Origin of the sequence: Moraxella nasicaprae, assembly GCF_025643275.1 — a bacterium.
GTDB classification, from domain to species: Bacteria; Pseudomonadota; Gammaproteobacteria; order Pseudomonadales; family Moraxellaceae; genus Moraxella; species Moraxella nasicaprae.
Window position 1 is genome coordinate 863,068 of record NZ_CP089977.1, and the last position, 115,343, is coordinate 978,410.

Sequence of the window (115,343 nt, forward strand, 5' to 3'; positions counted from 1 at the left end):
TCGCATTGCTGGCGATAGGCTGTGTTTTACCATAGCCAACTGTTTGGATACGACTGGCATCAACACCTTGTACAACCAAATAGTTACGCACAGAAGCGGCACGCTGTTCTGACAGACGATAGTTATAAGCATCAGAACCGTTAGCGTCAGTATGACCAGCAACCACGATGGTGGTCTTGTCATATTGTTTCATTGTTTGAGCCAATTGGTTTAGGCTGCCTGTGAACGCTGGGTTTAAAGTTGCATCATCATAAGCAAAAGTGATGTTACCTGGCATCACAAGATTGATGTCGCCTGTGGTTGGGTTTTGTTCAACCTTCACGCCAGTGCCTTGCATTTGGGTTTGGATTTGTTTGGCTTGGCGTTGCATGTATGCACCAGCTGCACCACCGATAACCGCACCAATTGCAGCATCACGACCTGTTTTTTCGCCACCAGTTGCCTTAGAGATGGCTGCACCAGCCGCTGCACCAGCAATCGTGCCAAGTACCGCTTTATTGATATTGCCAAAACCTGCACCAACGCTAGCACCAGTACCAGTATTGGCACAACCTGCCAACGCCATGCTAGAAGCCAAAACAGACACACCTAAGAATTTTACAGCTTTCATTATTATCTCCTTATTTTGAGATGAAATGGGAATGTGTTCCCGTGATGATTTGGTAAGTTTGAACGCTTACCGACTTGCGGTCTATTATGCACCAAAATTCTTGCCCATTTGTAGTACAACTGTATCTAAATGGTATGTTTTATATGACTTCATTTATCTGATGATGTCGTTCATTTCTTGAAAAAGCAGCACATCAGCACACCCAAACCAATCCAAGATAACAGATAATTTTGGCAAAATATTGTTTCAAAAATTTAAAATCCCAAGCAAACTTCGCTCAACTTGACATTTTGACGACAATAATTTGAGCATTTTGCCAGTATTTTTTGTTAAAATAAACGACTGTAAACCAAAATGGTGTTGTCCTAAAATAATACAACACGCCACATGATGCTAGGATAATTATGCAAAACGACCGCCGAACTTTTTCATTTGTGCAAAAACTGCATGAAAAAACACCAAAACTCGCCCAAAAGCTGTCTTTGCTTGCCAACACAGGTGCGATTGCCGCTAACAGTCTGGTGGTTGGTGTGCCTGTACTGACGGCTGGGGCATTAAAAATGCTGACCAAATCCAAAACCGCCGACCAAACCGTCATCAACATCGCCAATCATTGGATTAACACCAACAATCGTCTGATTGATAAAATGCTACCAGCCAAAGATTGGCGAATTACCCTACCTGACAACCTTAATCCACAAGGCAAGTATCTGCTGATTTGCAATCATAAATCATGGGTGGATACCAGTATTATTCAATACATCAGCGAAAATAAACTGCCGATTACTCGATTTTTTGCCAAGCACGAATTGCTGTACATTCCCATCATTGGGCAGACTTTTTATTTTTTAGATTTTCCGATGATGAAACGCCATTCTAAGGAAGCCATCGCCAAAAATCCTGCCCTTGCCCATCGAGACTTGGACGAAGCCTTGCGTGCCTGTCGCTTGCTAGAAGATAAGCCTTTTGTACTGCTCAACTATCTAGAAGGCACTCGCCTCACGCCTGCCAAACATCAGCAGCAGCAATCGCCCTATCAGCATCTGCTCAAACCAAAAGCGGGTGGTTTTGCGTTGGCGATTGCAAGCCTAGGCGAGCAGATTGACGGTATTTTGGACATGACCATCGTCTATCCTGACGGCACACCAGAATACAGCGACCTATGGCAAGGCAAAATCACACGACTGGGCGTAGATATTCGCCAAATCACCCCGCCACAATCACTGTTTGAAGCTCTAAAACAGGGCGAATACGAACACAATCCTGCCGTCAAAGCACAGCTATTTGCTTGGCTTGATGAACTATGGCAACAAAAAGATGTCAAAATCAGTCAAATGCTGGCTGATTTTGGTATCAACGCTTAGGAGCGTGCGATGAATAAAGAACGCCAAACCCCAACCCTAGAAGACCTAGATGTCCCAAAAAATCACGAATTGCCCGAAGATGTCATTCCATTTTATGGTAACACACATTCAGAACAAAACGCCAGTGCATTAAAGCTAGCTTATGATATTTTGACGCTGTGCTTGCTGGTGGTGGATTTGATATTGATTGCCACCGACAGCATTTTGATGAGTGCTTTCATGCAGTACATCTCGACATGGCTGGGTTTTGGGGTATTTTTGGAGAATTATGCCACCAATCATCACACCATCATCGCCACCATTGGCGGATTTTTTACCTTGTTTTGGATAACTGATTTATTAGTGCGTTGGCTACTTGCCATCATCAAACGCACCTATTATCGCTGGTTTTTCTTTCCATTTGTGCATTGGTATGAAGTTTTGGGCTGTTTTCCGGTCTTGCGTGCCTTGCGACTACTACGAGCGGCGGTCATCATCAGACGACTGCATCGCATGGGCATTCAAATCATTCCAACTCGCTGGTTAAATTCAGCCAAATTTTATTATCATGTCATCTTAGAAGAATTGTCCGACCGTGTGATTTTGACTGCCATCGACAATCTTAGAGAACAGCTTGGTCGTTCTGGCTCACATGGGCAGATGATTCATCGCACCATCAGCCAAAATCGCCAAGCCATCGAATCTGCCATACTCAGCCTACTTCGCAACGAGCTGACCCCTCGCCTGCAAGCAGCATTACTGGCAGATGAAGGTGAAAAACTTGCCCAAGACATCGGCAAAGCGGTCGAAAATGCCCTAAGCGAAACGCCAGAGTTACGCCGCTATCTTAAACTGATTCCCATTGCTGGTGGCATGATTGAGTCGCAAATCACCAATGTCGGCAAGCACATCGGCACCAGCGTAACCCAAGCCATCAACGCCCACCTCTTCCACGATGAGACGCTAGATGGTCTGATGACCTCCATCGCACACGGTGTGGCAAACATTGACACCTCTCGCCCAGAAGTGCAGCATCTGGTCAGCGAAGTGGTCGAAGATGCCATCAGTACTTTTGAAGAGCAAGTCAAAAACCAGCAATGGAAACATAGCCAACAATTACCACTATAAATAACCCGTCATACAAACAAACCATTCAATCTTCATGATTGGGTGGTTTTTTCATCGTCAAAAAAATGCTACAATCTAAGCATGACAATCAAAGAGTTTTGAGGTCATCAGATGATGATTACCCTGCCCATCTGATGCCAGAAAAATTGGACGACTCACCATTTGATACACATAAGCGATGATTCTATGAGCCAAACCATCAAACTGTACGGCAAAATGCTGACATTTAGCCGTCTAAAAATCTACGAAAATAACCTAATTGACATCAAAAATCAGCTCCAACAGATGCTGGATAACAATCCCATCAGCAATGAGTTGCCCATCGTCATCGACAGTGAAGTTGAGCTTGAATTAGATACGCTCATTGATATGCTGTGGTCGATGAATGTTCAGCCCATTGGCGTGGTCAGCGGTGTACTCAATGACCAAGCCAAAGAGCTTAAATTGGCAATTTTTCCTGCTGATGGCAAACGCATCGAACGCTTGCCTAATACCGATAAACCCAGCACGCCTGCTCCACAGTCTGAGCCTGCACCGCCTGCCAACCAGCCAAATGACAAGACCCCAGAGGTGGTAGATGCCCCTGTGCAAGCTGTGGCAACCAGCACCCAAAGTACCACACTCATCACCGCCCAAGACCACAGCATCAAACTTGCCAGTGGCATTCATACCCAGATGCTTCGTTCAGGTCAAAGCCTACAACATCTGGGTGGCGATTTGACCATCATCGGTGGTGTCAATGATGGTGCAGAAGCCATCACCGATAACAGCCTGCATATCTATGGGCGTGGCTTAGGTCGCTTGGTGGCAGGAGCAACAGGCGATAAAAACGCCAGAATTTTTTGCCAAAAATTCAACCCCTCTTTGGTGTCGGTCGCTGGCACTTTTTGCCTAAGAGATGCCATTCCTGCTGAGATGATTGACCAGCCTGTACAGGTCACTTATGATGAAGAAAATGGGCTGATTTTCACACTACTCAAACAACTGTAAGAATCGTCTATTTATTGAACAATCATCAAGAAAAAATTCTACCGCCATCATCATTTGATTGATGGCAATCGCTAAATATGCTATGCTAGAAAGGATTTTTTAGCATCAGTTTTGGCTGATGGATTTTTTGAATTTTAAGGAGTGCCGTTGTGGCAAAAATTATCGTTGTAACTTCGGGCAAAGGCGGTGTTGGCAAAACCACCACCAGTGCATCTTTTGGTGCAGGTCTTGCCAAGCGTGGCTTTAAAACTGTCATCATCGACTTCGATGTGGGCTTGCGTAACCTAGACTTAATCATGGGCTGCGAAAACCGCATCGTGTACGATTTTGTTGATGTGATTAGCGGTAATGCCAAATTGGCACAAGCCTTAGTCAAAGACAAGCAGTATGACAATCTGTACATTTTGCCAGCCTCACAAACTCGTGACAAAGACGCTTTGACCGATGACGGCGTTGCCAAAGTCATGAAAGAACTGTCAGAGGATATGGCGTTTGATTACATCATCTGCGACAGTCCAGCAGGTATTGAGCGTGGTGCTCAGCTTGCCATGTATCACGCTGATGAAGCCTTGATTGTAACCAACCCAGAAGTATCATCGGTACGAGATTCAGACCGTATCATTGGTATTTTGCAAAGTCGCACCAAAAAAGTTGAGGAAGGCAGCAGCGTCAAAGAACACTTGGTCATCACTCGCTACAACCCACAACGAGCCTCAGAAGGCGAGATGATGGATTATCACACCATCGCTGACGAAATCTTACGAGTGCCACTCATTGGTATCATTCCAGAAAGTAATGCCGTCCTAGAAGCGTCAAACCAAGGTCAGCCTGTGATTCATTTCACAGACTCAGCAGCAGGTCAATGCTATGAGGACATCGTTGCCAGATTCTTGGGCGAAGAAGTGCCTTTGCGTCATCTTGATGTGAAGAAAAAAGGCTTCTTCCAACGACTATTTGGGGGCTAAGATGAAAAAAGGATTTTGGGGTTCGTTGTTCGGTGGCAACAACAGCTCAAACAGTGCTAATATTGCCAAAGACCGTCTAAAAGTCATCGTTGCAAGCCACGACCGCCTCAACACTCGCCTAAATGCCGAGCGTATCGAGCAGATGAAGCGAGAAATTTTGGCGGTGGTCAATAAGTATGTCAATGGTGTTAGCATTGATGATTTAAACATCAATCATCGCCACGAAGACAGTGTCGATGTCTTAGAAATGAACATCAGCTTGCCTGACCGCAAATAAGACAATCTGTCAAAAAAAGCCAACGCCTGACAAGGATTTGGCTTTTTTTATTATCAAATGGCAGCCAAATGAAGCAGTTGGAATAATCCATCAAAAAGGCGTAAACCATCTCATGCCAAACGGTTTACGCCACATTACTTAGGCTTGTTGTTATTATCATTATTAGTGCAATCAATCACGCAATGCTCATCACAAATACGCCATCAATCAACAAACCAAAATATCTTAGTCATCACGCCAAGCGATTAACAAATGGCGTGATGACACAACCAAAAGCTGTGCTTTGATTAGAAGCGATAAGCACTAAACAAAATCAAGCCTAGGCTATCGGTGTCTTGTTTGTGTGCCAGCACAGCTTTACCATCTTTATCAGCATGGGCTGGTACATTGATGGTTTCTTTGTAGTAAGTACTCTCTGCACCCAAAATCAATTTATCAGTGATTTTTCGGTCGTACGCCACAGTAACAGAGTTGTACTTGCCGTCTTTGCCATATGGGTTGACTGCGTGGTTCACATGGGCATAAACGGTGTCTTTATCATTGAACTTATGACTAGCACCAACACCCAAGCCCCAGTTATTTTTTGCAGCTTGCCCATAATGCACATCATTAAACTTGTTCTTTTGGTAGATGAAGTTGATTTGATTGGCTTTATCAAAATCATAATAGCCCGTCAAGCGTAGTTGGTCTTTGAACTTAACACCATGTAGCGACTTTTGACTATCGGCATAAAAATATGCTGCACCCAAAGCGTAGTTGTCTTTTTGGTGCTTGACAAGCAAACCCACGCCATCGGTATCCAAAGATTCGGTCTTGGACTCTCCACCTTTTTTGTTTTCATCAAGCACATAATGAATCATAAAATCCGTGCCATTGAAAGTTGGCGATTCATAACGAATGGCGTTATTTGAACGGTTGCCGTCCGCACCCCAAGTCGGATAGTCCCAAGTATAGCGAATGTATGGCTCAGGAGATAATAGGCGACCTGCTTTGAAAGTACCGTATTTTTTGTGCTTGATTGCAAGCCAACTATCACGAGGCTCAAAAGCTCGTTGGTCGCTATCTAGCGGCGAACGCCACTCAAAGCGATACTGAACAGAAATGTCGTTGTTTAACGCCTCTTCGCCACGAATACCCATACGAGAGCCATTGTCATACAACTGTTGGCGATATTTGGTCTTTTCGACAGTCTTGGTGCCGTCAGAATAGGTTTTGGTAACTTTATCTTCGCTACCACGAGTATCTAGATACAGACCGCCATAAATGGTCGGTGGTGTGATGCTGGCTAGGGCTGGTGCGGCATACAAAACCGACAACACTGCCGCAGAACTGATTTTTAGAAACTTAGACATAAACAACTCCTTGTATTCTGCCAAATCACAACCTTACAATCCAAGCAATGTTTGGCAATCATTCCTTGAATCACTGTCTTGTTTGTTAATATATAGTAACAAAATAGTAAAATCAAGCCTAAATTAAAAAAATTTATGAAAACTATTTGTTTTATAAAATATAAAATATTGTCTCTTGACTTTTTCTATGTGTAATAGTATTTTTAATAAGCGAGATTTATTGTATCAATCAAGCATGAATATTAACAATATTGTTACATTCATTCGGATTAGCGACATAATTCAAGCCAAGCCATTATTTTAGCAAGGATTATCAAGCTGGTCTGACTGTTAAGGAGAACGCATTTCTTATGAAATATCATCTAAAACACGCACCTAAGGCATTGACCTTGTGCCTACTGGCTGCCACTGCAATGCCCGCCAATGCAGTATTCATCGATACGCCAGCCGTCCGTGATGGCAAACGCTTTGGTATCTTTGTTAGTGTTGAGCCAACTTTGACCACCACCTCCAACAAATTTAGCTACACTTACGGCAACCCAAGCATCTATGGTGCAAATGGCACAATAGAGCAAGTGCTTGCCGACCAAGACCGCAAAGACAGTGACGAGCAGTATCGTCTGGATAATGTTGGTTATGGCTTGGTAGAATTTTACACCCAACAAAAACTGACCAAAAAGATGAGTTTAGGCGGCTCACTACTGATTCAAGCCAACCCAGACAGCCTGACCAACTTTGGTGCTTACTGGGGTACTCGCCTAGATTTTGGTAGCTGGGGTGAACTGGGTAGTATCACGCTGGGCGGTCGTAACAATGGCTTGTCTGTCGGTCAAACTGGCATCAATATGCTAAACACCATCAACGATAGCGGTTTTAACATCAATGGTCGTTATACTGGCATTCCTGATTTGACTTTATCCGCCTATCATATGTTCTCCCAATCTGCTGATGTACGCAACAGAAGAACAGGAGGCTGGCATGACAGCAATGGTGTTTCTGCCAAATACGAATTCAACCTTGCTCCACGCAAAAATGCCACCATTGCCCTTGGTGCTAGTCGCTCCAAAGGTCATGATTTACCATTTTATTGGGATGCAGCCGCTCGTGGCAAAGGTTATATGGCTGGCTTTAAAGCCCAATATAACGACCTAACTTTCGCTGCTGACTATGGCGAAAAAGAGCAAAGATTTAATGGTCTATATATTGATGACATCAACACCAAAACTTATGGGGCAAAAATCGACTACGAAATCACGCCTCGTTTGACCACCAACATCAGCTATGGTCACAAAAAGACAAAAAACAGCAAGCCGATTGATTTTGCATTTTGGCGTGATGAATTGCAAACACCAAGCTCTAATGCAAATATTGAAGAAAAACTATTCAATCAAGTCAAACAAGACCGCTATGGTTTGGGTGTGAATTACCAAATCTACAAAGGATTTAGCGTCAATGGTTCTGTTAATAGCACCAAAACTCGCAACTATGTAGCCGAAGGTGAATTTAGTAAACGGGAACGACTTGATGTGAATGTTGGTGCATCATTTAGCTTCTAATTTTTAACTTTATTTTAATTATGAAAGGATTTTATCATGACTAAGCAAGCCACTTTTCGTCTAACTAAGCTAGCTTTGGCAGCTTCTGCACTGGGCATGGCATTCAACGCCAACGCCATTTTTAACCTATACAATAAAGATGGTCTAAGCCTAGACATCAATGGTCAAATTGATATTCAAGCCACCAAGAATGACCGCACTCACACCCTATTGCAAGATGGTGCTGACTTGGTATATACCCAAGCTGGTACTTTGCAATTTGCCAACACCTCAAAAGCTGGTGCAGTCATTGACAGTACTGACAAAGAAACTCGCCTAAACCAAAATCAAGGCGTATCTTTCATCGATTTTCGTGGTTCACAAAAACTACCAAATGACTGGCGTGTCACTGGTAATGTTGGCACAGGATACAGCGATGACCGCAATCTATACCTGTCTAATTCTAGCTTGTCTTTGGACAAAAAAGGCATCGGTGCCATTACTTTGGGTCGTCAATACCTACACACCAACTATGTAGGTCGCACTGGCACAGACACGCCACTAGACATTTTTAGCACCTCAGCACTTCGCCTAGACTACTACGGCATCAAAGGCTTACACGCCAGTGCTTATTATAGTCTGGCAGGCAGCAACGATGTTCGTAAAGAAAATAACACCGAGCTAGAATCTGGCTATGGTGCGTCATTAAGCTATCGCTTCCCATTCTCTGATAAGCAATATGTGCGTTTTGGTGCAGGCTACACCCAAAGTGACTTTAACCCTGTGACTACGGGTAATGCATGGTTTAGCAACCAAAACACCCTAAACCGCTATCCACAAGAGGCACAAGGCGTGGCTGGCTCTTTGGAATACAAATACGACAGATTCCTAATCGCTGCTGATGTTGGTCAGAAAAAAGAAACCATGTCAAAAAGCGAAAAAACACCGCTAGACACTCGCAAAACTGACTATCTGGGCGGTAAAGTTTCTTTTGACATCAATCCGATTTTCCAAGTCAGTGCAGGCTATGGCGTGAAAAAAGCCAAAACCACGCTAAAAGCTGGTGCAACACCACTGACCAACGACATCAATTCGATTTTCTTGGGTCATAGTGCATTCCACCCATCATTTGTTGGCTTGCAAGAAATGTATCTGTTTGATAAAGCAGACACCAAAGAGTTCTATGTTCAAGCTGACTATCGTATCCGCCCAAATGTTCGCCTGTACGGTCGCTATGATGAAGAAAATACCACCTACAAAGTGGGCGGTACTGATTTTAGCAAAGTTGAAGACAGAAACGCTCGTGCAGGCTTGGTATTTAGCTTCTAATCCAACCTTTTTTGACATTTGAGCAATATGGCGTGGTTTTTGGACAATCATTTGCCAAAAACCACCACACAAGGAATACATATTTAGGATAATGCAATGAAAACACTCAAAAAAAGTGCTTTGGCAATCGCAGTCATGTCCTGCCTAAGTCTGAGCAGTCATGCTGCTGATGACACCAGCACCAACAAAGCAAGTAAATTTGCCTACCCAGAAACTCGGGTTCATCAAGATGACCTAGACCCATTTTTGTTTGGCGAATTTGGTATGTCTGCCAATACCGCAGCCAGTAGCAATGGTATGCATGACCCATCAGTACACCAACCTGATGATGGTGTTGATAGCTACATTGGCGGTGTTGATGTGGATAAATATCGCTGGTTGGAGAATTATGACCCAATCAACCCAGCCCAAGCCAAAGAGTACACCGAAGACCGTCAAAGAAACTTCATCGGCACACACGCTGAGGACGATCGTGGTTTGGCAGCAGAGGCGATTAGCTCTTTGCAAATCGTACCACCAAAATCATCAAGTGAAGTTAATGACTGGGTCAATGCCCAAAATGCTCTGACCGAAAACTACATTAAAAACTTGCCTGTCTATGAGTCGTTCAAAAAGAACGCCAAGAGTTTGCAAGACCGTGAGCACACTTACAGCACCATCACTCGTGAGGGCGTGGGAGAATTTCGCTACTACCGCCACGAAGATGGCTTTAAGCGTGTTTCGCTGACTCGTGAAGATGGTTCTGTGATTGAGCTGGTGAATGAAAAAAATCTATCTATTCCAGAACGCAATGTCAATGCTGTGATGAGCAGCTTTAAAGTCAGTAAAGGCGGTTCGTACATCTCATTTGTGGTGCGACACGGTCGTTCAGACGCTGACCCTTACTTTATTCATGTGCTTGACAGCAAAACAGGCGAGCTTGCCACACCAATCATTGGACGCATCAACCGCTCCAATCCAGCTCACACTTGGATTGATGACACCAGTCTGATGTATGCCGCCATTGAACAATATCGCTCTTTGGTATTTAGACGAGATATTGGCAAAAAACGCTTCAATGACCCCATTGAAGTACCACTCAACCACATTGATGGTGCCAGCGTCAATAAAATCTCATTGTATGGCGATGATAAACGCTACATCGTGATGGATGTCTATGACAGTGGCGATACGGTTTATATCAAAGACCGTAAAACAGGCAATGCCTATCGCCTACATAACCAAGATTTTTATAACAAAGTCGTCAGATATAATTCAAGCTTTAACAATAATATCTTGGCAAAATTTGTCCATTTTGAGCCAAAAACTGGCGATGTATGGTTCATCAGTGGTGAAAATAACCGCAAAGGCGAAATCATCAAAAGCAACATCAAAAACCTAAAACACCGTGAGGTGGTCGTTCCTGCCATCGATGGCTATGACATCATGCGTGAGGCGTATTATCATGAAGAAGGCGATGGCTATTTCCTCATCAGCCTACTCAAAGATGGTGTCAGTCGTCTGTTGTTGGTTGATGCCAAGACCGCCAACATCGTCAAAGACCTAACCCCTGCTGAGGGTGCTGGTATCATCAACAATCTATCAGGCAATGTCGTTGGTGAAGAAAAAAACCCTGACGACGAGATTGACTATGATGATGCTGAAAGTGGCGAAAACTATGTCAAATTCAGTTTCTCAAACCCAACTTTCCCAGAGACGGACTACAAATATAGCATCGCCAAAGACCAATTCTTGGACATTCGCCGTCATGATTTAACACCATTTGACCATACCAAATATGAGACCAAAACCGTGTTCTATCATTCAACTGATGGCACCAAAGTTCCAATGAACATCAGTTACAAAAAAGGCATCAAACTTGATGGCAACAACCCAACCATGCTGTACGGCTACGGTGGCTATGGGGTCATCTACGACCAACAATTTGGCTTCCCTGCCAATACCGAATGGCTTGAAAATGGTGGCGTATGGGCTCACGCATTCATTCGTGGTGGTGGCGAGTATGGCGATGATTGGCAAAATGCTGCCAAACACACCAATCGCTTGATTGGCTATGATGATTTTGCAGCAGCGGCAGACTATCTCAACGAAAAAGGCTATGCCAACCCAAATCATCTTGCCATCATTGGTGGCTCTAATGGTGGTCTATTGGTTGGTGCTGCGATGGTTCGTCACCCTGACAAATACCGTGTGGCTATCCCAGAGGTGGGCGTATTTGACCAGTTCCGCCACGAAAAAGCAGGGGTAACGCAATACTGGATGGAAGAGTATGGCACACCAGAAGAAGGTCGCTATACCTATAATATCCTAAAAAGCTACTCGCCTTATCACAACTTGCACAAAGGCACTTGCTATCCATCAACATTGATTGCCACTTCTAAGCGTGACGACCGTGTTGTGCCATCGCATTCTTATCGCTTTGCTGCTGCCTTGCAAGAGGCTCAAAGTTGTGACCGTCCAGCATTCCTACACGCTGCCGAGGACGCAGGACATAGTCCAAATACCTATGCAGAACGCAATGAGCGAGACCTACAGGTAATGGCGTTTGCACTGGGCGAAATGGGCGTAACCAGCGTTCCTGTTATCGAATATCGTCCATCGCTTGATGAGATGAAAACTGAAAAATGGCGTGCCGAAGATGCCAAAAAGCGTGAACGGCTGACCAAAAAACAAGCGGAAAAATCAACCAACACTCAATGATTTTTCACAAAAAAATGACCCAATGATTGTTTGGGTCATTTTTTACATCATTAGCGGTCAATGCGTTTGTAGATAACAGCACCTGTTTTGGCATCAATCTTAACATCATACTCAGTATTACCTTTTCTGACTTCAACATCATAATGCGGACGACCATCGTGGTCAAAATCAATACTGGTAACACGACCACCACCAACGGCACGCACAGCGATTTGTTTGGCTTTTTGGCTAGAAATCTTGGCGGTTTGTTTGGCTTTGTACTCCGCTCTATCCTCCCAATCATCATCAGCATGAGCGATGCTTGGCATATTTAGGGCAGAAATAGCAACCAAAGCAGATAATAGTAATTTTTTCATTGTATTCTCCAATTATAAACAAAATTCATCAAATCATCGACCTGATGAGGTGTATTATAATGGGCAAAACTTAAATTAAACTGAAACCGTGTTGATAATTTTTAATTGGTCAAATTGATTTATTTGATGATTTAACGCATTGTAACAATACCATCAAGGCTTTGTGGTAAAATACAATTCATGACAGATAACCAAGCATTGATTAGGATAATCTTATGACAACTCCTCTAAACATCATCATCTTGGGTGCTGGCAAAGGCACTCGCATGAAATCCACTCGCCCAAAAGTTCTGCAAACTTTGGCAGGTAAGGCACTCATCGAGCATGTACTAGACACCTGTCAAACACTCCATGCTGACAACACAATCGTGGTGTACGGTTTTGGCGGTCAGATGGTGCAAGATGCTTTGGCAAACCGCACGCTACATTGGGCAGAACAAAGTGAGCAGCTTGGCACAGGACACGCTGTCAAGATGGCATTGCCACACCTGCCTAAAACTGGCAAAAGCCTGATTTTGTATGGCGATGTGCCACTGACCACCGCTCAGACTTTGCAAAATCTATTGACCGCCAACACCCAAGGCATCAGCATGCTGACCCTAGAAGTCGCCAATCCATTTGGCTTAGGTCGCATCGTGCGTGACAACGGTCAAGTCATCGCCATCGTTGAACAAAAAGATGCCACGCCAGCACAACAACAAATCAAAGAAATCAACAGCGGTATCTATTGTGTGGACAACGCCCTCTTGCACGACTATCTACCTAAGCTAAGTAATGACAATGCACAAGGCGAATACTACCTGACTGACATCATCAAAATGGCGGTAGATGATGGCATTGAAATCGCCACCATCAGTCCAGAGCATGAATTCGAAATCGAAGGGGTAAACGACCGCATTCAGCTTGCCAACCTAGAACGCACTTGGCAAGCCCACCAAATCCACACTCTACAATTAGCTGGTGTACAATTTGCCGACCCAAACCGTGTGGACATTCGTGGCAAATTGCAATGCGGTCAAGATGTGTTCATCGATATTAACACCGTCTTTGCAGGCGATGTGGTGCTGGGCAATGGCGTACAGATTGATGCTGGTACTATCATCAGCAATTCACGCATTGGCGATGGCACGCACATCAAGCCAAATTGTGTGATTGATGACAGTCAAATCGGTGCAAACGCCAGCATTGGTCCTTTTGCCCATTTACGCCCAAAAACACAGCTTGCCGATAAGGTTAAGATTGGCAACTTTGTCGAAACCAAAAAATCTGTGGTCGGTGCTGGCTCAAAAATCAACCATCTAAGCTATGTGGGCGATAGTCAAGTCGGTACAGGCGTGAATGTCGGTGCTGGTGTCATCACCTGCAACTACGATGGCGTGAATAAATTTACCACCATCATTGATGATAATGCCTTTGTGGGCAGTAATTCTAGTCTGGTTGCTCCTGTCAAAATTGGCAAAAACGCCACCGTTGCGGCAGGTTCGGTCATCACCAAAGACACACCAGATGACAAACTTGTGATTGCCAGAAGTCGTCAAAGTGTCATTGATGGCTGGCAACGCCCCACCAAAAAATAAGTTGTAAAAAAATAAGCACAATCCTTCGTGGTTGTGCTTATTTTTTTAGATGATGATTTTCATCAATCTTTGCTTTTGCGTCTGCTTTTTTTGCGTGATTTTTTGGCTTTTGGACGCTCATTAATCTCATCTAATTTTTCCACTAAAGCAAAATCAATTTGCAATAAATCCATATTCACGCCAGCAACTTTGATAATGAGTGTATCGCCCAAGCCAAATGTTGCCCCATTATCGCCTAATAATTTTTGTTGTTTTTCATCATAAGTAAAATAACTATCACCCAATCCAGAGATATGAATCAAGCCTTCGATGAATAACTCATTGAGCGTAACAAACAGCCCAAAATTGGTCACGGTGGACACAATGGCGGTAAATTCATCGCCAATATGACGCTGCATATAGTGGCATTTTAGCCAAGTTTCCACCTCTCGTGATGCCTCTTCGGCACGCCGTTCGGTGGTGCTGGTCTGCTCGCCTGCCTCGTCCAAAGAAGCATAAATCGGCTGAACAGGTTTTTGTTTGGTGACTTTGTCTTTGATGGCACGATGCAACATCAAATCAGGATAGCGACGGATTGGACTGGTAAAATGACTGTACTCATCGTACGCCAAGCCAAAATGACCGATATTATCAGGGCTATAATTTGCCTGCATCATCGAACGCAAAAGCATACTATGAATACTGATGGCATCAGGTCGGTCGGCAGTCGCCTTGATGATGCGTTGATAGTCCTCGTGTGTGGGCGATTCTGACGGAAAAGACAACCCCAAACTTTTGGCATATTCGTGCAGTCTGAGCGTTTTTTCGTCATTGGGTTTATCATGATTGCGATACAGCACAGGCAATTCATGTTTTAGGGCAAAGTTTGCCGCACAAGTATTGGCAAGCAGCATACACTCTTCGATGAGCTTGTGAGCATCGCCACGAGTACGAGCGACAATATCGACAATATCGCCATCTTCGCCAAATTTAATATAAGTCTCTGCCGTCTCAAAAGCCATCGCCCCTCGCTCTTCACGGCGAGCGTCCAGCACCTGATACAACTGATGCAAAGTATCAATCGATTTTAGCACCTCAGGATTTTTGACCAAAGCATCAGGTAAAGTCTGGTTGGTTGGGTCATCAAAATAGGCATTGACCTGATTGTAAGTCAATCTGGCTTTTGAGTGCATGATTGCAGGGTAAAACTCATAGGCGGTGATTTTGCCCGCTCGGGATAATTTCATATCCGCCACCATGCACAGTCTGTCCACATTGGGATTGAGCGAACACAAATCATTGGACAGCTCTTCTGGCAACATCGGAATCACACGATGAGGAAAATATACCGAAGTGCCTCGTTCATAAGCATCAATATCCAAAGGCGAATTTGGCGTCACATAATGGCTGACATCAGCGATGGCGACCACCACTCGGTAGTTGCCCCCCGCTCGCTTACAGGCAAAAACTGCGTCATCAAAATCTCTTGAATCCTCGCCATCGATGGTGACCAATGGCAACTCTCGCAAATCCACACGCCCCTGAAAATCTTGCTTACTTGGCTTGTCATAGTTTTGGGCTTGGGCGATGGTTTCATCACTAAATTGGTGTGGAATGGCGTGATTATACAGCGTGGTTTCGATAATCAGCTCTCTATCATTTAGACCGCTTAATAGCTCGGTAATCTTGCCTGTGGCGTATTCTTGATAGGTCGGATAGTCAATCAAAGACACCTTAACATCATCGCCAATGCCAGCTTTCATGGCAGCGACATTCTCATCAGTCACCGTGATGGGCTGATGGGCATTCACGCCTTGCAACTGAACAAAATAGCCCTCGCCATCATATTCTAGTCGCCCCACAAACTCATGTTGCTTGCGTTCGATGACCGACCCAATACGAGCCTCAGGTCTGCCCTTATATTCGCTGGCGATTGCCTCAACCTTATCGCCATCAAAGACCACACGCATTTGTTTTTCATGCACGAATAAATCTGGCATATCATCAAGCACCACAAAACCAAAACCTTTGGCATTGGCGGCAATGGTTCCTGTCACGACCGTTGGCAAGGGAGCGATGCTATAATGAAAACCATCTAGGCGTTCTAATTGACCATCACGCAGCATGGCTTTGAGTCGATTGGTCAAAGCAAAAAATCGATCTTCATCGTCCAAAAATCCAAAATGACTTGCCAAAGACTCTTGGGTGGCAGCTTCGCCAGCATTGGTCATCTGAGCGACTGTCTGCAAAATCAATAACCGAGACGGAATGGGGTTTTGATATTTTTGAGCCTCTGCGATGGCATTGGGGTCATTCCATGTGCTTTTTTTTGTTTTGTTTGTCATAATTACCTTAACGATTAATATGTTTGTATTTTTTACATCTTTGTGATTATTGTATCATATCCCACACCAAATGTTGGCGGATAATGTGTGAAAACTTGGCGATGATTTTGTTAAAATAGTCATCAATCATCACCAATCAAGAGTAGCCCAATGAATTCACCACAAGTGCTTGATTTACCAATCCTTTCTTATACCGATGAGCAAAAACAGCGGCTTGCTTATGCCATCGCCCAGCTTGAACAACAAGTGTTGCCAGAAGATGCTTGGCATGACGATGCCATCAATGAGATGTTTGGGCAGTTTGGTGTGGGCGTGCTGGCGGTCTATGCCACAACTGACGAATCCGTCAATCAGCTCATCGGCTACTGCTTGTATCAATCGGTTTTTGAGTTAGCAGAAATCCATCGCATTGGTACAATGCCGTCCTTTGCCAGACAAGGTGTTGCCACCGCCTTGCTTCAAGCATTGTTTGATAAACTTGGCAATGATGACACAACCCAACGACTGCTGTTGGAAGTTAGGGCGGATAATGCACCAGCCATCGCCTTGTACACAAAGATGGGATTTGAGCAGATTGACTGTCGGATTGGCTATTACCAAACCGCAACGGGACGGATTGATGCACTGATTTTGCAACATTCCATAAAATAAGGCTTGATAATCAAGCCTTATTCATCGAGGTGGATTATTTTTTCTTGGCAGGGCCTAACAGCATACCAATTTGACGACCTTCCAATTTTGGTGCTTGCTCTACGCTTGCTACTTCGGTAGTGTCTTCAATGATGCGTTCTAGCTGTTTAAGACCGATTTCTTGGTGAGCCATTTCACGACCACGGAAACGGATAGAGACTTTGACCTTGTCTTTATTTTCCAAAAACTCGACAATTTTGCGTAGCTTAACTTGATAATCCGCTTCTTCTGTACCAGGACGCAACTTGATTTCTTTAACTTGCGTCTGCTTTTGGTTCTTTTTGGCTTCTTTGGCTTTTTGTTTTTGGTCGTATAGATAACGCTTATAATCCATGATTTTACACACAGGTGGTTTTGCGTCAGCGACAATCTCGACCAAGTCCAAATTTTCTTCGGCGGCTGCATTTAGGGCGGTCTGAATATCCACCACACCCAACTGCTCGCCATCTTCTTTGACTAAGCGGACTTCTTTGGCACGAATTTCTTCGTTAATGTTTAAGCGGTTTGACGGTTTAATGGTCGTACTCCCAAGAATGAAAATTTTTGGCTATTCTACTTAAAAAATAGACAAATTTCAAGGTAAATTTACCAATCCAAGACCAAGCCAGCGACACCAAAAACACCATTTTTGATAAAAGTAGATGAAATTTAATGCCAAACTTGCTATCATATCACAAAAAAATTTATGCCAATCCAACCACCTATTAAGAGTATTATTACAATGTCTGATTTACAAATCCAAGTCATCGACCACCCACTTGTCCGCCATAAGCTATCTTTGATGCGTGAGGCGGATTGTAGCACCTATAAATTTCGCACCTTGACCAAAGAGTTGGGTCGCTTGATGGCGTATGAAGCCAGTCGTGATTTTGAAATCGAAAGTTTTGAAATGCAAGGCTGGTGCGGTCAAATCACTGGCGAGCAAATCAAAGGTAAGACCGTGACATTAGTACCAATTTTGCGTGCTGGTATCGGCATGCTTGATGGGGTGCTTGATTTGTTGCCGACCGCCAAAATCTCAGTGGTTGGTCTGCAAAGAGACGAGGAAACCTTAGAGCCTGTGCCATTTTTTGAGAAGTTTGTCCAAGACATCGACAAACGCCCTGCCCTGATTTTGGACCCAATGCTTGCCACAGGTGGTAGCATGGTTGCCACCATTGACATGCTAAAAAAACACGGTTGCACCAACATCAAGGCTTTGGTATTGGTTGCTGCACCAGAAGGTGTCCGCTTGGTCAATGAAGCCCACCCTGATGTGAAAATCTTCACTGCTGCCTTAGATAGCCACTTGAATGAAAATGGCTACATCATTCCTGGCTTAGGCGATGCAGGCGATAAGATTTTTGGCACAAAACAGCTATAAAACAGCTATAAAACAGCTATAAAAACCAACCGCCAAAAAATACCATCTTATTGTAAATTGTAAGATGGTATTTTTTTATCAAAATAACTTCACAAAAAAACAGCCTGACTAATCAGGCTGCCATGGTTTTGCTTGCATTCATTAAGACTGCAACAACCCAATGTCCGCCACGCTCAAAAATAACGCTCGCACTTGTTGTAATAGAGCAAGGCGGTTATTTTTTAGATTCTCGTCATCAGCATTCACCATCACGCCATCAAAAAACTGCGTCAAAGGCTCATCTAGTTGTACCAACTCCTGCAACACACCCTGATAGTCTGACATGGCTTGGCGTGGAGCAACCGCTTGTTTGGCGGTGCTGACGGCAGAGAACAAGGCTTGTTCAGCAGCCTCCACCAAAAGCGACCGCTCAATCTCATCAGCGATGTCGCCTTGTGCTTTGGCAAGAATATTGCCCACTCGCTTGTTATTTTGGGCAAGTGTCTTGGCTTGTGGCAAAGCACGGAACGCCTCAACCGCACGAATACGCTCATCAAAATCAAACGGCGTATCAGGATTGATTTCTTGCACCGCCAAGATGGTATCAACATTCACGCCCTGCTCGGTGTACATCGCACGATAGCGAGAATTGATGAAAGTCATCACTTCTTCAAAAATCTTTTGATGATTGTCAAGCACTTCGCCATAAGCTGATAATGACGCTTGCACCAAAGATGATAAGCCAATCGGCAATTTTTTCTCAATCAAAATACGCAAAATACCAATGCTGGCTCGTCTTAGGCTAAATGGGTCTTTTGAGCCTGTTGGCACTTGACCGATGCCAAAAATCCCCACCAAAGTATCAATGCGGTCAGCCAACGCCAACGCCGTACCAATGGCGGTTTGGGGCAAGTTATCGCCACTAAATTTGGGCAGATACTGCTCTTCGATGGCTTGGGCAACGGCTGGATTTTCGCTATTTTTGGCATAATAAGTACCAGCTACCCCTTGCAGCTCTGGGAACTCACCCACCAAAGTTGTCGCCAAATCCGCCTTGCACAACATCGCTGCACGCACCACATCCTCGTCATTGATGTTCTGCCAGCCATCTTGATTTGCCAAAGATTGGTTGATGGCGGTGGCAATCTTGGCAATGCGTTCGCTCTTTTGCCAAATCGTACCAAGTTTATCTTGGAATACTCGATTTTTAAGCAGCTGAGCAAAATAAGACAGCGGTTGTTTTTGGTCTTGCAAAAAGAAAAATTCAGCGTCTGCTAGGCGTGGACGCACCACTTTTTCATTACCCAAGATGACGGCGGATTTATCAAGGCTGTCAATATTGCTGACAAAAACAAAGTACGGTAATAATTTGCCGTTTTTGTCGGTCAAGCAAAAATATTTTTGGTCAGCCTGCATGGTGCTAATGAGTGCCTCTTGGGGAACGGCTAAGAACCGCTCTTCAAAGCTGGCTCGTAGAGCGACAGGGAAATCGACAAGGGCAGTTACCTCATCAAGCAGCTCATCAGGCACAATGGCGTCTGCCCCCACTTCGTCAGCAAGGCGAGCGACTTGCTTACTGATGCTGGCTTGGCGTTCATCAAAATCAGCGATGACATATTGATTTTTGAGCAGCTCTTGATAATCATCAGCATGAGCAATACTCACAAAATCAGGGGCATGATAGCGATGACCTCGTGTTTGATTGCCCGTCTTATGCCCTTGAATGGTTGCATCAATGACCGCTTCATCACGCATCAAGACCACCCACTGCACAGGACGGACAAACTCATGACGGTCAGCCCCAGAACGCATTCGCTTGGCAATCGGCAAATTGTCCAACGCCTTTTGGAAAATTGCTGGCAGCAGTACATCAACCGCCTCGCCCTTGATGGTCAAATCATAACCAATGTATTCGCCTTTTTTGTCCGATACCGTGATGAGGTCGTCTTTGCTTAGGGTTAAGCCAGTCGCATTTAAGCCTTGCAAAAAGCCCTGACCTGCTCTTGTTAATTCGCCATTGTCATCAAACGCTGCTTTTAGTGCAGGTCCACGCTTTTGCTCGACCTTATCAGGCGTGGTGGTTGCCACATTATCCATCTGCACCGCCAGACGGCGTGGAGCAGCATAAGCCCTGATATTCTCATAGACAATGCCTGAGGCATCAAGTGCCGTGCGAACATTGTCAAGCAAGGCATCACGCAAAGTTTTTAGGGATTTTGGTGGCAACTCTTCGGTGCCAAGTTCAAATAGGATTGTGTTCATTGTTTGACCTGTTATTTCAATTTTAAATTACAACACACGGTATAAAGTTTTCATTTCATCATCACCCACAACGGCTAATTGTTTAAAGTCGTGGCGTGCATATAAATCAAGCAGTTTGTCAATGGGCTGGCATTCTAAGATGACGGCACGACCGCCAATGATTTGACGAGCGGACAATAATATTTCAAAAACTCTATCAAAAATATCCTGCAAGATAATTGGGTTATTTTCTACATTGGCATTTTTGCCGATTTGCCCAATTAAAAAAGTTCGTATGGTTTTGGCATTTTTATTAAAGCCATCTAATTTTTTCACAACGCTTTTGCTTAATTTTTCATTATCAATATTAACATCTTTAAAAGACAATGAAAAATATGTCAACAGTTCTCCATTGTTAGAAACAATCAAATAAGTTCTGGCATTGTGCGTGCGTTCAAAGTCAATGGCTTTATTTTTCAAAAATCGCTCAACATCTGGATTTTTTGGACAAGAAAACTCATTTATCAATCGTTTGATTGATTGTTCTTTTTTATCGTTATCCAAAAAATCCAATAATGGATAAATTCTCATTTTTTATCCCAGCGTTTTTGTAAAATTTCCAAAAATTCATCAACGCTTGGCTGTTCTTTTTTGGGTGATTTAATTTGCACAGGCTTGGCATTTTCCAAATCATATAAAAACTCTTCAATCGCCTTTTCATCACGCACGATAAATTGTTTATCAAACGATGCAGTACTCATTTTTAATCCTTATTGATTAATCATCATCTTTGTCATTATCACGCTCGCCACGCTCATTTTGGTCATCATCTTCATCACGACCATTGTCATTACGATTGTCATCACGGTCATCATCACGATTGCTACGGTCGGACTGCTCGGTGCGGTCGTTTTCACGCTCGTTATTGTCGTTATTGCCAACCATACCACAGGCGGTTAAAAAAGTGGCTAAAACAGCGATTAAAATAAGGTTTTTCATAAATATACTCTTGAAAATTTAATGGATTAAAATGAGATTGATATTTTTATATCATATCAAAATTGCTCAATCGCCTTTTCATCACGTACAATAAATTATTTATCAAAAGATATGGTGATTACTATTTCCCTGCTAAATATCATCTATTTTCTACACTCATCCTTAATATGCGAAATTTCCGTTTTAACAGTATGAGGCAATGGCGTAAATACAGCAACTTCTTGGTTGTTGCGAAAAACTTGTATTTTTTTAGCTTTTGAGATGGCTTCATTAAATTTTACCCACTCATTATCGCTTTCTTTGGTGGTTGTGATTGTTACTGGAATAGTATTATCAAACAAAAAGCTAAATTGATTTTTCTCAGTAACATCTATTGGCTCATCATCAATATTATAGCTAAAATAAATGGAGCGACCATATTCTTCTCCACAAGATATTTCTAGCGATTGACTTTTTTTATTCTCAATATAAAATTGAGCTTGACCAAAATTATGTCCATAACTCCAACTATTTGGAGTTGCATTAGCCACAACACAAGACAAACCAATAGTTAAAACCAATAATTTTTTCTTAAACATCTCACTCCTCCTCTTTCGGCAACCACTTCTCCAACGCTTCTTTTTTATGTGCTTCATCAGCCAAAGGAAAACCAAGTTTGGCACGAGCGATGGTATAGCTTTCTGCCACTTTACGAGCCAGCGTACGCACTCGCAAAATAAAGCGTTGGCGTTCGGTAACGCTAATCGCTCCACGAGCATCTAGCAGGTTAAAGCTATGAGATGCCTTTAATACCATTTCATAAGCAGGCAACGGCAAGTTTACACCCACAAGGCGGTCAGCCTCTTTTTCATAAAAATCAAACAAATCAAAGAGTTTGTCCACATCGGCATATTCAAAGTTATAGGTGGACTGCTCCACTTCGTTTTGGTGGAACACATCACCATAGGTGACACGCCCAAACTCTCCGTCCGTCCATACAAGGTCATAGACGCTATCCACGCCCTGAATGTACATCGCAAGGCGTTCAAGCCCATAAGTAATCTCTCCTGTCACAGGAAAACACTCAATGCCCCCGACCTGCTGAAAATAGGTAAACTGCGTAACTTCCATACCATTTAGCCACACTTCCCAGCCAAGCCCCCACGCCCCAAGCGTTGGCGACTCCCAGTTATCCTCGACAAATCGCACATCGTGGGTAAGCGTGTCAATGCCAAGTGCCTTTAATGAGCCAAGATATAGCTCTTGGATATTGGCAGGGTTTGGTTTTAGGACGACTTGAAACTGGTAATAATGTTGCAGACGGTTGGGGTTGTCGCCATATCGTCCATCAGTGGGGCGGCGAGAGGGCTGAACATAGGCGGCGTTCCATTTTTCAGGAGTTAAGGCTCTAAGGAAAGTGGCGGTGTGAAAAGTGCCTGCCCCCATTTCCATGTCATAAGGCTGTAAAATTACACAGCCTTGCTGAGCCCAGTAGTTTTGGAGAGTGAGGATAATTTGTTGAAAAGTCATGGTCATAAACACCTAAAATAAGCAAAAATATTTTTGAGTAAAAACATTCTAATTTACACAAAAGCCTGAAAATTAGCAACTTAATTTTGGTAAAAATTAGGTAAAAAATCCATTGACTGACAAAAAATATTTAGATAATATTTAGTGTAATGGAATAACGGTGCGATATGACAAGGAGGACATCATGACTGACTCAACCACACCCAAGCACACCTGCACCCGTTGCCAAGACGACTGTGATTATTACTTTAAGATTGGCGATTATGCAGTATTTAGTTGCAAAAATTGTCAATCCGCTTGGGGCAACTGGACGACCTTGATTTATTTTTCTATCATCATCGTCGCCTTGAAGCTACTTTGGCGGACGGTTGATTTTTCAGGCGTGCCCGAATCAGTATTCATCGCCATCTCTGTGGCTTTGATGTGTATTTTGATTATTTTTCGACTGTTCGGTCATCGTATGAGTGCATTGAGAATCAGGCGATTGGACAGACATGATTAAGGTATGAACCAAACAAAAACCAACACGCTCATTGGGTGTTGGTTTTTTTGTTTAATATTGATAAGAATCAGGGGTGGCTTCTGGCATCACAAGCCATGCAATCAAATAAAATAACACACCCCCAAAGAACGACACCGACGCAGTCAAAGGAATGGACAGCACGAATATCCAACGCAATAATGCAGGTGACCAGCCGATGTATTCTGCCAAGCCGCCAAACACGCCTGCCAGCATACGATGATTGGTTGAACGATGCAGTTTGATTAGTTTTGCCATCTAAACAGTCTCCTTTTTCCATGATGATTGCAATGCTTAGCCGTTGGCTTTTTGTCATTGACTTGGATATAATGCTTAGATATGATTGATTTGATAAATTTTCAAGCAATGCTTGATTGATTTTACATAATTTTACCCAACTTTACGAACACTTACCCATGTCCATTTTGCACCGCACCGCTCTTTTGACCATCAAGCCTGTGCCATTGACCCATCGCCATCTTCGATACATCAATGAGCTGGTCGCTCAATATCAAACCCTGCACATCGTGGTCATCGCAGGCGATGACGATGTATCAAGCCCAACCCAACAAACAATGGCTCGCTGGCTGCAAGTATCGTGCCAAACGTTTGGTTTTGTATCAATATGGACGCTACACCAATTAGGGCTGACGACATCAACCACACCAGAGATGCTTCACGCCATCGGCATTGATGAAGCAAGCGTGCTGACCATGCCTGACTATCCGCCAGCAGGCTTTGATGAGCTGGCGTTGGCGTGCCGTTATTTTTATGCCACAAAAATCGCCATCGTGGGTGGTGAAAGCTCTGGCAAAACCACCTTGTTGCACAAACTTGCCAACCACTACGGCTCAGCCATCGCCCTAGAAATGGGCAGACTCTACACGCACAGCCATCTGGGTGGCACGGAGGCAGGATTGCAGTACAGCGACTACCCCACCATTGCCATCAATCACGCCCAAGCCATTGAAAATGCTTGCCATCACACCTGCTGCCCTGTGGTGCTGATTGACACCGATTTTGTTACCACACAGGCATTTTGCCAGACCTATGAACAAAAAACACACCCTCTATTAGATACTTTTATTCGTCAATATCACCCAAATAGTAACGACCCTCATCGCATCAATCACACCATCTATTTGGAGAATAATGTCGCATGGGTGGCAGATGGCATGAGACGATTGGGTGGCAATCATCGTTCTGCATTTGCCCAAACGCTGCTTCATCTGTATGACCAACACCAAATCCCTGTACATCGGATTGACAGCCCAGATTATCACGACAGGTATTTGCAAGCGGTGGCGATTATTGATAAGATACGCTCTTTTTAGCCAACTGGCAAAATTGGACACACTCATCTTTGATGATTGGCGTGCAAAATAAGAATGAGCGGTTTTTTATACCAACCACTCATCGTTATGTTTAGTCTTATCATGCACCAATCATACAATCAAGGACAGGCATTTTTAGATAATACAGCGATGATACGAATTACTTTTTTGGACAAACTGATTGACGAGTGGGCAAATCTATGGATAGCCACTTGGTTTGTGCTGGGCAGTATTGCTCTTTTGGTAGGGTTTGCTTTGACCACCGAGCAGACACCGCTGGACTTATTTTATCTGATGGTGTCGATGCTTGGTCTGCTGTGCGTGGTCGGTTTATCCTTTCGCAAAAACAGGCTGGGCAATGGTTTTGGCATGGCGGCGACGGCTGGCGAAGTCATCGTACAAGGCACCTCAGGAGCAGTGGGGCTGATGCTTGCACCGCTATTTAATTTTTTTACCCACGCCTACGCCTTACGCTATTGGTCAAAAAACACCGATGGCGATGGGCAGATGATTCCAAAATCCGCCACCAAACAAGTATGGCTCATCACCATATTATTTTTGGTGGTGGGCTTGGCGGCATTTCCTGCTCTCAATGAGTTTTTGACGGCACAAGGATTTGGCATCATTCAAAAAGATGGTAGTAGCTTTTTGGGCAAGATTGACTTTTTTTGGATTAATGTGGTGGCATTTGTGCTATCCATTACCGCCCAGATTACGATGATTTTGCGTTATTCTTTTAATTGGTGGTTGTGGATTTTAGTCAATGCCGTTTGGTTGATTGTCAATCTGATGACAGGCAATGTCATCTTTGCCATTCAAAGTTGTATTTATCAAATTAACGCCATCATCGGATTATACGAATGGCAACGAAACGCTCAATAAATCCAATAAAAACCAACTTGATTAGAAGTTGGTTTTTTATCATCAATGGCGTTTTAGATATGGCCAAGCGGCTTTAAGATAAATGAGCATTGACCATAGCGTCAAAATCACTGCAATAACCATCAGCACATAGCCAATCATCTGTAATGATTGCCAGTTTAGTAGTAACACCGTGATGGCAATCATCTGAAACGCTGTTTTTAGCTTGCCAACATAGGACACCGCCACGCTGGTTCTCGCCCCAAGCTCTGCCATCCACTCACGCAATGCCGACACAGCAATCTCTCTGCTGATGATGACGATGGCACAAGTTGCCATCACGATATTGGCGTGCCACTGCACCAGCACGACAAGTGCCGCTGCCACCATCAATTTATCCGCCACAGGGTCCAAAAACCGACCAAATGCCGAAGTGATGCCCATCTTTCTTGCCAAAAATCCATCTAGCCAATCAGTCAATGCAGCAAGCACAAACACAAAAGTCAGCAAAAAATGCCTCAGCATGCTATTGCTGTATTCCATCATGCCAAGCCGTGCGATGGCATTATCAGGTATGGCAGACACACCAATGCCCAATGCTGGCGGATAATAAGCAATCAGCACAAACAAAGGAATCATCACAATGCGTGCGATGGTCAGGTTATTAGGTAGATTAAAAATTGTGGTTGGCACGGTTTGCCGTGATTGTGTTGGCATAATAGCAATCAAAAAAGCGTTAAGATTGGCTTATGATACCCAATTTTGTCACAATTTTCAAAGACAATAGCAAGCAATGATGACTTTGATACAAAAAAATCGACCAATCCAGCCAATCTTTACCATCACGACAGCACGGTTTTATCTTTTTAAATTGTTCAAAATGCAAAAAAATGCTACCATGATTGACTTTTAAATCTTGGTATTTTGGGTAAAGCGATGACCAGCATTCATACAGACGCACTCATCATCGGGGCAGGAGCATCTGGGCTATTTTGTGCCTTTGAGACAGCAGCATTTGGCAAATCGGTATTGGTCATCGATCACGCCAATAAAGCAGGCAAAAAAATCCTCATGTCAGGCGGTGGTCGCTGCAACTTCATCAATCAAGACATACAGCCACGCCATTTCATCAGCCAAAATCCTCATTTTGTCAAATCCGCTTTGTCTGGTTATGGCTATGATGATTTTATGATGCTCATCGACAAACATCGCATTAGTTATCATCACAAGGGACACGGTCAGCTGTTTTGTGATGGCAGCTCAAAAGATATTTTAAACATGCTGCTTGATGAATGTCAGCAGGCAGGTGTGCAAATCGAGCTAAACACCCAAGTCCATCGCATTGATGCCATGGACGAGGGTTTTTGTGTTTATGTCAGCCAGCACAACAATCCCAAAACCATCATCGCACAGCATTTGGTCATCGCTACAGGTGGGCTATCCATTCCGACCATGGGAGCCAGTGGTTTTGGCTATCAGGTTGCCACACAGTTTGGACACCAGATTGTGCCGACTTGTGCATCATTAGTACCATTGACCTTCACCGACCAAACAGGCGACATGATAAAATCATTGTCAGGCATCAGTCTTGATGTCATCGCCTTTAATGACAAAATCAGCTTTGAGTTGCCAATGCTATTGACACATCGTGGCTTATCTGGGCCTGCCATCTTGCAGTTGTCAAACTACTGGCAATTAGGTGAACCTATTTTTATCAATCTATTGCCATCATTGGACATCGCTCGTCATTTGTTGGACAAAAAACGCACACAGCCTAAGGCGTTGATTCGCACCTTGCTTGCACCATTTTTTGCCAAAAAACTTTTGATTGCTTTGGAATCGCATTTTTGGGCAACAATCAAAGACATAGAAATCGCCAACATCAAAGATGATAAACTTATCCAGCTTGGCAATACGCTCAATACTTGGCAAATCAAGCCAAGCGGTACCGAAGGCTATCGAGTGGCAGAGGTGACTCGTGGCGGTGTGGATACCAAAGATGTGTCAGGTAAAACCATGGAAAGCCGCCTAAAACCCAATCTGTACTTCATTGGCGAGGTGCTTGATGTGACAGGTTGGCTGGGCGGATATAATTTTGCGTGGGCATGGGCAAGCGGTCATGCGTGTGCCCAAAGTATCGGTACTCGCTGGTAAATCTGCTCTGACCGTCAATCATTGATGTTAAAACAGGCTAACATCAATCACATCATCTTGCCATGTTGGATTGACATTGGCAAAGATAGGAGTTGCCATTCGCCCTAAGCCTGCCTGCAAGTGGCAAAAAGCTAGGTCTTCTAAGTTTAGCACAAACAGTTTTCCTTGCATTTAGCGTCTTATGGGAAGTCTAATAAAAAACCGCCAACATCATGGCGGTTTATTGGTTAGGCTAATTTTTTGACATCAAACCCAAGCTCTTTGACCGTTGATTCTTGTTCCATCGGAGCAAGTGTGGCTCTGGTGCATGGCTGATTTTTGAGGTATTTTTTGGCAACACGCTTTAAATCATCGATACTGACCGCCAAAATCTTAGCACGCAGCTGTTGTTGCCATGCCTTATCCCTATCATGCAGCTGAGCAAAACACGATTTGACCGCCTCGCCTGCTGGCGAACCTGGCTTATCCATGCCAGCAATGATGCCCAAAATTGCCTCATGCAGTTGTTCTTCATCATGCTGATTGTCAAGCAACCAATCAATACTTGCCAAAAAATGCTCAAAAGTCTTGGCACAGTGCGGGTCTCGATAGCTAAAAAACTTAAACGCTGCGGCATTGCTATCAAAACTTGCTCCTCCGCCATACGCACCACCCTTTTCACGAATGGCACTGTGCAGATAGCCATTGCGTAAAAACGGTGCTAATACCATTAAGGCAGGCGTATCCTCATGCCCAGAAGTGGTGGCGGCATAAGCTGCGGCATTATGATGTACATTGGTAGAAATCAACCATGCAATGTCCGTCTGCTGACCATCAAGATGACCAAGCTCATCAAACACCAAAGGAGGTTGTGATGGTGCTTGTGCAGACTTGATGAAGGTAAGCTGGCTTTGGATTTGGCTAAGCAGCTCATCGCTGGCAGACGGCTCACACACCAAAATCAACTCTTTGGGCAATGCCGCCAAAGTCTGATGCAGTGCTAACAATCTGGTGGATAATGCCTGCCAGCTTTGCTCATCAGCACTTGCCAAAAATGATTTTAGGCAAGATAAGGCTGGCAATCCAGAATAAGCGTATTCTAGCTTGGCAAGACGACTAAGATTGGCAGAGGCTGTTTGCATGGCATAAGCGTGTCCTGCCCCTGACAGACGAGATTGCCAACTGCTTTGTTTTTGTTGTAGCAGTTCACGAATGCGGTCAGTTTCGGTAAATACTGACGCATTGATGGTGTGATGCAGTAGCTCAATGGCATCAAATTTACTGCCAAGTGAACGGGTTGCCACCACAAAATAACTGCTCATCTTATCAGCATCATGCAAGTCTGTTCGCTGGCTAATGCGAGCGGTAATCCCCGATGAACACGCCGCCTGCACCGCCTGAAAAGTGCGTGCATCATACCGACTGGTGCCAACCTCTGCCACCAGATGTAGGTATAAAGGCAATAGCGGGTCACTCATCACTTTATCTGCCATTTGCCCTTGCAAAGGTGTGAGCACTTGATAATAATACAGTCCATTAGTACCAGCATGATACAGATGTACATGATAGGTCTCATCATAGGTCTCATCGCCAACTTGTAGCGTGTCTGCAATCTTATCAATGAACGCCACTTCGCTAGGCACATCATCAAGCCCAACTTTGGGCAATAGATTGACATCATCAATCATCGCTTGGCGAGCTTGCAGGTTGGCAGTGTGTTGTCTGATTTGGTTGCGGTCATCATCACTAAGCGTGCTGTCTAACTGGCGTAATGCCTCCTGCTCAGCATCGATGAGTCGTTGGGCTTTTTTATCATCTGGCACTAAGGTTAGACGCACACGATGAGGATTGTCCAATAGGTATTGTTTGATGAGCTGCTGCACCCAATTTGGCTGACGAGCCTGCTCTTTTAGCCAAGCCAGATGTTCATCAATCTGCCAAATATCCATCGGGTCTCCCCCATGAATGGCGGTGCTAAATGCCTCCAACATCAAAGTTAAGCCATAAGGCATACTATCCCCACCAATATGGCGTTGGTCAAGCTCAATCTGATGCAGTACCGTCTCGATGACCTCAGGGTCGATAGGATTGCTTGCCACTTGTGTCAATAAATCCAAAATCCCCTGTTCGACAGCATCAGCGTGCTGTGGTTCTGAGCCTCGCAATCCTGCATAAAACACCATTTGATAATGGCTATCGTCCAAACCAAGTAGAGGACTGGGCGAAGTGCCAAGCTGATGGCTTTCTAGGTACGCACGAAGTGGCGAACCGCTATGCTCGACCAAAACCCCTTCCATCAACCGTAGCGACAGGCGAAGTTTTGGGTCGGTTATGGTGGGCAAAAGCCAGCCCAACACCTGATGGGTCATTTTTTCGCCCACTTCATCACTGCTATAAGCATCAGTGACCGCAATCGGAGCGGACAATGGGCTTTCTAATACCGAAGCAAATTTTTTGCCACGACTGATTTTTTCTTGGTCATCAAATCGCACCAAGGCATCATCATGCAGCTTGGCTTGAATCTCCTTCACCGCAATGTCGCCAAAACTCATGATGATGGCATTGCTTGGGTGATAATGCGTCTGATGAAACTTGACCAAGTCTTGATGGGTCAGATTAGGAATGTGTGCAGGGTCACCACCAGAATTATAATGGTAGGTGGTCGTTGGGAAAATGTGCGGTGTTAAGGCATAATACAACTGGTCAATCTCGCCACTCATCGCCCCTTTCATTTCATTAAAGACGATGCCATGATAGTGTGGCTTGCCTAAGTCATCAAGCTCAACTCGCACGCCTTCTTGGGCAAAATCAAGCTCGTGAATGTTTGGAAAAAACACCGCATCTGTATAGACAGACAGCAGATTAAAAAAGTCTTTTTTGTTTTGGCTGGCAAAAGGATACACCGTCCAATCCGCCGCCGTCATCGCATTCATAAAAGTATTTAGCGAGCGTTTAATCATGCTAAAAAACGGGTCTCGCACAGGATATTTTTCGCTGCCGCACAGCACCACATGCTCCAAAATGTGTGCCTCGCCACGAGAAGTCATCGGCTGTGTGGCAAAGCCAATCATCAAGGCATTTTCAGGATTATCACACGCCAAATGATAGTGCATCGCTCCTGTGGCACGGTGGCGAGAGGTCAGGACTGTGATGCCCAATGCCTCAATGGCTTGGGTGCTTAGCAGTTCAAAACTTGGGTGAATGTCAGTTGTCATTATAATTGTCCAAAAAGTCAGATGAAGTTTTGTTATTATATTGTCAATCTATCTAAAATCAATGGCAAATCCACATCTTTTCATCAATCAATCGTCCTTGATGTCAATTACCGCCCAAAAATGATAAATTTTTGGTCAATCTTGGCAAAATTTTTGTTATACTAAACAAGAGGTTTGCCCACTTGACAAAGGAGAATGCCATGTATCAGCACATATTATTGGTTACTGATTTACAGGACGATACTGACTTGGTCGCCGCCAAAGCCAAATGGATTTTGGACGCACAGCCCAATGCCGAATTGTCTGTCTTGCATATTGTCGAAGAGACGATGGTTGGGTTTGGTTATGAGCTGATTCCTGCCAGTGCCTTACAAGAAGAAGTGGATAGCGAACGCTGCCAAAATGCTCGTGGCAGATTGGCTCAAATCATGGCTCGCAATCAATTACACCCAAATCATGTCAAAATCAAAACCGCCATCTCAGGTCGCAAGGGTATCGTGGATTATTGCAATACTCACGGCATCGACCTTGTGGTCATCGGTCGCCACAAACGCACAGGGCTGTCTGCTTGGCTGGCAGGAGCGACGGCGGATAGTATTTTGCCCGATGTCACGGCTGATTTGCTGGTGGTTCAATTATCTTGCGATTAACTATTAACCCAAAAAAAGAGTATTTGAAGATGACATTTGATGTGGTTGCCATTGGCAATGCGTTGGTGGACAGCGAATTTAGCCTAAGCCAAGATGAATTACAGCAAGTCGGTTTGACCTATGGCAATATGACATTGGCTGACGAAACCGCTCAGCAAGCACTGTTTGACGGTTTGCAAAAACAAGGGGTTACCCTTGCCAAACAGTCAGGCGGTGGCTCAGCTGCCAATAGCATGGTGGCATTTGGTTGCTTGGGCGGACAAGCATTTTATCATTGCCGAGTGGGCGATGATGAGCTTGGCAAATTTTATCTGGCGGACTTAGCCAACTGTGGCGTGCAAACAGACCCAGCATTCGCCATCAGTGCAGAGGGTCAGACGGGCAGCTGTGCTGTATTGGTCACGCCTGATGGCGAACGCACCATGCAGACCCATCTGGGTGCTAGTAGCTGCATTGATGAGAGCAATGTCAAGTTTGATGTCCTAACAGGGGCAAAATGGCTATATCTTGAAGGATATCTTGCGATGTCACCATCGGTCAGCGATGCCTTAGACAAACTACACCAAACCGCTCGCCAAGCTGGGGCAAAAATTGCGGTCAGTTTTGCTGACCCTGCGGTGGTCAAATTTGCCAAAGATGGCTTAGAAAAGATGCTCGCCAAAGGCGTTGATGCCATCTTTTGTAATCACGAGGAAGCCACCCTATTTGCCCAAGCTGACGGCAATGCTGACCCCATCAACGCACTCATCAAATATAGCGAACTTGTGGTCATCACCAACTCAGATAAGCCAACCACCATTGCAGTGCGTGGCAATAACGGCATCGAAGAATATCAAGTCGATATCGTCCCTGTTCAAAGCGTCATTGACACCAATGGGGCTGGCGATAACTATGCAGGGGCATTTTTGTATGGTCTATCCCAAGATTATTCATTGACCGACTGCGGTAAATTGGCAGCAACTGTCGCTGCACGCATCGTGAGTCAGTTTGGCTCACGCTTGACCTCTACTGATTACCAAGCCATCAAGAACAGCCTATAATATCAACCAAAAAAAAACCGCCATCATCATTGGCGGTTTTTTATTATCATCGATAATACGCATTATCCGAGATGCTGTGGTCGGTATCATCGACCACTTGGGTCAGCTCTGGAATTTGCTGTTTTAGCTGAACTTCCACGCCTTGACGCAAAGTCACATCGACCGCTGAACAACCCTGACAACCACCGCCAAATTTAAGCACCGCTGTCAAGCCTGCCTCATCTTCAATGACTTCAATCAGCTCCACCGAACCGCCATGGCTGGCAAGGCTTGGGTTAATCTCTGCTTGTAGTACATAGTTGATGCGTTCTTCAATGCTGGCATTTTCGCCCACTTGGGGTACTTTTGAGTTAGGAGCTCGGAAAGTCAGCTGTCCGCCAAAACGGTCTTTGTTATAATCAATCACCGCATCGTGCAGATAAGGAATGCTTGGCGTGTCAATGTGGGCAGTGAATTTGGCATAAGCGATTTGCAAATCGTCCTCGTCCACTTCGTCAGGTTGGCAATAACTCATGCAACATTCGGCACGAGGTGTACCAGGATATTCCACAAAAATACGCACCCCAATGCCCTCGACTTCCTGCTTGGCAAGCAATTCAGCAAGATAATCTTGGGCAGATTCGGTGATTTTGATATTACTGGTTAATTCACTCATAAGATACTCTTTATTATCAAATAATGGTCAATGTCCCAACAGGTGCAACACGATTGCTTATATGGTAACATAGCTTTGATTTATCAAGAACGATTTTTGGTAATTTTTCAATTTTATCACACCAAATAAGGATAATAAATGAATCAATCATTCGACCATCTGGTGTTCATCGGTCGTTTTCAGCCTTTTCATCAAGGGCATCATTTTGTGGTCAAGACCGCCCTTGCACACGCCAAATCGGTCGTCATGCTCATCGGCTCGGCAAATACACCACGCACCATCAAAAATCCTTTCACGCTTGATGAACGCAAACAGATGATTTTGGGCAGTTTTTCGCCAGAAGAACAAGCCAGAATCATCTGCGTTGGTGTCAATGATACGCTGTATAATGACCATCGCTGGCTACAAGACATTCAACACGCCATACATAGTGTTGTCCCTACCGATGCTCGCATTGGCATCATTGGGCATCATAAAGACGCCAGTTCGTATTATTTATCATTATTTCCACAGTACGACAGTTTTTTGGTGGATAATTATCAAGCATTGTCCGCCACGCCCTTGCGACACGCCTATTTTGGCGATGACCCCATCGCTTATCAGCACGCCTTTGATAAACTGACCGACAGCAGCCAAGCCTTTTTGCACAAGTTTTATCAGACACCTGACTATCAAAAACTAAAACAAGAATATCGCCACATCAAAGCGTATCAAGACAGCTACAAAGACAGCCCTTATCCGCCCAGTTTCATCACCGCAGATGCTGTGGTGGTACAATCTGGGCATATTTTATTGATTGAGCGAGGCGGTGACTATGGCAAAGGACTGTATGCCTTGCCTGGTGGTTTTGTGGATAATAACGAGACTTTTTTGGCGGCGGCGGTGCGTGAGCTTGGCGAAGAAACAGGTTTGAACCTAAGCCTAGAAGAAGCCACGCACCATCTAAAATCCGCCCAACTGTTTGATGACCCTACTCGCAGTGCCAGAGGGCGAACCGTCACGATGGCGTATCATTTTGAATTACCAGCAAGAAATACTTTGCCAGTCGTGACTGGGGCAGATGATGCTTGTCGTGCATTTTGGCTGCCTTTGCATGAGTTGGACGCTGGGCAAATGTTTGAAGACCATCATGCCATCATTTGTCAATTACTCAAAATCTGACGCAAACTGACAAGCAGCTAGACCAAACTGCTTGTCAGTCTATCCATGATGTAAAAAACTAAAATACTGCCTCCACACGAGAAAATAAGGCGATATGATGGTCTTTGTCTTGGCTTTTATTATTATAATAACTGGCATCGCCCTGCACAAACAACCAATCACGCCATACAGGCTGACGATAGCTAAGATAAGGCCCCCAGACATTCAGGTCGGATTTTTTATCAACAATCTCGCCACCTGTGTACAGACCATAGCTAAAACTGCGAGTGCCAAGTGAGGCCGCCCAATCGTGCTGCTGGTACAAACTGTTGCTCCAATTTAGATTTTCGCCATCATGATTGGTATAATGCAAATGTGAACGATTGATGAGCGTGCGAGTATCAGACTGTGGCTGGCTAAATTCTAGCGTGGATAGTAGCATATGCTCGCTTTGGCTGCCATAGCGATACATCTGCTCAAAACGGCTGTCAATATTGTGCGGTAATTGCCAAGATTTTTCGGCTTTTAGACGGACGAACACATCATCAGAACGCACGCCCAAATCCACATCTAGCCCTGCATTTTTGCGAAACTTCGACCAACGCAGTGCCAATGAGGAGTTTTCATCTTTGGTACGGCGACGGTCAAAAGCCCTATCATCTGTATTGGGTATGGCTACTCGGTCATCATTATAGATACCACCGCCCATTTCATTATCCAGATTTTCATCACCAAACACCACGCTTAGACGGTCTTCTAGGCTTGGCAAACGCACTTTGGCACGCACACGAGGCTTGATGGTCGTACCATCATACTCATTCCAAGTGCTATCTAACATCACTCGCAACTTGATGCGTGCTTCTTTGTTAGAATCGCCAAACCAATTATCCATGTGATTGACCGTACTAGACAGCCAATTTTTGGTGTGGCGATGACCTTTGTCCAGCCAAGTTTGCTGTGTGCTGACAGACTCGCCTGCCAATGCTGGCATACTGCCTAACCCAACCAGCACCATCAGGCATGATTTGATTGATTGCACGACTTGATACTCTCTTTTGATGTCTTTTTTTAAAGCCAATCTAGCATACTGGATTTTTCATCACTTGAAAAGCAAAAAATCATCAGATTTGCCCAAGCCATCACAAAAAACCGCCCAAATCATGTATGTCTGAGCGGTAAGATTTGATAAACTTGATGCTAAAATGGCATCATCTTAGAATGGAATGTCATCGTCAGCGATGCCTGCTGCTGGATTGATGGCGTTTTGTTCAGGCATTGGTGGCGTGCCAGATTTTGGCGTGCTTGGGGCAGACGCTTGGGCATTAGGCGTGTGATTAGGCGTATTAAAAGAATGAACCTGTGCCGTATTATTGCCAGACGCCCCCATGCCGCCTTGTGGGTAATTGGTATTATTGTGCGGTGCTGATGGATAGCCATAGTCATGCTGAGGCGATTGACTTGGGGCGTTAAATTGATTGTGGCTGTTTCGATTATAGCCACCTTGCTGATGATTTTGATTGCCAAAATTACCATTATTGCCGCCATTGTACTGATTGTTATAACCGCCATTATAACCACCTTGACCGCCATAATTGCCATTGCCACCATAGCCGCCTTGACCGCCATTATCGTTATTGGAGCTAAGCATACGCATCTCAGAAGCTCGAATTTCGGTAGAATAGCGTTCCACCCCTTGTTGGTCTTGGTATTTGCGAGTGTGCAAACTACCCTCGACATAGACAAGGCTACCTTTACGCAGGTATTGAGCAGCGATTTCGCCTAAACGGTTGAACAAACTGATGCGATGCCATTCAGTGCTTTCACGGCGTTCGCCTGTATTTTTATCCGTCCAGCGTTCTGATGTTGCCACGCTGATGTTGGTAACACCGCCACCATTTGGGAATTGGCGAACCTCTGGGTCATTGCCCAAACGACCAATGATAATCACTTTATTCATGCTACTCATAACAATACCTATACTTTTTTTATGAACAAACAACAATCCACTTGATGATTGATGTTGCTACTTTACCCAAACTTGCAAAAAAATACCAGTCTTTTGTGCAAAAAGAGTGTGTTTTTGTACCTCGACCATGCAAATGGTGTTGGCAAAGCAGCCATCATTTTGGTCAAAACAGCATCACAAATCAGCAAGAAATATCCTATTTTTGGAGCAGTGGTTTTAAAAATCTTCCTGTATGCGACTTCTCATCGTCCGCCACCTGCTCAGGCGTACCTTGTGCCACAATCTGACCACCGCCATCTCCGCCTTCATAGCCTAAGTCCACCACCCAATCTGCCGTCTTAATCACATCTAAATTATGCTCAATGACCACCACTGTGTTACCTTTATCTCTGAGTGTGTGTAAAATCGTGAGCAATTTGGCAATGTCTTCAAAATGCAGCCCTGTGGTTGGTTCATCTAGGATATACAGCGTTGCCCCTGTGTCTCTTTTGGCAAGTTCTTTGGCAAGTTTGACCCTTTGGGCTTCGCCACCAGAGAGCGTGGTTGCCGATTGCCCAAGGCGAATATAATCCAAACCCACTTCTGCTAAGGCTTGCAGTCTTCTATGAATGGCTGGAATCGCCTCAAAAAATACCAAAGCCTCTTCCACCGTCATATCAAGAACATCACTGATAGATTTACCCTTGTATTTGACTTCTAAGGTTTCACGGTTATAGCGTTTGCCATGACACGCATCGCACGGCACATACATATCAGGCAAAAAGTGCATTTCTACCTTAATCATACCATCGCCTTGACATACTTCACAGCGACCGCCTTTGACATTAAAACTAAACCGCCCTGCCTTATAGCCCCTTGCCCTTGCATCTTCGGTTTGGGTGTATAGGTCTCGGATAAGCGTAAATACCCCCGTATAAGTGGCAGGATTACTTCTTGGCGTTCTGCCAATCGGACTTTGGTCAATGTCCACCATCTTATCCAAATGGTCAAGCCCTGTGATGCTGTCATACTTTTCAGGCACAAGCGTGGTGGCATTATTGAGCGTGGTGGCTGCCAGCGGCATGAGCGTGCGGTTAATCAGCGTGGATTTGCCAGAGCCTGACACCCCTGTAATACAAGTCATCACACCCACAGGAATGGACAGATTGACATTTTTTAGGTTGTTGCCACAAGCACCATTGAGGCGGATAAACTGTGGTTCATCAACGGTCTGCTTGCCTTTTTTGACAGTATGCAACTTAGGGGTGTGACGCACGCTTGGTACAGCAATTTTGCGTTTGCCAGACAGATACTCGCCCGTCAAAGAGCCTGCGGTATTGGCAACCTGCTCGGCAGTACCTTGGGCAATCACTCGACCGCCATGCACACCTGCCCCCACGCCAATGTCGATGATGTGGTCAGCTTGACGAATGGCGTCCTCATCATGCTCCACAACCACCACCGTATTACCCAAATCCCTTAGATGGGTAAGTGTCGATAGCAAGCGGTCATTATCCCTTTGGTGCAGACCAATGGACGGCTCATCAAGCACATACATCACGCCCATCAAGCCTGCCCCAATTTGGCTTGCCAAGCGGATACGCTGAGCTTCACCGCCTGACAAGGTCTCAGCACTTCTTGCCAAAGTCAAATAATCTAAGCCCACTTTGTTCAAAAAGCCAAGCCGTTCACGAATTTCCTTGAAAATCTTATCCGCCACTTCACCTTTTGCCCCTAAGATTTGCAAATTTTCGTAATATTGCCACGCCTCGCCAATCGGTAAGGTAATGATGTCGCCAATCACTCGCCCATCAACTTGCACATGGCGAGCGATGTCATTCAAACGCACACCATGACAGACATTGCAAGCGGTATCAGATAAGTATTGTGCCAATTCATCTCGCACCAAATTACTGGTGGTGGACGCATAACGGCGTTCTAGATACGGCAAAATCCCCTCAAATGGCACTGTCTTTGTGGTTTTGCGTCCTCGCTCATCAACAAAATTAAACTCAATTTTTTCTTTGCCAGAACCATTGAGAATCAGCTGCTGCTGTTTGGCAGGCAGCTTTTGCCAAGAGGTATCCATGTCAATGCCAAAATGACGACAAACCGTACCAAGCAGCCCAAAATAATAAGCGTGTTTTTTATCCCAGCCGTGTATCGCTCCTTGGTTGAGCGATTTTTCAGGGTGGGTCACGATGCGTTCGGCAGAAAAATACTGTCGTTTGCCCAAGCCATCACAAGCAGGACACGCTCCATGAGGATTGTTAAAACTAAACAAGCGAGGCTCCAATTCACTCACCGCCTTATCGCACACAGGGCAAGAATGCTTGGCAGATAACACCTGCTCATCATCGCCATTAGGATTGCCGTCCATGTGGCTTAAAATCGCCAAGCCACTGCCCATTTTTAGGGCAGTTTCCAAACTTTCGGCAACACGATTACCCAAATCATCTCGCACCTTAAATCGGTCAATCACCACCTCGATGGTGTGTTTTTTGTTTTTTTCTAAGGCAGGCAATTCGTCACTGTCATAAACAACGCCATCAATACGAACCTTAGTAAAGCCTTGACTGGGCAACTGTTCAAGCAATGCCAAATGCTCGCCTTTGCGTTCACGCACCACAGGAGCCAAAATCATCAATTTGGTCGCCTCAGGCAATGCCAAAATCAAATCCACCATTTCAGAGACCGTCTGTGCCACCATTGGCTCTTGATGCTCAGGGCAGTACGGCGTACCCACACGAGCGAACAACAAACGTAGATAGTCATAGACTTCGGTAATCGTACCAACGGTGGAGCGTGGATTGTGGTTGGTGGATTTTTGTTCAATGGCGATGGCAGGCGATAAGCCCTCAATGCTATCCACATCAGGCTTTTCCATCTGCGATAAAAACTGGCGAGCATAGGCGGACAGACTTTCTACATATCGCCTTTGCCCTTCGGCATACAAGGTATCAAAGGCAAGGGACGACTTACCAGAGCCTGATAATCCTGTAATGACGACAAATTTGTCTCTTGGAATATCGACATCGATGTTTTTTAGATTGTGGGTTCTTGCCCCACGAATTGCGATTTTGTCATGTGCCATGATGGTGCCTTGTGTTTTTTGATATAATCATCTAGATATTATAAGACATAATGGGGCATCTGTTGATGGTTTTAAAGTAACAAACAGCACCATGCTCACGCCTTGCTCAAAATCACAGGCTTTGTTACACTAAAACAAGTCATCAACAACCATTAACAACCTTATTTTCATGAAAATCCGTGCGTATCTTGGCGGGTCGTTTGACCCCATTCATCAAGCCCATCTGGACATGGCGATGGCAGTGCATCAGACGCTACACACACATTGCCCCACCGCCACCATCAGCGTGGAGCTTTTGCCCACCGCTGGCAATCCTTTTAAGAGCAATCCCACCAGTCCCCATCATCGGCTGATGATGATACGCCAAGCAACCGCCAGCTTGCCCATTGGCGTTGAAACACACGAGCTGACCCAGCCTGCCCCTGTCTATACCATTGATACCTTGCGTCACTTGCAAGCCATACACAAAGATGCCATGCTGATTTTTATCATGGGCAAAGACAGCCTATCCACCCTGCCACGCTGGAAACATAGCGATGACCTACTTATGATGGCAAAATTTTGGGTATTTGACCGCATCAATGACGGCACTCTTGATGACATGAATATCAAGCCAGCATTATTGACTCAATGCACCGATGATTTGGCGGTTTTTTTGCAGACGGATAAAGCAATTTTTATGGACCATACACCCATCATGGCGTTATCTTCAAGTCAGCTTCGCCAGCGTATCCAAATGGGCGTGGTCATTGATGGACAGTTACCCAGCACGGTTGCCCAGTACATCAGCACACATAAACTGTACCAAAAGCCATCAACTGTGTTATAATGGCAAGTTTATAATCCTAATATGATGATTTTATGACAGCACTTACCCTAGACCAAACCGTATCACTGGTCATCGACACCCTAGATGACCTTAAAGCCAAAAATATCACGACTTTACAGATTGAGCATTTGACCGCAGTTGCCGAACGCATCATCATCTGTGACGCCACCAGCAAACGCCATGTCAAGGCACTGGCGGACAAACTAGGAGCTGCCACCAAAGAGGCAGGCTTGATGCCACTGGGTCGAGAAGGCGACAAAGACAGCGATTGGACGCTGGTGGATTTGGGCTCGGTGGTCGTACACATCATGACGCCACAAGCTCGTGAATTTTATGACCTAGAAGGTCTATGGTCATCACCTGATGCTTTGCGTGCCTTGTCTGTCGCCCCAAAAGACTGATGTAGATGTCAAAAAAGCGTTCCGCAAAGGACGCTTTTTTAGTCGGTGGATAGACGATAATACCATGCATGAGTACGACCAAAACCAATCTGCATGAGACTGGCAAGTATCCGTCCTGTCAATCCCCAAATAATCTCCGCCTTGCCATCGCCATCACTGTCATACAGCCAAGCTGGAGTGTGAAGTTTGGTTGCTGATGTTGTCGATGACGACCTATCAAAGACAAAGTCGATGGGCTGAGTGTGCAATACCTGCAATGGCAACCAAAACACCCTGTCAATTTCGTCAGCATTGGCAACCAGCGTCTTGACCGCCTCAGGAGCAATGCTTGCCACCACAGGACGCACCAGCAAGCCTTTTTTGGAAATTTGCATGGGCAGATAACCCAAAATCTGGACATATTTTTTATCCAGCCCAATCTCCTCGTACGCCTCACGCAACGCCACATCGACCGAAGTGGCATCACAACCATCACGCTTACCACCCACCAAAGAGACCTCGCCTGCATGGCTATTTAGATGTGATGAGCGTCTTGTCAGTAGCAATTTTGGATTAGGCTCATCGGTGATAAGAACAAGCACGCACGCCTGCACGGTGCTTTTGTTTTGTAGTAGATTATCATAATGCTTGATGGCTTGCTCACGCACCAGACCTGTCAATAAATCATTATCATCGGTATAAGGCAAAATATCCACGCCTTGATATGCTTGTAATTGGACAAAAAGCTGATGAAAACGATGCGTCTTTGGCACATTGACATCGGCTTTGTCGATGAATGATGGGCTAAAAGTATTTGTCATTTTTCTCGTTTTCATTTATCATTTTCATTCAAATTCATACCTTATGGCACTCAAATCATGCCCTACTGCCTACAATGCGGACAACCCGCCAACCAAACCATACCTGATGGCGACACTCGCTCACGCCTTGTTTGTTCTGCGTGTGGCTATATCCATTATGATAATCCCAAGCTTATCTGCGGCACGCTTGCCATACACGATGGTCAGATTTTGTTGTGCAAGCGAGCCATCGAGCCTAGATTTGGCTATTGGACCTTGCCAGCAGGCTTTATGGAGATTGGCGAAACCATGGCACAAGGAGCAGTCCGAGAGACCTTAGAAGAGGCAGACGCCATCGCCACCAATGCCCATCTATATGCTTTATTTGACCTACCGCAATTTGGGCAAGTTCACGCCATGTATCTTGCCAATTTGCAAAATGGTCGGTTTGGTGTTGGTAGCGAAAGTTTGGAATGTGGGCTGTTTTTACCACATCAAATCGACCTGCCAAACCTTGCTTTTGAGACGGTCAAGCTGACCATCGAGCATTACTTAGCAGACCGCACAAAACTCATTGAACTGGGCAAAGATGCCGATGATTTTACCAATTATCCTTTGCACCAAATCAGCTTGGCACATTTGCCTGTTTATTAGAATTGTCAGACTTCCAAGATAAAGTTGATTGGCCCATCATTGTGAGCAACAACCTGCATGTCTGCCCCAAATTGCCCTGTGGCGACCTGATGATGGCGTGTTTTGGCATAACCAACCAAATCATCAAACAGTACTTTGGCATCATCAGGTGGCATGGCGGGAGCAAAATCAGGTCGGCGACCTTTATCCGTCTTTGCCATCAAGGTAAATTGCGAGACCAACAACAAACCACCGTCAATATCCACGACTGACTTATCCAATTTGCCCAGCTTATCAGCATCGGTAACATTCTCAAAAATTCGATAAGTCAATATCTTGTCCACAAGCCGACACGCTTTATCAAAGTCATCATCACGACCAATGCCAATATACGCCAGCACGCCTGTTTGTATCTCGTCCACCATCTGACCATCAACAGACACGCTTGCCATATGCACTCGCTGAATCAATGCTTTCATCTTATCTCCTTAAACGCTGGGAATCTGCCAAAAATGTGTTTGGGGGTGGTGCTGGCTTAGGTATGCTTGAAGATAATTTTTGGTGTCATTAGCAATCACACCATCGCCATCATGATATTCATTATAAGCCAGTGCATGAACACAGATATCACGGGCTTTTAGTGCCTGCAAACTAAGCAAGGTATGATTGATGCTGCCCAGCCTACCTGAGGTGACCAAAATGACACGATAGCCACATTGTGCCACATAATCGATGGTCAATAGCGTGTCAGTCAGTGGCACCATCAAGCCCCCAGCCCCTTCAACGAGCACCACCTGATATAAATCAGCAAGTTTCTTGGTGCTGGTGGTGATTTGTTGAAAATCTATCGTCTGATTGGCAAGTTTTGCTGATAAATGTGGCGAGGCAGGATACGGCAACAGCACAGGCATTGTCAATCTTTCATAATCTTGTGGTAATAAATCACAGCCCATCAATCGTCTGTGCGTCATGATGTCTTGTGAAATCGTTTGATTGCCTGTTTCGATTGGCTTTTGTGTGATGACGCTGATGCCTTGTGCCAATAATCGCTTAGCAATGATGCCTGTGGCAATACTTTTGCCAATGTCGGTATCAATACCACTGATAAAATAGACGCCTTGCATGTCATTATCCTTATAATTTTTGGGCAATCAAATAGATGGGGTCGTAGGTCAAAGGCACGCCTTAGGTGCTTGGCTATGCCTCATAGTTTTGCTCAAACGCCATCAATGATTGTTTATTCCAACGAAAATCCTGACTGGTGCTAATCACGCTTGCTGTTTGCAAGTGCCTTAACACCGCTTTGGGTGTATCAAAATACAAGGTGCGTAATTCTTGATGCACCCATTTTAATGCAAAACCAGCCCAAGCACAAAAAAATCAAGACAATACCGACCCAAAACCACCCCCTTGCCAATGATGAAAAAATTCTTCTTGCCACAATCCATCTTGGGTCACGCCCAAATAATCATTACTGGCAAGATTAAACAGCAACGCCCCATCATCGCCCAATTTGACATATTTACCCTGATGTAATAGCGGATAAAGATGGCGATGATTGTTTTGTTGTTTTAGGTGGGTTAATTGATGAGCATAATCGTCCAACAGATGTTCACGCACGCACCATCTCCTTGACAAATGCCACCACCTGCGTCAAAAGATGGTCAAGCTGCTCATCGCTGATGACAAAAGGCGGCATCACATAAACCAATCGACCAAAAGGACGAATCCAAATCCCTCGTGCCACGCATTGCTGAGCCACTTTGCTCATATCTACCGCATGGGCAAGCTCCACCACACCGATGGCTCCAAAAGCTCGCACATCGACCACGCCAGCAACATCGGTCAGCACCGATAATTTGTCTTGGCACATTGCCTGTATGCGAGCAACATTACCTTGCCAATCGCCATCAAGCAGCAGCTGTATGCTGGACATTGCCACACGACACGCCAAAGGATTTGCCATAAAAGTTGGGCCATGCATGAATACGCCAGCCTCGCCATCGCTGATGGTTTGTGCCACTTGGCTGGTGGTCAAGGTGGCTGACAATGTCATGTATCCCCCTGTCAATGCCTTGCCCACACACATGATGTCAGGACAAATATCTGCATGTTCGCAAGCAAACAATTTGCCCGTCCTGCCAAACCCTGTGGCTATCTCATCACAAATCAGCAATATCTCATATTCATCGCACAACTGCCTTAGCTGGGTCAAATAGCGTGGATGATAAAATCTCATACCACCAGCCCCCTGCACCACAGGCTCAATGATGAACGCTGCCAGCGTCTGATGATGAGCCTCAAAGACTTGTCTGACTTCATTCATCTGTTCATCAGACCACTCATCATCGATGCCAATGCTGGGTGCTGGCACAAAAATACGACTGGGCAGTGCTTGCCCAAAAATCTGATGCATGCCCGTCACAGGGTCGCACACACTCATTGCATTCCAAGTATCGCCATGATAGCCGGAACGAGTCGTAATGATGTTTTGTTTGTTTGGTTTGCCTTTGGCGTGCCAATATTGTACCGCCATTTTTAGGGCGACTTCTACCGCCACTGAGCCAGAATCGGCATAAAAAATGTGTTGTAGTGGTGCTGGTGTGATTGATAACAGTAATTTACCCAATTCAATCGCAGGCTCGTGCGTCAAGCCACCAAACATCACATGAGCCATCTGCGAAAGCTGGTCGGTAACGGCTTGATTGAGTACAGGGTGATTATAGCCATGAATGGCACACCACCAAGACGACATACCGTCAATGAGCGTACTGCCATCTGCCAAGGTAATTTGACAGCCATCAGCTCGTGCCACTTTTAGGGCAGCAATCGGGTTGGTCATTGAGGTATAAGGGTGCCATAGGTGAGCGGTGTCAAAATCATCAAGTATCGCCAACATCGCCATCATATTCCTTGCAAAAAAAGTTATGATAGCGGATTTATCAAGCAAATGATATAGTAAATTAAACTCAAAATGCACCGCACTGGGTTTTTTACAGCAAAATCACATAGTACCACAAACAAAAAAGCCCCTGCCATAACACAGGGACTTTGTTTTTAGGCACTTACGCCATTTCTTTCACTTTACTCTCAATAAACGCAATTTCATCATCGCTTAACCCATATTTGGCATAAAGCTGTTTATCAATCTCAGCAATGGATTGGGACCAATCAATATCAGAATTTTCGGTAAAGTCTTGTAGGGGGACTTTTGACCATTTTTCTTTTGTGTTGTCTTGGGTAATTTTTAAAACACCCAACATAGTTCGTGCAAATTTGCTTTTTACATATTTTAGGCAATTTTCGGCTTCCAAAAGCGTATTAAAACAACCAATAGAAATAAAGGTTTCGGTATACCCGATTAGGGGTTCCCCGATTAGGGGTTCCCCGATTAGGGGTGTGCTTAGAACTTCACCAATTGCCCCAGAACCGTTGGCTTTGGGTAAAATGACCTTAAAAGACCCCAAGTTCTCAGGCTCGCTTAAATAGGCTTTTTTGAACCATTTAAAGCATCTCTCATTTTCAAAACGCCCTAAAATCTGAATGTATTCTTCGCCATCATCAGGTTTTTCATCTGTAAATAAATGTGGTAATTTCACAAACGCATTGGAAGCAATTCGTCTATCTGAAATTTGTTCCATATCTTTTGGATAGTCTCTATAAATTTTATCTGAATAACGATATTGTCCACGATTGGTAACAATTTCATCTAATGTATTTTTCGTTAATTTGCCAACTTTTTGAGAAATGGTATTCAATTCATTGAATGTTGTAAATGTACCAATCGCCCCAAACTCCTGATGTATATCACGACATAAAATCGCAATACCACCTTTAATATCAGTATTGGCAAAAACATTTTCGGATTTTTGTTCAAAATAAACCACTTTGATATGCTTATCATTAAGCATTTTTTCATTCCAATTTTTATCGGTACTTCCTGCATTAAATAAAAATCGTGCTGGCGAAATCAAACAATATTTATCAGAATTTTTTTCAGCCAAATCATAAAAATAATGATAAATTGGGGTATCTTTTGTGCTTTCGCCCTTTGCATTTTCCTGATAAGGTGGATTACCCACTACAACATCAAATTTCATTGCTTTTCCAAAAATTTCTGTTAATTTTTCATTAAAATCTAATTCGCCTTTGGCATAAGGCGTGGTATCCAAATGCACAATATGGCTATGGTCAAACTCACCAGCCTTATCCAATCCCAAAATAAAGTTTTTGGCGATATTATAAATAATCTCACTTGGAGCAAAACCATAGACTTGATTGGCAAAAATGTGTTTGAGCCTTGCTTTATCATCAGGAATATGATTTTTTAAACCTTGATACAAGCGTTTGACAATCTCGGTAATATACAACCCTGATTTCATATACAAATCGGCAAATGTGATATCAGGATTTTTAAAAATATCAGGATTTTCGCTTTCAAATTTGTCCATCATCATTTTTACCACCCATTTTGGCGTAAAAATCTGATTGGTTTTTTGTGGCGGAATATAATCAAAAATGTCTTCGCTTTGATTTTCATCAAAATAGTTGGCTAATGCTTGGCGTTTATTCAAAAACTCTTGCACAGAAGTATCAAACACCTGCTCATCAAAAAGTTGATGTTTGTCTCGCAAAATGCGAAATTCATCAATCGTAATGTCTGTAACTTCTTTAAACACACGATCTGAAATATGCATATCAAAATTTGCCAATCTGGTATGTTCATTACCATATGCCATCAAAAAAGACGGAATGGTACGACTAAACCCACGCAAACGCCCACGCATATCATCTTCCACCTTATCTTGCTTATTTTGCTCGGCTTTTTGTAGAATGCTTTCGGTGCTGTTTTGGGTAAATTCAGCGACTTTTATATTGACCGTTTCGCTGATTTTATTTTGCAAATCTTGGGTTATTGATTGTGTTTTGATTTCATATTCATTTTGGATTTGCTGTTTTTGATCGTCGGTTTTGGCATTTTTTAATTCATTTTCAAATTGAATTTTGGCAACATTTTGTTCAATTCTGCTGTACTCTTGAAGTTTTTGCACTTCATTGACAAGCATTTTACTTTGTTCTTTAACCACTTTTTCGGCAAATTTTTCACTTACGCCTATTTCTTTTGCCAAATCTTTAAAGGCACTTTGCGTATTTTGTGTTAAGACATCGGTTAATTGAGTTGCCAAATTTTGATTATCTAAATTTGCTGTATGAATAATATCGTGCGTGGCGGTTTTAATATCACCATACACTTTTTCGCCAAAACGAGCATTATTGGTATTTACCACGATTTCATTATCAACCAACGCCTTGCCATTTTCATCTAATTGAACACCCTGCGTATCAATCGGTGTATTAGTTTTATTGGGCGTCATTTTACCTGCTTCAACAGGATTGATTTGTTCCAAAATTTGACGAATTTCTTCATTGTTTGCCCCAAAAATCCGCCCCACATTTTGAAATAACAAATTACTCAAAAAGCCTTTTCTAACCACCTCATTGGCTTTAATTATCTTTGGAATGGTCAAAACCTGATTGACATCAAGCTCTATCATTTTGCCATCTGCATCTTCGGCAATGACTGGAAAAAAGTTTAATAATTCACGGATATTCTCTTCACGATTTTGATTAGTACCGCTACCGCCCCTTGTATTTTTGGATAAATTATTAGCAAATTCATCATAAATAATGAGCGTGCGTTCTGGTGCAAAATCAAAGACATAGGCATTTTTCTTTTGATAAACTTGCCCATTTTGTTCATATTGCCACGCATTTTGAACTCTAAATGCCGTTTGCATATACAAAGCAGGCGATTTGACATTAGACAACATCAAAACGGCTGTCCACTCTGGAATGGTTACACCTGTGGTTAATTGCCCAACCGATAAAGTAATGGTTTTGTCATTTTCTTTAATTGCTTTTTTGACACGGTTTAGGGCTGTACTGCTGATGACATCGGTTTCATCGCCACGACCATCGCCTGCCGCCAGCACAATCTTATAATGCTCAAAAACAGGGTGATTTTTTAATAATTTGGCTAGGGCTTTGGCACTGTCCACACGATTTAATAACCAAAATGTGTGTTTTAATTCATCTCGCAACGCTTTGGTAGAAAAAGGATATTTTTCATTTTGACTTAATGTATTAAGCCATTTTTCCACTTCTTTTTTGTGGATAAAATACCCTTTATCATCGGTGGCAAAAAACTCATTTAAATCAAAAGCAAAATCCCTATTTTCGCCATCAATATCCGCCCCTTGACCGACTTTATCGCTTATCATTTGGCTCATTTGATAGCTAAATAGATTTAAAGTAGGTAAAGCTGCATAGGGATTATGTGCCTCGCCGCACCATTGTGATTTGGCTTTTTGCTCATCGGCATAAGTCCAATTATAAATCTCATCTTGGGCAAACTGTCCACTTGCCAATGCCTTAAAGGGCGTACCTGACAAATGTAAGGTAAAATCACGATTGATTTGCTCAAATGCCAAATCGGTTTTAAAGGTATCCACCCCTTCGTGAGCTTCATCAATCACGAGTAAGTCCCATTGTAATGATTTAACCCATTCTAATTTATCAAATTTTCCGCCAAAACAAATTGCCCCTTTTAAATCTTGCAGCGAAATAAAAGCAATCATCTGTTTTTTGCCATTGGGTTTGCTTGTTTGGTCAAGAAATTCATCACGAGTTAAAACAGGGCGTTCTTTTAGGGTATCCGCTGTTGAAACAAACGCAAAATCGCTTTGCCACGCAATGAATTTTTCAAAATCATCAAACCAAGAATGGGCAATGGCTGGGCGATTGGTAACAATCAAAACGGTTTTGGCATTTAACTTTCTGATTAAATCATAAGTCGTTAAAGTTTTACCAAATCTGGGTTTGGCATTCCACAAAAATTCACCATTTGGATTATTTTGAAAATATGCCAAAGTTTGATTAACGGCTTCCGATTGTTCCTGCCGTAATTGATATTCTAATTGTTCGTTTTCTTGATTAAAGTTTTGGGCAACAAAATCATTAAAATCCACCAAACTTTGCTTGGGTGTGCCATTATAAAAAAACCATTCGGTATTGGGTTTATTTTTTATCTTTTTATATTTTTTTAGATAAGAATGCAATTGGTGGTCGCTAAAAATACGATTATCAGCAAATCGTGCCACGCTATGCCACAATAAATCATAATCCAAATCTACCGTGCCCACCTGCTCTTTGATGCGTGTATTAACATCTTGACGCTCGGTATAGCCGATTTTTATCCAACCTTCTTTGCTTTTAACATCAGGCAAAGCATAAGCATAAATTTGTGGAAAAATCAGTTTACTGGTATTAATTTGGGTTTTATCAACATTCATAACCATCACTCCATAAAATTAACCAATTTTCCCGTTTGCCAATCTTTGATTTTGACAAGTCGTCCTTGATGAACCATAATCTCTTGTGGTTTTGCTGTATCAAATAAGTCATCTTGAGGATAAGAAACGAGTTGTCTTTTTTGTGATAAGGGAATGGTGCAAGTCAATCCATCCATTTGAAAAATGTTATAACTGATGATTTGGGCGACTTGCAGCAATTCATCGATGGACGGCTTGCTCTGCCATTTGTCCATATAAAAATCATAATAGGTTAATAACAAGTTTTCCCTTGCCAATAATAAAGAGTCGCCATTCCATTCAAATCCATAGCTTGCTTGATAGGCTTTTTTAGCCCAATATTGCCATTGTTTTGGATTGTCAATTTCTTGATTGATGCGCCTTAATTTCCTATCCAAAAATCCTGCTCGCTCATTCAATTCAATCAATTCGCCTGTTGCCATTTCATAGCGATTGGCAAGATAAGGGGCTTCACCACAAGTGATTTCAAGCCAAGTTCTCCCAATATAGGTTTTTAAATCATCATCTTTAAAATTTTTGTCCAAAGCATCGTTTTGTTTTTTGACAATCCAACTGGGGGTAAAAACTTCTGCCTTAGATTTGGTGCGTTCTTTTTGTTGTGCCTTGGATTTTAAAGCTCTGGGAATGATTAAATTCCCCTGATTGCCTGTAATCAAATCAGGGGTGATGGGGCAAGTTGCGCCATACTTTTTACCAAGCCCAATATAATTGTCATTTGCCCAAATAATATTCTTTTTCTTTTTGCTATAATAAGAAGAGGTTCGGTCTTTTAATAAAACTTCCAAGATTTCTGGAGAGTATTGATACAAATCATTCTCCGACAAATTGGCAATATCAAAATCAATTGTCATCTTTTGGGGCGTAACTTGTTTATCAATCATTGCAAGCCCCCAAATTTAGACAACAAAAAACCTACTTCCAAGCGGAAGCAGGTTGTTAGATGATGAATGATTAGGCTGTTAAAAGATTGATTTTTAACAAAAAAGTTATGTGGTTTTAGCTGAACGGCTGAACGGCTGAACGGCTGAACGGCTGAACGGCTGAACGGCTGAACGGCTGAACGGCTGAACGGCTGAACGGCTGAACGGCTGAACGGCTGAACGGCTGAACGGCTGAACGGCTGAACGGCTGAACGGCTGAACGGCTGAACGGCTGAACGGCTGAACGGCTGAACATTATCGTTTGTCTATCAAAAATAGCAAGCATATTTTAAGAAAAATCCAACAAAATACGCCCTATACTACAATATTTTTGCACAGAATTAAAGTGGTAAAAAAATCCCCCAAACAACTTGCTTGGGGGATTATCGTATATGGCGGTGAAGAAGGGATTTGAACCCTTGATACGCTATTAACGTATACACACTTTCCAGGCGTGCGCTTTCGACCACTCAGCCACTTCACCAGTGGGCGTTATTATATCGCTAAGCCAGCAAAATTGCAAGACTCACGCATCAGGCAAGCGTGCCATCCAAATCGATACCGCAAGACAAATCGCCCCAACCAAGCCTGCCACCCATAGTTTACCATCAGGCAGGCTAAACAACAGCACCACCACAGACACGCTCATCATGCCCCACGCCATGTATTTGGCAAATCTTGGCATCGCACGGCGTTCTTGCCAATCCATAATCATCTTGCCAAAAATCTTATGTCGCAATAAATAAGCATAAAATCGACGAGAGCTTTTTGCCCAGCAGTAAGCTGCTAATAAAATAAACACCGTCGTTGGTAAACCTGGCACAACCACACCCAGCAAACCTAGACCAAAAAACATCACACCCAAGCCAAAAAACACACCCCGCATGAGGGCGTTTTGGTGCAAAGGATTATTGGGCGATTGTTTCATGACACTAAGCATTCTTGGATTTGCCTGTTGGTAAAAAATGAAGAGTTATTGTAGCCAAATTCATGGCACACCAACAGTAGAAAATTTCAAATAGTCCGATTAACAAAATATGATAACAGTCTGACTCCAAAAAGTAAAATAAAAATGATTATTATTTGCGGGAAAATACTTTACTTTTTAGATGATGTTTGATAAATTACAACGGTATTTTGGCTAAATAATAAGCATACTTTTTTTCAAAATCATCGTCAAGGAAATACAAAAATGACCACCATCACCGAAGCACTCAAAGAACACTCTCGCACCACTCACGACAGCGTGGACAATTTGGTCATGTCGATGCAGCCCTTTGCCAGTCATGACAATTATCGCAAATTTTTACAAGCCCAATATGAATTTCATTCGGCAGTATTGCCAATTTATACCAAAGAGTTTTTGACTTCACACATTGACGGTCTGATTAACCTATCTCGTCTTGACCGAGTCAAATCAGACATGAAAGACCTAGAAGTTGCTCCATTCCAAACAGGCATCGAAGTGCCAAATTATACCGATGATGAGGCGATTGGCTGGCTGTACTGCGTTGAAGGCTCGAATGTTGGGGCAGCCATTTTATACAAAGAGGCAGGCAAAATCGACTTGACCGATGAATTTGGTGCATCACATTTGGCGGCTCACGAAGATGGTCGTATGCCGCATTGGCGTGCTGTGAAAGCCAAGATTGACGCACTACCGCTCAGTGATGATGCCAAAGCCGCTGCCATGAAAGGGGCTGATGATGCCTTTGCTTATTTTAAAGCACTGATTCGAAAAATCTATGGCTAACACACCAACCCAAAGTAACAATACTTTGGGTTTTTTATGATGTTTATTTGGGGCAAATAAGGTGTATTTATGCTAAAATAGGCAAAATTCTTCTCAATCATTGATGGTAACAATGAATAAATTTGCCCTACTTCAAACCCTAGTGCCACAGCAAACCCTCAGCGAATTGGCAGGTATGCTTGCCAAAAGCGAGGTTTCTTATGTCAAAAAACCACTCATCAAAACTTTTGCCAAAGCCTATGGCATCAAACTTGATGAATACGACAGAGGCTCGTTGGACGACTACACCAGTTTTAACGATTTTTTTACTCGTGAGCTCAAAGACAACGCTCGCCCCATTGACCCAACCCCAAATGGCATCATCTGCCCTGCTGATGGCACGGTTTCTCAGCTTGGCAACATTCACGCCCAAGCCATCTTACAAGCCAAAGGTAAGGACTACGAGGTCGGTCAGTTATTGGCAGATTTTGATGATGGTCAGTATTTTGCTGATGGCAGCTTTGCCACCATCTATCTTGCTCCCAGCAACTATCATCGGGTGCATATGCCATTTGACGGCAAACTCATCGCCACTCGCTATGTGCCTGGCACGCTATTTTCAGTGAACAACACCACTGCACAGCATGTGCCTGACCTATTTGCTCGCAATGAACGATTGGTCTGTGTATTTCAGACCGCTTTTGGTAAGGCGTGCGTGGTGCTGGTTGGTGCGATGATTGTCGCTGGCATCGAATGCGTTGCCACAGGTCCAATCAAACGCACGCCATACATTCAGTATCGCACTCACGATTTGACCCTTGCCAAAGGCGATGAACTTGGTCGATTCTATCTAGGCTCAACCGCCATCATCGTTCTGCCAAAACAAGCAGGCACGGCTTGGCAAGATGACATTGCACACGGCTCAGTTGTGATGATGGGACAAAAAATCGGGCAGTTAAGCTAAACTTGATGGCGTAATATCGCCAACAAAATCTGCTGTCTGATTGCTCAGACTTACCACAACCACAGATTGTCATTACAAAAAATTCGTCAAAGCACGATGAAAAAGCCCAATGGTGTAATTCTTTGACCATGAACGGTTTTTATCATGTATGATTTTAGATGGTATCTTGTGTAAGCACCAAATTGACAATCCATTTAAATGTAAGTCCGCCCAAATAAAAAACACGCCCTTTAAGAGCGTGTTTTTTATCATGAGGCTTATAGCATTTTGGTAAAAACCCCCAAAATGGCGGTATTGATGATGTCCACAAAGAACGCACCCACCATTGGCACAACCAAAAACGCTTTATGCGATGGCAAATAACGATCGGTGATTGCCTGCATGTTGGCGATGGCGGTTGGTGTTGCACCCAAACCAAAACCACAATGACCCGCCGACAAAACGGCTGCATCATAGTCCCGACCCATCACATAATAGGTCACAAAATATGCAAACAAAAGCATCACCAGCGTTTGCACCAGCAAAATCACCAATACAGGTACTGCCAAAGAAGTTAGCTCCCATAGTTTTAGATTCAGCAATGCGATGGCAAGAAATAGGCTCAAAGACGCATTACCAAAGACATCAATGGAGCGGTCAAACATATCAAACTTGAAAATCAAGGTCAATGCATTACGCAAAATCGCACCACCTGCCAACGCCCATACGAAAGTCGGTAGTTCAAATGCCGTGCCTTTTGCCACGCCTGTCATCACATCAGCGAAAACCAAACAGGCTGCAAACAACGCCAAAGTCTCGATGGCAGAAGTAGCGGTAATCAGACGCACTTTGTCTGATTTCTCAAAGACTTCTTCGCCAGCATTGCCTGTTTCTTTTAGGGTTGATGAATCAGTTACTTGATGAACGCTTGGCTGCATGTTTAGTTTTTTGGTGATGATGCGTTTTGCCACAGGGCCACCGATTAGACCGCCTGCCACCAGACCATAAGTTGCCGCTGCAATACCCAAAGTGGTTGCACCAACCAAACCAAAGTCATTTTCAAGTGTTGCACCCCAAGCACCTGCCGTGCCATGACCACCCGTCAAAGGAATTGAGCCTAGCACCAGACCCATCAACGGCTCTAAGCCAAAAGCACTTGCCAATGCGACACCCACACCATTTTGTAGGACAATGAATAACGATACGATGATGGTAAAAATCACCAGTGTCAGACCGCCTGCTTTTAGACGGCTAAAATCAGCCGACAAACCGATGGACGCATAGAACATCAGCATACAGGCTGTTTGTAGGTCCTTAAAAAAGACAAAACTATAACCAAAAAACGCATTCAACGCATAAATCACCGCAGCCGCCACAAGACCGCCAGCCACAGGCTCTGGAATGCTAAAATCTTCTAAAAATTTGATTTTTTTAACCAAAAATTTGCCAAGCAGCAACACTAAGGTTGCTAAAATCAGCGTGTAATAGCCATTTAAAGCGATTTCCATCAATGACTCCTATTATTGTGAATTGACAAAATAATCTAATAAAACTTTGTCAATATTTTGTAAAAAATCATCAAACAGGTAGTATAATCCTATTTGATGATTGATAAAATAAAACGATAAGTCGATTTATTATACTAATATTTCATTGATAAAGCAAAAGTTTTCTAAAATGTTACTGAACAAAAAAATAAGGTGGTCATCGACCACCTTATGACATGACACAGGTTAGGCATTAACGCAAGAATGCACGAGCGTTGCGGAACAGACGCATCCACGCACCATCATTCGCCCATTCATCAGGCTTCCATGAATGATTGACCGCTCTAAGCGTACGCTCTGGGTGCGGCATCATTAAAGTTACACGACCATCATTACTACAAATACCTGTGATGCCTTGTGGCGAGCCATTTGGGTTTAGCGGATAATGTTCGGTTGGATTGCCTTGACTATCAACATAACGCAAGGCAATTTGACCGCTATTTTCAAGCTCAAACTTGGCTTTTTCGGTCAAGTTGGCATAGCCCTCGCCATGAGCAATCGCCACAGGCAAGATGCTATCTTGCATGCCTTTAAGCAGTACCGACTTGGTGCGTTCAACACGGACATTGACCGTGCGAGCCTCAAAACGAGCTGACTTGTTGGCAATAAAGCGTGGGAAATGCTCCGCCCCAATCATCAGCTCTTTAAGCTGACTCATCATCTGACAGCCATTACACACGCCCAACGCAAAAGTCTCTGGGCGATGGAAAAATCTGGCAAACTGCATACGAAGTTCCTCGTGGAACAATATCGAATTTGCCCAGCCAGAACCTGCACCCAGCACATCGCCATAGCTAAAACCGCCACACGCCACCAAGCCTTCAAAGTCTCGCAGATTGATGCGACCACTCATCAAGTCGCTCATGTGGACATCAATCGCCTCAAAGCCTGCTCGTACAAAACCTGCCGCCATTTCCAAATGACCATTAACACCCTGCTCACGCAAGATGGCAACTTTTGGCAGGCTGGTGCGACTGTTTACATAAGGGGCTTCTACCGCCAAATCTAGGTCATAATTTGCCTGTGCAATCAAACCATGATGATTGACATCATCAATCAAAGCAAATTCTTGGTCAGCACAGGCTGGATTATCACGCAAACTTGCGATGGCGTGGCTGACTTTTGTCCATTCTTTTTGTAATTGGCTACGAGCAAAAGACAAAGATTGGCTTGGTGTGGTGATGCTTAACACATCAAGCCCTGCCCCGCCTGCTGGCGTTTGCTTAACCTGACCGACAAGGCTTAGCATATCATCAACCTGATGACTTTGTGCCAATGCCACAAATTCATCCACCGACTCTGGCAACACCTGAACAACCGCACCCAATTCTTCGGCAAACAGCTGACCCAAAAGATGGTCATCACTTAGGCTCAACGCAATAGCAACACGACTGGTAAACTGCATCTCAGCAACAGCAGCAATCAAGCCACCATCACCAATGTCATGATAGGCTTGAATCAATCCTTTTTGGGCAGCCGCTTGGATAAATGCAAAGAAATTTGCCAAATCTTTGGGGCTATCCAAATCAGCACTATCATCGCCAAGCTGGCTTAATGTCTGGGCAAAAATCGAACCGCCTAGACGCAGCTTGCCTTTGGATAAATCCAAACGATACAATGCTGAATCTTGATTGGCAAGCTCAGGCGTGATGGTCTTAGCGACATCTTGCACAGGGGCGAAAGCTGTGATAATCAGGCTCATTGGCGAGGTTACTGATTTGTCCTCTTCGCCATCTTTCCAGCCTGCTTTCATTGACAAGCTATCTTTACCCACAGGAATGGTGATGCCCAACGCAGGGCACAGCTCTTCGCCCACTGCATACACCGCATCGAACAAGGCGGCATCTTCTTTGTCATCGCCACACGCTGCCATCCAGTTGGCAGATAATGTGATGTCGCTGATTTTTGCAATATTTGCTGATGCGATGTTAGTTACCGCCTCGCCCACCGCTAGGCGTGCCGATGCCGCAGGATTAATGAGTGCCACAGGGCTACGCTCGCCCATCGCCATCGCCTCGCCTGTGTTCGCCAAAAGACCGCTTGATGTGACCGCAGCGTCTGCCACAGGCACTTGATAGCGACCGACATATTGGTCTTGGGTTACCATGCCTGTGATGGAGCGGTCGCCAATGCTGATGAGAAACGATTTGCTGGCGACCGTTGGGTGTCTTAACACATCTTTGATGCTTTGTGCCAAATCGACACCTGATACATCTAGCGGGCTTAGCTTGGCATCTGTACGCTCAAAACTTCTTTTCATGCGTGGTGTGCCGCCAAGTAGCACCTGCATTGGTATATCCACAGGTTGTTCTGGCAACAGGCTATCATCAACTTTAAGTTCACGAACTTGGGTGGCAACGCCCAATACTGCGTATGGGCAGCGTTCTCTGGCACAGATTTGGCTGAACACTTCTTCGCTTTCTGGTGCAATAGCAAGCACATAGCGTTCTTGGGCTTCGTTCGACCAAATCGCCATCGGACTCATGCCAGCTTCTAGTGATGGCACTTTACGCAGATTTAAGTGAGCTCCAAGCTCATGGTCATCAACCAGCTCTGGCATTGCATTGGACAGACCGCCTGCACCGACATCATGAATGGAGATGATTGGGTTTTTATCATCGCCATCTTTTGCCATCGCCCAGCACGCATCAATGACCTCTTGGCAGCGGCGTTCCATCTCAGCATTGTCTCGTTGTACGGACGCAAAATCCAGCCCTTCATCAAGCTCGCCACTATCTACCGAGCTTGCCGCTCCGCCACCCAAACCGATTTGCATCGCAGGACCTCCCAATACGATGAGCAAATCGCCCTCTTTGATGGCGTTTTTTTGTACCAAGTTGCGTTTGATGTTACCATAACCCCCTGCAATCATGATGGGCTTATGATAGCCACGCATCTGGCTACCGTCCTGTGCGTCAGAAGTGTCTAACTGAAAACTGCGAAAATAGCCATTAAGATTTGGGCGACCAAACTCATTGGCAAATGCAGCCCCACCCAAAGGACCCTCAATCATAATGTCCAAAGCACTTGCCATGCGTTCTGGCTTGCCATAATCTGCACTTGATACCTTGCCTGATTGCTCCCATTTTTCGGGCATATTAGGCAGGTGTAAATGAGACACGCTAAATCCTGTCAGACCTGCTTTTGGCTTACCGCCACGACCTGTCGCTCCTTCATCACGAATCTCGCCACCAGCCCCTGTTGCTGCTCCTGCAAACGGTGCGATGGCGGTTGGGTGGTTGTGCGTTTCTACTTTCATCAAAATATCGATTTGCTCTTGATGAAAATCGTATTGCGACTCGCCTGCCTCATTTTTGGTGGGATAAAAACGCTGTGCTTCAAAACCTGCCATCACCGCCGCATTATCTTTATAGGCAGACAAGATGCCATCAGAATGTTTTTCGTGCGTGTTCTTAATCATCTTAAACAATGATTTTGGTTGCACCTGTCCATCAATCGTCCACTCGGCATTAAAAATCTTATGGCGGCAATGCTCTGAGTTAGCCTGAGCAAACATCATCAGCTCGACATCGGTTGGATTACGACCTAATTTGATGAAGTTTTCAACCAAATACTCGATGTCTTCTTCGGATAATGCAAAACCATGCTCACTGTTCGCCTCAACCAACGCCACCTTGCCACGACCAATGATGTCCACCGTGCTTAGATGGGCAGGCTCGCCATCAATGAATAAGGCTGCCACCTCATCAAGCTGATAACTAAGCGTCTGCGTCATGCGGTCGTGCAGAATATTCTCAGCAAGTTTTGGCAATCTGGCAGGCAGTTCATCGCCTGTCAGCGTGTACACCACCACACGCTCCACACGCTCAATATTCACACCGCAATTTTTAAAAATATCGGTCGCCTTTGATGACCATGGGCTAATCGTGCCAAAACGAGGGGAGACCACCACCTGAATTTGACCTGCTTGGGCGGTTTTTGGGGCAACTTCTTCGCCATGATTGAGTAGATTGATGGCTTTTTTACGGTCAGCATCGGACAATGCCGAATTAAAAATATAGACCTGCTGGCTGTCAATCGCCGTAATGGCAAGATTTGCCTTATCGTTGAGTTGTTTGGTCAATTTTTGTGCTTGAAAGTCGGTCAAAAAACCCAGACCAGCAATAGTACTCATCATGTTTGCCACCTTTATTGAGCTTTGTCCATGTGCGATAACACTTGGCGATGATTTGTGAAAGAAATGGTTGAATATTATAACAGAATTTTAACAAAGTTTTGGGCAAAATCATCAACCAATCCTGTAATTTTGCCCAAGAAAAAACCGCCAACGACTCATGCTGACGGTCTTTGATTAGTAAGAAGCATACGGAGAGTGATGACGCAGATAGTCCAATTTGGATTGATATTCCGTCACTTCCTTGTCCAAGTCGCTCACCACGCTTGGCAATGCCAGCATTCTTAATCTGGCTTCTTTGACACTTTGAAATTTGAGCATGTCGCCACCACGAAGTTTGTTGTACTCTTCCACCAGTTTTTTGCGTTCTCTTAGTTTGCTGTCGATGTCAGATTCTAGCTGATGAATCGCTTGACCATAACGATTGGCTTTGTCCAATATCTCTTGCGATTCAGCAGGGCAAGCCATGCCGACCGAGATGCCTTTTAGCCCTCGCTGATAAGCATTGCCGATGGTGCAGTAGCTTTGTAAGCCTTGCTGGCGACCCGCCTCCCAAGCCTGCTTGTCTGGCACGATACCAGCTTTGGCACAGGATTTGGCATGGTCTGCAAGATGATGCCACATTTTGCCTGTTTTGCCATCGCTTAATCCCACTTGATACCAGTCCGCCACTTGGCATTCTGCTTTTGTCATCGTGCCACAAGCCGACAGCGTCATCGCTGTACAAATAGCCCCAATTCCCATAAACAATGCTTTCATGATACGCTCATTATCAAGTAAAAATTAACATAACTATAAAACAAAACCCACATCTCGTCAAGTATTAAACTGCGATAAATCCACCGTCTGTAATGCGTCCAAAGCATCAATCAAGGCACGATAAGCAGGACGCAACGCCACAAAAGCAGCAGCGTCTGTTTTTTGGACATCGGCTCGGCATTTTTGTTCAAATGATTCGCTCATCAGGCGTAATCTTGGCACGCCTGCATAGCGAGACGCTCCCACCATGCGGTGCGACAATTCTGACAATTTAGCACGGTCTCTATCCGCCCACGCCCTTTCAAATGCTCGCTTATCCTCCTCAATGGCATCAATGAGCATGGTCAAAATCTTCAAGGCAAGCTCAGGTTTATTTGCTGACCTATCCAACGCATCTTGCCAATCCACATCTGCCAAAGTCGTGCCATCGACCGCCAGCAGTGCAGGAGTGGGCAACGCTTCTGTCTGCTCATGTCGATGTAGCCAGCGTTGTAACAACTGAACCAGTTGCACCTGACCGATGGGCTTACTGGCATAATCATCAAGCCCTGATGCCACCAAGCGGTCTTTTTCGTCTGACAATCCATGTGCGGTCAAAGCAATGATGGGTACAGGCTGAGCCAGATGAGCCTGCTCAATCTTACGAATCTCAATGCTTGCCTCCAAGCCAGACATTCTAGGCATTTGCACATCCATGAACACCAAATCAATGGGCAGTCCTGTGCCAGAGATGCTCTGATTCATTTTTTCAATCGCCTCAAAGCCACTTTCTGCGGTCAATACATCAACACCCATTTCGCCCAGCAAAGCCTCTAATACCAGCAGATTGGGCAGATGGTCGTCCACCGCCAGCACACGGCAACCATCAAACCTAGCCTGACGAGAAGATTGAGCGTGCAATGCCAAATTATCCTGATTGTTTAGCATCGCACAAAGCTGTCTTCTGTCAATCGGTTCGTATAATCCCACCGCCTGATAGCGACCCAATAATGTCGTATCCATGCCCACTTGATAGCCATAGCTTGCCAATTTGCCATGATAACGCTGGCGAATCTGGCGTAAAATCGCCCCAATGTCATCTTTGGCAGCATCTTGCCCAAAATAATCGACAATCACCCAATCATACTGCGTTTCTTTATTATCAAGCTGTTCTAATAAATCTGCCAAGCCAATCGTCACTACCATATTAGCAGGCGTACCTGAAAGGCTTGCTTTTAAAACTTGCAATGCTGGGTCGTGGTTAATCCATACCAAGATATTCATCGGATTGTTCAGACAGACAATCATTGGCATTTCTTCCACTATGTCCACCCCTGATGGTATCTCAAACCAAAAAGTTGACCCAGACTTGGCAATGTTTTCGCTGTTATTATCAAAAAACCCAATCGAGCCGCCCATCAAATGAGCCAGCTGTTTTGAGATGACCAGACCCAGACCCGTGCCACCATAGCGGCGAGTAACCGACAAATCGCCTTGACTAAAACTTTGGAATAAATTGACTTTATCGCTCTCGCTGATGCCTTTGCCCGTATCTTCAACTTCAATACGCAAAAAATTCGCCCTATCCGCCAGACTGACTCGCACCGTCACGCTGCCAGATTCGGTAAATTTGATGGCATTGCCCACCAAATTGGTCAAAATTTGCTTAAACCGCAAACTATCGCCCATCACCAAAATCGGTACATCATGATAAAACAGCACCGACAAGCGTAATTTTTTTTCTAAGGCGGCAGGCGATAGCATATCCACCACATCATAGACGGCAGCATATAGGTCAAAATCATGCTCATCTAAGGCAAGTTTGCCTGCTTCCATTTTTGAAAAATCCAGCACATCATTGACCAGTGCTAACAGATGAGCAGAAGATTTTTTGATGGTTTGCACATACAAATCTTGCTCGCTGGTCAGTCCTGATTTGCGAGCCAAAAGATTGATGAAGCCATCGATACTGTTGAGCGGTGTACGCAATTCGTGGCTGATGTTTGCCAAAAATGCTGATTTAGCCTGACTGGCACTGATGGCAGCATCACGAGCATTACGGATAGAAATATTTTGCATTTCCATCTCGTCAAAGGCTTGCTGTAAGTCTCTTTCGGTCTCTTGGGCGTGGTTTTTTAGGTCAGTAAAGCTGGCATCAAGTCGCTGAATCGCCCTAGCAAAATCGTGCTTTAATAGGGCAAATTCGCCATCAGTCTGCAAGTCTGGAATGTATGACAGATTATTGGCATTAAGCCTTTGCAAATACAGTCGCATTTCATAAATCGGTGCAATCCAGCGTTTTGAATAAATATTTAAAATCAGCAGCAGTAGCAACACCGTACTCAACCCTGTGATGGATAACGCCAGCCCCACACGATAATAAGCAATCTGCAATGGGGCATTATCCATATCCACCATCAGCCAATAGCGGTTTTTGTCCGAATAAATGGCGGTTCCATAGGCTGTACCCACATCAGTCGGCAGGCGGTTGATTTGGTTGGCATTAACATCAAAAGTTGCCCATGCTTCATCGGTCTGAACCCCTGTGGTGAACAGTATTTTGCCCTGCTCATCCATCACCGCCAGACGCAGCACATGCTGACTGGGCGAACGCTGAAATTGAGCAAACCAGCTATCCACTGCTTCACGGTCATCAATCGGAGCGATGCTGGCTGAAATCGGCTCACTGCCCAATCGCCCAATCTGAGCATCAATCTGATTTTGGCTTTGTTTTTGTTCAATCTCTTTAATCATCGGTCTGATGATGGTTTCATAGCGAGCCAATGCTGCCTTTGCCAGCACATCTTGCTCTGACCAAAACGCCCTGCGAGTCTCGCCAAGCACAATCGCTGCCCCCACGCCTGCCAAAATCACGATGGGCAAAAATACCAATAAAATCAGTTGTCCGTATGCACTTTTGATGCCAAAATTTTTCTTTATCATGCTGTCTAATATTACCCATCACAATCACCAAAATAGTGTAGCATGATTTTATGATTTTGGTAAAAAATCTTAGGCAATCTGCGACACTTATCCACCAAAGATGATTGATGGCGATTTAGCACAGCACATCGCCAAAATTGTGCTATAATCTGCCCATATTTGACGGATTGCAGCACAAGCCACGCTCTGATTGCTTTAATCATGCTGCATCTTTTTTTATATAAAACATCAAGAGATTATCATGCCTGCCAATTTTATCCAACAAACCACCACCTTGTCCGACTGCGTTGGGCAAACCCCCTTAGTCAAGCTAAACCGTTTGGGTCAGGATACATCAGCAACCCTGCTTGCCAAACTTGAAGGCAATAACCCAGCAGGCTCAGTCAAAGACCGACCTGCCTTTAATATGATTTTTCAGGCTGAACAGCGAGGTCAAATCAAGGCAGGCGACACACTCATTGAGGCAACCTCTGGCAACACAGGCATTGCTTTGGCGATGGTGGCTGCCATGCGTGGTTATAAGATGACCTTGCTGATGCCAAAAAACTCTACCCAAGAACGCAAAGATGCGATGGCAGCCTATGGGGCGACTTTGATTGAAGTGGAAGAGGGTATGGAGGCAGCTCGTGACATGGCACTACAAATGCAGGCTGACGGGCTTGGCGTGGTGCTTGACCAGTTCAATAATGACGACAACAAAAACGCCCACTACCTGACCACAGGCCCTGAAATCTGGGAACAAACCGCAGGCAAAATCACTCACTTTGTCAGCTCAATGGGAACGACAGGCACCATCATGGGTGTCAGCAAATTTTTAAAAGAAAAAAACCCCAACATTCAAGTCATTGGCTTGCAACCAGACGACCATTCAAGCATTGCTGGTATTCGCCGTTGGCCCAAGGCATATTTGCCAGGTATTTTTGATGCCTCTTTGGTCGATACCGTGATGGACATCAGCCAAAAAAATGCTGAAATCTATATGCGAAAACTTGCCAAAGAAGAAGGGATTTTTTGTGGCGTATCGTCAGGCGGTGCAGCATGGGCAGCCCATCAAATCGCCAAGCAAAATCCTGATGCCGTCATCGCTTTCATCGTTTGTGACCGAGGCGACCGCTATTTATCAACAGGATTATTTGGCATCACAGATGAATAATGCTGACTGACATTTGACAAGGAAAGAATGATGTTTCAGACACCCGTGATGGTCTTTGATATTGAAACCATACCAGACATCGACACAGGCAAAAGGCTATATCCTAGCATCAAGAACCTTGATGATGATGACGCCTTGACCGCCCTGATTGCCATGCGTCAAGCCGAAGCTGGCAATGATTTTATGCGTCTGCCACTACACAAAATCGCTTGCTTGTCTTTTTTATGGTTTGGCGATGGACAGTTTCATCTAAAAACCCTATCCATCGACACGATGAGCGAGTCAGAAATTTTGAGTACTTTTTTAAGGGCATTTGCCAAAAAGCCCACGCTCATCTCGTGGAATGGGGCTGGTTTTGACTTGCCCGTCCTGCTATATCGCATGACACATCATGGACTGGACGCATCTGCTTTGGTTAATGCAGGGTTTCAACGACAAGACTATCTGTATCGATACAGCGATAAACACATCGACTTGATGGAAAAATACTCGTTTGGTGCATGGAATAATAAACAAAAACTAGATACCGTTGCCAGTCTGTGCGGTTTTGCTGGCAAACAAGACATTGACGGCTCACAAGTTGTGCCTATGGTACAGGCAGGCGAATGGCAAAAACTTGCCACTTATTGTGAGTCTGATGTGCTAAACACTTGGCTTTTGTACTTACGCTGGCTACTACTTTATGGCAAACTTGACCAGCAAGCGGTGGAATTTTTGAACGCACAAACTCATGAATTTGTCCAAAGCCAACAAAATGATGATGGCACGATACGCCATCAAGGATTTTTGGACGCTTGGCAAAGATGACCTGACCAATAAAAAAACCGCTCGATATAAGCGGTTTTTTTAAGCTGTATTCCAGCTAGGCTTAGGCATTGGTCAAATCCAAATCTTTGGTCTCTTTTGAATACCAAAACGCAACGAAGCTCAGCACGGCATTGGCAGCCAAATACAATCCCACGCCCATCATGCCAAAATTTTCGTTAATTTTCATGGCAACAATGGTCGCAATCGATGCCCCTGTGATTGCCGCCAAATTATAGGCAAGGCTTGAACCAGTATAACGCACTTGGGTAGGAAAAATCTCTGGTAAGATTGCCGCCACAGGACCAAAAGTGATGCCCATCAAGGTAAATCCAATGACCAAGAACGCCAGCACCGAGCTTGGTGTACCGCCATCTAAGAATGCAGGCAACAACAACCCAAAAATACCAATGGCAACCGTCACGATTAACTGCAAACGGCGGCGACCAATTTTATCACTGATTTTTCCAGACAAACTGACAAAAATGGCGAACACCACCGCACCAATCAACAAAAACCCTGTGTATGTATTGGCGGGAATACCCAGCCCCATCTGATGACCTGCATCTGAAAAAGTGGCGGGTGCTTTTGAATACACTTGGGCAAAGGCGGTCATGATATAAAACAAAACATACAAAGCGGTAATCATCAAAGTCCCTTGCAAAATCTGCAACCAATGATGCTTAAAGACATCAATCGTTGGTGTGCCTTGCGTTTTGCCAGCCTCTTCTGCCACTTCAAACACCCGACTTTCTTTGAGCGTCAATCGCATATACAAGCCAACCGCCACCAATAAAATCGAAGCAATGAACGGAATACGCCAGCCCCATTCAACCAACGCCTCATGACCAATGGCAAGACTGATGATGAAAAACACCGCATTTGCCATAAACAAACCAATGGGAGCCCCCAGCTGAGGAAAAGTGCCAAACCATGCTCGTTTTTCTGGGGGTGCATTCTCAACCGCCACCAATGCCGCTCCGCCCCATTCGCCGCCCAAGCCAATGCCTTGACCGACACGAAATACACACAACAAAATCGGTGCCCAAATGCCAATATCTGCATAAGTTGGCAATAGTCCAATGGCAACGGTGGATAATCCCATCAACAATAGCGAGGCAACCAAAGTTTTTTTACGACCAATCTTGTCGCCAAAATAACCAAAAAGCAATGAGCCAAATGGTCGAGCAATGAACGCCAATGCCAATGTGGATAACGACAACAAAGTCGCCACCGCAGGGTCAGATTTATCAAAAAACTGGGTGCTAAACACCAATACAGCCGCAGCGGCATAGATATAATAATCATAAAATTCAATCGCTGTACCCACCATTGATGAGATGGCGACTTTGTAGGGGTTATTGTTTAACGGCTGTGTTGAAGCTGTCATGATACATATTCCTTAGGCTGATTATCCAAATATCCCCTATATTACTAAAAGTTTTATAATTTTGTAAATATAAAATTTTTGGTTTGCTAATAACCATCGGTTATCATCATGATGATATTTTTGGGCATGGCAAATGATGCTTAGCATGAATAAAAAAACCAAGCCTCATTCAGCTTGGTTTTTTACCATCATTCAAACCAGATTTTATCAGGATTCATAATGTTATTTGGGTCAATGGCAGACTTGATGGCTTTCATCACGGCGATTGCCTCATCACCATGTTCTAATGCCATATAAGCTCTTTTGCCCTGTCCGACACCGTGTTCGCCTGTACAAGTACCGTCCATTGCAATGGCTCGCTTGGCAAGCCTTGACAAAATGTCTTTGGTTTTTTGAATGTCGTCAGGATTGTTTTTGTCAAGTAACAGCAATACATGAAAATTGCCATCGCCCACATGCCCAACCACAGGGGCTGTCATTCCCTGTTCTTTGATGTCGGCAACTGTCTGCCCAACGCATTCAGCAAGGCGTGAAATGGGTACGCACGCATCAGTAGATAAGCTCTCAAAATCAGGTTTTAGGGCTTTGGCAGCATAGTAGGCATTGTGGCGGGCTGTCCACAGTTTTTTGCGTTCGCTTTCATCTTGGCTGTATGTAAAACCAAAACCGCCAAACTCTTCAATAATCCCTGCAAAAATCTGGGCTTGTTCTGCAACCCCATTGGCAGTACCGTGAAACTCCACAAATAAAGTAGGCGTTTCTTGCAGATTTAATTTTGAATAGGCATTGCACGCCTTAATCTGTGTACCATCAAGCAATTCAAGTCTTGCGACAGGTAAACCATACTGAATGGTCAGCATGACCGCCTGACACGCCCCATCAATATCATTAAAATGACACAGACCACTGCCCACACAGTCAGGCTGCCCAAATAATTTGACTGTAATTTCGGTAATGATGCCCAGCGTACCCTCCGAGCCAATCATCAATCTTGTTAAATCATAGCCTGCTGAGGATTTTTTGGCACGAGTGCCTGTTTTGATAATATCGCCATTTGGCAACACCACTTCAAGACACAAAACCACATCTTTCATTGTCCCATATTTAACCGCATTTGTGCCAGAGGCACGAGTGGCACACATACCACCAATACTGGCGTTTGCACCAGGGTCTATGGGGAAAAATAATCCTGTGTGGCGTAAGGCTTCATTCAGCTGTTCACGAGTAACCCCAGCTTCTACGGTGGCGGTCAAATCCTCAGCATCAATACGAACAATATTCGTCATTTGCGACATATCAATACACAATCCACCGTGAGGGGCATTTAATTGCCCCTCCAATGATGAACCTGTCCCAAAGGCAATGACGGGCATTTTGTGGGCGTTACAAATTTTGACCGCCTCACTGATTTGCTGTTTGTTTGTGACGGTCAATACCGCATCGGGAGCCTCAGTTTCAATCCAGCTCATCGTGTGAGCGTGTTGCTGGCGAACAGTTGGATTGGTGCTTAGGGCTTTGCCAAAGGTTTGACTAAGCTTGGCGATGGCCTCTGAAAATCGTTCGTTCATTTTTATCCCTTAATAGTAACAAACAAAAAACTGGCTAAGACTGGGTCAGTCCAACCGCATCAATCCATCGCTGATTTGGCAATTGATTGACGGTAAATAGACGCAATCATCAAAACCATTTACCAATAATAATCCGAAATCAACATCATGGTCAATAGCAATCAACACTCCTGCCATCTGATTGATTTATATCTAAAATGCTTGATTGGCAATTTGTCAATTTTTCACAAAAGCCATCGACTTTTTTTCAAAAAAACTTAGATAGATGGTCTATTTTTACCGAATAGCTTGGCAAAGCATGCTATAATGGGCAGTTTTTATTTACCCACCTTTTTTGGCAGGCAAACATCACAATGACAACTCTCATCAACGCCCCCTCAAAAAAATCTGGCAAACTGACCGCCAGAACCCGTAAACGCTTGCAGGACGCACCGCCTGTCAATTTTAACATCACAGGTCTTGCCCACGATGGGCGAGGTGTTAGTAGTTACGGCATTGGCGAACACGACCACCCAGCCGATAAACTGGGCAAGAAAGTTTTTGTCAGCTTTGCTTTGCCTGGCGAAACCGTCACCGCCAAACTTCGCAATAGCAAAAAAACCTTCGAAGAAGCGGACGCTCTATCCGTCATTGGCGACCCAAACCCAGAACGCCAAACACCGCCTTGCCCACATTTTGGGGTGTGTGGCGGTTGTAGCTTGCAACATTGGCACCCTGACGGACAAATCAATTTCAAACAATCCGTCCTAGCAGAACTATTACAGCATCAAGCAGGGGTGCAACCTCAGCAATGGCTACCACCTTTGACCGCCGACCGCTTAGGCTATCGTACCAAGGCTCGCATGGGCGTGCGTTATGTCGCCAAAAAAGATTCGGCATTAGTGGGTTTTCGTGAAAGAGCCAGCAATTTTCTGGCAAATTTGGACGAATGTCATATCTTAGACCTCAGAGTTGGCGAGCAAATCACCGCCCTCAAACAGCTCATCACTACTCTTGACGGACGAGACCACATCGCACAGCTAGAATTGGCGATGGGCGAAAGTCTGGCACACATCGCAGACAGTCAAAAATCTGTGGCAGTGATTGTGCGTCATTTACAGCCACTGAGCGATGGCGACATAGACAAACTACAAACATTTTTTGCTGACAGAAATTGGCAACTGTTCTTGCAGCCCAAAGGCTCAGACACAGTGCATCGCATCGATGACCCACAAGGTCGTGCCAGCAGCCTGACCGTACCGCCCACTGGTGGTTTGTTTTATCGCTTGCCTGACTTTGATATTGATTTTGAATTTTCGCCACTGGATTTTACGCAGGTCAATCTTTCTGTCAATCGCAAAATGACCAAATTAGCGTGCGACCTATTGAATCTTAAAGAGGGCGAGCGAGTGCTGGATTTGTTCTGCGGATTGGGTAATTTTAGCCTACCTCTGGCTCGTTGCGTGGGCAAGACTGGCTTTGTGGTCGGTGTTGAAGGCTCGGTGGAAATGACCGAGCGTGCCAAAATGAATGCTGCCGCCAATGGACTTACCCATACCGAATTTTATGCCCAAGACTTGACCCAAGATTTCTCCCATCAGCCTTGGGCAACAGGCGAGAACAGCTTTGACGCTCTACTCATTGACCCACCTCGCTCTGGTGCTGCCGAAGTGATGGCTTATCTGGGTAAATTCAATGCCAAACGCATCGTCTATGTTTCGTGCAATCCTGCCACACTGGCAAGAGACACCGCTTTGCTCATCGAGCAAGGCTATCGTCTGACACACGCAGGGGTCATGGATATGTTTTGTCATACAGGGCATGTTGAAAGCATTGCCCGATTTGAAAAAATCTAACAAAAATCCCCAGCCACATGGTTGGGGATTTTTTATTTTGATGCACTTACTCTCAGGGTAAGCACGCCTTAGTCGTTGCCAAATTTTTTGGCTCGTTTTGCTGCTCTTTTGGCAAAAAAGACCTCTTCGATTGGCTTAATGCGTTCTTTGGAGCGTTTTGGTGCTTGGGTGTTTTTGCGTGCTGACTGACCAACGGCATCACGATTTGTTTTGTCAAAACGAGCCTTATCGCCAAATTTACCAGACTTAGGCTGGGCAAAGGTTTGCTTTTTGGTCAATGCCGCCTCGACATCGAATGCCTGACTTTCATAGTCATCACGATATGATTTTTTGGCAAAATCCTTATTGGTTTGACACTCTTTTTTGGCATCTTGATTTAAATTGTGTGCCGAGCGTCTGGCAGTATCATCAAAATATCTGGCACTTCTTGTATCAACACCATCATGCATAGCTTCTTGATTTCGTTGCCATTTTTTTGGCTGTCTGTCCGCTCTTGACCTGCCAAATCGCTCAGCTCTTTCATGATGAGCCAAGTGGTCAAAACCTGATTTGTCATGAGATTTTGCAGCATATTTCTCAGAATCTGACTCATCAAAACGGCGAGGCTTTCTTGCTTGACGACCAAAGCCAGACTGACCCTCCGTGCGTGCGAATTTGTCAAACTCACGCTGGCGACGAGTCTTGCCTTTACGGCGGTCTTTGTCCACTTTTGGTTGATATTTTGGTTCAAGCCCTTCAATGACTGCTTCTGGCATTTGTCGTTTTAGATAACGACCGATGTGCGACAGTTGTCGTCTGTCTTCAATACTGCACAAATTGATGGCAGTACCCGTACGACCCGCTCTACCACAGCGACCAATGCGATGCACATAATCCTCCACTTGGCGTGGCAAATCATAGTTAATCACATGACTGATGGCAGAAATATCAATGCCTCGTGCCGCCACATCAGTGGCAATCAAAATATCACACTTGCCAGACTTCATGTCAGCAACGATACGATTTCGCTTGCCTTGTGGCAAATCACCGTGCAGATAGCGTGCCTTGTAACCTGCCTCTACCAGCTCGCCTGCCAATCTTTCGGTACTCATCTTAGTGGCAGTAAAGATGACCGCTTGCTTCATATCAGGATTGGTCAAAACCTGCATCAAAATCTTGTTTTTGTGGTGAAAATCATCACAAAAATACACGCTCTCCTCAATGTGAGCAGACTCGATTTTGATGGAAACTTTCTGGGGACTTTTGGTGAAAGTTTGGGCAATCTGACCAACCTGACCGTCCCAAGTGGCAGACGACATCACGGTCTGGCGGCTCTGTGGCGTACTGTCCAAAATCTCGTTAATGTCATCAGCAAAGCCCATGTCCAGCATGCGGTCAGCTTCGTCCAAAATCAGCACTTTTAATTCGGATAAATCCACACGACCTTCACGCATATGGTCAATCAAGCGACCAGGCGTGGCAATCACGACCTGCACGCCTTTTTTTAGGGCACGAATCTGTCCACTGTATGGCGAACCACCCACCAAAGCAATGCTATAAAGTCCACGCAAATTACCGCCATAGCGACGCACGCTGTCTTGCACCTGCTGAGCAAGCTCTCTGGTTGGGGTCAAAATCAGTGTATGGATTTTTTTATCAAACTTTTGGGCACGGCTTAACTTATCCAAGACTGGCAACACAAATGCCGCTGTCTTACCCGAACCTGTCTGAGCGGATAATAATAAGTCAGAACCTGCCAATGCGTGTGGAATCGCCCCTGCCTGAATGGGCGTTGGGTTTTCATAGCCAGCTTTGCTTAGAGCTTTTAAGATGGGTTTGTTCAGCTGTAAATCAGCAAAGGTGATGGGATTGTCTTGCTCTTGGAGAGTTTGGGTGTCTGTCATGATTGCTCTACTTGTGGATTTGCATTGATGATGAACAAAATAACACCCGCAGCGTCAAAAAACGCTTGGCGTATTCGCATTTTGTCAAGGCAAGAATAAACTGTCGCTGTCAAAGCACATGAAAATATCAATGGCTACAAAATCATCGCGACAAACAAAAATAGGGCAAATCCCAAAAAGAACAGTAAGTGCTAAGCATTAAAATTGCTGGGCGTAAACGCACTTTTTATCAAATCAGTGGCGATGTCATCAAATAGCGAATGTGAAACGATTTTTCACAATCAAAGGATTATACCACAATCCAATAAAAAATACTGGATTTTTTGGTTGTATTCATTCAATATCATGTTTAGGCAAGCATTTGCAATGCAACTGATGAGACCTGCCTTTATGCTTATCATACCGACCAATCAGCAAAACAAGACCTAAAATGCACTCTGCCCAACCATGCTGGTTTTCTTATTTTTTATGGCAAATGCCATCAACCAGCATGAAAAACCGACAAAAATTTGGATTTTTTGCTTTAAAAATCGATGACGAAGTGCCATAATAGCAAGCGATGACTTTGGCAAAATTGGAGCGTGTCGTGGTACAGATTCGAGAAAGCCTGCCCCTACTTGGTGGCAATAGCAGCAGCATTGACAGTGCGTCTTTGGCAGCTACTTTGGTCGCCAAGCAGATACACCCAGATTTTAAGGCACAACTCACCAATCAAAAGCTGGTCAGTGCGTTGGATTATTCGACCAATAATGCCACACCAATGGAGCTGAATGTCTCAGACATTGACATTGATGCGTGGCTTGCCAGCGTGGCCGCTCGTATTGGCAAAGATGAACTGCCTTTGCTGCGTAAGGCTTGCGAATTTGTCCAAATCCAAGTCAATAAGCCTCATGTCGCTCGTTCTGGGGCTTACATCACAGGCATTGGCATGGCAGATATTTTGGCGTATTTATTCCAAGATGAAAATGCTTTGGTTGCCGCCATGCTTTATCGCACCGCTCGCCGTGAACTGGTTAGCATACAGACCATCGCCACCAACTTTGGCGATGACATCGCTCAGCTGGTTACTGACACGCTGGCGATGGGTCATCTGTCTGAAAGCATCGAACAAAATCAGCGTCTAGAAGACTATATTGATGGCAATCGTGAACAGCTTTCTAATATTTATAGCATGCTCATCAGCACCACTAATGATGTTCGAGCGGTATTGATTAAACTTGCTGAACGCACTTTTGCCATGCGTGAACTGTCTTTTTCGCCTCCTGACCGCCAAAAACGAGTGGCACGAGAGGTGATGGCAATCTACGCCCCACTTGCTCATCGTCTGAGCATCGCCCAATTAAAATGGGAACTAGAAGATTTGGCGTTTCGCTATCTTGCCCCCGATGAATACAAAAAAATCGCCAGCCTATTGTCTGAAAAACGCAGCGAACGAGAAGCATACATCGAACAAGTCAAAACCACCCTCACCCAAGAACTACACAATGCTGGCATTGAGTGCGAGGTGTCAGGTCGTGTCAAACACATCTATTCCATCTGGCGAAAGATGAAGTCAAAAAATCTGTCGTTTGACCAGCTGTATGACATCAGAGCCTTGCGAGTCTTGGTCAATAGCAATGCTGAGTGCTATTATACGCTTGGCGTGGTGCATGGGTTGTGGCGACACATTCCAGAGCAGTTTGATGACTACATCACCAATCCTAAGCCAAACGGTTATAAATCCCTGCACACCGCCGTCATTGCCGAAAATCGCACACTAGAAGTGCAAATTCGCACCTTTGACATGCACTTTGAGGCAGAACTTGGCAAATGTGCCCATGTTAATTATAAAGAAGGTCTAAAAGCCAAAAAAGATGATTATCTGACCCAAAAAATCAGCTCACTAAGACAGCTTTTGGGTACAGATACGCCTGACAATGGCGATGACATCGAGCTGGATATTGATAATGCCGAACGCATCTATGTGTTTAGCAGAGATGGCGACATTACCGAACTGCCCAAAGGCTCAACGGTGCTGGACTTTGCCTATTATGTGCATACCGAAGTTGGCAACCGAGCTCAGGGGGCAAGAGTTAATGGTCGTTATGTGCCTTTGACCCACCAGCCCAAAACAGGCGACCAAATCGAAATCATCACCAAATCCAGCCGTGAACCAAACCGTGACTGGCTGATGGCATCGTTGGGCTATATCCACACCAATCGTGCCAAAACCAAGTTGCGTCAATGGTTTAACAAACAAGACCGTGATAAAAACATTGAAACTGGCAAAAATCTGCTGCTCAAAGAGTTTGACCGCCTATCCATTGACCCAGCTCAGGTAGAATTGGGTGAGTTTTTGGCTCAATTTAATGTCAAACACGAAGATGATTTGTATGTTGCCTTGGTCATTGGCGACATTGGCGTGACCCAAATCAGTAATTTGGTTGCCCAAAAACTGCACATCACGGACAACTTTAACGAAACTGCCATCGACATCAAAAACCCTGTTCGCACCAACAAATACAAAATCGAAATCGATGGATTAGATAATGTGGAGTTACATCTTGCCAAATGCTGCAACCCTGTGCATGGCGAACCGATTGCAGGATTTATTACACTATCTAGTGGTGTCAGCATTCATCATCAAAGCTGTACCGAGTATTTAAGATTGGTAGAAAAAGAACCAGACCGCATCATCAATGCTCGCTGGCAGACGACCTTTGGCAGATACCAACCTGTCTGCATTCATGTTGAAGCACACAACACCAATGGACTGCTAAGAGACTTGGTGCATGTCATTGACCGTGAAAAAGTCAATATTCATCGTGCCGAAACCATCAGCAATGATGGGGCAATCAGTCACATGAAATTTTATGTTGAAGTGGCAGGTATTGCTCATTTATCTCGCCTGCTTAGCAAAATTGAACAACAACCGAGCGTTTTGCACGCCCGTCGCAGTCAGAGTTAGTCATGCCAGAATTACCAGAAGTCGAAACCACCAAAGCCAGTCTAGCACCTTTGCTTGGCAAGATGATTGATGGCGTACAAATCCATCACCCAAAGCTACGCTACGAAATCCCAAAAGATTTGGTCAACTTGGTAGGATTTAAGCTCGTCAATGTTCGCCGCAGAGCCAAATATCTCTTGCTCGACTTTTTGCAAGAACAAGATAATAACCACAAAACCCTACTCATTCATCTGGGTATGTCGGGCAGCTTGCAACAACACACTCATCAACAAGTGCGTAAACACGACCATGTCATCATTGAATTTGGCGATGTATGGCTACATTATCACGACCCACGCCGTTTTGGTATGTTACTTTGGGTGGAGAATGATGACTACATCGACAGACCAGACACCGCTAAGCGTTTTTTGGACCATTTAGGCGTTGAACCTTTGTCCGATGAATTTGATAAAGATTATCTATACAAAACCATCTACCGCACGCACGATTTAACCAAAAAATCCATCGCCAAGCCCATCAAATCACTCATCATGGAACAATCAGTGGTGGTGGGCGTGGGCAATATTTATGCTACTGAAAGTCTGTTTTTGTCTGGCATTCACCCTGCCAAACCCGCCAATCAGCTGGACGAATCATCGCTAGAAACACTGACCCATCACATCAAAACAATCCTTGCCAAAGCCATCAAGCAGGGCGGCTCATCGCTCAAAGACTTTACAGTGGGTAATGGCAAAACAGGCTATTTTCAACAAACCTTATTGGTCTATGGGCGGGCGGGCGAACATTGTACCGTGTGTCAAAGCCTGCTTGAAAATCAAAAAATTGGTGGACGAGCCAGCGTCTATTGCCCAACTTGCCAGCCATTGACATAAAAAAATCCCCAAAAAATTGGGGATTTTGTCACGCACGGATTACTTACAATAAACTTGTGCTGTGCGAGGTGTGTAGATACCAAAGGTAATCGTACCAAGCAAAATATCTTTGGGTTCTAATTTACTTTGCACCTTGGCAACATTACTAGCACCGCCACACACTTGGGCAGCATTGATGGTGCGTTCCTGACCGATGCCGCCAACGAAAAATGCCTGTGATTTGCTTAGTGATGGTGTTGCTTGACCACCGCCATGAATCAATGCCGTTTGCGTAGTACAGCCTGTCATCACAACCGCCATACCAATAATCGCTGCGATTTTTTTCATTATTTTTTCCTTATTTTTCAATTATTTACAATAAATATTACTTTGTCTTGGTGTATAAATACCCTGTCCGACCGCATTCGCCAAACCGTTTAAGAAGGTCGTTTGCGTTTGCACTTTGGCGACTTTATTAGCACCGCCACACACCTGAGCAGCATTTTGAATTTTTTCTTGACCGATGCCGCCAACAAAGAAATGCTGCCATTCTGACTGCGTAGGTGCTGCTTGACCACCTTCTGATAATACATAATTTTGGGTAGCACAGCCTGTGCTTAGTACAGCGATTGCACCCACCATCAATAATTTTTTCATCATTAAAAAACCCTCTATTAACAAAACAGAAACAATCTTTCTGTCATTGTTACTTTATCACAAAATCATTATTTAGTCAAATTCAATGGCTATTTTTAGTCAAAATAATCAACTTCTCTTTATTACTCACGGTGCGTACGACCAAATTTTTGGCAATAAAAAACACCCCAAGCGGAGTGTTTTTGATGAGATTTAAGCAATTATTTGCTTAGTTTTGAGCTAATTTCACGAAGCAATAGCACTTCTTCACTTGGCTCTGCTGGTGCAGCTTCTTCGGTTTTACGCATCTTGTTCATTACTTTTACTAGCATGAATACAATGATTGCCAAGATTAGGAAGTTGATAACCACAGTAATGAAGTTACCATAAGCAAGCATTGCCACGCCAGCTTCTTTTAGAGCGGCATATTTGGTTGCATCTACACCTTCTGGCACTGTGCCAAGAATGATGAACATGTTTGAAAAATCGATGTCACCAATGATGGCACCAATCAAAGGCATCATGATGTCTTCTACCAAAGAGGTAGTAATTTTACCAAAAGCTGCACCGATGATAACACCGATTGCCAAATCCATCACATTGCCTTTAACTGCAAACTCTTTAAATTCTTGAACGATACTCATAATAAATTCTCTTAATTTTGGATAAAAACAAAATAAAAGCACCGCTAGCGGCACTTTTATTTGAACAATCTATAATCAATTATAGGTTATTTATGGCGGGCTATTCTATCACATATTTTTGCCTAGATTGTAGCATTTGATGATAACTGTGTGAAGTTTTGTTAATGCAGTCATCATCTAGGCAATCAGTCTTTTTTACGACCCAGACGCTTGCGTTCGTTTTCGGTCAAGTAACGCTTACGAATACGAATAGATTTTGGCGTTACCTCAACAAGCTCATCATCTTCGATGAATTCTAAGGCTTGCTCCAAAGTATATTCTAAGGCAGGCGTTAGGATAATCGCATCATCTGAACCACTGGCACGAATGTTGGTGAGTTGTTTTGCCTTGGTAGGATTGACCACCATGTCATCAGAACGAGAGTTGATGCCCACAATCATGCCTTCATAAACTTCAAGCTGTGGTTTGGCAAACAAACGACCACGCTCTTGCAAACTAAACAATGCGTACGCCAAGCAAGTGCCTGATACCATTGACACCAAAACACCATTTTGACGCTTGGCAACCGTACCATCTTTGGTAGGACCATAATGCGAGAAGCTTGATGTCATGATACCTGTACCAGAAGTCATGGTCAAAAATGCCGAGCGAAAACCAATCAAACCACGAGATGGTACAGTGGCCTCAATACGGATACGACCTTTGCCGTCCACTTCCATATTGGTCAAATCGCCCTTGCGGTTGCCCATTTCTTGCATGACCGCCCCTTGATGCTGCTCTTCCACATCAAAAGTCACATTTTCATAAGGCTCACACATCACGCCATCGATTTCTTTCATGATGACTTGTGGGCGAGACACACCAAGCTCAAAGCCTTCACGACGCATGTTCTCAATCAGTACAGACAGATGTAATTCGCCACGACCTGATACCTTGAACTTTTCTGGGCTGTCAGTGTCTTCAACACGCAAAGCAACATTATGAATCAGTTCACGGTCAAGGCGTTCACGGATATTTCGTGAGGTGACAAACTTACCCTCTTTGCCTGCAAATGGCGAATCATTAACCTGAAAAGTCATCGACACGGTCGGCTCATCAACAGAAAGTGCTGGCAATGCCTCCACATTTTGTGGGTCACAAATCGTATCTGAAATGTTCAGTGCGTCAATACCTGTCACACAAACGATGTCGCCTGCTTGTGCAAAATCCACATCAACACGCTCTAAGCCATGATAGCCCATGATTTTTAGAATGCGTCCGTTTCGCTTGTTGCCATCTTTGTCAATCACGGTCACAGGCGTGTTGGTCTTCACAGAACCTCGCTGGATACGACCTACGCCAATCACACCAACAAAGCTGTTATAGTCAAGACTTGAAATCTGCATTTGGAATGGACCATCAACATCTACCTTTGGCGGCTCGACAATATCCACAATCGTCTCAAAAAGTGGCGTCATGTCAGATGCCAAGTTATCAGGTTCACGACCAGCAATGCCGTTGATGCCAGACGCATAGACGATAGGAAAATCCAACTGCTCATCGGTCGCACCCAAGCTATCAAACAAGTCAAATACTTGGTCAATGACCCAATCAGCACGAGCAGCAGGCTTGTCAATTTTATTGATGATGACAATCGGTTTTAGACCACGAGCAAATGCCTTTTGGGTCACAAAACGAGTCTGAGGCATTGGGCCTTCTTGGCTGTCCACCAATAGTAGCACGCAGTCCACCATCGACATCACTCGCTCCACTTCGCCACCAAAATCGGCGTGACCTGGGGTGTCCACGATATTGATACGATATTCAATGCCAGTACGCCCATCGGTCCATTTAATCGCCGTATTCTTAGCAAGAATGGTGATGCCACGCTCGCTTTCTAGGGCGTTAGAATCCATCACTCGCTCAATCTCGCCTGAACGGTCGCCTAATGCACCAGACTGCTGTAATAGTTTGTCCACCAAAGTGGTTTTACCGTGGTCAACATGGGCAATGATTGCAATGTTGCGTAAATTCTTAATATCGTTCGACATAAATACTCAATATAATCTAAAATCTAAAAAATGCGTTGTGCAAATCGCCATCACATCAGCTTAGCACAAATTTAAATACAAGTTGTCCATTATAACATATTTCAATGCCATTAGCAGATTTTTATGATGAAAATCTACCAAATCTCCTCATTTTCGACAAGCAGCCAACCAACAGCAAATCAAAAACAAAAAAAGAACCGCCAAATGACGGTTCTTTTTTTAAATTCACAGTCTGTCAATCTAGGATTAACGAACAACCATGTCTTTGGTTTGTTGTACGGTAGAAACCTTGTTACCAGAGATTACTGCGTACACACGACGGTTCATTGCTTTACCTTCGTCAGTAGTGTTTGGTGCGATTGGGCGATCGAAGCCGTAGCCAGTTGCACTTAGACGGTTAGCAGCGATACCGAACTCGTTAGTTAGCATTGCTTTAACAGCGTTTGCACGAGCTTCTGATAGGCGTTGGTTGTAACGAGCATTTGAACGCGCGCTTTCTTTTGAAGCGTGACCTTCGATTGCAGCAGTTGCATTCGGGAATTCACGCATCTTCTCAGCTACTTTAGCGATTTCTTCACGGAATTGTGGTTTGATTGCTGATTTGTCGTAGTCGAAGAATACACGCAATTCTAGGCGTAGGTCTTCACGAACATCAACATTTACTGGGCAGCCACGAGCATCAACAACAACATTACGTGGAGTGCCTGGGCAAGCGTCTAGGTGATCAGCAACACCGTCTTGGTCAGTGTCAACGATACGCTCTTCAACAACCACAGGAGCAACAGGAGCAACTACTGGCTCTTCAACAGGAGCAACTACTGGTAGTGCAGGAGCTAGACGACCGCCTAGGGTTACTTCAAGACCAGCCAATGCTAGACCTTCCCACCATTTGTTGTCAAAGTTGTGAACGGCACGAGCTTCACCACGAAGTGCTAGTGCGTCATTAACTAGGTAACGAGCACCTAGACCAACATTACCGATGGTGTCTTTTGATTGAGTAACTTCTGTACCAGCAGCAACAGTTTCGCCTTTGGTTACTACGCCATTGCTAGCGTCAGCAACATATTGCTCTTTGTTTTCTACTTTGATTTTTGATTGACCAGCACCGATCAATGCATATGGCTTGAATTTGTTTTCAGCTTTGTAGCCAGTGAACTGCTCCAAACCTACTAGGAAGTTACCGCTGATTTGTTGTTGTTCAGCGTCGAAACGGTTAGCAGAAGATTTGTTTGCAGACCAGTGAGAAGCTTCTGCGTTAGTGTCAGTCACGCCATATTCTACTTGGAATTGAGTAGATGGAGTTAGTTCAACACCGATTGCAGCACCAGCGTACATGTTGCTTTCTAGAGCAACGCCACCATTTGCAGGATCAGAAGTGTTAGCATGGTTTTCAGCAGCGGTGTTTAGGTTTTTACCTACTTTTAGAACATCGCGTTGCTCATCATCAGAACCTGATTCTAGGTAGTGATAACCAATAAGTGGAGTTACAGTAACGCCAGCGTGGGCAGCTACAGAAGTCGCAGCAGCTAGAACTGCCAAAGCGATTTTATTAAGTTGCATAAATTCCTCCAAAGGAACGGTTGGGTTAATAATCAAAAATGTAACATAACATTACTGAGGCTTATTCTAGCACAAAAAATCCCCTTTGCCAACAGGGGCAAACTGGGGAAGATATTTGCTAAACTAAGTCAAATATCGGCTAGCTTAACCCCAAAAAGCAGAATTTACAACCTTTTTTTATCAAAAGCTACATAATATTACACAAAAATTACTATTTTTTACTTTCTAAGTTAAAATTTGATGAATTTTTAGCCAAAATTATCAATAATAGGCTTTGTAGTCATTTTGTTAAAATAAATCCAACGATTTAATTTTTAAAAGCTTCTTTCATTGCTTTAACCGCTTGGTCAAGACCCATGAACACCGCATCAGCAATCAGGGCATGTCCAATGTTGAGTTCATGAATACCATCAATCTGAGCAATGGCAGCAACATTATCACGAGTCAAGCCATGTCCTGCATTGATGAGCATGGTTGAATGCTGTTTGGCATATTGCACGGCGGTTTTGATTCTGTGTAACTCATCATTTCTTTTATCCAGCTCGCCTGCCAAGTCTGCCTCAGCATAGCTGCCTGTGTGCAATTCGATGGCATCTGCACGACAAGCAATGGCTGTGTCAATCTGATGAATGTCTGGGTCGATGAATAATGACACCAAAATGCCCGCCGATTGTAGCGTACTGATAAACTTGGCAAGATTGGGCAAATTTGCCACATCAAGACCGCCCTCAGTGGTCAGTTCTGCCCGCTTTTCAGGAACCAAACACACCCAAGTAGGCTGAACATCAAGGGCGATGGCAAGCATTTCATCAGTGACCGCCATCTCCAAATTCATGCGAGTTTTTAGTTTTGGTTTCATCGCATAAACATCAGCATCTTTAATGTGCCTGCGGTCTTCACGCAAATGTAGCGTAATGCCATCAGCACCCGCCTCTTCACACAACAACGCCCCAGCGATTGGGCATGGATAATTCACACCACGAGCATTACGCAAGGTGGCGATGTGGTCAATATTAACACCTAATAATGGTTGGTTCATCACAATTTTCCAATTCATTGAAGATTAACAGGTTTGATAACGCATACTTTGTTGCCAAAGTGTACGAGAATGCAAAGGACGGTATTCTAACAGATAATCCATCAGCTCTTTTTGCAACTGCCCAAATTGCTCCAAATGATGCAAATAATAAGCAGGTTCATCGCTGGCTTGATTCATGGCGGATAATACCAAGCCCGAATAACGAATCTGACTGACTTTGGCTTTGGCAGATTCTTTGGCAAGGGCGATGGCAGAAGAATTTTCTGGAATAAAGCCCATTTCAGGCACAAAACGATACATTGCTTCATCATCAATCCGATTGCCCGACCAGTCCTGCCCAAAATCAATCGCCACGCCCAGCTCAACAAACAAAGCTCGCTCAAACTCTCGCAAATACACACGCAGCAGCTGCATCAACTCGCTTCTTGTCAGTTCATCAGCTTTATCCAGTGTATCAAGATGATGAAATTGACAGATTTTTTGGTGATACGCCTGCCACAACAATGGGCAAGCATTTTCTACCGCCAATAATTTATACAAAATCTCATTCATGTACAGCATGGCGTACTGAACACGCCCTGCCCGAATGTTTAGGGTTGGTAGGCTTGCTTGCTGACCAAGATGTGTTTGACAAAATTCATCATCAAATCCAAAATGTATCTGACTAAATGTTTTTAGGGAATTTTTGCCTGATGACAACAGACAAATCGGTGCAAATAACGGCAGCCCCCGACTGCCTATGCCATGCACCACCCCAAGTTCATAAGAAAAAAACTGATAAATCGCCCTTTTTTCTTGGTAGGGGCGAGAGTGGATAATAAAGCCTGTGAGCGGAGTGGGGGTCATTGTTTGTCGAACACCACTTTTTGATAAATGTCATCAACCCTCAAAGTCAAATTGATACTATCTAATAAAATTTCATCGCCTTGTTTGTACAAGGTATCCGACCAGCGTCCAAATTTACCACGCCTGTGAACGGTAATTTGTGCTTTCGTTTGTTCAATCATCAAAATTTCAAAAATAGACGGGCAATTTTTATAACGCACTAATTTTTTGATGTCATTTTCATGATTACTAGAAAAAATTTCGCCCACCACCGTTGGGTATTCCAATAAATCTTTGTGAATGCTGTCATTGCACACCACCAAAATATCAGGCTGTAGGCAATTGTATTCATCAATTTTGCAAGCAATGTCCGAGAAAAAATGGCACGGATACTCATTATTTCTAAAATGATTTTGGAACAACCAACTCAAATTATTCATAATCAAATTATGTCTTGGCTTGGTATTTGCCATTGCAATGATTTGCCCATCAATCAATTCAAATCTTTTATCGGGCAAAGCATTTGCCATTACCACAAAATCTTGGGCAGTGATTTTTTCTTGGGCAATGTCTTTGCTTTGGCTATGCGATTGATAAAAGCCAACATTAAAAGGCGTAAATATCAAAGTATTCATTATCAATCTCCTTATAAATCAAGCCATTAGTAACCCAAACTAGCGAGCGTCCGCTCATCATCAGACCAACCCTTCTTAACTTTCACCCACAAAGTTAGCATTACCTTTCTATCAAACAGCTTTTCCATATCAGCCCTTGCATCTATGCCCACTTGCTTGATTTTTGCTCCCTTTTCGCCGATGACAATGCTCTTTTGCCCTGCCCGCTCCACAAAAATCGTGGCATCAATAAAAGTACACGCCTTTCGCCATTTGCCTGTTTCTGGGTCTTTGTGAGCAGGTTCGTCCTTAAAGGTGTCAATCTGCACGGTCAAATCATACGGCACTTCATCGCCAGATTGACGCATAATTTTTTCACGGATAATCTCACTTGCCAAAAACCGCTCGCTTCTATCGGTAATCTGCTCTGGGTCAAAAATGGGTGGACGAGTTGGCAAAAAGCCTTTGGCAACTTCCAAAAGCCTGTCCAAATTATGCCCACGCAAGGCGGAAACAGGCACAATGTCCGCAAATTCAAAACTTTGCGAAAATTCTTCAATATGTGGTAACAACTTGGATTTATCTTTAATGGTATCGGCCTTGTTGATGACAAGGACGACAGGCAGGTCGGTATTAGCAAGTTTCTCCAAAGTCAATAAATCATCTTCCACCCATTTTAAGCCGTCCACCACAAACAGCACCAAATCCACATCGGATAAGGCAGAGACGGCGGCATTGTTCATTCGCTCGTTGATGGCTCGCACGGTTTTACTGTGAATACCAGGGGTATCGACAAAGACAAATTGGGCGGTGTCGTCTGTCAAAATGCCGTGAATACGGTGGCGAGTGGTTTGCGGTTTGCGACTGGTGATGGAGAGCTTTTGCCCCAACAGATGATTCATCAAGGTGGATTTGCCGACATTAGGTCGCCCGACAATCGCCACAAAACCCGAACGAAAGTCTTCCTGTAATGGGTTTGCCTGTTGATTAAAAAATGCTGAAATCGTATCTTCGTTGTGTGAATTTTGGTCGCTCATTATCGTATTTTTCCCTCAATCATCGTATTATTTTAAAGATAATTTGTGTAACTGGTTAATCATCAGCTCGGCACATTTTTGCTCAGCGATACGCCGTGAGCAACCACTTTCAATGATGGGTGTGACACCCAGAACATTGACCGTGCATTTGATGATGAAAGTTTGGTCGGGAGCATTGCCTTTGGTTTCAAGCAATTCATAGACAGGCAGTGGCAAGCGATTGCCTTGTAGCAGTTCTTGAAGACGAGATTTGGCATCTTTTAGGATTTGCTCTTGACCGACTTCATCAAGTAAATTGCCATACCAAGACAATACCAAATCACGAACAAATAAGCCATCATCACTGTCCAAAAATATCGCCCCAATTAAGGCTTCAACAGCATCGGCTAAGATGGACGCTCGATGACGACCACCTCCTTTTTTTTCGCCCACGCCCAAGATAAGATGGCGAGACAGCTCCAATTTTTCGGCAATCTGCACCAAAGTCTCTTGACGCACCAGCGTTGCTCTCATGCGTGTCAGCTTGCCTTCGTCATGCTCAGGATAACGCACAAACAGTCCCCAAGCAATGATGGTACCCAGCAAAGCATCGCCCAAAAACTCCAAGCGTTCGTAGCTATGTTTTGGGTCATAAGAACGGTGTGTCAAAGCACGGCGTGGCAAATTTTTGTCCATAAAAGTATAGCCAAGACTTTGGCATAAAGTAGGCAAACCCTGCTCAAACTCAGCAAAATACTGCATCTGTGCCAACGCCTTGCCGCTCGTACCACCTTGATGTTTTTGCATATCAGTCAATCGCCCCTACACGCTCAAAACTTGGCAATTTTAGTCCTGGCTCTTTACTCATCCAAATATAAGAGGCCTTGCCTGACAAGTGTTTATCCGCCACAAATCCCCAAACACGACCGTCTTGGCTACGATCTCGGTTATCGCCCATCGCAAAATATTGACCTTGTGGCACGGTGATTTTCCATTGTTTGCCAGCAGAGGCACTCAATTCAGGCGAGTTGTGTTGCAAAAATTCTGCATACGCCGCCATGTTTGCTCCTGCCAAATAACGCACTTTATACTGATGATTATCTAGCACCTCTTGGAAATACAGGGCGTGCGGTTCTTCGCTACGACCCAACTCCATACGCTGTTCATCAGTAATCTTTTGGTCGTTGATGATTTGCGGAGCAAGATAGTCGATGTGCGACTGACTCATTTGATACTGCGTGGGAGTGGTTGGTACAGGCTTACCATTGACCGACAGCACACCATTATTAAAACCAATCTCATCGCCTGGTAGACCAATGATACGCTTGACATAGTAAATATTTTCGTTATTAGGATAACGAAATACTGCCACATCGCCTCTTTGTGGACTGCCCGTCTCAACAATCTTGGTGTGCAACAATGGCAAACGCAAGCCATACGAAGTCTTATCCACCAAGATAAAATCGCCTGTGTACAAGGTTGGCACCATGGAGCTTGATGGGATATTAAATGGCTCAACAACAAACGAACGCACCAACACAATGACCAGCAATACTGGCAAAAATTCATACGCCCAACGAATCAACACATTGTCCGCAGGTGGATTGCCTTGCAGTTGTAGTAGCTGGGTCTGAGCCACTTGATGCTGTTGATGAGCGACACGCACCGCTTCTGGCGTGTCTTCTTTGATGACCAAAGTATCGGCTTGCAGTTGATGTGTTTGGCACACACCATTTAGATGTGATGAACTTGATTTGACTTGCTGCTGAGCATCTTTGAGTGCTTGACTGTATTGTTTGGTGGCACGATATTTTTTTAAAAAAAACTTATCAACCAACCAAATCAATAAAAACACCAAAGTTACTGGCACAATAATCAAATTAATATCAAAATTCACCTATGTCTCCCAATTTACCAAAGTCCAAAATACGCTTTTATCTTAGCAATCATTGTTTTCTACAATATGTCCGTGCCGTAGAAAAACTTAACAAAATCCAACTTAGCCATCAACCTTCAATACCGCCAAGAACGCTTCTTGTGGGATTTCCACCGAGCCTACTTGTTTCATTCGTTTTTTGCCTGCTTTTTGTTTTTCAAGTAGCTTTTTCTTACGAGACACATCGCCACCATAGCATTTGGCAAGCACATCTTTACGCATTGCCTTAACGGTGGAGCGAGCGATGATTTGTGAGCCGATGGCAGCTTGAATGGCGACATCAAACATCTGTCTTGGGATTAGCTCTTTCATCTTTTCAACCAGCTGATTACCCCTGCGTCTTGCGTGTTCTTGATGGCAAATCATCGCCAAAGCGTCCACTTTTTCGCCATTGATAAGCACATCAATCCTTGATAATTTATCCGCTTGATAACGCTCAAAGCCATAGTCAAGCGAGGCAAAGCCACGACTTGCCGACTTTAATTTATCAAAAAAGTCCATCACCACCTCGCCCATTGGAATATCAAAGACGACTTGGACTTGACGAGCCATAAACTTCATATCCACCTGCACGCCTCGTCTTTCAATGGCAAGCGTAATCACATTGCCCAAATACTCTTGGGGGACTAAGATATGACATCGAGCAATCGGCTCACGAAACTCAGCAATCACGCCTGCATCTGGTAATTTTGACGGGTTATCCACATAGACAATCTCGCCATTTTTTTTGACCACTTCATAAATCACCGATGGGGCGGTGGTAATCAAATCAAGGTCATATTCCCTTTCAAGTCGCTCTTGAATAATCTCCATGTGAAGCATACCCAAGAAGCCACAACGAAAACCAAAGCCCAAGGCTTCTGAGGTATCAGGCTCAAAGAACAGGGCAGCGTCATTGATTTGTAGCTTTTGCAGGGCTTCACGAAACTTCTCAAAATCTGATGAATCAATCGGGAACATACCTGCATAAACTTGCGGTGTTACCTTTTGAAAGCCTGGAATATTCTCCACCTCAGGCGTTTTGGCAAGCGTGATGGTATCGCCCACAGGTGCGCCTTGAATGTCCTTAATTCCTGCGATGACAAAACCAACCTCGCCTGCATACAGCACATCAGTTTCTAGGGATTTTGGCGTGAACACCCCGATTGAGGTCACGATGTGCGATTCGCCCGTTGATTTGATAAAAATTTTATCGCCTTTTGCCACCGTGCCTTCTCGCACACGCACCAAAGACACCACGCCCAGATAATTATCAAACCAAGAATCAATAATCAAGGCTTGCAGCGGAGCGTCTCTGTCGCCAACAGGGGCTGGGATTTTATCGCACAAAACTTGCAATAATTCATCAATGCCAAGCCCTGTCTTGGCAGAGACTCGTGGTGCATCTATCGCCTCAATGCCGATGATGTCCTCAATCTCTTCAATCACTCGCTCTGGTTCAACCTGCGGCAAGTCAATTTTATTTAAAACTGGCAAGACTTCCAAGCCTTGCTCCACCGCTGTGTAGCAGTTGGCAACCGATTGAGCCTCAACGCCTTGGGCAGCATCCACGACAAGCAAAGCTCCCTCACACGCCGCCAAGCTACGAGACACTTCATAAGAAAAATCCACATGCCCTGGGGTGTCAATGAAATTGAGCTGATAACGCTCGCCATTTGGGTGGTCGTAGTGCAAAGTGACTGATTGTGCTTTGATGGTAATGCCACGCTCTCGTTCAATGTCCATACTGTCAAGGACTTGGGCTTGCATTTCTCGCTCGGACAGACCACCACAAACCTGAATAAAACGGTCGGCAAGGGTAGATTTGCCGTGGTCAATGTGGGCGATGATGGAGAAGTTGCGAATATTATTGATATTGCTAGGTTTTTTTGTGGTCATAAATCAAACTCATCAAGGCATCGGCAAAAACGGTCAAAAAGCGACCGCTCAATTTGGCAGAACCAATATGAATAATCAGCCAAAATTGATAAATAAATAGTTAGATATTCTACCCTAAATGATGAGTTTTCGCCATAGATAACTGATGTTTTGACTCAAAAACTTAGCTTGACTGGCAGGTATGCTAGTTTGAGGAATCATCTCTTGGTGGTTCACCCACTTGGGTAGCGTGCATGTAGGGTAACGCCCACGGTGATGTGCCATAAAACGAGCCGTTAAGCTGGGTTTGCTCGATGAGATATTCACGAAATTTTAGATAAAAATCATAATCAGGAGCGGTAGGGTTTTGCCAAAATAATGACAATGGCTGTTGGTCGGTCAGTCGCTCAATGTCATACAAGGCACGCCCCATGATTTTGGTCGGTTTTTTGTGATAAATCGACTGCAAACCTGTGGTACTATTGATGGTAATCATACCAATACTATGGCGAATCAGACTAGGCAAATGCATGTCGCAACCATAAAAAGCTCGACCAGTCACACCAAGCTGATGCGACAGTCCATCAATCAATCGACGATAGTCTCGATGCCCACGGTCTAGTGGGTGATGCTTAAAAATTATCTTAGTGTGGGCTGGTGCATGCTGAGCAAATGAAGTCATCACTTCTGTGATGAAATCACGAATATCAGCATAATCTGAATGGTGGGTAATCTGTGAATCGTTATGAACTTGCAAACTCACCAGATAATACTGACCGCTAACTTGACCAGTCAAATATTTTTGTAATTTTTTATCAGGATAGTATCGCCACGCTTTTCGCACAGGGGCAATCAGCCACGCCAGCATTTCTTGCCAAATGCTCAATCCACGATAATGCTCATAATGTGGATACCACCATTTGCCCATGAACACCACCGCATAATAGATGATGCTTGCCACGCACAATCGCCAAAAACGGTTAGCGGTGTACTTGGGTTTATCACTGGCATAATCAAAACCCTCAATCAAACTGGCGTCCAACCGAGAATAACCGTTAATGCCATGTTCTTCAAGCGTGATGTAATCAGGTCGCAAATAACCCTCTTCAAACACAAAAAACGACACACCAAGCCGACCACACACTGATTGAGCAATGGCATGATGAGGACGACAATCATTAAAACACACCACCGCCTCAATCTGATGCTCATCAATGATTTGGGTCAAAAATGCTGAAAATTCGTCCAGCTTGCCACGAAAATTGCTCATCTGCTCTTTGTGACAATAAAAAAACGCATCGCCTGCATTGAAGTTGATTTTATGAACCTGTTTGCCACAGTCCATCAAAAAGGTTGCAAAACGACAAAAGAAAGTCCCCATTTTACCTTGTAAGAGTAAAATGCGTCGATGGTCTAGCAATCTTTTCATGGAAGCGGACATAACACCACCCGAACCAACTTAGGTACAATCTTTTTTTAAAAGCGACACACATCGCAATGTGTGATTGATTGTATCATATTTGGGCAAAAGATTTTTTATCAAATCGTAAATAATGAATCACTTTTTATTGATGATGGTGTCTTTGCGACAAATCGTATGCACAAGATTACTTGCCAAGTGCCTGACGGATTTTTTGCAAATAAATTTTTCTACCTTTCATAAAGGCGGTCTTGGCAGTTTGGCTGATTTGCTTGCCCAATGATGGTGTTGATTTGGCGTGCTTATCATCATACAAATAAGCAATGGCCTGCTCAACCGTCGCCAGCCCATAGCCGTGTGGCAAGGCATAAATCGGATACTCAATCAACACACCATACACAAGCTCAGTCAGACTCAACGGTGTGGCTCGTTGTCGTCTGGTCATCGCTGCAATCTTAGGAGCGTTGTCAGCTTCTATCACATCTTGGGTCAAGCCAAAACCTGCATAAAACGGCAATCCATAACACACCACCGTCAAGCCACGAAGCAAAGCCTCAAATCCTGTCAGAGAGCTGATGGTATGCACCACTTGTGCCACTGCCAAACAATCAGGCATTGCCACATCCACCGCCACAAAATCCGCCAATGCTCTGGTAGCAGCATCGACTTGCCCCACTCGCAAGCCAGCCTCCACATCAGGGTGTGGCTTATAAATGATGATGTCATCAGGATAGTCGGTTCGCACTTGGGTTAATAATTGGCTATTTGTACAAATTAAGCTGGTACATTGACGCACAGACGCATCATCTTCAACTTGCCCAACCACCAATCGCACTGTGGCAGATGGTTTGGCAAGTTTGGCAGCATGAATCTGAGCAGATAGATGCTCTGGCAGTGCTTGACCGACATTGTACTTACTGACTTTTTTTGTCAGCAAAGTTTGGATTAACGCATCAGCTCTTTGGTGCTGCGTCTCATTAAGATGAATATTTGCTAAAATCTGTTCTAATCTAGATGTTTGGGTTGCATCGTAATAAATGCCCAAATCATCAAGCACCACCGAAACAGGCTCCAATAAAGTCGCCCCCAGACCATTGGAGCGAATAAAGCCATCTTCCATGCACACAATCTGTCGATGCTTGGTGTGATGCTGTGTCAATTTATCCGCCAAAGCCATCTTGGCTGGCAGTCCCCACACCAAATAACAATCAGCATATTTTGCCAACGCCATCTGTTCATCTCGTGCCACACGGCGTGCGTTAAGGCGATTGCTAAACAGCAGTCTAAGTTTGGTTTTGGGTTTAAATAGCAAGGTTGTCTGTGGTAATTGCATGAACCGCTTGACAAATGGCACTTTCCAGCGGCTAAACTCATACGCCATCATCACACCTTGATGGCGAATTTGATGTTTCTTATTATCGCACAGATATTGCACCACCTCTTCGATGTCGCAGGATTTGGCGGTGGCAGGATTGGCGTAGTGGCTATAATCAATGTATGCTGCAAAAAACAGTTGTGCCACACTTGGCATACTGCTACGGCGAGTTTTGGCTTGGGCATACAGCTTGGCAAGCGATGGCATTTGCATCAAATAAGCATCATTGGTCTGTCCAAATCCAGCATACCAACTAACCCCAAAACAATGCACGACCTTATTGAGCAATAAAGCCTCAAAGCCCAAATGCGAACTGACAGTATAGACAGTTTGAACTTGTTTGAGTAAAGCAATCGGATTGATGGCTTGACTTAGGACTTGGATTTGACCATCATCTAGATAATGACTGTTCAATGCCTGCATGACTTGGGGCAATAACTGACCATCTTCACCCACCAAAAACCCCAATTTGGCGGCTGGATGTGCCTTGATAAGAATCTTGGCATCAGGATTTTGCTGGCAGGCGGCGATTAGCATGGACACAAAGTCTGCCTGTGTTGCACCAGCACCAGCAATAGACGCATCGCCAAACACTTGGTCAATGACCAAAACCAATCGCCCTGCTGCCAAAGTTGGGCTGGGCAAGGCAGGATTATACTTGGAAATCTCTTCTTCGGTCAGCGTCTTAATCAAAGCATCGGCACGATTTTGATGACTTAAATCCCAATTCATCGTCCGCCAAGCAATCAAAGATTCTAAGCGTGATGCTTGTCTGGCATCAAAATACACGCCCACATCATCTAAAACAAAACTTGCCCCAAATCGACTTAACACCCCGCCATCAAGCGAACGCAAAAAGCCATCTTCTGCCGTCCATAGTGGCAAGCCCAACTTATCAGCGAGCAATCGAGCTTTTTTGGCTGATGGCCTTTGTCCCCAAGCCAAGATTGCCTGTGGTGTGTTTTTGGCTTGATAAAGTGCAATATCAGCTTGCAAGGCAGTGGCAAGCAGACGATTATTATTCAAAATCCCCTGCGTTGCCACCGCAAAATGACTTGGTTTTTTCATCATCACAATGCTGCAATCACACCAGCCGCCACCGCAATTTGATAAATGATTTGGCTTAAACCACGAGTGATTTCAACACGGCGAGTTTTAATTTTTGGTAATACCATAATCTCATCGCCTTGCTGGATACGATACGCTTCATTCACAACAATGGTTTCGCCGTTTTGGTGCATGACTAAGATATTTTCTTTATCAGCATTATCATCAAAACCACCAGACTTAGCAATATAATCGGCTACTGTCAAAGTCTCATCAAAACTAAACGCCCCTTGGGCTCTAACCTGACCATTGACCGTGATGACAGAAGTTTGCTCTGGAATGTGAATGATGTCGCCTTGCTGCAAAATAATGTCCTGCCAAGAATTTGGCACAACCACGATACGCCCTGTTGGCTCAACGTTGCGTGCTTTGGCAATAAACTGCTCCACAAGTTTGGCATCATCTTGACGAAGTTGTGCCTCCTCTCGTGTGGTTGATTGGGTTGCCAGCGTCATCTCTGATAGACGGTCTAAGGCCTGATTGATGGCTTGCTTTTGTTGTCCAGCAATCGATTTGCGATAGATGGATAGATTGTTAAGATTGGCAAGACTTGATGGTTCAAGCTGAGCGATGATGTCTTTTAGTCTAGCACCATGTGGCAAAACCACCGCCCCATTACCACGATGAGCACCTGTCACCTGCACCGCAATCGTCCCTGCGTATCTATCTGAGGTCACCACCAAATGATCGCCATGATGCACAGGCACTTTGGCTGCGTCCGCCAATGAATAATATTCAGCGGTCTGTGCCTTGCCAGCTGCACGAGTGATGCTGATGTTGGTTGCGTCCGCCAATGGATTAGCAACCGACATCACATCAGCCACCGTCAGATGACCCACATTATATTCAAACACATATTCATTTTGCACTTTGCCAGAAATGCTAAAAGTCTTCTTTTGTGGAGCAACGGTAATCACATCGCCATCACGAAATGCAAATGGTTGCAAACGACCTGCAATCAAAAAATCATACAGATTGACCTGCTGAACCACTTGTCCATTGCGACGAATCTGAATGTCAATATAGCTGCCACGCTCAGGGTCCACACCACCTGCACGGTCAAGATATGACAACACAGAGTCTGCCGCCAAACCGCCATAATAACCTGGCTGATTGACAAAACCTGTCACAAATACTTTCACAGGCTGAGCCTGCTCCAAGGACGCATACACGCCAACATTAGAACGATAAATGCGAGCAATGGCATTTTGTACCACAGATTGTAGCTGAGCATTTTGAATGCCTGCAACACGCACAGGTCCAACATTTGGCAAGAAAATATTACCCTGAGGATCTACGGTCGAGGTTGCCGCATATTGATACGCTCCCCACATTCTGACTTGCACATTATCGCCTGCATTGATGACATAGCTGTCATTAAAGGTTGAGCCAGAAGTGGTTGAAAACGCCCCACGAAATAGCTGTTCGCCAAAAATTTTTGGCTTGCTCGATTGAGCTTTGGCGATTTGCTGATAAGCACTGCTGTTGTTAATGATGGCGTTACTATTTAGGCTGGCAGCCGCCACTGCTTCGGTAGCTGTCGCCTCTGATGGTACTTGCCCTGACTGCACCGCCACTGACAAGCGACCTGTATTATCACTACTGGCAAAATTTGCCTGAGCATTCATCGCAACCACCAAGGCGGTCAATAAAAAACTGCTTTTTTTCATAATCATTACTCGGTCATTACCTTACTTGCCGTGGTCTCGAATGATGGCCAAAATCAACACCACAAAACCATACAAAATCAATAAAAACGCCAAAGAAGTGCCAATCACATAATGCACTCGTGGATATTTGGCTTCTTGGGCTTTATGTGGCGATGAAATGATGATGAGATTTTTCATCTTACGAATCGCCTCAATGCGAGAATTTTCCAGCGAAGTCAAGGCAAGTTTATACAATTCATTAGCAAATTCAACATCTGCTTTCATCGCTTCAAATTGAACGGTTTGCTGATTTAATTTACTGTCTTTTGGTGAGGTTAATTTTGACTGCTCTTCTTGAATCTGTTTTTCTACCGAAGCGATTTGGCTACGCAAACTCACCACTTGTGGTGCTTCTGGATTTAGGTAGCTGAGCAGCTGGCGTTCTTCGGTACGCAATGTACTCAACTGATTTTGCAAATTTGCCAATACTTGATTGACAATTTGGGCATTCATTTGTGGATCAAAAATCTGATTACTGTTCTGATAATCCAGCAATTTATTTTTGGCAACATTCAGTCTGGCCTCAGCATCTGTCACTTGCGTGGTCACAAACGCAAGCTGCTCACTGGCAACCTGTTTGGAAATGTCATTCACAAATTTTTCTGACTCTCCCAAAATGGCACGATTTAGCTCCAATGCAAATTCGGGTGTAAAGCCCTGAGTGGTCAGCGTCAATACCGAACTTTGTTCATCAAGACTGACCGAAACTCGTTTTTTAAAATAGCGAATCAACTCTTCTTGGCTGGCGTCCTGCTTAATTTCATTGAAAAAATCATCGCCATTAACACGAAAACTTTTACGAAAATCAAAGCGTTCATCTAACTTGGCAATCATATCATTAGATAAGATATATTCTGTCAAATAAATGGCGTCATCACGATTGGTATTATTCACCCCAAGCAGTGCCGATATGCCTGTACCGCCAGCATTTTGCTCACTAACCTGCTTAATGACCACATTCGAAGTGCTGACATAGCGTGGATTGGCAAATGCCAGCATATAGCAAATGATTGCAACCCAAGGTACTACAACCAGTAGAACAAACAATCCCTGATTGATTCTTTTATTTCTTAGCTTGATGGACATGCTCGTTATACACCTCGATTGCTTGTTTTATGTCATTAAATACATGGGCGGTTTGATTCATCAACACCACGCCAATATCGCAATTTCGCTCAATATCACCCAAATTGTGCGACACCACCAAAAATCCCGCTTGCTCTCGTCTAGCTTGCAACACCTGTTCACTGCGTTTACGAAATGCTGCATCGCCCACCGCACTGACCTCGTCTAGCATATAATAGTCAAAATCAAACGCCAAAGACAAGCCAAAAGTCAAGCGTGCCTTCATGCCTGATGAATAGCTTTTCACGGGCATGTCAAAATATTTGCCAATATCAGCAAATTCTTCAACAAAACGAATCTTTTCATCAATATAATCAGAACTAGAATATAAACGACACACAAAACGAACATTCTGCCTGCCTGTCAAACTACCCTGAAAGCCGCCAGCCACACCCACAGGCCAAGAGATTGTGCTATTCGTCAGCACTTCTCCGCTGTCAGGCTCATCAAGTCCGCAAATAATCCTTAGTAGCGTTGATTTACCTGCACCATTTCGCCCAAGTAGACCAACGCTTTGCTTATCTTCGATGGTAAAATTCAAATCTTTAAACAAATAATGTCGACCTTGTGGGGTCATAAAAGATTTGGTAATGTTTTTAATCTGTATCATATCAATTATTTACTACGAATCAAATCCCTCTCTGTTGCTTTATACAACAACAGTCCCAAAAGCATCACAAAAGTCGTCCAACCCCAAAAATACAACATGCTGACATGATGAATCGGATAGGCTGGTGATAAAGCATGTCGCATCAATTCAAGGTTATGAATGAATGGATTATACATCAAATAGCTCAAATAAGGTTCTGGTATAATATGCACCGAATAAATCACGCCCGATGAAAAATACAACATCGTAAACAAAATATTGATGATTTTACCAATTTCTCCACCATAATGTCCAACAATCATCAAAATCAATGCTAAGCCCAAACTAAACAAAAACATACCAAGCCAACCTACTAGCACGATATGCAGATTTTCAAGGCTAAATTCGATGCCAAAAAACCACAATCCAGCCATCAATAATAAGAAAGTAAAAAAATAAATTGCCAGCTCTAAAAATGAGCGTGCAAAAACCACATCAATGTGTCGCACCGCCCGATACATCAACAACCCTTTGTTTGCATCTACCGCCCCCAAAGCTCTCAAAGCGATTCTCTGCATCATATAAAAAGGAATAATACCTGCCAATAAAAATAGCATATAGGATATGCCAGGCGTTACCTTATTCATAATCGTCCCAAAAATCACCATCAATAGTGCTACCTGTGCCAGCACTTCAAGCGGTGCCCACAGATAACCCAAACGATAGCTACCAAAACGAGTCTGTAACTCTCTCATCAATAATGCATGAAAAGCGGCAAGCATCACAGCCAGACCACTGCGTTGCTTAACAGGTCGATAGGGAGGCAATTTGATAGACATAATAAAAATATATTTTCTAGAAGCAATAATCTACTATTATATAATAATTTCCCTGTCTTATACTTATTATATTTGTAACCCCAAAAAACCCCCTCCATCATCCGACAGAGGGGGTTTTATTAATAAGGTGCTGACGATGACCTACTCTCACATGGGCGAACCACACTACCATCGGCGCTAAGACGTTTCACTTCTGAGTTCGGGAAGGGATCAGGTGGTTCCATCTTGCTATTGTCGTCAGCGTAAAAGGATTAACAACGCTGCTTATGAGTCTGTTATTTTATTTTTCAATTTAAAGCATTGACTAAATCAAGATTAAGGTAATCATTACACTTTATCATACAACACTGTCAGTGATTTAAACCACTTGGGTGTTGTATGGTCAAGCCAAACGAGCAATTAGTATTGGTTAGCTACACATGTCACCATGCTTCCACACCCAACCTATCAACGTCGTAGTCTACAACGGCTCTTTAGGGAAATCTAATCTTGAGGTGGGCTTCCCGCTTAGATGCTTTCAGCGGTTATCCCATCCGAACATAGCTACCCGGCAATGCGACTGGCGTCACAACCGGAACACCAGAGGTTCGTCCACTCTGGTCCTCTCGTACTAGGAGCAGATCCTCTCAAATTTCCAACGCCCACGGTAGATAGGGACCGAACTGTCTCACGACGTTCTAAACCCAGCTCGCGTACCTCTTTAAATGGCGAACAGCCATACCCTTGGGACCTGCTTCAGCCCCAGGATGAGATGAGCCGACATCGAGGTGCCAAACACCGCCGTCGATATGAACTCTTGGGCGGTATCAGCCTGTTATCCCCAGAGTACCTTTTATCCGTTGAGCGATGGCCCTTCCATACAGAACCACCGGATCACTAAGACCTACTTTCGTACCTGCTCGACTTGTGGGTCTCGCAGTTAAGCGCGCTTTTGCCTTTATACTCTTTGGACGATTTCCGACCGTCCTGAGCGCACCTTCGTACTCCTCCGTTACTCTTTAGGAGGAGACCGCCCCAGTCAAACTACCCACCATACATTGTCCTTGATACTGTTATATCTAAGTTAGAACCCCAACATAACCAGGGTGGTATTTCAAGGATGGCTCCATAGGAACTGGCGTCCCTACTTCAAAGCCTCCCACCTATCCTACACAAGTTAGGTCAAAGTTCAATGTAAAGCTGTAGTAAAGGTTCACGGGGTCTTTCCGTCTAGCCGCGGGTACACAGCATCTTCACTGCGATTTCGATTTCACTGAGTCTCTGCTGGAGACAGCGCTGCCATCATTATGCCATTCGTGCAGGTCGGAACTTACCCGACAAGGAATTTCGCTACCTTAGGACCGTTATAGTTACGGCCGCCGTTTACTGGGGCTTCGATCAAGAGCTTCGCTTACGCTAACCCCATCAATTAACCTTCCAGCACCGGGCAGGCATCACACCCTATACGTCCACTTTCGTGTTTGCAGAGTGCTGTGTTTTTAATAAACAGTTGCAGCAGCCTGGTATCTGCGACTGCCAACAGCTCAAAGAGCAAGTCTTATCACCATCGGCAGCGTACCTTCTCCCGAAGTTACGGTACCATTTTGCCTAGTTCCTTCAGCAGAGTTCTCTCAAGCGCCTTGGTATTCTCTACCTGACCACCTGTGTCGGTTTCGGGTACGATTTCTTTATGACTATCGCTTAGAAGCTTTTCCTGGAAGCATGGTATTTGCCACTTCGCTAGTAAACCTAGCTTGCTATCAGATCTCAGTAATAGCCTAGCGGATTTGCCTACTAAGCCTACCTACATCCTTCCACCTGGACAACCAACGCCAGGCTGACATAACCTTCTCCGTCCCTCCATCGCATCATAAACAAGTATCGGAATATTAACCGATTTCCCATCGACTACGCCTTTCGGCCTCGCCTTAGGGGTCGACTCACCCAGCCCCGATTAACGTTGGACTGGAACCCTTGGTCTTCCGGCGAACGGGCTTTTCACCCGTTTTGTCGTTACTCACGTCAGCATTCGCTCTTGTGATACCTCCAGCACACCTTACGATGCACCTTCACAGGCTTACACAACGCTCCCCTACCACTTAATTGAAACAATTAAATCCGCAGCTTCGGCTCCTAGTTTGAGCCCCGTTACATCTTCCGCGCAGGCCGACTCGACTAGTGAGCTATTACGCTTTCTTTAAAGGGTGGCTGCTTCTAAGCCAACCTCCTAGCTGTCTGTGCCTTCCCACATCGTTTCCCACTTAACTAGGAATTTGGGGCCTTAGCTGGCGGTCTGGGTTGTTTCCCTCTTGACGACGGACGTTAGCACCCGCCGTCTGTCTCCCGGATAGTACTCTTGGGTATTCGGAGTTTGCATCGGTTTGGTAAGTCGGGATGACCCCCTAGCCGAAACAGTGCTCTACCCCCCAAGGTATTCGTCCGAGGCGCTACCTAAATAGCTTTCGGGGAGAACCAGCTATCACCGAGTTTGATTAGCCTTTCACCCCTATCCACAAGTCATCCCCTACCTTTTCAACGGGAGTGGGTTCGGTCCTCCGGTGCCTGTTACGGCACTTTCAACCTGCTCATGGATAGATCACTCGGTTTCGGGTCTATACCCTGCAACTATGTCGCCCTATTAAGACTCGGTTTCCCTACGCCTCCCCTACACGGTTAAGCTTGCTACAGAATATAAGTCGCTGACCCATTATACAAAAGGTACGCCGTCACGGAACAAGTCCGCTCCGACTGCTTGTATGCACACGGTTTCAGGTTCTATTTCACTCCCCTAACAGGGGTTCTTTTCGCCTTTCCCTCACGGTACTGGTTCACTATCGGTCAGTCAGGAGTATTTAGCCTTGGAGGATGGTCCCCCCATCTTCAGACAGGATTTCTCGTGTCCCGCCCTACTTAATATGTCGCATTTGCAGTTTCGCATACAGGACTATCACCTACTATGGTTGGCTTTCCCACGCCATTTTGCTACTACAAGTTTGATCGGCTCCTCCCCGTTCGCTCGCCGCTACTTGGGGAATCTCTATTGATGTCTTTTCCTCGGGGTACTGAGATGTTTCACTTCTCCCGGTTTGCCTCTTATCCAAAGGATAAGATAACCAACTTAGGTTGGTTGGGTTTCCCCATTCAGAAATCGCCGGGTCACAGGATATTGCCACCTCACCGACGCTTATCGCAGGCTATCACGTCTTTCATCGCCTCTGACTGCCAAGGCATCCACCATGTGCACTTCATTACTTGACCATACAACCCCAAGTAGTCTTGGTGTTATAAGGGTAATGTGTAACGATTTACCTATGTTTACGCTTGATTCAGTTCTCTTTACTTTAAGTAAGTACATTTTGGGGTGTACTTACTATGGTAATTTATTTGTTGGAATTAAATAAATTACCCAGACTCATAATCATGTTGTTAAATAATGTTCATAAACTTCGTCAGCTTATAAGATGTTTTTATGCTTTATATTAAAGCATAAAGAAGAAATCTTATCAAGATTGCTTTTTTATGTTTTAATATGGTGGAGTTAAGGAGAGTCGAACTCCTGACCTCCTGCGTGCAAGGCAGGCGCTCTACCAACTGAGCTATAACCCCATTTAAATGGTGGGTCTAATAAGACTTGAACTTATGACCCCCGCGTTATCAACACGGTGCTCTAACCAACTGAGCTATAGACCCGTTTTAAACATCTTACTAAAGAACAACTTGTTGTGGATTCTTACCAATCAGATAATCTCGTTAAGGAGGTGATCCAGCCGCAGGTTCCCCTACGGCTACCTTGTTACGACTTCACCCCAGTCATCGACCCCACCGTGGTGATCGCCCTCTTGCGTTAGGCTAACCACTTCTGGTGAGATCAACTCCCATGGTGTGACGGGCGGTGTGTACAAGGCCCGGGAACGTATTCACCGCAGCATTCTGATCTGCGATTACTAGCGATTCCGACTTCATGGAGTCGAGTTGCAGACTCCAATCCGGACTACGATTGGCTTTTTGAGATTAGCATCACATCGCTGTGTAGCAACCCTTTGTACCAACCATTGTAGCACGTGTGTAGCCCTGGTCGTAAGGGCCATGATGACTTGACGTCGTCCCCGCCTTCCTCCAGTTTGTCACTGGCAGTATCCTTAGAGTTCCCACCCGAGGTGCTGGTAACTAAGGAAAAGGGTTGCGCTCGTTGCGGGACTTAACCCAACATCTCACGACACGAGCTGACGACAGCCATGCAGCACCTGTATTCTAATTCCCGAAGGCACTCTCGCATCTCTGCAAGATTCTAGATATGTCAAGACCAGGTAAGGTTCTTCGCGTTGCATCGAATTAAACCACATGCTCCACCGCTTGTGCGGGCCCCCGTCAATTCATTTGAGTTTTAACCTTGCGGCCGTACTCCCCAGGCGGTCTACTTATTGCGTTAACTGCGTCACTAAGTCTTCAAGAGACCCAACGACTGGTAGACATCGTTTACGGCGTGGACTACCAGGGTATCTAATCCTGTTTGCTACCCACGCTTTCGCACCTCAGTGTCAGTATGATGCCAGGAAGCTGCCTTCGCCATCGGTATTCCTCCAGATCTCTACGCATTTCACCGCTACACCTGGAATTCTACTTCCCTCTCACCTACTCTAGTTATCCAGTATCAGATGCAGTTCCCAGGTTAAGCCCGGGGCTTTCACATCTGACTTAAATAACCACCTACGCGCGCTTTACGCCCAGTAATTCCGATTAACGCTTGCACCCTCTGTATTACCGCGGCTGCTGGCACAGAGTTAGCCGGTGCTTATTCTGTGGGTAACGTCAGGGCTAATGGGTATTAACCACTAGCTTTTCCTCCCCACTTAAAGTGCTTTACAACCAAAAGGCCTTCTTCACACACGCGGCATGGCTGGATCAGGCTTTCGCCCATTGTCCAATATTCCCCACTGCTGCCTCCCGTAGGAGTCTGGGCCGTGTCTCAGTCCCAGTGTGGCTGATCATCCTCTCAGACCAGCTACAGATCGTCGCCTTGGTAGGCCTTTACCCCACCAACTAGCTAATCCGACTTAGGCTCATCTAATAGCGAGAGCTTACGCCCCCTTTCACCCGTAGGTCGTATGCGGTATTAGCTATCCTTTCGGATAGTTATCCCCCACTACTAGGCAGATTCCTAAGCATTACTCACCCGTTCGCCACTAGGTATCAGGAGCAAGCTCCCTAACCTCGTTCGACTTGCATGTGTTAAGCCTGCCGCCAGCGTTCAATCTGAGCCATGATCAAACTCTTCAGTTTAATCTTGTTTTGCCTACTTGATATTTACTTAAAAAGTAAAATAAAAAGTTAGGACTTTTTATTTGGCTCATTTATTATTACTAGCAAAATTTGCTCATCGTGTAAATGAATTAACTTTGAGTATTTTTACTGTACTTAATAAATGATAATATATATTATCGATTATCTTGTATTCGTAAAAATCCACACAAGTTGTTCTTTAGATTTGATTTTAAATAGTTTTTAGTCATACTATCATCTAGTTAATGACCTGAGCCTTATATTATAACCTATTGGTTTTTAAAGTCAAGGCTTTTTTTGAATTTTTTTTCAAAATTTTCATTTTGAATTTGTTGTCAGCTTTATCGCTAACTTGTCCGAACTATTATACTGATTTAAAATCTAATGTCAAGCATTATTTTTAAATTTTTTCATTTTAATAGTTGGTGGCGATGAAGAGACTTGAACTCTTGACCTCACGATTATGAGTCGTGCGCTCTAACCAGCTGAGCTACATCGCCGTTACAGGTTGGCAATTATAGCATAGATTTGTTACTTGTCAATAACAAAATCAATTTTTTTATAAAAATTTTGGCAGACCGATAAGCCGGGTTCTGTCGTGGACAATCATTCATCTAGGCGTACCATCGCTGATACGCTCAAGCAACCTACCCGTGTTCTGTGCGGGCAACACATTGAACACCTATTTGGTCTTGCTACGAGTGGAGTTTACCTTGCCATGTCCTGTTGCCAGTCATGCGGTGTGCTCTTACCACACCGTTTCACCCTTACCTTATAAAATATAAGGCGGTCTATTCTCTGTTGCACTTGTCGTAGGCTTTCGCCCCCCAGCCGTTAGCTGGCACTCTGCCCTATGTAGCCCGGACTTTCCTCCCGTGCTAAGCACCAGCGATTGTCTGGTCTGCCGATGACTATTATAACATCATTATTGGCTTATTGGGTAAGTTTTTGATATTTTGCTAATAATTGTTCTTGGGTTTCAGGATATTTTGGGTCTTTGGGAATGCAATCCACAGGACAAATGTCCACACATTGAGGTGTATCATAATGCCCAACGCACTCGGTACACAAATCAGGATTGATGACATAAATGTCGTCACCTGCATAAATGGCATCATTTGGGCAAACAGGTTCGCAGACATCGCAGTTAATGCATTCTTCGGTGATTTTTAATGCCATAATCTACCCCTGATGAAACTTATTTGCAAATGCACGAAGCACCACAGGTGGCACAAATTTGGTCACATCACCACCCAATTTTGCCACTTCTCGCACCAATGTTGATGACACAAATGAATATTCTTGTGAAGGCGTTAAAAACACCGCCTCGAACGCCTCATCAAGACTGCGGTTCATGCTTGCCAAGCCAAATTCATATTCAAAATCAGACACCGCTCTAAGACCTCGCAGCACCGCTGATGCACCTTGCTCACGAGCCAGCTCCACCAACAGCCCCTCAAATCCAACAACTTGAACTCGTGAATCATCAGCAAATGAAGCTTTGACCAATGCCACCCTTTCATCAAAATCAAACAACGGCTTTTTATGATGGGCAAATGCCACTGCAATAATCACTTCATCAAATAGCTTTAAAGCACGATTGACAAGGTCAATATGCCCATTGGTAATCGGATCAAAAGTCCCTGGATACAAAACTTTTTTTGGTTGGTGTGTCATAAATCAAGCATGATAGAAAATAATGGCTATGGTAGCAAATTTTAGCTCATTTTAAAACCATCACTGATGATAAAAAAGTCGCCACTATGGACGACTTTTGATACCAATCTATCATCGCTTGGCAAACCCTTGCTTTTGTAGATAGTCTAGAACAAATGGACGCACTTCGCCGCCAAAGGTTGAGCCAATTTGAGCTTTCCAGTCCAAATCCAATCCTCGTCCCTGATAGTACTCTCTGACTACTTCATTGTAGGCGGTCAGCTGCTCATCGCTCGCAACTTGGTAGGTGTCTGTTGAAACCAGTACATCAAGCGGTAATCTTGGGCGTTGTGATTGGTTGATTTTTGAGCTCATGTCAGGGTGTCCCAAACACAGACCAAATAATGGCACGACATGCTCTGGCAGACCCAAAATCTCGCCCGCTCTGGCGATGTCATTTCTAAGGCTACCAATATACACCCCGCCTAAGCCCAAACTTTCAGCAGCGGCAAGCACATTTTGAGCCATCAAGGCTGCATCAATCGCCCCAATCAGAGTCACTTCCGTCCAATCTGTCTGCACATCAGCAAGCTGATGATGTCGTTTGCCGTCCATGCAAAAAATCAAATATTCCGCCGCTTCTTCAACATACGCATGACCCAAGCGTTTGCCTTCTGCCAATGCTTTTTCATAGTCATCAGCACTCAAATCACAGGAAATCTGACGCAAAGCGGTGCGTTTGGCTGGGTCAATCACACGAATGATACTACACGCCTGCAAAAAGCTGGAAGTCGAAACCGCTCGACCTGCTTCTAGCACTGCCGTCAGCATTTCCTCAGAAATCGGCTCGCCTGTGTATTTGCGGATTGAACGATGGTCAAGCAAAGTTTGTAAAGTTGGTTTGCTATCTAGCATAACGATTCCCATATCATCTAAAAATTTTTACCATCTTAGCAACTATCCTGCATAAAGGCAACCCAAAACCTGCTATCATCTTTGATAAAATTTGTTATAATGCCATCAAAATAACAAAAATCGGAAAGTTATCATCATGGCAAAAAAACCCTCCAATCAAATCTGTGCCAATAAAAAAGCTCGCCACGAATATTTCATCGAGGACACTTTTGAGGCAGGCATTGTCCTAGAAGGCTGGGAAGTCAAATCCATTCGTGCTGGTAAAATGAGCATCACCGAAAGCTATGTCATCTTTAAAAATGGCGAGGCATTTTTATTCGGAGCACATATTCAGCCACTGTTGACCAGCTCAACACACATCAATCCTGACAATCTGCGTACCAGAAAGCTACTGCTTAACCGTCGTGAAATTGACAAATTATTTGGCATGGTCAATCAAAAAGGCTATGCAGTAGTGGCATTGTCTTGCTACTGGAAAAACAGCAGGGTCAAATGCGAAATCGCTCTTGCCAAAGGCAAAAAACTACACGACAAACGAGCCACACTAAAAGAAAGAGACTTTGCTCGTGATAAACAGCGAGGGTTTAAAAACCAGCATTGACCAACCATAAAAAAGCACCTTGATTTAGGTGCTTTTTTTTAGAGGGTGTCATCAACAGATTTTTTGTGCCAAATGCCCTGTACAATCAGACAGACGACCGCCAGCCAAATCAGTCCATAACTGGTGAGCATCTGCACATCAAACACCCCACCAAGTAGCGTAACTGATAAACCAAATAGCAGTACAGGCTCCAAATAACCAAGCATGCCAAATAAACTGACAGGCAACAAACGACTTGCCTCAACATTACTCAAAATCGCCAGCACACTAATTGCCCCAAGCCCAAATACTTTGGCAAGCAATACGCCAGAAGTGCCGACCGTACCAATGTCCATCATCGCCAAATACGCCAAGCATACAGGGGCAATGATGGACACATCAAAAAACAACCCCGCCAAAGCACTGACCGCCACTTTGCGTCGCATCACATAATAGATGGGATAAGTGCCACACACCCACAAAGTCGCCCAACTGACGCTACCCGTCCGCCATATTTCACTCGACACACCCATGACTGCCAGCAAGACGGCCATTTTTTGTAAGGCGGACAGCTTTTCGCCAAACAGCCAGCACCCTGCCAGCACCATTGCCAAAGGAAATAAAAAATAACCCATCGCCACCTGCACGCTCTGCCCATGCACAGGTGCCCACATGAACAGCCACAGCTGACTTGCCAAAATGGGCGTGGGTGCAACAAAATACAACCAAGAATCAATTCCCTTAATGGTAGATAATTCTTGTTTGACTTGTGCCAAACGACCGCTAACCATCAAAAACACAGTCAAGCACAGCCACATCATGACCATTCGCCACAAAAATATCTGCGTGCCTGACAAAACCGTCAGCCATTTGCCATAGCCATACAAAACAGCAAACAAGAGATTTGAAAAAATTGCCAAGAACACCCCAAATACCACAGGACTTTGTTTGATGGCGATGCTTGGCATGGATAAGGATAATGAACTCATGGTTAATGACTGACAACTGATGAACAATGGCAGATATTTTAAGAGATTAAACTAAGAAAATATGTCTATTTTTGAGTATTTTTGATTTTATTTTGCGTTATTTTATGATTATTGATAAAATTTATCATATTTTTGGAAAATATCTTGCTTTATGACATTAGATAATATTGATAAAAAAATTCTCAACCTGCTACAAGATGATGCCACATTGCCACTCAAAACCATTGCTGAGCAGGTCGGTACTTCGCCTGCCACCGCTCAACGAAGAATTTTGGCACTCAGCACAGAAAAAGTCATCGAAAAAACCGTCGCCATCGTCAATCCCATCAAGGTTGCCAAGCCACTGTTGGTGATGGTTTTTGTGAAAATGGTGCAATCAAACAGCCCCATGCAACATCGGTTTGAGCGACTGATGGCGGCACACCCCAAAGTGATGAGTTGCTATGAGATTTCAGGCGATGACGATTTTGTGCTGATTGTCGCCAATCAAGACATGCAAGATTATCATCGTTTCGTTCGCCAAATGCTGACTTATGAGAATAATGTGGCAAATTTTAATAGCCAATTTGTGATGAATTCGGTAAAATCAGGACATAAAATCAGTCTAGATACTGAGTGATACTTTTTTATCATCAGGATAACATCATGAAACTTAAACAACTTGGTGCCATCTTGGCACTATTACCACTGATTGCCTGCACCGAAAAACCAGCAGATGACCTGCAAAGCAAAGCAACATCAGAACCTACCCAAGCCTCATCAATAGACCCAACCAATCCGCATGATTTAAAGGCATTGGCACAAGAACTGCAAAAAACAGGTCATACAGTCGCTGACGAGCCAGTCGCCAAACCCATCAAAACAGACGATGGTCGAGTGCGAGTGGATTGGTCGCTGATTGACACCAAAGTCAAACCCGTCAATCCAAACAGCTATGACTATCCATTTGCCGAAGACAGTCAGCCTGTGCAAAATTATGCCAAAGCCTACAACATTACCCCAAAACAAGCCCAGCACGCCATGATGCTAAGCATGGCAAGCCCAGAGGCATTGGGGAAAATTTTAGATCAGCTTTCTGATTATTACATCGGTCATGAAGTCATCGATGGACACCCTGCCACGCTGGTCATTCATACCAAAGCAGACGTTGTCAGCGAGCAGCACGACTATGTATTTGCTGACAAATTTGGCGAAGGGCTCATCTTGCCCATTGAAATTCGCCCAAAAAAAGAATGACAAAAAAAATCCCGTCTGATGGCGGGATTTTTTATTGGTTGATGATGCAAAATACACACATCAACCAGCCAGTCTATCGACTTGCTCATCAACAAATGCACACCCAGCAACACCGATGCTTAGCTGCGTGGTCAGTTCTTGGGTAAAAATCTCATTTTGATGACTTAAAGAAATAAAAATCTGATATTGTGCCTTTGGTAAATCTTGCACATCAATGCCTGACATGCCCATTGACGCAAAATAACAGGACTCATAACCGCCATAGGGGTTGCCGATTTTTTCTGACAAATTAGGCTTGATGACTTGCCCCAAGACATAGGAGAAAATTTCTCCTGTTTGTTTGTTTTTGAGTGCCACATAATATCGTCCCATATGAAAGGTGTACATATTGACCCCTTTGACAATAAACACGCCTTCTAGATGAAAACGAAACCCTTTTATCCACGCCTGCTCAATGTCAAAATAGCCAACAAATTCATTATCAATGTCAATAATATTCCTTTTGGTCAAAAAAATTTGTTGTGTTTGTCGATGATTGACACTAAAAATACGATATTCATGGTCTTGATGAATGCTTTTAATATCCAGTTCTTTTTTGTAGCGAAGATTTTGGGATAATTTCTTACCTTTATTGGCACAAATACCAATGCTTAATTTATAAGTAGCACACGGTAAAGACGCCAAATCAATGCCCTCAAAATTCATCGTTGCCACACCAGAAGCCGTATAATCATAAAATACGCCATCATACATGATGCGACTTTGAGCCCTATGAGGAACTGTACCCAAAGCAAATTCGTATTTTTGTTGGTCATCAGCAATATTTTGCATGCCCAAGCATTTTTGTAGGTATTTATAATTGGGTGCATCGTAGTATTTTAGGCACGCCAACCCTTCAAGAAACAACACGCCTTGATTGATGTTTAACTTGGATATTTCGTTATAAGCAGTAGGCTTGGCTGTCGATGCTTGTTTGCGATGTTGCAAGATTTGCTTGGCTTGCTGATTGGGCATTTGCAAAAAACCAATCTGCATGTCATCGAACGCCTGCTTGGGCAACTGAACAAAAATATTTTGGGTGAGTAAATTGGTGATGGATAAAATATCTTGCAAAAAATATGCCGCCACTTGGTCGTGCTGAAATGCCAATTTAGAATCTGTAAAAAACACATTCACATTTTGATACTTGGCATTTAGCCAATGCAACAGGTCTTTTTGTCCATATTGCAAATAAAATCGGTCATTGCTGGATAAAAATAGATAAATGTTTTTATTGACGCACGCATCACGATTGATAAGGTCAATCAACAAATTATCATAGGAGCAAATCGTCTGTTTATCGATGTCTTTGCCCATCACACGGCAAGCTGCCAAGACATCACGCTCCATCATGCGACTGCCTACATATCCAACGAACGAGGAGGAGACGATATTGGGAAATCCATATTTTAGCCCAATATATAAAGCGGCAAATCCACCCTTAGACGCACCCAATAATGTGCATTGTTCCTTAGATAGACCAAGCATTTGTAAAGTGTCATTGATAAGCGAATGGATTGCATCAGAAAAAGCAAAACAACCATCATTGCCCAAATAATAAGACCACGCTCCCTCAAAAACATCATCAATCATCAATAAGCTGCATTTTAGAAAATTGATTGAATTCTCAAAATCCCACCCTCGATGGCGATGACCATTGAACACCACCACCAAATGGGCGTGGTCTTTGCGGTTTGACTTAAAAATATGGCGAACACCATAAGAATATCGTACTTGACTGTGTGCCTTGGGCATCATTGCCTCCAAATGAATCATTATTATGTATCATATTTTAACACAATAAAATATATTAGCAATAATAATGATAAGTAATATCATTTAGAATATCAAATCAGCCCTTGATGATGTCTTTTGCCATGTTTAACGACTCAAAGACCCTCTATAAATCGCCAACATCGTCAAAAACACCCCTGTCCATTGAGCAATATTGATGGATTTGTGCAACCAAAAATAATCAATGAGCAATGCCGCCACAGGCTCAGACAACAGCAATAATCCTGTCAAAGCCAAACTCAGTCTTGGAATGCTATAAGCAATCAAGCCCCATGCAAAACACTGCATCAAAGAACCATACACCAAAATCCAACCAACCTGCTCCCATGAAGTTGGTAGGATTTTACCAACATCAAGCCACCACATGAACGGCAAGACACCCAACATACCGCCAACGCCGATGAGCGACATCAACACAAAAATCGGCACTTCTTCGTGTCGATGTGCTTGCCTGATAAAGACCATTGAAATCGCCAAACACGCCCCTGACAATATCCCCCAAACAAACCCCCAGCTTGCCAGCTGATTTTGGGCAAATTCTGGGCTGGCGATGAATGCCACGCCAAGCACCGCCAATATTAAGCTGACTACTTGGGATTTATTTTGCTTTTCGGCAAAACAAAGCCAACCGATGAATGCCAAGAAAAAAATCTGCAAGCTATTGAGCAAAGTGGCGATGCCTGGCCCAACAGCACGAATGCTTTCATGCCACAACGCCAAATCCAAGCCCAATGCCACGCCCGACAGTAAAGCAAAACACGCCGCTTGACGACAAATGGCAAATCGATGACCAAAAAACTTTGCCAAACTCACAAAAATCAATGACGACACAAGCAATCGCCAAAATGCCATCGCATACGAACCCACAGGCACATGAGCCACAATCAAACTGCCCAAGCCAAAAATCACACAGCCAATCAGCAATCCTGCCATCGGCAATAAGCGGTTTGATTGATTCATAAGGTTGATTGTTCAAGCATCGCCAAAAAGGCGGTTTCATCAATGATGTCAACACCAAGACTTACCGCCTTGTCCAGCTTACTGCCTGCCTTCTCGCCTGCCAATACTTTGGTGGTCTTGGCTGACACACTACCAGCAACTTTTGCCCCCAAGGCAAGCAATTTTTCCTTAGCCTCATCTCGTCCCATGCTTGCCAAAGTGCCTGTCACAACCCAAGTTTGACCTGATAGCGGCAAATCCTGAGGCACACTCATCGTCTGCCAACTGATGCCAGCAGCAAGAAGTTTGTTCACCACCACCATGTTGTGCTCTGCTCTAAAAAAGTCATGAATCATCTGTGCGGTAATCTCACCAACATCAGCCACCGCCAATAAGCTGGGCAAATCAGCTTGTCGAATCTGCTCAAATTCGCCAAAAGTTTGTGCCAAATTTAAAGCCGTGCTTTCGCCCACGCCACGAATGCCTAATGCAAAAATAAAGCGCGGCAAAGTGGTTTGTTTGGATTGTTCGATGGCGGCAAGCATTTTGGCAACTGATTTTTCGCCCAAGCCCTCCAAAGTCATCAAATGGTCAGCCTGAGTGTGAAGCTCATAAATATCGGCAACTGTCTGAATCAATCCCATCTCAAAAAACTTCACCAGCCATTGTCCACCCAAACCATCAATGTCCATCGCTCGGCGTGATACAAAGTGAATGAGTGCCTCTTTTTGTTGAGCAGCACAAATCAGACCGCCTGTACAACGAGCCAATGCCTCACCTTCGGGCAACGACACAGGCGACTGACACACAGGACAATGACTGGGCAAAATGATGGGCTTGGCATCGGCTGGACGCAGCTCTGGCAACACCGATGAGACCTTTGGAATCACATCGCCAGCACGATGCACGCTGACCATATCGCCAATCATCACGCCCAAGCGACCAATCTCGCCAAAATTATGCAAAGTCACATTACTGACCGTCACACCCCCCACATTGACAGGTTCTAGCTTGCCCACAGGTGTCAGCGTTCCTGTTCTACCCACTTGCCATTCGACATCAAGCAGTCTGGTTGGTACAGTTTGGGCAGCAAATTTGTACGCCGTTGCCCAGCGTGGCTCACGGCTCAAAAAACCAAGTCGCTGCTGCAAAGACAAATCGTTCACCTTGACCACCAAGCCATCAATCTCAAATGGCAACTGTTCACGAGTCTGCACCACTTTGTCATAATATGCCTGAATTTGCTGCTGATTACGAGCAACAGCGAATGGCGAAGTCTCAAAACCAAGCTGACCAAGCCACGCCATCGCCTTTGACTGTGTCTCAATATCATCAGGCAAGCCTTGATTGACCGAATAACCAAAAAACGCCAATGGTCTGGCAGCAGCGATGGCAGGATTTAGCTGTCTTAAACTGCCAGCAGCGGCATTTCTAGGGTTAGCAAAACCTTTTTCGCCCTTAGCTTGGCTATCACGATTGAGCTTTTCAAAGCCCGCCTTTGGCATCAATACCTCGCCACGAACCTCTAACAACTCAATGTCTTGGCAGGCTGGCAACACCTGAGGTAGATTGCGAATGGTGCGAACATTATGTGTGATGTCCTCGCCTGTTTGTCCATCGCCACGAGTGATTGCCTGCACAAAAACACCATATTGATATTTTAAAGACACCGCCAGACCATCGAGTTTTAGCTCCATTTCATACTCTGGCACCACCTGTTCAAGTCGCTCATTGGCACGACGCAAAAAATTTGCCAAATCCTCGCCATCAAATACATTGCCCAAAGACAACATCGGTATGTCATGCATCACCTGCGTAAAAAACGGCAAAGGCTCTCCACCCACAGTCTGCACAGGGCTGTCAGCTTGTACCAAACTTGGATATTGGCTCTCTAATTGCACTAATTGTTGTCTCAATGCATCATACTCGCCATCAGTGATGGTTGGATTATCCAGCACATAATAAGCATGATTGTGTTTTTTTAGCACCTCAATCAAGGCACGCATCTGTGTGATGATGTCATCATCAATCGTTGCAAATAAATCGGTCATATCGCCAGTTTCTCTTGGTTATTGTGTGATGATTATTGGGTATAAAATACAAAAAAACCGTCCCAAAAGACGGTTTTATCTTAGTCTTGTCAATCAATGATTTGCAAAAATTGCACGCAAGCGGTCAAATGATTCTGCATCAAAACGCATGCGATTTTCATCAGTCAAAATGGCATTAAGGTCGCCAGCCAACAAACCTGCGGTCGAAACCATGCTGTCATAGCCTCTTAGCAGCTGCTTGTGCGGTATGACCAAAAACAAAATCAGGCTGTCAAAATAATCGTCTGCCAAAGTGTTAAGGTCGAATGCTGTTGGTCCGTTCTTATCTTCTGCCATCATACTAAACCAACGCACGCCTCGCCCATCTTCATACTCATGTCGATGGAACATGTTCATCGAGCCGTGTTTGAGTCCATAATTGCGGGCGATGTCCAACACCTGACGACCTGAAATACTTGCCCCAAACTGCGGGGTAATCACAATCGTGAAAGTCTCAGTATAATCTTGTAGTGGATTGGTGCTTTCATCAAAAGACTGCTGCTCGTCCAAATGGCGGTCAAGCACTGGCGACTGCTGCTCAAAGCTTTTGTTGATTTGTTGGCTTGGCACACTCAGTCCATCAAATGCCGTCTCAGTGGTGGCGACATCGTCCGACTCGCCAATATCCGTCTGCTTGCTGTCAGTCTGTGTATTTGTGGTCACTGTCGCTGGTGCGACTGGCTCGTCCATCACCATCGTAGGGGCAGATGAAATCGCCGCCGCCATGCTCGACAACGCATCTTCATCTTCGCCTTGATGGTCATGATGAAGCTGTCTTTCATTGCGAGCCAAAATGGGCAAACCGTGCTTTTGGTTGGATTTGCTGTTATCCAGCTCATCGTTATTGCTACGAATACCACGAATGATGATATAAATACCAACAATCAGCACCGCAATCGCCAGCAAAATCGCTAAGATATTCAACACTTCCATACACGCCCCGTTTGTCAGCCAACCAACCAATTATCACATTTTATCAAAACCAATAGTTTATCATGAATGCAAAATTTCGTCATCTAGGATATGGTTTGATAAGAAAATTGTTACAATTTTTTGAATAAGATTGACTGTTTTTTAGTCAAGCCATCAATCTTCCATAAAAAAATCGCCCCAAAAGAGCGATTTTTTTGATAAGCGATGACTTATTTTTTGCCACGATTGGCAAATGCACCAAAACGCTTGTTGAAGCTTGCCACACGACCTTCGTTGGCAGTTTTGCGTTGCTCGCCTGTGTAGAATGGGTGAGACGCACTTGAAATATCTAGTGGGAAGTATGGGTACTCTGCACCTTCGTATTCACGAGTGGTCTTGGTCGCTACGGTAGAACGAGTTAGGAAGTACACATCAGCGTTGGTGTCGTGGAATAGTACTTCACGGTATTCTGGGTGAATGTCTTTACGCATAATAAATCTCAAATCCAATGAACCTAAGCACCGATAATCATCATCGAGACGATGACGGAACATAGCCACGCTGTCGCCAACCAATTTTGGCACACCGCACCATGCATATCTGTATTCATCAGCCAACTTAGGTGGGAAAATAAAGGCTATATTTTAGCGAATTTTGGGTAAATATTCAAGATGATTTAACCAAAATTCATCAGGTTTGGCAAAACTTTCATCACTTTGCCAAGCGGCGAGCGATTTGACTGTCCACTTGACTGCGAAATTTTTGTCCTGCCTTAAAAGTGACCACACGGCGTGCAACCACTGGCACACTTTCGCCTGTTTTTGGGTTGCGACCAGGTCGTGGTTTTTTGTCTTTGAGTTCAAAATTGCCAAAACCTGACAATTTGACCTCTTTGCCTGCCGCCAGATTGTTACTGATTTCGCCAAAAAAACCATCAACCAATCGTCCAGCCTGCTGGCGGGTGATTCTTAGCCTAAGCGTCAATTCGTTAATCATATCCGCTTTGGTCAATGCACTCATGCAATATATTCCTTATTTGCCAAATGTATTTTGGTGTAATTATTGATGATGTATTGTAGAAAAACTTGCCATCACAAGTCAAGCTAAGAGCAAAAAGCCCCTTAGCTTGACTAAGCCAGCACAAGCCGACCATCAATCTCTTAGATGGGCATGATATTGTGCTGCCAAATCTGCCAATACTTGATCGGTGGCTTTTTTGATTTGTTCTTCTTCCAAAGTCGCCAAATCATCTTGGAAAACCATCGCAAATGCCAAAGAATGTTTTCCTGCTGGCAAGCGATCGCCTTGATAGACATCAAATAGCCAAGTATCTTGTAGATACTTGCCCGCAGACTGACGAATTTGCTGTTCCAATTCCTGCCAAGACACTGCTGTGTCCACCAAGACCGCCAAATCACGGCGAACCTGAGGAAACTTGCTTGGAGCAGACACTGACACCGCACGGCGATGAAGTGCCACCAACCCATCAAGCTGTAACTGGGCCACCCACACCACAGGCAAATCTAGGGCTTTGGCAATGCTTGGGTGTAACTGACCAAACCAGCCCAGCGTCTCACCATCAACCATCAAAACCGCACTTTGTCCAGGGTGCAAAAATGCCATATTGGCTCGCTCATAGCGGATATGACGACCATCTAGTGTGCTGGGCAATAAAGCCTCAATGTCTCGTTTTAGGTCATAAAAATCCATCGCACGGTTGGCATGGCTTTGCTCAGAAGTCACATTGCCCGTTGCTACGATGGCAAGGCTTGGCGTCTGGGTTAGCTCTTTAATGTTCGCCCCCACAAAACTTAGCCCCGTCTCAAACAGTCGAACACGGCTTTGTTGGCGATTGATGTTATAGCTGACGATGGGCAGTAAGCTGGATAAGAGCGTACGACGCATCACTGCCAAATCACTGGAAATAGGGTTGGCAAGTGCCAACACTTCGCCCAAAGTCGCCTCATCAAACAAGCGTTCAATTTTTTCATCGCTAAAACTAAAACTGACCGCCTCGTGATAATCGGCATTGACCAAAGATAGTTTTAGATGATGCACCAAGTCAGCCCCATCATCATAGCTCATGTCCACCGCAAAACTTGGCAAGCGTGGCTCAATCTTGGCATAGCCGTAAATGCGTGCCACTTCTTCGACAATATCTTGGGCGATATTGATGTCAAAACGATGGCTTGGTGCTTGGCAAATCAAGGTATCATTTTGTAAAGTGGTCTTGATTTCAAGACGATTAAGAATGTCCACCATCTCATCAGCAGCAATCTGCACCCCAAGCAGCTCATCAATCTTTGCCACAGGCACTTCTATGATGGCTCGTTTTGGCAGTTGCTCCACTGTTTGCACGGTTGTGATTGCTCCTGCTTGTCCACCTGCCACGCTGATAATCAACGAAGTAGCACGGTCTAAGGCAAGCTGTGGCAATTCAAAATCCACGCCACGCTCAAATCTTTGACTGGCATCAGTATGCAAGCCAAAGCGTCTGGCTCGCCCTGCGATGGCAAGCTGGTCGAAGTGAGCTGATTCTAATGCGATGCTGGTGGTTTCATCAGAGACGGCAGAACGAGCACCACCCATGATACCTGCCAACGCCAAGATGCCTTCATCATCAGCGATGACTAGCTCATCACCTGTCAATGTGATGGTTTGTTCATTAAGCAGCTCAACGCTCTCGCCTGCATTGGCTTGACGCACCACGATATCACCAACAATCTTATCAGCATCAAAAGCGTGCAAAGGCTGACCTAATTCAAGCAAGACAAAATTGGTCACATCAACCAAAAAATTATGCGTGCGTACACCTGACGCCACCAACGCATCTTCTAGCCATTTTGGGCTAGCTTTGGTGCGGTCAATGCCATCGATGCGTTGTGCCAAATAGCGTGGGCAAGCCTGCGTAGCAAGCACCTGCACACCGACTGTCTGATTGGTGCTTGGGGCAACAGGCGTGACTTGGTTACGATTTAATGGCAAACGGTTAATCACCGCAATCTCTCGTGCCAAGCCCAACACGCTTAGGCAGTCGCCACGATTTGGCGTGATGGCAATCTCAAAAATCTGATTATCCAGCCCCAAATAATCACGCACATCAACGCCAATGGGTGCATCGTCAGGCAGTTCAATCAATCCATCAATTTTATCCACCAAACCAATCTCAGAAGCACCGCACAGCATGCCTTGACTTTCGACACCACGCAACTTGCCTTTTTTGATTTTAAACCCTTTGTCGTCATCAGATGGCAATACCGCACCAATGGTTGCCACCGCCACTTTTAAGCCTACTCGCACATTAGGAGCACCACAGACGATTTGTAGCAATTCGTCT

Annotated in this window: 95 protein-coding genes, 4 tRNA genes, 3 rRNA genes and 1 other RNA gene (2 of these 103 only partly in view); 31 read left to right on the forward strand and 72 right to left on the reverse strand. The window is 44.5% G+C overall.

Annotated elements, in window-relative coordinates; genetic code table 11:
• Positions 1-610: the 5' portion of a YiaD family glycine zipper/OmpA-like lipoprotein gene (locus LU297_RS04090; protein WP_263077143.1), read on the reverse strand. 65 nt of this gene lie to the left of the window's left edge; the window shows 610 of its 675 coding nt (coding positions 1-610); the start codon lies at positions 608-610; its stop codon lies off the left edge, out of view.
• 404 nt (positions 611-1,014) lie between these two features.
• Between LU297_RS04090 and yihG the strand changes: the two genes are divergently transcribed.
• The 5 genes from yihG to minE all read left to right on the forward strand — a co-directional run bounded on the left by yihG (position 1,015) and on the right by minE (position 5,313).
• Positions 1,015-1,974, forward strand: coding sequence for a 1-acylglycerol-3-phosphate O-acyltransferase, YihG family (gene yihG, locus LU297_RS04095; RefSeq protein ID WP_263077144.1), 960 nt, complete (start codon positions 1,015-1,017; stop codon positions 1,972-1,974).
• Between the two features lie 9 nt (positions 1,975-1,983).
• On the forward strand, positions 1,984-3,081 hold the full coding sequence (locus LU297_RS04100; RefSeq protein WP_263077145.1) for a hypothetical protein: 1,098 nt from the start codon (positions 1,984-1,986) through the stop codon (positions 3,079-3,081).
• Between the two features lie 186 nt (positions 3,082-3,267).
• Complete coding sequence (gene minC, locus LU297_RS04105) at positions 3,268-4,071, forward strand: septum site-determining protein MinC (protein WP_263077146.1); 804 nt, start codon at positions 3,268-3,270, stop codon at positions 4,069-4,071.
• A 149-nt stretch (positions 4,072-4,220) separates the two neighbouring features.
• The gene (gene minD / locus LU297_RS04110) at positions 4,221-5,036 is read left to right on the forward strand and encodes a septum site-determining protein MinD (RefSeq protein ID WP_263077147.1); all 816 of its coding nucleotides are present in this window, start codon (positions 4,221-4,223) and stop codon (positions 5,034-5,036) included.
• A 1-nt stretch (position 5,037) separates the two neighbouring features.
• Entirely contained in the window at positions 5,038-5,313 is a 276-nt protein-coding gene (gene minE / locus LU297_RS04115; RefSeq protein ID WP_263077149.1) for a cell division topological specificity factor MinE, read from the forward strand.
• 287 nt (positions 5,314-5,600) lie between these two features.
• Here minE and LU297_RS04120 read toward each other — a convergent pair whose 3' ends face one another.
• On the reverse strand, positions 5,601-6,665 hold the full coding sequence (locus LU297_RS04120; RefSeq protein WP_263077150.1) for a porin: 1,065 nt from the start codon (positions 6,663-6,665) through the stop codon (positions 5,601-5,603).
• A 350-nt stretch (positions 6,666-7,015) separates the two neighbouring features.
• Between LU297_RS04120 and LU297_RS04125 the strand changes: the two genes are divergently transcribed.
• The 3 genes from LU297_RS04125 (at position 7,016) to LU297_RS04135 (ending at position 12,229) form a co-directional block, all read left to right on the forward strand.
• Positions 7,016-8,221, forward strand: coding sequence for a porin (locus LU297_RS04125; protein WP_263077151.1), 1,206 nt, complete (start codon positions 7,016-7,018; stop codon positions 8,219-8,221).
• Between the two features lie 36 nt (positions 8,222-8,257).
• Positions 8,258-9,529 carry a porin family protein gene (locus LU297_RS04130; protein WP_263077152.1) on the forward strand — a complete coding sequence of 424 codons (1,272 nt, stop codon included), beginning with the start codon at positions 8,258-8,260 and terminating at the stop codon, positions 9,527-9,529.
• 96 nt (positions 9,530-9,625) lie between these two features.
• Complete coding sequence (locus LU297_RS04135) at positions 9,626-12,229, forward strand: prolyl oligopeptidase family serine peptidase (RefSeq protein WP_263077153.1); 2,604 nt, start codon at positions 9,626-9,628, stop codon at positions 12,227-12,229.
• A gap of 50 nt (positions 12,230-12,279) precedes the next feature.
• Here the strand turns inward: LU297_RS04135 and LU297_RS04140 are convergent, their stop codons facing one another.
• Entirely contained in the window at positions 12,280-12,585 is a 306-nt protein-coding gene (locus LU297_RS04140; RefSeq protein WP_263077154.1) for a PepSY domain-containing protein, read from the reverse strand.
• 215 nt (positions 12,586-12,800) lie between these two features.
• Between LU297_RS04140 and glmU the strand changes: the two genes are divergently transcribed.
• Positions 12,801-14,162, forward strand: coding sequence for a bifunctional UDP-N-acetylglucosamine diphosphorylase/glucosamine-1-phosphate N-acetyltransferase GlmU (gene glmU, locus LU297_RS04145; RefSeq protein ID WP_263077155.1), 1,362 nt, complete (start codon positions 12,801-12,803; stop codon positions 14,160-14,162).
• Positions 14,163-14,224: 62 nt separating this feature from the next.
• On the opposite strand, the gene rnr is transcribed toward glmU, so the two are convergent.
• Positions 14,225-16,486, reverse strand: coding sequence for a ribonuclease R (rnr, locus tag LU297_RS04150; protein ID WP_263077156.1), 2,262 nt, complete (start codon positions 16,484-16,486; stop codon positions 14,225-14,227).
• A 150-nt stretch (positions 16,487-16,636) separates the two neighbouring features.
• Here rnr and LU297_RS04155 point away from each other — a divergent pair, with 150 nt between their 5' ends.
• On the forward strand, positions 16,637-17,137 hold the full coding sequence (locus LU297_RS04155) for a GNAT family N-acetyltransferase (RefSeq protein WP_263077157.1): 501 nt from the start codon (positions 16,637-16,639) through the stop codon (positions 17,135-17,137).
• 34 nt (positions 17,138-17,171) lie between these two features.
• Here the strand turns inward: LU297_RS04155 and infC are convergent, their stop codons facing one another.
• A complete protein-coding gene (gene infC, locus LU297_RS04160; protein WP_263077321.1) occupies positions 17,172-17,669 on the reverse strand; it encodes a translation initiation factor IF-3 in 498 nt (165 codons plus the stop codon).
• A 228-nt stretch (positions 17,670-17,897) separates the two neighbouring features.
• Here infC and upp point away from each other — a divergent pair, with 228 nt between their 5' ends.
• Positions 17,898-18,539 carry a uracil phosphoribosyltransferase gene (upp, locus tag LU297_RS04165; protein WP_263077158.1) on the forward strand — a complete coding sequence of 214 codons (642 nt, stop codon included), beginning with the start codon at positions 17,898-17,900 and terminating at the stop codon, positions 18,537-18,539.
• A gap of 141 nt (positions 18,540-18,680) precedes the next feature.
• Here upp and glyS read toward each other — a convergent pair whose 3' ends face one another.
• From glyS to glyQ, 6 genes are all read right to left on the reverse strand, one after another.
• Complete coding sequence (glyS, locus tag LU297_RS04170; protein ID WP_263077160.1) at positions 18,681-20,780, reverse strand: glycine--tRNA ligase subunit beta; 2,100 nt, start codon at positions 20,778-20,780, stop codon at positions 18,681-18,683.
• 27 nt (positions 20,781-20,807) lie between these two features.
• Positions 20,808-21,350 carry an acetyltransferase gene (locus LU297_RS04175; protein WP_263077161.1) on the reverse strand — a complete coding sequence of 181 codons (543 nt, stop codon included), beginning with the start codon at positions 21,348-21,350 and terminating at the stop codon, positions 20,808-20,810.
• On the reverse strand, positions 21,347-21,520 hold the full coding sequence (locus LU297_RS04180) for a hypothetical protein (protein ID WP_263077162.1): 174 nt from the start codon (positions 21,518-21,520) through the stop codon (positions 21,347-21,349). The genes LU297_RS04175 and LU297_RS04180 overlap by 4 nt, the downstream gene beginning before the upstream one ends.
• 16 nt (positions 21,521-21,536) lie before the next feature.
• Positions 21,537-21,758, reverse strand: a complete 222-nt coding sequence (locus tag LU297_RS04185) for a hypothetical protein (protein ID WP_263077163.1) — start codon at positions 21,756-21,758, stop codon at positions 21,537-21,539.
• 143 nt (positions 21,759-21,901) lie between these two features.
• Positions 21,902-22,336: a YfjT/YkfB family phage-associated protein gene (locus LU297_RS04190; protein WP_263077164.1), complete on the reverse strand. Its 435-nt coding sequence runs from the start codon at positions 22,334-22,336 to the stop codon at positions 21,902-21,904.
• A gap of 1 nt (position 22,337) precedes the next feature.
• Positions 22,338-23,267 (reverse strand): glycine--tRNA ligase subunit alpha, encoded by a 930-nt coding sequence (gene glyQ / locus LU297_RS04195; protein ID WP_263077165.1) that lies wholly within the window; start codon positions 23,265-23,267, stop codon positions 22,338-22,340.
• 184 nt (positions 23,268-23,451) lie between these two features.
• Here glyQ and LU297_RS04200 point away from each other — a divergent pair, with 184 nt between their 5' ends.
• The gene (locus tag LU297_RS04200; protein ID WP_263077166.1) at positions 23,452-23,769 is read left to right on the forward strand and encodes a hypothetical protein; all 318 of its coding nucleotides are present in this window, start codon (positions 23,452-23,454) and stop codon (positions 23,767-23,769) included.
• A 51-nt stretch (positions 23,770-23,820) separates the two neighbouring features.
• Here the strand turns inward: LU297_RS04200 and LU297_RS04205 are convergent, their stop codons facing one another.
• Positions 23,821-24,045: a PspC domain-containing protein gene (locus LU297_RS04205; protein WP_263077167.1), complete on the reverse strand. Its 225-nt coding sequence runs from the start codon at positions 24,043-24,045 to the stop codon at positions 23,821-23,823.
• Positions 24,046-24,203: 158 nt separating this feature from the next.
• Here LU297_RS04205 and nadR point away from each other — a divergent pair, with 158 nt between their 5' ends.
• Both nadR and pnuC read left to right on the forward strand, forming a co-directional pair.
• Entirely contained in the window at positions 24,204-25,121 is a 918-nt protein-coding gene (gene nadR, locus LU297_RS04210) for a multifunctional transcriptional regulator/nicotinamide-nucleotide adenylyltransferase/ribosylnicotinamide kinase NadR (protein ID WP_263077168.1), read from the forward strand.
• A 153-nt stretch (positions 25,122-25,274) separates the two neighbouring features.
• On the forward strand, positions 25,275-26,003 hold the full coding sequence (pnuC, locus tag LU297_RS04215; RefSeq protein WP_432806280.1) for a nicotinamide riboside transporter PnuC: 729 nt from the start codon (positions 25,275-25,277) through the stop codon (positions 26,001-26,003).
• Positions 26,004-26,045: 42 nt separating this feature from the next.
• Here pnuC and pgsA read toward each other — a convergent pair whose 3' ends face one another.
• A complete protein-coding gene (gene pgsA / locus LU297_RS04220; RefSeq protein ID WP_263077169.1) occupies positions 26,046-26,699 on the reverse strand; it encodes a CDP-diacylglycerol--glycerol-3-phosphate 3-phosphatidyltransferase in 654 nt (217 codons plus the stop codon).
• 219 nt (positions 26,700-26,918) lie between these two features.
• Between pgsA and LU297_RS04225 the strand changes: the two genes are divergently transcribed.
• Positions 26,919-28,136, forward strand: a complete 1,218-nt coding sequence (locus LU297_RS04225) for a BaiN/RdsA family NAD(P)/FAD-dependent oxidoreductase (RefSeq protein ID WP_263077170.1) — start codon at positions 26,919-26,921, stop codon at positions 28,134-28,136.
• A 27-nt stretch (positions 28,137-28,163) separates the two neighbouring features.
• Here LU297_RS04225 and LU297_RS04230 read toward each other — a convergent pair whose 3' ends face one another.
• A complete protein-coding gene (locus LU297_RS04230) occupies positions 28,164-28,289 on the reverse strand; it encodes a hypothetical protein (protein ID WP_263077171.1) in 126 nt (41 codons plus the stop codon).
• 74 nt (positions 28,290-28,363) lie between these two features.
• The gene (locus LU297_RS04235) at positions 28,364-31,330 is read right to left on the reverse strand and encodes an insulinase family protein (protein ID WP_263077172.1); all 2,967 of its coding nucleotides are present in this window, start codon (positions 31,328-31,330) and stop codon (positions 28,364-28,366) included.
• 200 nt (positions 31,331-31,530) lie between these two features.
• Here LU297_RS04235 and LU297_RS04240 point away from each other — a divergent pair, with 200 nt between their 5' ends.
• Both LU297_RS04240 and LU297_RS04245 read left to right on the forward strand, forming a co-directional pair.
• Positions 31,531-31,980, forward strand: a complete 450-nt coding sequence (locus LU297_RS04240) for a universal stress protein (protein ID WP_263077173.1) — start codon at positions 31,531-31,533, stop codon at positions 31,978-31,980.
• A gap of 29 nt (positions 31,981-32,009) precedes the next feature.
• Positions 32,010-33,020 carry an adenosine kinase gene (locus LU297_RS04245; protein WP_263077174.1) on the forward strand — a complete coding sequence of 337 codons (1,011 nt, stop codon included), beginning with the start codon at positions 32,010-32,012 and terminating at the stop codon, positions 33,018-33,020.
• 46 nt (positions 33,021-33,066) lie between these two features.
• Here the strand turns inward: LU297_RS04245 and nfuA are convergent, their stop codons facing one another.
• Positions 33,067-33,675, reverse strand: coding sequence for a Fe-S biogenesis protein NfuA (gene nfuA / locus LU297_RS04250; protein WP_263077175.1), 609 nt, complete (start codon positions 33,673-33,675; stop codon positions 33,067-33,069).
• A 138-nt stretch (positions 33,676-33,813) separates the two neighbouring features.
• Here nfuA and LU297_RS04255 point away from each other — a divergent pair, with 138 nt between their 5' ends.
• The gene (locus LU297_RS04255; protein ID WP_263077176.1) at positions 33,814-34,836 is read left to right on the forward strand and encodes a bifunctional nicotinamide-nucleotide adenylyltransferase/Nudix hydroxylase; all 1,023 of its coding nucleotides are present in this window, start codon (positions 33,814-33,816) and stop codon (positions 34,834-34,836) included.
• Positions 34,837-34,894: 58 nt separating this feature from the next.
• On the opposite strand, the gene LU297_RS04260 is transcribed toward LU297_RS04255, so the two are convergent.
• From LU297_RS04260 to uvrA, 3 genes are all read right to left on the reverse strand, one after another.
• On the reverse strand, positions 34,895-35,854 hold the full coding sequence (locus LU297_RS04260; protein WP_263077177.1) for a hypothetical protein: 960 nt from the start codon (positions 35,852-35,854) through the stop codon (positions 34,895-34,897).
• A gap of 174 nt (positions 35,855-36,028) precedes the next feature.
• Complete coding sequence (locus tag LU297_RS04265) at positions 36,029-36,781, reverse strand: single-stranded DNA-binding protein (RefSeq protein ID WP_263077178.1); 753 nt, start codon at positions 36,779-36,781, stop codon at positions 36,029-36,031.
• A 196-nt stretch (positions 36,782-36,977) separates the two neighbouring features.
• Entirely contained in the window at positions 36,978-39,854 is a 2,877-nt protein-coding gene (uvrA, locus tag LU297_RS04270; RefSeq protein ID WP_263077179.1) for an excinuclease ABC subunit UvrA, read from the reverse strand.
• A 169-nt stretch (positions 39,855-40,023) separates the two neighbouring features.
• Between uvrA and nadD the strand changes: the two genes are divergently transcribed.
• Positions 40,024-40,683 carry a nicotinate (nicotinamide) nucleotide adenylyltransferase gene (nadD, locus tag LU297_RS04275; protein ID WP_263077180.1) on the forward strand — a complete coding sequence of 220 codons (660 nt, stop codon included), beginning with the start codon at positions 40,024-40,026 and terminating at the stop codon, positions 40,681-40,683.
• A gap of 32 nt (positions 40,684-40,715) precedes the next feature.
• On the forward strand, positions 40,716-41,084 hold the full coding sequence (gene rsfS, locus LU297_RS04280) for a ribosome silencing factor (RefSeq protein WP_263077181.1): 369 nt from the start codon (positions 40,716-40,718) through the stop codon (positions 41,082-41,084).
• 38 nt (positions 41,085-41,122) lie between these two features.
• Here rsfS and LU297_RS04285 read toward each other — a convergent pair whose 3' ends face one another.
• A complete protein-coding gene (locus tag LU297_RS04285) occupies positions 41,123-41,884 on the reverse strand; it encodes an NUDIX hydrolase (RefSeq protein ID WP_263077182.1) in 762 nt (253 codons plus the stop codon).
• Between the two features lie 57 nt (positions 41,885-41,941).
• Here LU297_RS04285 and LU297_RS04290 point away from each other — a divergent pair, with 57 nt between their 5' ends.
• Positions 41,942-42,517 carry an NUDIX hydrolase gene (locus LU297_RS04290; RefSeq protein WP_263077183.1) on the forward strand — a complete coding sequence of 192 codons (576 nt, stop codon included), beginning with the start codon at positions 41,942-41,944 and terminating at the stop codon, positions 42,515-42,517.
• Positions 42,518-42,522: 5 nt separating this feature from the next.
• On the opposite strand, the gene dtd is transcribed toward LU297_RS04290, so the two are convergent.
• The 9 genes from dtd to LU297_RS04335 form a co-directional block, all read right to left on the reverse strand.
• The gene (gene dtd / locus LU297_RS04295; RefSeq protein ID WP_263077184.1) at positions 42,523-42,975 is read right to left on the reverse strand and encodes a D-aminoacyl-tRNA deacylase; all 453 of its coding nucleotides are present in this window, start codon (positions 42,973-42,975) and stop codon (positions 42,523-42,525) included.
• Between the two features lie 9 nt (positions 42,976-42,984).
• The gene (gene bioD, locus LU297_RS04300; protein ID WP_263077185.1) at positions 42,985-43,620 is read right to left on the reverse strand and encodes a dethiobiotin synthase; all 636 of its coding nucleotides are present in this window, start codon (positions 43,618-43,620) and stop codon (positions 42,985-42,987) included.
• A gap of 73 nt (positions 43,621-43,693) precedes the next feature.
• On the reverse strand, positions 43,694-43,840 hold the full coding sequence (locus tag LU297_RS04305; protein WP_263077186.1) for a hypothetical protein: 147 nt from the start codon (positions 43,838-43,840) through the stop codon (positions 43,694-43,696).
• A 36-nt stretch (positions 43,841-43,876) separates the two neighbouring features.
• Positions 43,877-44,116, reverse strand: coding sequence for a hypothetical protein (locus LU297_RS04310; protein ID WP_263077187.1), 240 nt, complete (start codon positions 44,114-44,116; stop codon positions 43,877-43,879).
• On the reverse strand, positions 44,109-45,386 hold the full coding sequence (gene bioA, locus LU297_RS04315) for an adenosylmethionine--8-amino-7-oxononanoate transaminase (RefSeq protein WP_263077323.1): 1,278 nt from the start codon (positions 45,384-45,386) through the stop codon (positions 44,109-44,111). Before bioA ends, LU297_RS04310 begins: the two co-directional genes overlap by 8 nt.
• A gap of 175 nt (positions 45,387-45,561) precedes the next feature.
• A complete protein-coding gene (locus LU297_RS04320; protein ID WP_263077188.1) occupies positions 45,562-49,848 on the reverse strand; it encodes an Eco57I restriction-modification methylase domain-containing protein in 4,287 nt (1,428 codons plus the stop codon).
• A gap of 5 nt (positions 49,849-49,853) precedes the next feature.
• Positions 49,854-50,768, reverse strand: coding sequence for a restriction endonuclease (locus LU297_RS04325; RefSeq protein WP_263077189.1), 915 nt, complete (start codon positions 50,766-50,768; stop codon positions 49,854-49,856).
• 432 nt (positions 50,769-51,200) lie between these two features.
• Positions 51,201-51,291, reverse strand: a tRNA-Ser gene (locus LU297_RS04330).
• Positions 51,292-51,333: 42 nt separating this feature from the next.
• Positions 51,334-51,735 (reverse strand): YbaN family protein, encoded by a 402-nt coding sequence (locus tag LU297_RS04335; protein ID WP_263077190.1) that lies wholly within the window; start codon positions 51,733-51,735, stop codon positions 51,334-51,336.
• A gap of 264 nt (positions 51,736-51,999) precedes the next feature.
• Here LU297_RS04335 and LU297_RS04340 point away from each other — a divergent pair, with 264 nt between their 5' ends.
• Both LU297_RS04340 and asd read left to right on the forward strand, forming a co-directional pair.
• Positions 52,000-52,560 carry a biliverdin-producing heme oxygenase gene (locus LU297_RS04340; protein ID WP_263077191.1) on the forward strand — a complete coding sequence of 187 codons (561 nt, stop codon included), beginning with the start codon at positions 52,000-52,002 and terminating at the stop codon, positions 52,558-52,560.
• A 112-nt stretch (positions 52,561-52,672) separates the two neighbouring features.
• On the forward strand, positions 52,673-53,503 hold the full coding sequence (asd, locus tag LU297_RS04345) for an archaetidylserine decarboxylase (RefSeq protein WP_263077192.1): 831 nt from the start codon (positions 52,673-52,675) through the stop codon (positions 53,501-53,503).
• A 257-nt stretch (positions 53,504-53,760) separates the two neighbouring features.
• Here the strand turns inward: asd and gltS are convergent, their stop codons facing one another.
• The 4 genes from gltS to LU297_RS04365 form a co-directional block, all read right to left on the reverse strand.
• Entirely contained in the window at positions 53,761-54,990 is a 1,230-nt protein-coding gene (gene gltS / locus LU297_RS04350; RefSeq protein WP_263077193.1) for a sodium/glutamate symporter, read from the reverse strand.
• 232 nt (positions 54,991-55,222) lie between these two features.
• The gene (gene purL, locus LU297_RS04355) at positions 55,223-59,167 is read right to left on the reverse strand and encodes a phosphoribosylformylglycinamidine synthase (RefSeq protein ID WP_263077194.1); all 3,945 of its coding nucleotides are present in this window, start codon (positions 59,165-59,167) and stop codon (positions 55,223-55,225) included.
• Positions 59,168-59,341: 174 nt separating this feature from the next.
• A complete protein-coding gene (locus LU297_RS04360) occupies positions 59,342-59,923 on the reverse strand; it encodes a DUF2799 domain-containing protein (RefSeq protein ID WP_263077195.1) in 582 nt (193 codons plus the stop codon).
• A 57-nt stretch (positions 59,924-59,980) separates the two neighbouring features.
• Positions 59,981-62,845, reverse strand: a complete 2,865-nt coding sequence (locus LU297_RS04365; RefSeq protein ID WP_263077196.1) for a hybrid sensor histidine kinase/response regulator — start codon at positions 62,843-62,845, stop codon at positions 59,981-59,983.
• 241 nt (positions 62,846-63,086) lie between these two features.
• Here LU297_RS04365 and cysM point away from each other — a divergent pair, with 241 nt between their 5' ends.
• Both cysM and LU297_RS04375 read left to right on the forward strand, forming a co-directional pair.
• Positions 63,087-63,998, forward strand: a complete 912-nt coding sequence (gene cysM, locus LU297_RS04370; protein ID WP_263077197.1) for a cysteine synthase CysM — start codon at positions 63,087-63,089, stop codon at positions 63,996-63,998.
• A 30-nt stretch (positions 63,999-64,028) separates the two neighbouring features.
• Positions 64,029-64,805: a 3'-5' exonuclease gene (locus LU297_RS04375; protein ID WP_263077198.1), complete on the forward strand. Its 777-nt coding sequence runs from the start codon at positions 64,029-64,031 to the stop codon at positions 64,803-64,805.
• Positions 64,806-64,866: 61 nt separating this feature from the next.
• Here the strand turns inward: LU297_RS04375 and LU297_RS04380 are convergent, their stop codons facing one another.
• Both LU297_RS04380 and LU297_RS04385 read right to left on the reverse strand, forming a co-directional pair.
• Positions 64,867-66,192: a metabolite/H+ symporter gene (locus tag LU297_RS04380; protein ID WP_263077199.1), complete on the reverse strand. Its 1,326-nt coding sequence runs from the start codon at positions 66,190-66,192 to the stop codon at positions 64,867-64,869.
• Positions 66,193-66,380: 188 nt separating this feature from the next.
• Positions 66,381-67,760, reverse strand: a complete 1,380-nt coding sequence (locus tag LU297_RS04385; protein ID WP_263077200.1) for an FAD-binding oxidoreductase — start codon at positions 67,758-67,760, stop codon at positions 66,381-66,383.
• A 347-nt stretch (positions 67,761-68,107) separates the two neighbouring features.
• Here LU297_RS04385 and rlmD point away from each other — a divergent pair, with 347 nt between their 5' ends.
• Positions 68,108-69,595, forward strand: a complete 1,488-nt coding sequence (rlmD, locus tag LU297_RS04390) for a 23S rRNA (uracil(1939)-C(5))-methyltransferase RlmD (RefSeq protein ID WP_263077324.1) — start codon at positions 68,108-68,110, stop codon at positions 69,593-69,595.
• A 68-nt stretch (positions 69,596-69,663) separates the two neighbouring features.
• Here the strand turns inward: rlmD and LU297_RS04395 are convergent, their stop codons facing one another.
• Positions 69,664-71,478 carry a DEAD/DEAH box helicase gene (locus tag LU297_RS04395; RefSeq protein ID WP_263077201.1) on the reverse strand — a complete coding sequence of 605 codons (1,815 nt, stop codon included), beginning with the start codon at positions 71,476-71,478 and terminating at the stop codon, positions 69,664-69,666.
• A gap of 586 nt (positions 71,479-72,064) precedes the next feature.
• On the opposite strand from LU297_RS04395, the gene LU297_RS04400 reads away from it, so the two are divergent.
• Positions 72,065-74,425: a RelA/SpoT family protein gene (locus tag LU297_RS04400; protein ID WP_263077325.1), complete on the forward strand. Its 2,361-nt coding sequence runs from the start codon at positions 72,065-72,067 to the stop codon at positions 74,423-74,425.
• Positions 74,426-74,427: 2 nt separating this feature from the next.
• Complete coding sequence (gene mutM, locus LU297_RS04405; protein ID WP_263077202.1) at positions 74,428-75,297, forward strand: bifunctional DNA-formamidopyrimidine glycosylase/DNA-(apurinic or apyrimidinic site) lyase; 870 nt, start codon at positions 74,428-74,430, stop codon at positions 75,295-75,297.
• 39 nt (positions 75,298-75,336) lie between these two features.
• Here mutM and LU297_RS04410 read toward each other — a convergent pair whose 3' ends face one another.
• The 28 genes from LU297_RS04410 to nfsA form a co-directional block, all read right to left on the reverse strand.
• Entirely contained in the window at positions 75,337-75,624 is a 288-nt protein-coding gene (locus LU297_RS04410; RefSeq protein WP_263077203.1) for a Bor family protein, read from the reverse strand.
• A 21-nt stretch (positions 75,625-75,645) separates the two neighbouring features.
• Positions 75,646-75,933 carry a Bor family protein gene (locus LU297_RS04415; protein WP_263077204.1) on the reverse strand — a complete coding sequence of 96 codons (288 nt, stop codon included), beginning with the start codon at positions 75,931-75,933 and terminating at the stop codon, positions 75,646-75,648.
• A gap of 200 nt (positions 75,934-76,133) precedes the next feature.
• Entirely contained in the window at positions 76,134-76,556 is a 423-nt protein-coding gene (gene mscL / locus LU297_RS04420; protein WP_263077205.1) for a large conductance mechanosensitive channel protein MscL, read from the reverse strand.
• A 185-nt stretch (positions 76,557-76,741) separates the two neighbouring features.
• Complete coding sequence (gene typA / locus LU297_RS04425; RefSeq protein ID WP_263077206.1) at positions 76,742-78,586, reverse strand: translational GTPase TypA; 1,845 nt, start codon at positions 78,584-78,586, stop codon at positions 76,742-76,744.
• A 246-nt stretch (positions 78,587-78,832) separates the two neighbouring features.
• On the reverse strand, positions 78,833-80,146 hold the full coding sequence (locus LU297_RS04430) for an OmpA family protein (protein ID WP_263077207.1): 1,314 nt from the start codon (positions 80,144-80,146) through the stop codon (positions 78,833-78,835).
• A gap of 307 nt (positions 80,147-80,453) precedes the next feature.
• Complete coding sequence (locus LU297_RS04435) at positions 80,454-81,185, reverse strand: pyridoxine 5'-phosphate synthase (RefSeq protein WP_263077209.1); 732 nt, start codon at positions 81,183-81,185, stop codon at positions 80,454-80,456.
• Positions 81,186-81,209: 24 nt separating this feature from the next.
• Positions 81,210-82,031 carry a DNA repair protein RecO gene (gene recO / locus LU297_RS04440; RefSeq protein WP_263077210.1) on the reverse strand — a complete coding sequence of 274 codons (822 nt, stop codon included), beginning with the start codon at positions 82,029-82,031 and terminating at the stop codon, positions 81,210-81,212.
• The gene (locus tag LU297_RS04445; protein WP_263077211.1) at positions 82,028-82,645 is read right to left on the reverse strand and encodes a Uma2 family endonuclease; all 618 of its coding nucleotides are present in this window, start codon (positions 82,643-82,645) and stop codon (positions 82,028-82,030) included. Before LU297_RS04445 ends, recO begins: the two co-directional genes overlap by 4 nt.
• A 26-nt stretch (positions 82,646-82,671) precedes the next feature.
• Positions 82,672-83,661, reverse strand: a complete 990-nt coding sequence (gene era, locus LU297_RS04450; protein ID WP_263077212.1) for a GTPase Era — start codon at positions 83,659-83,661, stop codon at positions 82,672-82,674.
• Positions 83,662-83,688: 27 nt separating this feature from the next.
• Complete coding sequence (gene rnc, locus LU297_RS04455) at positions 83,689-84,447, reverse strand: ribonuclease III (protein WP_263077213.1); 759 nt, start codon at positions 84,445-84,447, stop codon at positions 83,689-83,691.
• Between the two features lies 1 nt (position 84,448).
• Positions 84,449-85,537 (reverse strand): signal peptidase I, encoded by a 1,089-nt coding sequence (gene lepB, locus LU297_RS04460; RefSeq protein ID WP_263077214.1) that lies wholly within the window; start codon positions 85,535-85,537, stop codon positions 84,449-84,451.
• 102 nt (positions 85,538-85,639) lie between these two features.
• Entirely contained in the window at positions 85,640-87,454 is a 1,815-nt protein-coding gene (gene lepA / locus LU297_RS04465) for a translation elongation factor 4 (protein ID WP_263077215.1), read from the reverse strand.
• Between the two features lie 184 nt (positions 87,455-87,638).
• Positions 87,639-88,874 carry a capsule polysaccharide biogenesis protein gene (locus LU297_RS04470; protein ID WP_263077216.1) on the reverse strand — a complete coding sequence of 412 codons (1,236 nt, stop codon included), beginning with the start codon at positions 88,872-88,874 and terminating at the stop codon, positions 87,639-87,641.
• A 166-nt stretch (positions 88,875-89,040) separates the two neighbouring features.
• Positions 89,041-91,299: a capsule polysaccharide biogenesis protein gene (locus tag LU297_RS04475; RefSeq protein WP_263077217.1), complete on the reverse strand. Its 2,259-nt coding sequence runs from the start codon at positions 91,297-91,299 to the stop codon at positions 89,041-89,043.
• A complete protein-coding gene (locus tag LU297_RS04480) occupies positions 91,299-93,005 on the reverse strand; it encodes a polysaccharide biosynthesis/export family protein (RefSeq protein WP_263077218.1) in 1,707 nt (568 codons plus the stop codon). The genes LU297_RS04475 and LU297_RS04480 overlap by 1 nt, the downstream gene beginning before the upstream one ends.
• Positions 93,006-93,026: 21 nt before the next feature.
• Positions 93,027-94,130 (reverse strand): KpsE/RkpR family capsule polysaccharide export protein, encoded by a 1,104-nt coding sequence (locus LU297_RS04485; RefSeq protein ID WP_263077219.1) that lies wholly within the window; start codon positions 94,128-94,130, stop codon positions 93,027-93,029.
• A complete protein-coding gene (locus LU297_RS04490; RefSeq protein WP_349773722.1) occupies positions 94,108-94,779 on the reverse strand; it encodes an ABC transporter ATP-binding protein in 672 nt (223 codons plus the stop codon). The genes LU297_RS04485 and LU297_RS04490 overlap by 23 nt, the downstream gene beginning before the upstream one ends.
• 5 nt (positions 94,780-94,784) lie before the next feature.
• Positions 94,785-95,597: an ABC transporter permease gene (locus LU297_RS04495; RefSeq protein WP_263077221.1), complete on the reverse strand. Its 813-nt coding sequence runs from the start codon at positions 95,595-95,597 to the stop codon at positions 94,785-94,787.
• Between the two features lie 128 nt (positions 95,598-95,725).
• Positions 95,726-95,839, reverse strand: a 5S ribosomal RNA gene (gene rrf, locus LU297_RS04500).
• A gap of 136 nt (positions 95,840-95,975) precedes the next feature.
• Positions 95,976-98,834 (reverse strand): 23S ribosomal RNA (locus LU297_RS04505).
• A 272-nt stretch (positions 98,835-99,106) separates the two neighbouring features.
• Positions 99,107-99,182: transfer RNA gene (locus LU297_RS04510), tRNA-Ala, on the reverse strand.
• A gap of 7 nt (positions 99,183-99,189) precedes the next feature.
• Positions 99,190-99,266, reverse strand: a tRNA-Ile gene (locus LU297_RS04515).
• Between the two features lie 61 nt (positions 99,267-99,327).
• A 16S ribosomal RNA gene (locus LU297_RS04520) occupies positions 99,328-100,856 on the reverse strand.
• The 16S, 23S and 5S rRNA genes sit together here with 3 tRNA genes alongside, the layout of an rRNA operon.
• Positions 100,857-101,279: 423 nt before the next feature.
• Positions 101,280-101,356: transfer RNA gene (locus tag LU297_RS04525), tRNA-Met, on the reverse strand.
• 66 nt (positions 101,357-101,422) lie between these two features.
• Positions 101,423-101,764: RNase P RNA component class A (gene rnpB / locus LU297_RS04530), an RNA gene on the reverse strand.
• Between the two features lie 25 nt (positions 101,765-101,789).
• Positions 101,790-102,035 carry a YfhL family 4Fe-4S dicluster ferredoxin gene (locus tag LU297_RS04535; RefSeq protein ID WP_263077222.1) on the reverse strand — a complete coding sequence of 82 codons (246 nt, stop codon included), beginning with the start codon at positions 102,033-102,035 and terminating at the stop codon, positions 101,790-101,792.
• Positions 102,036-102,038: 3 nt separating this feature from the next.
• A complete protein-coding gene (gene coaD / locus LU297_RS04540; RefSeq protein WP_263077223.1) occupies positions 102,039-102,533 on the reverse strand; it encodes a pantetheine-phosphate adenylyltransferase in 495 nt (164 codons plus the stop codon).
• Between the two features lie 111 nt (positions 102,534-102,644).
• Positions 102,645-103,427 (reverse strand): oxygen-insensitive NADPH nitroreductase, encoded by a 783-nt coding sequence (nfsA, locus tag LU297_RS04545; protein ID WP_263077224.1) that lies wholly within the window; start codon positions 103,425-103,427, stop codon positions 102,645-102,647.
• 136 nt (positions 103,428-103,563) lie between these two features.
• Between nfsA and smpB the strand changes: the two genes are divergently transcribed.
• Positions 103,564-104,028 carry an SsrA-binding protein SmpB gene (smpB, locus tag LU297_RS04550; protein WP_263077225.1) on the forward strand — a complete coding sequence of 155 codons (465 nt, stop codon included), beginning with the start codon at positions 103,564-103,566 and terminating at the stop codon, positions 104,026-104,028.
• Between the two features lie 38 nt (positions 104,029-104,066).
• On the opposite strand, the gene rarD is transcribed toward smpB, so the two are convergent.
• Positions 104,067-104,996 carry an EamA family transporter RarD gene (rarD, locus tag LU297_RS04555; RefSeq protein WP_263077226.1) on the reverse strand — a complete coding sequence of 310 codons (930 nt, stop codon included), beginning with the start codon at positions 104,994-104,996 and terminating at the stop codon, positions 104,067-104,069.
• Positions 104,997-105,147: 151 nt separating this feature from the next.
• Between rarD and LU297_RS04560 the strand changes: the two genes are divergently transcribed.
• Positions 105,148-105,615, forward strand: a complete 468-nt coding sequence (locus LU297_RS04560; RefSeq protein WP_263077227.1) for an Lrp/AsnC family transcriptional regulator — start codon at positions 105,148-105,150, stop codon at positions 105,613-105,615.
• A gap of 26 nt (positions 105,616-105,641) precedes the next feature.
• The gene (locus LU297_RS04565) at positions 105,642-106,232 is read left to right on the forward strand and encodes a hypothetical protein (RefSeq protein ID WP_263077229.1); all 591 of its coding nucleotides are present in this window, start codon (positions 105,642-105,644) and stop codon (positions 106,230-106,232) included.
• 60 nt (positions 106,233-106,292) lie between these two features.
• Here the strand turns inward: LU297_RS04565 and LU297_RS04570 are convergent, their stop codons facing one another.
• The 7 genes from LU297_RS04570 to pheT all read right to left on the reverse strand — a co-directional run.
• Positions 106,293-108,026 carry a hypothetical protein gene (locus tag LU297_RS04570; protein ID WP_263077230.1) on the reverse strand — a complete coding sequence of 578 codons (1,734 nt, stop codon included), beginning with the start codon at positions 108,024-108,026 and terminating at the stop codon, positions 106,293-106,295.
• Between the two features lie 126 nt (positions 108,027-108,152).
• A complete protein-coding gene (locus tag LU297_RS04575; RefSeq protein WP_263077231.1) occupies positions 108,153-109,025 on the reverse strand; it encodes a DMT family transporter in 873 nt (290 codons plus the stop codon).
• The gene (ligA, locus tag LU297_RS04580; RefSeq protein ID WP_263077232.1) at positions 109,022-111,055 is read right to left on the reverse strand and encodes an NAD-dependent DNA ligase LigA; all 2,034 of its coding nucleotides are present in this window, start codon (positions 111,053-111,055) and stop codon (positions 109,022-109,024) included. Before ligA ends, LU297_RS04575 begins: the two co-directional genes overlap by 4 nt.
• Positions 111,056-111,148: 93 nt before the next feature.
• Positions 111,149-112,027 carry a cell division protein ZipA C-terminal FtsZ-binding domain-containing protein gene (locus LU297_RS04585; RefSeq protein ID WP_263077233.1) on the reverse strand — a complete coding sequence of 293 codons (879 nt, stop codon included), beginning with the start codon at positions 112,025-112,027 and terminating at the stop codon, positions 111,149-111,151.
• A gap of 209 nt (positions 112,028-112,236) precedes the next feature.
• Positions 112,237-112,497, reverse strand: a complete 261-nt coding sequence (locus LU297_RS04590) for a type B 50S ribosomal protein L31 (RefSeq protein ID WP_263077326.1) — start codon at positions 112,495-112,497, stop codon at positions 112,237-112,239.
• Between the two features lie 220 nt (positions 112,498-112,717).
• Positions 112,718-113,026 carry an integration host factor subunit alpha gene (locus tag LU297_RS04595; protein ID WP_263077234.1) on the reverse strand — a complete coding sequence of 103 codons (309 nt, stop codon included), beginning with the start codon at positions 113,024-113,026 and terminating at the stop codon, positions 112,718-112,720.
• Between the two features lie 132 nt (positions 113,027-113,158).
• On the reverse strand, positions 113,159-115,343 hold the 3' portion of the coding sequence (gene pheT / locus LU297_RS04600) for a phenylalanine--tRNA ligase subunit beta (protein ID WP_263077235.1). It continues 212 nt past the right edge of the window; 2,185 of the gene's 2,397 nt are visible here — the last part of the coding sequence; the start codon falls outside the window, past its right edge; its stop codon occupies positions 113,159-113,161.

Excerpts from the sequence above, each read along its gene's own strand:
- LU297_RS04175 (WP_263077161.1), bottom strand. The coding sequence starts at position 21,350 with ATGAGAATTTATCCATTATTGGATTTTTTGGATAACGATAAAAAAGAA.
- LU297_RS04470 (WP_263077216.1), bottom strand. The coding sequence starts at position 88,874 with ATGTCCGCTTCCATGAAAAGATTGCTAGACCATCGACGCATTTTACTC.
- LU297_RS04360 (WP_263077195.1), bottom strand. The coding sequence starts at position 59,923 with ATGAAAGCATTGTTTATGGGAATTGGGGCTATTTGTACAGCGATGACG.
- LU297_RS04385 (WP_263077200.1), bottom strand. The coding sequence starts at position 67,760 with ATGAACGAACGATTTTCAGAGGCCATCGCCAAGCTTAGTCAAACCTTT.
- LU297_RS04340 (WP_263077191.1), top strand. The coding sequence starts at position 52,000 with ATGACCACCATCACCGAAGCACTCAAAGAACACTCTCGCACCACTCAC.
- LU297_RS04200 (WP_263077166.1), top strand. The coding sequence starts at position 23,452 with ATGACTGACTCAACCACACCCAAGCACACCTGCACCCGTTGCCAAGAC.
- minC (WP_263077146.1), top strand. The coding sequence starts at position 3,268 with ATGAGCCAAACCATCAAACTGTACGGCAAAATGCTGACATTTAGCCGT.
- LU297_RS04490 (WP_349773722.1), bottom strand. The coding sequence starts at position 94,779 with ATGATACAGATTAAAAACATTACCAAATCTTTTATGACCCCACAAGGT.
- LU297_RS04560 (WP_263077227.1), top strand. The coding sequence starts at position 105,148 with ATGACATTAGATAATATTGATAAAAAAATTCTCAACCTGCTACAAGAT.
- bioD (WP_263077185.1), bottom strand. The coding sequence starts at position 43,620 with ATGCAAGGCGTCTATTTTATCAGTGGTATTGATACCGACATTGGCAAA.
- lepA (WP_263077215.1), bottom strand. The coding sequence starts at position 87,454 with ATGACCACAAAAAAACCTAGCAATATCAATAATATTCGCAACTTCTCC.
- LU297_RS04290 (WP_263077183.1), top strand. The coding sequence starts at position 41,942 with ATGCCCTACTGCCTACAATGCGGACAACCCGCCAACCAAACCATACCT.
- LU297_RS04120 (WP_263077150.1), bottom strand. The coding sequence starts at position 6,665 with ATGTCTAAGTTTCTAAAAATCAGTTCTGCGGCAGTGTTGTCGGTTTTG.
- LU297_RS04180 (WP_263077162.1), bottom strand. The coding sequence starts at position 21,520 with ATGAGTACTGCATCGTTTGATAAACAATTTATCGTGCGTGATGAAAAG.
- LU297_RS04365 (WP_263077196.1), bottom strand. The coding sequence starts at position 62,845 with ATGATAAAGAAAAATTTTGGCATCAAAAGTGCATACGGACAACTGATT.
- LU297_RS04235 (WP_263077172.1), bottom strand. The coding sequence starts at position 31,330 with ATGACAACTGACATTCACCCAAGTTTTGAACTGCTAAGCACCCAAGCC.
- LU297_RS04225 (WP_263077170.1), top strand. The coding sequence starts at position 26,919 with ATGACCAGCATTCATACAGACGCACTCATCATCGGGGCAGGAGCATCT.
- upp (WP_263077158.1), top strand. The coding sequence starts at position 17,898 with ATGTCTGATTTACAAATCCAAGTCATCGACCACCCACTTGTCCGCCAT.
- ligA (WP_263077232.1), bottom strand. The coding sequence starts at position 111,055 with ATGACCGATTTATTTGCAACGATTGATGATGACATCATCACACAGATG.
- LU297_RS04155 (WP_263077157.1), top strand. The coding sequence starts at position 16,637 with ATGAATTCACCACAAGTGCTTGATTTACCAATCCTTTCTTATACCGAT.
- dtd (WP_263077184.1), bottom strand. The coding sequence starts at position 42,975 with ATGAAAGCATTGATTCAGCGAGTGCATATGGCAAGCGTGTCTGTTGAT.
- LU297_RS04585 (WP_263077233.1), bottom strand. The coding sequence starts at position 112,027 with ATGGAAGTGTTGAATATCTTAGCGATTTTGCTGGCGATTGCGGTGCTG.
- LU297_RS04435 (WP_263077209.1), bottom strand. The coding sequence starts at position 81,185 with ATGAACCAACCATTATTAGGTGTTAATATTGACCACATCGCCACCTTG.
- rarD (WP_263077226.1), bottom strand. The coding sequence starts at position 104,996 with ATGAGTTCATTATCCTTATCCATGCCAAGCATCGCCATCAAACAAAGT.
- LU297_RS04135 (WP_263077153.1), top strand. The coding sequence starts at position 9,626 with ATGAAAACACTCAAAAAAAGTGCTTTGGCAATCGCAGTCATGTCCTGC.
- LU297_RS04130 (WP_263077152.1), top strand. The coding sequence starts at position 8,258 with ATGACTAAGCAAGCCACTTTTCGTCTAACTAAGCTAGCTTTGGCAGCT.
- LU297_RS04185 (WP_263077163.1), bottom strand. The coding sequence starts at position 21,758 with ATGAAAAACCTTATTTTAATCGCTGTTTTAGCCACTTTTTTAACCGCC.
- era (WP_263077212.1), bottom strand. The coding sequence starts at position 83,661 with ATGAGCGACCAAAATTCACACAACGAAGATACGATTTCAGCATTTTTT.
- LU297_RS04485 (WP_263077219.1), bottom strand. The coding sequence starts at position 94,130 with ATGTCCATCAAGCTAAGAAATAAAAGAATCAATCAGGGATTGTTTGTT.
- LU297_RS04535 (WP_263077222.1), bottom strand. The coding sequence starts at position 102,035 with ATGGCATTAAAAATCACCGAAGAATGCATTAACTGCGATGTCTGCGAA.
- LU297_RS04285 (WP_263077182.1), bottom strand. The coding sequence starts at position 41,884 with ATGACAAATACTTTTAGCCCATCATTCATCGACAAAGCCGATGTCAAT.
- rsfS (WP_263077181.1), top strand. The coding sequence starts at position 40,716 with ATGACAGCACTTACCCTAGACCAAACCGTATCACTGGTCATCGACACC.
- LU297_RS04240 (WP_263077173.1), top strand. The coding sequence starts at position 31,531 with ATGTATCAGCACATATTATTGGTTACTGATTTACAGGACGATACTGAC.
- cysM (WP_263077197.1), top strand. The coding sequence starts at position 63,087 with ATGCCTGCCAATTTTATCCAACAAACCACCACCTTGTCCGACTGCGTT.
- nfsA (WP_263077224.1), bottom strand. The coding sequence starts at position 103,427 with ATGCTAGATAGCAAACCAACTTTACAAACTTTGCTTGACCATCGTTCA.
- nfuA (WP_263077175.1), bottom strand. The coding sequence starts at position 33,675 with ATGAGTGAATTAACCAGTAATATCAAAATCACCGAATCTGCCCAAGAT.
- LU297_RS04140 (WP_263077154.1), bottom strand. The coding sequence starts at position 12,585 with ATGAAAAAATTACTATTATCTGCTTTGGTTGCTATTTCTGCCCTAAAT.
- mutM (WP_263077202.1), top strand. The coding sequence starts at position 74,428 with ATGCCAGAATTACCAGAAGTCGAAACCACCAAAGCCAGTCTAGCACCT.
- pgsA (WP_263077169.1), bottom strand. The coding sequence starts at position 26,699 with ATGCCAACACAATCACGGCAAACCGTGCCAACCACAATTTTTAATCTA.
- LU297_RS04590 (WP_263077326.1), bottom strand. The coding sequence starts at position 112,497 with ATGCGTAAAGACATTCACCCAGAATACCGTGAAGTACTATTCCACGAC.
- LU297_RS04415 (WP_263077204.1), bottom strand. The coding sequence starts at position 75,933 with ATGAAAAAATTATTGATGGTGGGTGCAATCGCTGTACTAAGCACAGGC.
- LU297_RS04245 (WP_263077174.1), top strand. The coding sequence starts at position 32,010 with ATGACATTTGATGTGGTTGCCATTGGCAATGCGTTGGTGGACAGCGAA.
- LU297_RS04495 (WP_263077221.1), bottom strand. The coding sequence starts at position 95,597 with ATGTCTATCAAATTGCCTCCCTATCGACCTGTTAAGCAACGCAGTGGT.
- rnc (WP_263077213.1), bottom strand. The coding sequence starts at position 84,447 with ATGCAAAAACATCAAGGTGGTACGAGCGGCAAGGCGTTGGCACAGATG.
- LU297_RS04445 (WP_263077211.1), bottom strand. The coding sequence starts at position 82,645 with ATGAATACTTTGATATTTACGCCTTTTAATGTTGGCTTTTATCAATCG.
- nadD (WP_263077180.1), top strand. The coding sequence starts at position 40,024 with ATGAAAATCCGTGCGTATCTTGGCGGGTCGTTTGACCCCATTCATCAA.
- LU297_RS04595 (WP_263077234.1), bottom strand. The coding sequence starts at position 113,026 with ATGAGTGCATTGACCAAAGCGGATATGATTAACGAATTGACGCTTAGG.
- LU297_RS04430 (WP_263077207.1), bottom strand. The coding sequence starts at position 80,146 with ATGCAACTTAATAAAATCGCTTTGGCAGTTCTAGCTGCTGCGACTTCT.
- LU297_RS04575 (WP_263077231.1), bottom strand. The coding sequence starts at position 109,025 with ATGAATCAATCAAACCGCTTATTGCCGATGGCAGGATTGCTGATTGGC.
- typA (WP_263077206.1), bottom strand. The coding sequence starts at position 78,586 with ATGTCGAACGATATTAAGAATTTACGCAACATTGCAATCATTGCCCAT.
- glyQ (WP_263077165.1), bottom strand. The coding sequence starts at position 23,267 with ATGACTTTTCAACAAATTATCCTCACTCTCCAAAACTACTGGGCTCAG.
- rnr (WP_263077156.1), bottom strand. The coding sequence starts at position 16,486 with ATGACAAACAAAACAAAAAAAAGCACATGGAATGACCCCAATGCCATC.
- gltS (WP_263077193.1), bottom strand. The coding sequence starts at position 54,990 with ATGGAAATCGCTTTAAATGGCTATTACACGCTGATTTTAGCAACCTTA.
- LU297_RS04480 (WP_263077218.1), bottom strand. The coding sequence starts at position 93,005 with ATGAAAAAAAGCAGTTTTTTATTGACCGCCTTGGTGGTTGCGATGAAT.
- LU297_RS04410 (WP_263077203.1), bottom strand. The coding sequence starts at position 75,624 with ATGAAAAAAATCGCAGCGATTATTGGTATGGCGGTTGTGATGACAGGC.
- LU297_RS04335 (WP_263077190.1), bottom strand. The coding sequence starts at position 51,735 with ATGAAACAATCGCCCAATAATCCTTTGCACCAAAACGCCCTCATGCGG.
- uvrA (WP_263077179.1), bottom strand. The coding sequence starts at position 39,854 with ATGGCACATGACAAAATCGCAATTCGTGGGGCAAGAACCCACAATCTA.
- LU297_RS04565 (WP_263077229.1), top strand. The coding sequence starts at position 105,642 with ATGAAACTTAAACAACTTGGTGCCATCTTGGCACTATTACCACTGATT.
- LU297_RS04570 (WP_263077230.1), bottom strand. The coding sequence starts at position 108,026 with ATGCCCAAGGCACACAGTCAAGTACGATATTCTTATGGTGTTCGCCAT.
- LU297_RS04100 (WP_263077145.1), top strand. The coding sequence starts at position 1,984 with ATGAATAAAGAACGCCAAACCCCAACCCTAGAAGACCTAGATGTCCCA.
- LU297_RS04325 (WP_263077189.1), bottom strand. The coding sequence starts at position 50,768 with ATGATTGATAAACAAGTTACGCCCCAAAAGATGACAATTGATTTTGAT.
- LU297_RS04265 (WP_263077178.1), bottom strand. The coding sequence starts at position 36,781 with ATGAGTAGCATGAATAAAGTGATTATCATTGGTCGTTTGGGCAATGAC.
- LU297_RS04205 (WP_263077167.1), bottom strand. The coding sequence starts at position 24,045 with ATGGCAAAACTAATCAAACTGCATCGTTCAACCAATCATCGTATGCTG.
- purL (WP_263077194.1), bottom strand. The coding sequence starts at position 59,167 with ATGATGAGTACTATTGCTGGTCTGGGTTTTTTGACCGACTTTCAAGCA.
- LU297_RS04395 (WP_263077201.1), bottom strand. The coding sequence starts at position 71,478 with ATGACAGACACCCAAACTCTCCAAGAGCAAGACAATCCCATCACCTTT.
- recO (WP_263077210.1), bottom strand. The coding sequence starts at position 82,031 with ATGACCCCCACTCCGCTCACAGGCTTTATTATCCACTCTCGCCCCTAC.
- LU297_RS04375 (WP_263077198.1), top strand. The coding sequence starts at position 64,029 with ATGTTTCAGACACCCGTGATGGTCTTTGATATTGAAACCATACCAGAC.
- mscL (WP_263077205.1), bottom strand. The coding sequence starts at position 76,556 with ATGAGTATCGTTCAAGAATTTAAAGAGTTTGCAGTTAAAGGCAATGTG.
- glyS (WP_263077160.1), bottom strand. The coding sequence starts at position 20,780 with ATGAACACAATCCTATTTGAACTTGGCACCGAAGAGTTGCCACCAAAA.
- glmU (WP_263077155.1), top strand. The coding sequence starts at position 12,801 with ATGACAACTCCTCTAAACATCATCATCTTGGGTGCTGGCAAAGGCACT.
- asd (WP_263077192.1), top strand. The coding sequence starts at position 52,673 with ATGAATAAATTTGCCCTACTTCAAACCCTAGTGCCACAGCAAACCCTC.
- LU297_RS04320 (WP_263077188.1), bottom strand. The coding sequence starts at position 49,848 with ATGAATGTTGATAAAACCCAAATTAATACCAGTAAACTGATTTTTCCA.
- nadR (WP_263077168.1), top strand. The coding sequence starts at position 24,204 with ATGTCCATTTTGCACCGCACCGCTCTTTTGACCATCAAGCCTGTGCCA.
- LU297_RS04380 (WP_263077199.1), bottom strand. The coding sequence starts at position 66,192 with ATGACAGCTTCAACACAGCCGTTAAACAATAACCCCTACAAAGTCGCC.
- LU297_RS04190 (WP_263077164.1), bottom strand. The coding sequence starts at position 22,336 with ATGTTTAAGAAAAAATTATTGGTTTTAACTATTGGTTTGTCTTGTGTT.
- minE (WP_263077149.1), top strand. The coding sequence starts at position 5,038 with ATGAAAAAAGGATTTTGGGGTTCGTTGTTCGGTGGCAACAACAGCTCA.
- LU297_RS04475 (WP_263077217.1), bottom strand. The coding sequence starts at position 91,299 with ATGATGAAAAAACCAAGTCATTTTGCGGTGGCAACGCAGGGGATTTTG.
- LU297_RS04125 (WP_263077151.1), top strand. The coding sequence starts at position 7,016 with ATGAAATATCATCTAAAACACGCACCTAAGGCATTGACCTTGTGCCTA.
- yihG (WP_263077144.1), top strand. The coding sequence starts at position 1,015 with ATGCAAAACGACCGCCGAACTTTTTCATTTGTGCAAAAACTGCATGAA.
- smpB (WP_263077225.1), top strand. The coding sequence starts at position 103,564 with ATGGCAAAAAAACCCTCCAATCAAATCTGTGCCAATAAAAAAGCTCGC.
- LU297_RS04255 (WP_263077176.1), top strand. The coding sequence starts at position 33,814 with ATGAATCAATCATTCGACCATCTGGTGTTCATCGGTCGTTTTCAGCCT.
- coaD (WP_263077223.1), bottom strand. The coding sequence starts at position 102,533 with ATGACACACCAACCAAAAAAAGTTTTGTATCCAGGGACTTTTGATCCG.